100 protein-coding genes, 1 tRNA gene and 1 pseudogene (1 of these 102 cut by a window edge) are annotated in these 115,343 nt (G+C 70.3%); 42 read left to right on the top strand and 60 right to left on the bottom strand.

All coding sequences use genetic code 11. The features are described 5' to 3' along the window. A protein-coding gene (locus tag RBS60_RS14080; protein WP_307958196.1) for a DUF4389 domain-containing protein crosses the window boundary here: on the bottom strand, positions 1-649 show its beginning. 827 nt of this gene lie to the left of the window's left edge; 649 of the gene's 1,476 nt are visible here — the first part of the coding sequence; it begins with the start codon at positions 647-649; its stop codon lies off the left edge, out of view. Between the two features lie 181 nt (positions 650-830). Here RBS60_RS14080 and RBS60_RS14075 point away from each other — a divergent pair, with 181 nt between their 5' ends. Then, the gene (locus RBS60_RS14075; protein WP_307958195.1) at positions 831-1,931 is read left to right on the top strand and encodes a (p)ppGpp synthetase; all 1,101 of its coding nucleotides are present in this window, start codon (positions 831-833) and stop codon (positions 1,929-1,931) included. Between the two features lie 133 nt (positions 1,932-2,064). On the opposite strand, the gene RBS60_RS14070 is transcribed toward RBS60_RS14075, so the two are convergent. Then, positions 2,065-3,681, bottom strand: coding sequence for a S53 family peptidase (locus tag RBS60_RS14070; protein ID WP_307958194.1), 1,617 nt, complete (start codon positions 3,679-3,681; stop codon positions 2,065-2,067). A gap of 234 nt (positions 3,682-3,915) precedes the next feature. Here RBS60_RS14070 and RBS60_RS14065 point away from each other — a divergent pair, with 234 nt between their 5' ends. Further along, positions 3,916-4,923, top strand: coding sequence for a bile acid:sodium symporter family protein (locus tag RBS60_RS14065; protein ID WP_307958239.1), 1,008 nt, complete (start codon positions 3,916-3,918; stop codon positions 4,921-4,923). 99 nt (positions 4,924-5,022) lie between these two features. Here the strand turns inward: RBS60_RS14065 and RBS60_RS14060 are convergent, their stop codons facing one another. Beyond that, positions 5,023-5,928: a LysR family transcriptional regulator gene (locus RBS60_RS14060; RefSeq protein WP_307958193.1), complete on the bottom strand. Its 906-nt coding sequence runs from the start codon at positions 5,926-5,928 to the stop codon at positions 5,023-5,025. 166 nt (positions 5,929-6,094) lie between these two features. Here RBS60_RS14060 and RBS60_RS14055 point away from each other — a divergent pair, with 166 nt between their 5' ends. Continuing rightward, positions 6,095-9,721, top strand: a complete 3,627-nt coding sequence (locus tag RBS60_RS14055) for a bifunctional proline dehydrogenase/L-glutamate gamma-semialdehyde dehydrogenase (RefSeq protein WP_307958192.1) — start codon at positions 6,095-6,097, stop codon at positions 9,719-9,721. Here the strand turns inward: RBS60_RS14055 and RBS60_RS14050 are convergent. After that, positions 9,718-11,013, bottom strand: coding sequence for a hypothetical protein (locus RBS60_RS14050; protein ID WP_307958191.1), 1,296 nt, complete (start codon positions 11,011-11,013; stop codon positions 9,718-9,720). The genes RBS60_RS14055 and RBS60_RS14050 overlap by 4 nt on opposite strands. A gap of 292 nt (positions 11,014-11,305) precedes the next feature. On the opposite strand from RBS60_RS14050, the gene RBS60_RS14045 reads away from it, so the two are divergent. The 3 genes from RBS60_RS14045 to RBS60_RS14035 all read left to right on the top strand — a co-directional run bounded on the left by RBS60_RS14045 (position 11,306) and on the right by RBS60_RS14035 (position 16,378). After that, positions 11,306-11,767, top strand: coding sequence for an NUDIX domain-containing protein (locus RBS60_RS14045; RefSeq protein WP_307958190.1), 462 nt, complete (start codon positions 11,306-11,308; stop codon positions 11,765-11,767). Positions 11,768-11,911: 144 nt separating this feature from the next. Next, positions 11,912-14,665 (top strand): cation-transporting P-type ATPase, encoded by a 2,754-nt coding sequence (locus RBS60_RS14040; protein WP_307958189.1) that lies wholly within the window; start codon positions 11,912-11,914, stop codon positions 14,663-14,665. Between the two features lie 51 nt (positions 14,666-14,716). Further along, a complete protein-coding gene (locus RBS60_RS14035) occupies positions 14,717-16,378 on the top strand; it encodes an NERD domain-containing protein (protein WP_307958188.1) in 1,662 nt (553 codons plus the stop codon). Between the two features lie 48 nt (positions 16,379-16,426). Here the strand turns inward: RBS60_RS14035 and RBS60_RS14030 are convergent, their stop codons facing one another. Beyond that, on the bottom strand, positions 16,427-17,215 hold the full coding sequence (locus RBS60_RS14030; RefSeq protein ID WP_307958187.1) for an alpha/beta hydrolase: 789 nt from the start codon (positions 17,213-17,215) through the stop codon (positions 16,427-16,429). A 68-nt stretch (positions 17,216-17,283) separates the two neighbouring features. Further along, positions 17,284-18,051 carry a LysR substrate-binding domain-containing protein gene (locus RBS60_RS14025; protein ID WP_307958186.1) on the bottom strand — a complete coding sequence of 256 codons (768 nt, stop codon included), beginning with the start codon at positions 18,049-18,051 and terminating at the stop codon, positions 17,284-17,286. Between the two features lie 56 nt (positions 18,052-18,107). On the opposite strand from RBS60_RS14025, the gene RBS60_RS14020 reads away from it, so the two are divergent. Next, a complete protein-coding gene (locus tag RBS60_RS14020; RefSeq protein ID WP_307958238.1) occupies positions 18,108-18,527 on the top strand; it encodes a DUF5997 family protein in 420 nt (139 codons plus the stop codon). Between the two features lie 680 nt (positions 18,528-19,207). On the opposite strand, the gene RBS60_RS14015 is transcribed toward RBS60_RS14020, so the two are convergent. From RBS60_RS14015 to RBS60_RS13995, 5 genes are all read right to left on the bottom strand, one after another. After that, on the bottom strand, positions 19,208-20,269 hold the full coding sequence (locus RBS60_RS14015) for a 2,3-butanediol dehydrogenase (protein ID WP_307958185.1): 1,062 nt from the start codon (positions 20,267-20,269) through the stop codon (positions 19,208-19,210). A 144-nt stretch (positions 20,270-20,413) separates the two neighbouring features. Further along, entirely contained in the window at positions 20,414-20,788 is a 375-nt protein-coding gene (locus tag RBS60_RS14010; RefSeq protein WP_307958184.1) for a VOC family protein, read from the bottom strand. A gap of 140 nt (positions 20,789-20,928) precedes the next feature. Then, positions 20,929-21,447, bottom strand: a complete 519-nt coding sequence (locus tag RBS60_RS14005; RefSeq protein WP_307958183.1) for an MEDS domain-containing protein — start codon at positions 21,445-21,447, stop codon at positions 20,929-20,931. Between the two features lie 390 nt (positions 21,448-21,837). After that, positions 21,838-23,202, bottom strand: a complete 1,365-nt coding sequence (locus tag RBS60_RS14000; protein ID WP_307958182.1) for an MFS transporter — start codon at positions 23,200-23,202, stop codon at positions 21,838-21,840. A 178-nt stretch (positions 23,203-23,380) separates the two neighbouring features. After that, positions 23,381-24,325 carry a dihydrodipicolinate synthase family protein gene (locus tag RBS60_RS13995; RefSeq protein ID WP_307958181.1) on the bottom strand — a complete coding sequence of 315 codons (945 nt, stop codon included), beginning with the start codon at positions 24,323-24,325 and terminating at the stop codon, positions 23,381-23,383. 117 nt (positions 24,326-24,442) lie between these two features. Between RBS60_RS13995 and RBS60_RS13990 the strand changes: the two genes are divergently transcribed. Next, on the top strand, positions 24,443-25,510 hold the full coding sequence (locus RBS60_RS13990; protein WP_307958180.1) for a substrate-binding domain-containing protein: 1,068 nt from the start codon (positions 24,443-24,445) through the stop codon (positions 25,508-25,510). Positions 25,511-25,598: 88 nt separating this feature from the next. Here RBS60_RS13990 and RBS60_RS13985 read toward each other — a convergent pair whose 3' ends face one another. Beyond that, on the bottom strand, positions 25,599-26,939 hold the full coding sequence (locus RBS60_RS13985; protein ID WP_307958179.1) for an MFS transporter: 1,341 nt from the start codon (positions 26,937-26,939) through the stop codon (positions 25,599-25,601). A gap of 229 nt (positions 26,940-27,168) precedes the next feature. On the opposite strand from RBS60_RS13985, the gene RBS60_RS13980 reads away from it, so the two are divergent. The 4 genes from RBS60_RS13980 (at position 27,169) to RBS60_RS13965 (ending at position 32,124) form a co-directional block, all read left to right on the top strand. Further along, entirely contained in the window at positions 27,169-28,470 is a 1,302-nt protein-coding gene (locus RBS60_RS13980; RefSeq protein ID WP_307958178.1) for a serine hydrolase domain-containing protein, read from the top strand. Between the two features lie 49 nt (positions 28,471-28,519). Then, positions 28,520-30,295 (top strand): sensor histidine kinase, encoded by a 1,776-nt coding sequence (locus tag RBS60_RS13975; protein ID WP_307958177.1) that lies wholly within the window; start codon positions 28,520-28,522, stop codon positions 30,293-30,295. Continuing rightward, a complete protein-coding gene (locus RBS60_RS13970) occupies positions 30,286-30,936 on the top strand; it encodes a response regulator transcription factor (RefSeq protein ID WP_307958176.1) in 651 nt (216 codons plus the stop codon). The genes RBS60_RS13975 and RBS60_RS13970 overlap by 10 nt, the downstream gene beginning before the upstream one ends. A gap of 87 nt (positions 30,937-31,023) precedes the next feature. Further along, on the top strand, positions 31,024-32,124 hold the full coding sequence (locus RBS60_RS13965; RefSeq protein WP_307958175.1) for a D-TA family PLP-dependent enzyme: 1,101 nt from the start codon (positions 31,024-31,026) through the stop codon (positions 32,122-32,124). A gap of 46 nt (positions 32,125-32,170) precedes the next feature. Here the strand turns inward: RBS60_RS13965 and RBS60_RS13960 are convergent, their stop codons facing one another. Beyond that, entirely contained in the window at positions 32,171-33,052 is an 882-nt protein-coding gene (locus tag RBS60_RS13960) for a helix-turn-helix transcriptional regulator (RefSeq protein WP_307958174.1), read from the bottom strand. A 101-nt stretch (positions 33,053-33,153) separates the two neighbouring features. On the opposite strand from RBS60_RS13960, the gene RBS60_RS13955 reads away from it, so the two are divergent. Both RBS60_RS13955 and RBS60_RS13950 read left to right on the top strand, forming a co-directional pair. Then, the gene (locus RBS60_RS13955; protein ID WP_374049283.1) at positions 33,154-34,491 is read left to right on the top strand and encodes a multidrug effflux MFS transporter; all 1,338 of its coding nucleotides are present in this window, start codon (positions 33,154-33,156) and stop codon (positions 34,489-34,491) included. Then, positions 34,479-35,501, top strand: a complete 1,023-nt coding sequence (locus RBS60_RS13950) for a zinc-dependent alcohol dehydrogenase family protein (RefSeq protein WP_307958173.1) — start codon at positions 34,479-34,481, stop codon at positions 35,499-35,501. Before RBS60_RS13955 ends, RBS60_RS13950 begins: the two co-directional genes overlap by 13 nt. A 94-nt stretch (positions 35,502-35,595) precedes the next feature. Here the strand turns inward: RBS60_RS13950 and RBS60_RS13945 are convergent, their stop codons facing one another. The 3 genes from RBS60_RS13945 to RBS60_RS13935 all read right to left on the bottom strand — a co-directional run bounded on the left by RBS60_RS13945 (position 35,596) and on the right by RBS60_RS13935 (position 38,589). Continuing rightward, positions 35,596-36,615 (bottom strand): LacI family DNA-binding transcriptional regulator, encoded by a 1,020-nt coding sequence (locus tag RBS60_RS13945; RefSeq protein WP_307958172.1) that lies wholly within the window; start codon positions 36,613-36,615, stop codon positions 35,596-35,598. A 31-nt stretch (positions 36,616-36,646) separates the two neighbouring features. Then, entirely contained in the window at positions 36,647-37,495 is an 849-nt protein-coding gene (locus tag RBS60_RS13940) for a sugar phosphate isomerase/epimerase family protein (RefSeq protein ID WP_307958171.1), read from the bottom strand. Positions 37,496-37,581: 86 nt separating this feature from the next. Next, on the bottom strand, positions 37,582-38,589 hold the full coding sequence (locus tag RBS60_RS13935; protein ID WP_307958170.1) for a sugar phosphate isomerase/epimerase: 1,008 nt from the start codon (positions 38,587-38,589) through the stop codon (positions 37,582-37,584). 178 nt (positions 38,590-38,767) lie between these two features. Here RBS60_RS13935 and RBS60_RS13930 point away from each other — a divergent pair, with 178 nt between their 5' ends. Further along, the gene (locus RBS60_RS13930) at positions 38,768-39,961 is read left to right on the top strand and encodes a Gfo/Idh/MocA family oxidoreductase (protein WP_307958169.1); all 1,194 of its coding nucleotides are present in this window, start codon (positions 38,768-38,770) and stop codon (positions 39,959-39,961) included. A 101-nt stretch (positions 39,962-40,062) separates the two neighbouring features. Here the strand turns inward: RBS60_RS13930 and RBS60_RS13925 are convergent, their stop codons facing one another. From RBS60_RS13925 to RBS60_RS13890, 8 genes are all read right to left on the bottom strand, one after another. Beyond that, positions 40,063-41,259: an FAD/NAD(P)-binding oxidoreductase gene (locus RBS60_RS13925; RefSeq protein ID WP_307958168.1), complete on the bottom strand. Its 1,197-nt coding sequence runs from the start codon at positions 41,257-41,259 to the stop codon at positions 40,063-40,065. A gap of 237 nt (positions 41,260-41,496) precedes the next feature. Next, complete coding sequence (locus tag RBS60_RS13920) at positions 41,497-42,252, bottom strand: MerR family transcriptional regulator (protein WP_307958167.1); 756 nt, start codon at positions 42,250-42,252, stop codon at positions 41,497-41,499. A gap of 132 nt (positions 42,253-42,384) precedes the next feature. Further along, positions 42,385-43,371, bottom strand: a complete 987-nt coding sequence (locus tag RBS60_RS13915) for an aldo/keto reductase (RefSeq protein ID WP_307958166.1) — start codon at positions 43,369-43,371, stop codon at positions 42,385-42,387. Between the two features lie 63 nt (positions 43,372-43,434). Then, positions 43,435-44,454, bottom strand: a complete 1,020-nt coding sequence (gene mltG / locus RBS60_RS13910) for an endolytic transglycosylase MltG (protein WP_307958165.1) — start codon at positions 44,452-44,454, stop codon at positions 43,435-43,437. Positions 44,455-44,788: 334 nt separating this feature from the next. Further along, positions 44,789-45,655, bottom strand: coding sequence for a PaaX family transcriptional regulator C-terminal domain-containing protein (locus RBS60_RS13905; protein WP_307958164.1), 867 nt, complete (start codon positions 45,653-45,655; stop codon positions 44,789-44,791). Between the two features lie 65 nt (positions 45,656-45,720). Continuing rightward, positions 45,721-46,992 (bottom strand): aminotransferase class V-fold PLP-dependent enzyme, encoded by a 1,272-nt coding sequence (locus tag RBS60_RS13900; protein WP_307958163.1) that lies wholly within the window; start codon positions 46,990-46,992, stop codon positions 45,721-45,723. A 2-nt stretch (positions 46,993-46,994) separates the two neighbouring features. After that, positions 46,995-47,864 (bottom strand): tryptophan 2,3-dioxygenase, encoded by an 870-nt coding sequence (gene kynA, locus RBS60_RS13895; RefSeq protein ID WP_307958162.1) that lies wholly within the window; start codon positions 47,862-47,864, stop codon positions 46,995-46,997. Positions 47,865-47,940: 76 nt separating this feature from the next. Continuing rightward, positions 47,941-48,480, bottom strand: a complete 540-nt coding sequence (locus RBS60_RS13890; protein ID WP_307958161.1) for a TetR/AcrR family transcriptional regulator — start codon at positions 48,478-48,480, stop codon at positions 47,941-47,943. A gap of 77 nt (positions 48,481-48,557) precedes the next feature. On the opposite strand from RBS60_RS13890, the gene RBS60_RS13885 reads away from it, so the two are divergent. Then, positions 48,558-50,093, top strand: a complete 1,536-nt coding sequence (locus RBS60_RS13885; protein WP_307958160.1) for an MFS transporter — start codon at positions 48,558-48,560, stop codon at positions 50,091-50,093. A gap of 102 nt (positions 50,094-50,195) precedes the next feature. Continuing rightward, entirely contained in the window at positions 50,196-50,732 is a 537-nt protein-coding gene (locus RBS60_RS13880; protein WP_307958159.1) for a YbhB/YbcL family Raf kinase inhibitor-like protein, read from the top strand. 76 nt (positions 50,733-50,808) lie between these two features. Here the strand turns inward: RBS60_RS13880 and RBS60_RS13875 are convergent, their stop codons facing one another. Continuing rightward, entirely contained in the window at positions 50,809-51,189 is a 381-nt protein-coding gene (locus RBS60_RS13875; protein WP_307958158.1) for a CrcB family protein, read from the bottom strand. Then, the gene (locus RBS60_RS13870; RefSeq protein ID WP_307958157.1) at positions 51,186-51,878 is read right to left on the bottom strand and encodes a CrcB family protein; all 693 of its coding nucleotides are present in this window, start codon (positions 51,876-51,878) and stop codon (positions 51,186-51,188) included. Before RBS60_RS13870 ends, RBS60_RS13875 begins: the two co-directional genes overlap by 4 nt. Positions 51,879-51,944: 66 nt before the next feature. Here RBS60_RS13870 and RBS60_RS13865 point away from each other — a divergent pair, with 66 nt between their 5' ends. Both RBS60_RS13865 and RBS60_RS13860 read left to right on the top strand, forming a co-directional pair. Continuing rightward, a complete protein-coding gene (locus tag RBS60_RS13865; protein ID WP_307958236.1) occupies positions 51,945-53,447 on the top strand; it encodes a lipase maturation factor family protein in 1,503 nt (500 codons plus the stop codon). A gap of 258 nt (positions 53,448-53,705) precedes the next feature. Continuing rightward, on the top strand, positions 53,706-54,362 hold the full coding sequence (locus RBS60_RS13860) for a hypothetical protein (RefSeq protein ID WP_307958156.1): 657 nt from the start codon (positions 53,706-53,708) through the stop codon (positions 54,360-54,362). Between the two features lie 488 nt (positions 54,363-54,850). On the opposite strand, the gene RBS60_RS13855 is transcribed toward RBS60_RS13860, so the two are convergent. Continuing rightward, a tRNA-Leu gene (locus RBS60_RS13855) sits at positions 54,851-54,933 on the bottom strand. 343 nt (positions 54,934-55,276) lie between these two features. Here RBS60_RS13855 and RBS60_RS13850 point away from each other — a divergent pair. Genes RBS60_RS13850 through pknB form a run of 7 tightly spaced genes read left to right on the top strand, consistent with a single transcriptional unit; the run spans position 55,277 to position 64,878 of the window. After that, a complete protein-coding gene (locus RBS60_RS13850) occupies positions 55,277-55,999 on the top strand; it encodes a DUF3662 and FHA domain-containing protein (RefSeq protein ID WP_307958155.1) in 723 nt (240 codons plus the stop codon). Next, positions 55,996-56,469, top strand: coding sequence for an FHA domain-containing protein (locus RBS60_RS13845; RefSeq protein ID WP_307958154.1), 474 nt, complete (start codon positions 55,996-55,998; stop codon positions 56,467-56,469). The genes RBS60_RS13850 and RBS60_RS13845 overlap by 4 nt, the downstream gene beginning before the upstream one ends. Before the next feature lie 2 nt (positions 56,470-56,471). After that, complete coding sequence (locus RBS60_RS13840) at positions 56,472-58,280, top strand: protein phosphatase 2C domain-containing protein (protein WP_307958153.1); 1,809 nt, start codon at positions 56,472-56,474, stop codon at positions 58,278-58,280. Further along, positions 58,277-59,716 (top strand): FtsW/RodA/SpoVE family cell cycle protein, encoded by a 1,440-nt coding sequence (locus tag RBS60_RS13835; protein WP_307958152.1) that lies wholly within the window; start codon positions 58,277-58,279, stop codon positions 59,714-59,716. Before RBS60_RS13840 ends, RBS60_RS13835 begins: the two co-directional genes overlap by 4 nt. Beyond that, the gene (locus RBS60_RS13830) at positions 59,713-61,176 is read left to right on the top strand and encodes a penicillin-binding protein 2 (RefSeq protein WP_307958151.1); all 1,464 of its coding nucleotides are present in this window, start codon (positions 59,713-59,715) and stop codon (positions 61,174-61,176) included. Before RBS60_RS13835 ends, RBS60_RS13830 begins: the two co-directional genes overlap by 4 nt. Continuing rightward, positions 61,173-62,843, top strand: coding sequence for a serine/threonine-protein kinase (locus RBS60_RS13825; protein ID WP_307958150.1), 1,671 nt, complete (start codon positions 61,173-61,175; stop codon positions 62,841-62,843). The genes RBS60_RS13830 and RBS60_RS13825 overlap by 4 nt, the downstream gene beginning before the upstream one ends. A 46-nt stretch (positions 62,844-62,889) precedes the next feature. After that, a complete protein-coding gene (pknB, locus tag RBS60_RS13820) occupies positions 62,890-64,878 on the top strand; it encodes a Stk1 family PASTA domain-containing Ser/Thr kinase (protein WP_307958149.1) in 1,989 nt (662 codons plus the stop codon). A gap of 33 nt (positions 64,879-64,911) precedes the next feature. On the opposite strand, the gene RBS60_RS13815 is transcribed toward pknB, so the two are convergent. After that, entirely contained in the window at positions 64,912-65,553 is a 642-nt protein-coding gene (locus RBS60_RS13815) for an aminodeoxychorismate/anthranilate synthase component II (RefSeq protein ID WP_307958148.1), read from the bottom strand. A gap of 172 nt (positions 65,554-65,725) precedes the next feature. On the opposite strand from RBS60_RS13815, the gene RBS60_RS13810 reads away from it, so the two are divergent. Continuing rightward, positions 65,726-66,046, top strand: a complete 321-nt coding sequence (locus tag RBS60_RS13810) for a cell division protein CrgA (protein WP_307958147.1) — start codon at positions 65,726-65,728, stop codon at positions 66,044-66,046. A 466-nt stretch (positions 66,047-66,512) separates the two neighbouring features. Here RBS60_RS13810 and RBS60_RS13805 read toward each other — a convergent pair whose 3' ends face one another. The 3 genes from RBS60_RS13805 to RBS60_RS13795 are packed head-to-tail and all read right to left on the bottom strand — an operon-like array spanning position 66,513 to position 69,229. Then, complete coding sequence (locus tag RBS60_RS13805) at positions 66,513-67,757, bottom strand: glycosyltransferase (protein WP_307958146.1); 1,245 nt, start codon at positions 67,755-67,757, stop codon at positions 66,513-66,515. A gap of 25 nt (positions 67,758-67,782) precedes the next feature. Further along, complete coding sequence (locus RBS60_RS13800; protein ID WP_307958145.1) at positions 67,783-68,190, bottom strand: 6-carboxytetrahydropterin synthase; 408 nt, start codon at positions 68,188-68,190, stop codon at positions 67,783-67,785. A gap of 28 nt (positions 68,191-68,218) precedes the next feature. Beyond that, the gene (locus RBS60_RS13795) at positions 68,219-69,229 is read right to left on the bottom strand and encodes a dehydrogenase (RefSeq protein WP_307958144.1); all 1,011 of its coding nucleotides are present in this window, start codon (positions 69,227-69,229) and stop codon (positions 68,219-68,221) included. Positions 69,230-69,320: 91 nt separating this feature from the next. On the opposite strand from RBS60_RS13795, the gene RBS60_RS13790 reads away from it, so the two are divergent. Both RBS60_RS13790 and RBS60_RS13785 read left to right on the top strand, forming a co-directional pair. Then, entirely contained in the window at positions 69,321-70,037 is a 717-nt protein-coding gene (locus tag RBS60_RS13790; RefSeq protein WP_307958143.1) for a hypothetical protein, read from the top strand. Next, positions 70,037-70,666, top strand: a complete 630-nt coding sequence (locus RBS60_RS13785; protein ID WP_307958142.1) for a phosphoribosylanthranilate isomerase — start codon at positions 70,037-70,039, stop codon at positions 70,664-70,666. The genes RBS60_RS13790 and RBS60_RS13785 overlap by 1 nt, the downstream gene beginning before the upstream one ends. Before the next feature lie 489 nt (positions 70,667-71,155). On the opposite strand, the gene RBS60_RS13780 is transcribed toward RBS60_RS13785, so the two are convergent. From RBS60_RS13780 to RBS60_RS13760, 5 genes are all read right to left on the bottom strand, one after another. After that, complete coding sequence (locus RBS60_RS13780; protein WP_307958141.1) at positions 71,156-71,617, bottom strand: DUF4383 domain-containing protein; 462 nt, start codon at positions 71,615-71,617, stop codon at positions 71,156-71,158. A 106-nt stretch (positions 71,618-71,723) separates the two neighbouring features. Then, on the bottom strand, positions 71,724-72,587 hold the full coding sequence (locus RBS60_RS13775) for an anti-sigma factor (RefSeq protein WP_307958140.1): 864 nt from the start codon (positions 72,585-72,587) through the stop codon (positions 71,724-71,726). Next, positions 72,580-73,158 carry an ECF RNA polymerase sigma factor SigK gene (gene sigK / locus RBS60_RS13770; RefSeq protein ID WP_307958235.1) on the bottom strand — a complete coding sequence of 193 codons (579 nt, stop codon included), beginning with the start codon at positions 73,156-73,158 and terminating at the stop codon, positions 72,580-72,582. The genes RBS60_RS13775 and sigK overlap by 8 nt, the downstream gene beginning before the upstream one ends. Before the next feature lie 132 nt (positions 73,159-73,290). Then, positions 73,291-73,959 (bottom strand): fasciclin domain-containing protein, encoded by a 669-nt coding sequence (locus RBS60_RS13765; protein ID WP_307958139.1) that lies wholly within the window; start codon positions 73,957-73,959, stop codon positions 73,291-73,293. Positions 73,960-74,074: 115 nt separating this feature from the next. Then, the gene (locus RBS60_RS13760; RefSeq protein ID WP_307958138.1) at positions 74,075-74,800 is read right to left on the bottom strand and encodes a DUF72 domain-containing protein; all 726 of its coding nucleotides are present in this window, start codon (positions 74,798-74,800) and stop codon (positions 74,075-74,077) included. Positions 74,801-74,867: 67 nt separating this feature from the next. On the opposite strand from RBS60_RS13760, the pseudogene RBS60_RS13755 reads away from it, so the two are divergent. Then, positions 74,868-75,395, top strand: a pseudogene (locus RBS60_RS13755) (HAD family hydrolase). A 15-nt stretch (positions 75,396-75,410) separates the two neighbouring features. Here the strand turns inward: RBS60_RS13755 and RBS60_RS13750 are convergent. Together RBS60_RS13750 and RBS60_RS13745 are read right to left on the bottom strand one after the other, a co-directional pair. Further along, a complete protein-coding gene (locus RBS60_RS13750) occupies positions 75,411-76,430 on the bottom strand; it encodes a hypothetical protein (protein ID WP_307958137.1) in 1,020 nt (339 codons plus the stop codon). A 5-nt stretch (positions 76,431-76,435) separates the two neighbouring features. After that, positions 76,436-77,083, bottom strand: coding sequence for a hypothetical protein (locus RBS60_RS13745; RefSeq protein WP_307958136.1), 648 nt, complete (start codon positions 77,081-77,083; stop codon positions 76,436-76,438). Between the two features lie 244 nt (positions 77,084-77,327). Between RBS60_RS13745 and RBS60_RS13740 the strand changes: the two genes are divergently transcribed. The 3 genes from RBS60_RS13740 (at position 77,328) to RBS60_RS13730 (ending at position 81,037) form a co-directional block, all read left to right on the top strand. Further along, on the top strand, positions 77,328-79,262 hold the full coding sequence (locus RBS60_RS13740) for a cytochrome c biogenesis protein CcdA (RefSeq protein WP_307958135.1): 1,935 nt from the start codon (positions 77,328-77,330) through the stop codon (positions 79,260-79,262). Positions 79,263-79,336: 74 nt separating this feature from the next. Beyond that, a complete protein-coding gene (locus RBS60_RS13735) occupies positions 79,337-80,014 on the top strand; it encodes an HAD family hydrolase (RefSeq protein WP_307958134.1) in 678 nt (225 codons plus the stop codon). Between the two features lie 81 nt (positions 80,015-80,095). Further along, positions 80,096-81,037 carry a 5'-3' exonuclease gene (locus tag RBS60_RS13730; RefSeq protein WP_307958133.1) on the top strand — a complete coding sequence of 314 codons (942 nt, stop codon included), beginning with the start codon at positions 80,096-80,098 and terminating at the stop codon, positions 81,035-81,037. A gap of 55 nt (positions 81,038-81,092) precedes the next feature. Here RBS60_RS13730 and RBS60_RS13725 read toward each other — a convergent pair whose 3' ends face one another. From RBS60_RS13725 to RBS60_RS13675, 11 genes are all read right to left on the bottom strand, one after another. Continuing rightward, complete coding sequence (locus tag RBS60_RS13725) at positions 81,093-81,611, bottom strand: flavin reductase family protein (protein ID WP_307958132.1); 519 nt, start codon at positions 81,609-81,611, stop codon at positions 81,093-81,095. A 74-nt stretch (positions 81,612-81,685) separates the two neighbouring features. Then, the gene (gene soxR / locus RBS60_RS13720) at positions 81,686-82,132 is read right to left on the bottom strand and encodes a redox-sensitive transcriptional activator SoxR (protein ID WP_307958131.1); all 447 of its coding nucleotides are present in this window, start codon (positions 82,130-82,132) and stop codon (positions 81,686-81,688) included. 73 nt (positions 82,133-82,205) lie between these two features. Further along, complete coding sequence (locus RBS60_RS13715) at positions 82,206-83,096, bottom strand: ribonuclease Z (RefSeq protein ID WP_307958130.1); 891 nt, start codon at positions 83,094-83,096, stop codon at positions 82,206-82,208. A gap of 127 nt (positions 83,097-83,223) precedes the next feature. Further along, on the bottom strand, positions 83,224-83,829 hold the full coding sequence (locus RBS60_RS13710) for a MarR family transcriptional regulator (protein ID WP_307958129.1): 606 nt from the start codon (positions 83,827-83,829) through the stop codon (positions 83,224-83,226). A gap of 10 nt (positions 83,830-83,839) precedes the next feature. Next, positions 83,840-85,348, bottom strand: a complete 1,509-nt coding sequence (locus tag RBS60_RS13705; RefSeq protein ID WP_307958128.1) for a deoxyribodipyrimidine photo-lyase — start codon at positions 85,346-85,348, stop codon at positions 83,840-83,842. Then, the gene (locus RBS60_RS13700) at positions 85,345-86,259 is read right to left on the bottom strand and encodes a prenyltransferase (RefSeq protein WP_307958127.1); all 915 of its coding nucleotides are present in this window, start codon (positions 86,257-86,259) and stop codon (positions 85,345-85,347) included. The genes RBS60_RS13705 and RBS60_RS13700 overlap by 4 nt, the downstream gene beginning before the upstream one ends. Next, positions 86,256-86,753, bottom strand: coding sequence for a lycopene cyclase domain-containing protein (locus RBS60_RS13695; RefSeq protein ID WP_307958126.1), 498 nt, complete (start codon positions 86,751-86,753; stop codon positions 86,256-86,258). The genes RBS60_RS13700 and RBS60_RS13695 overlap by 4 nt, the downstream gene beginning before the upstream one ends. Continuing rightward, entirely contained in the window at positions 86,750-87,088 is a 339-nt protein-coding gene (locus RBS60_RS13690) for a lycopene cyclase domain-containing protein (RefSeq protein WP_307958125.1), read from the bottom strand. Before RBS60_RS13690 ends, RBS60_RS13695 begins: the two co-directional genes overlap by 4 nt. Continuing rightward, positions 87,076-88,788 carry a phytoene desaturase family protein gene (gene crtI / locus RBS60_RS13685; protein ID WP_307958234.1) on the bottom strand — a complete coding sequence of 571 codons (1,713 nt, stop codon included), beginning with the start codon at positions 88,786-88,788 and terminating at the stop codon, positions 87,076-87,078. Before crtI ends, RBS60_RS13690 begins: the two co-directional genes overlap by 13 nt. Positions 88,789-88,862: 74 nt before the next feature. Then, positions 88,863-89,813, bottom strand: coding sequence for a phytoene/squalene synthase family protein (locus tag RBS60_RS13680; RefSeq protein ID WP_307958124.1), 951 nt, complete (start codon positions 89,811-89,813; stop codon positions 88,863-88,865). Between the two features lies 1 nt (position 89,814). Beyond that, positions 89,815-90,963, bottom strand: a complete 1,149-nt coding sequence (locus tag RBS60_RS13675; protein ID WP_307958123.1) for a polyprenyl synthetase family protein — start codon at positions 90,961-90,963, stop codon at positions 89,815-89,817. Positions 90,964-91,088: 125 nt separating this feature from the next. On the opposite strand from RBS60_RS13675, the gene RBS60_RS13670 reads away from it, so the two are divergent. From RBS60_RS13670 to RBS60_RS13660, 3 genes are read left to right on the top strand one after another with little or no spacing between them, the layout of a single operon-like run. Further along, positions 91,089-91,967: a tryptophan-rich sensory protein gene (locus RBS60_RS13670; protein WP_307958122.1), complete on the top strand. Its 879-nt coding sequence runs from the start codon at positions 91,089-91,091 to the stop codon at positions 91,965-91,967. Beyond that, positions 91,964-93,469, top strand: a complete 1,506-nt coding sequence (locus RBS60_RS13665; protein ID WP_307958121.1) for an SDR family oxidoreductase — start codon at positions 91,964-91,966, stop codon at positions 93,467-93,469. The genes RBS60_RS13670 and RBS60_RS13665 overlap by 4 nt, the downstream gene beginning before the upstream one ends. Further along, positions 93,466-95,742 carry an MMPL family transporter gene (locus RBS60_RS13660; RefSeq protein ID WP_307958120.1) on the top strand — a complete coding sequence of 759 codons (2,277 nt, stop codon included), beginning with the start codon at positions 93,466-93,468 and terminating at the stop codon, positions 95,740-95,742. Before RBS60_RS13665 ends, RBS60_RS13660 begins: the two co-directional genes overlap by 4 nt. Before the next feature lie 36 nt (positions 95,743-95,778). Here RBS60_RS13660 and mgrA read toward each other — a convergent pair whose 3' ends face one another. The 4 genes from mgrA to RBS60_RS13640 form a co-directional block, all read right to left on the bottom strand. Next, the gene (gene mgrA, locus RBS60_RS13655; RefSeq protein ID WP_307958119.1) at positions 95,779-96,810 is read right to left on the bottom strand and encodes an L-glyceraldehyde 3-phosphate reductase; all 1,032 of its coding nucleotides are present in this window, start codon (positions 96,808-96,810) and stop codon (positions 95,779-95,781) included. A gap of 53 nt (positions 96,811-96,863) precedes the next feature. Beyond that, positions 96,864-97,601: an SDR family NAD(P)-dependent oxidoreductase gene (locus RBS60_RS13650; protein ID WP_307958118.1), complete on the bottom strand. Its 738-nt coding sequence runs from the start codon at positions 97,599-97,601 to the stop codon at positions 96,864-96,866. A 3-nt stretch (positions 97,602-97,604) separates the two neighbouring features. Then, positions 97,605-98,648 carry an NAD(P)-dependent alcohol dehydrogenase gene (locus RBS60_RS13645; RefSeq protein WP_307958117.1) on the bottom strand — a complete coding sequence of 348 codons (1,044 nt, stop codon included), beginning with the start codon at positions 98,646-98,648 and terminating at the stop codon, positions 97,605-97,607. A gap of 78 nt (positions 98,649-98,726) precedes the next feature. Further along, positions 98,727-100,490: a glycoside hydrolase family 15 protein gene (locus tag RBS60_RS13640; protein ID WP_307958116.1), complete on the bottom strand. Its 1,764-nt coding sequence runs from the start codon at positions 100,488-100,490 to the stop codon at positions 98,727-98,729. A 163-nt stretch (positions 100,491-100,653) separates the two neighbouring features. Here RBS60_RS13640 and RBS60_RS13635 point away from each other — a divergent pair, with 163 nt between their 5' ends. Together RBS60_RS13635 and RBS60_RS13630 are read left to right on the top strand one after the other, a co-directional pair. Next, positions 100,654-101,670 carry an SDR family oxidoreductase gene (locus tag RBS60_RS13635; protein WP_307958115.1) on the top strand — a complete coding sequence of 339 codons (1,017 nt, stop codon included), beginning with the start codon at positions 100,654-100,656 and terminating at the stop codon, positions 101,668-101,670. Next, positions 101,667-101,984: a hypothetical protein gene (locus RBS60_RS13630; RefSeq protein ID WP_307958114.1), complete on the top strand. Its 318-nt coding sequence runs from the start codon at positions 101,667-101,669 to the stop codon at positions 101,982-101,984. The genes RBS60_RS13635 and RBS60_RS13630 overlap by 4 nt, the downstream gene beginning before the upstream one ends. A gap of 31 nt (positions 101,985-102,015) precedes the next feature. Here RBS60_RS13630 and RBS60_RS13625 read toward each other — a convergent pair whose 3' ends face one another. Then, entirely contained in the window at positions 102,016-103,104 is a 1,089-nt protein-coding gene (locus RBS60_RS13625) for a LacI family DNA-binding transcriptional regulator (protein WP_307958113.1), read from the bottom strand. Between the two features lie 185 nt (positions 103,105-103,289). Between RBS60_RS13625 and RBS60_RS13620 the strand changes: the two genes are divergently transcribed. From RBS60_RS13620 to RBS60_RS13610, 3 genes are read left to right on the top strand one after another with little or no spacing between them, the layout of a single operon-like run. Further along, a complete protein-coding gene (locus RBS60_RS13620) occupies positions 103,290-104,426 on the top strand; it encodes a Gfo/Idh/MocA family oxidoreductase (protein WP_307958233.1) in 1,137 nt (378 codons plus the stop codon). A gap of 32 nt (positions 104,427-104,458) precedes the next feature. Continuing rightward, complete coding sequence (locus RBS60_RS13615) at positions 104,459-105,697, top strand: dihydrodipicolinate synthase family protein (RefSeq protein WP_307958232.1); 1,239 nt, start codon at positions 104,459-104,461, stop codon at positions 105,695-105,697. Then, positions 105,694-106,566, top strand: coding sequence for a sugar phosphate isomerase/epimerase family protein (locus tag RBS60_RS13610; protein WP_307958112.1), 873 nt, complete (start codon positions 105,694-105,696; stop codon positions 106,564-106,566). Before RBS60_RS13615 ends, RBS60_RS13610 begins: the two co-directional genes overlap by 4 nt. Here RBS60_RS13610 and RBS60_RS13605 read toward each other — a convergent pair whose 3' ends face one another. Further along, positions 106,567-107,466 carry a LysR family transcriptional regulator ArgP gene (locus RBS60_RS13605; RefSeq protein ID WP_307958111.1) on the bottom strand — a complete coding sequence of 300 codons (900 nt, stop codon included), beginning with the start codon at positions 107,464-107,466 and terminating at the stop codon, positions 106,567-106,569. Between the two features lie 69 nt (positions 107,467-107,535). Between RBS60_RS13605 and RBS60_RS13600 the strand changes: the two genes are divergently transcribed. Further along, a complete protein-coding gene (locus RBS60_RS13600) occupies positions 107,536-108,141 on the top strand; it encodes a LysE/ArgO family amino acid transporter (protein WP_307958110.1) in 606 nt (201 codons plus the stop codon). A 36-nt stretch (positions 108,142-108,177) separates the two neighbouring features. On the opposite strand, the gene pip is transcribed toward RBS60_RS13600, so the two are convergent. The 5 genes from pip to RBS60_RS13575 all read right to left on the bottom strand — a co-directional run bounded on the left by pip (position 108,178) and on the right by RBS60_RS13575 (position 115,240). Then, a complete protein-coding gene (gene pip, locus RBS60_RS13595; RefSeq protein ID WP_307958109.1) occupies positions 108,178-109,137 on the bottom strand; it encodes a prolyl aminopeptidase in 960 nt (319 codons plus the stop codon). A gap of 148 nt (positions 109,138-109,285) precedes the next feature. Beyond that, positions 109,286-110,719, bottom strand: coding sequence for a DUF4041 domain-containing protein (locus tag RBS60_RS13590; RefSeq protein ID WP_307958108.1), 1,434 nt, complete (start codon positions 110,717-110,719; stop codon positions 109,286-109,288). Beyond that, positions 110,716-111,915 carry a hypothetical protein gene (locus RBS60_RS13585; protein WP_307958107.1) on the bottom strand — a complete coding sequence of 400 codons (1,200 nt, stop codon included), beginning with the start codon at positions 111,913-111,915 and terminating at the stop codon, positions 110,716-110,718. Before RBS60_RS13585 ends, RBS60_RS13590 begins: the two co-directional genes overlap by 4 nt. Positions 111,916-113,882: 1,967 nt before the next feature. Further along, positions 113,883-114,887: a sugar phosphate isomerase/epimerase family protein gene (locus RBS60_RS13580; protein ID WP_307958106.1), complete on the bottom strand. Its 1,005-nt coding sequence runs from the start codon at positions 114,885-114,887 to the stop codon at positions 113,883-113,885. A 23-nt stretch (positions 114,888-114,910) separates the two neighbouring features. Next, positions 114,911-115,240 (bottom strand): antibiotic biosynthesis monooxygenase, encoded by a 330-nt coding sequence (locus RBS60_RS13575; protein WP_307958105.1) that lies wholly within the window; start codon positions 115,238-115,240, stop codon positions 114,911-114,913. Positions 115,241-115,343: the final 103 nt, after the last annotated feature.

Raw genomic sequence — 115,343 nt, 5'->3', positions numbered from 1 at the left:
AGAGGGGCCGGGTGGCGTCCACGTTCATGACCACGAGGGCCCAGTTGCCCTCCCGCAGGTCGAAGGTCAGCGCCTGGGTTCCCGGGCCCGAGGCTGATGCCACCCAGAAGTTCTGGTCCTTCGGCGCCCCTGGGGTTCTGTCGCCCGCGGATGCCGCCAGCTCGCCACGATCAGCCTGCCCTGAAGCGGCGGGCGGACGCACCCCGGCCGGCGACCACGCGACGTCGCCCAGCGAGGCAGACGGGACGCCGCGGAGGTAGTCAGCGACCGTGGAGGCGTCCGCAATACCGACGAACACCTGCTGGCCCGGCACGGCAGATGCCGCCGAGATCCGCACGCTGGCGAGGTCCCCGAGGCGCGGCATCCCGGGGGCGGCTTGGCTCGCGGCGCTCCCGAGATCGATGGCGACGGTGCGGGAGAGCATCGCGTAGCCCGTGGTCCGCAGACGCTCCCGCTGGGACTGCAGGTACTGCCCATCCCGCTGCGCGGCGTCACCGCTCAGCAGAACCGCGCCGCCGGCGACGAGCCCAACCCCGAGGGCCGCCAGCAGCACTCCGAGGACGAGTAGGACCCAATGACCCGGCTTCATGGCGCCGCCGCGCGCGGCGGAATCCGGGAAGGCATTGGTCGGAGATGGCTGGGCGCTCATGACTGATTCCCCCGTAGTGCATGTCCTGTGCCGCATCCACTCTGGCGCGCCCAGCCGCTGGCGGCTAGGGGCTAAAGGCCGGGGCACGACGGCGGGTGCGCACCCGCCGTCGTGCGCCCAGCGCATCACGCCACGTCATGCGGGCGGACTGGTATTGGTGACGGTTGCTACCGTGAGGCTCATGGTCTCCAACTACGACCGCCTCGACGCCGCGCAGCGCGCCATCGTGGACGCCTCCGTCGCGACGTACGAGCGCGTGCGGCCCGAGCTGAAGAACATCACGCAGGACGTGCTCCGCACGCTCATCGCGATGTTCAGGGACGCCGAGGTCGATCCTCTCTTCATCACGGGCCGCACCAAGACGGTCGAGTCGTTCCGCGAGAAGATCTCTCGGCTCGACCCCCCTGCGGTGCCCGGCGGCGAGCCGACCCTCAAGTTCCCCGACCCCTTCCGGACCCTCAACGACATGGTGGGCGTCCGGGTCATCACCAAGCTCCCCGCCGAGAACGCATCGGTGGCCAACCTCATCAAGCGGCAGCGGCAGATCTTCGACTGCCGCGGCGACCGGGAGAAGGCCATCGGCTCGATCGAGTCCGGGACGTACGGGTACTCGAGCCGGCACCTGATCCTGAGGACCCTCCAGAACGACGCCGTGCGCGCGTACCAGGCCGAGTTCAACCCTGAGCTCCCGGCCAACGGCTCGTACTTCTTCGAGTGCCAGATCCGCACGGTGTTCGCGCACGCGTGGAGCGAGATCGAGCACGACATCCGCTTCAAGGGCCAGGACCCGCGCGCCTGGAGCCCGCAGTTCGACCGCCAGTTCACGGCCACGGCGGCCATGCTCGAGGTTGTCGAGAAGGAGTTCGCCGAGCTGCACGACCGCTACGAGAAGGTGCGCGGCTTCTGGGACGAGGCGGGCGAGGGCGCTGGGCCCCTCACCCCCGATCGCATCCGCGATGTGTGGCTGACGCTCCTGCCGCACGTGGACCGCAAGATCGACGACGACTGGGCCTGGGCCGCGGAACTCGCCGCCGCCCACGGGCTGACCCAGACGCGCCAGCTCGTCGAGCTGCTCGACGCCGAGCGCATCACCGAGGTCCGCAAGGCGCTCGACCACCGCTACTCCCCCGGGCCTGACCGCCTGCTCGACGACCTGCTCCTGTGGCAGTACGGCCCCGAGCACATCGAGCTCACCGCCGAGCCGGCCGACGCGGGGTCCCACCCGCGGCGCGACTCCCTCCTGCGCAGGCTCAAGCAGATCGAGCGCTACCGGCTCGCCTGAACCCGAGCAGGGCGCCAGCGGAATGGCGAAGGGCGGCCGCCGAACGAGACGCCATGGTCGAGGCATTGTGCAGACACGAACGACGCCGGCGAGCCGCCCCGCGTGGGAGGCTCGCCGGCGTCGGTAGGTCAGCTCAGCCGCCCAGCGCGGTCAGGAGCGCCGCCCCGTTCGGGGAGCCGAGGCCCGTGCACGGATCCCAGCCGGGCCCGGCGTGGTAGGTGCCGTTGTTCCCGACAGTGATGTCATGGAAGCTGCCCGGCTGCGCGTAGAGCACCGGCTGGAAGAGGCCGAAGCGCTTCCCGGAGGCTTGGGCGAGCCGCGCGATGAGGGCCGCCCACAGGGGTGCGACCGCGCTCGTGCCGCCGATCACCATGTCCTGCCCGTCGACGCGCACGTTGTACCCGGTCTGCGGGTCGGCCACGCCGCTGACGTCGGGGACGCCCCGACCATGGGTGGTGGGGGTCGGCGTGGGCGTAGGCGTGGGCGGCTTGGGCTTTGGCTTGCGGTGCGCCGCGTTGGCAGCGTGGCCCGCGACGGAGTTCTGCCACGCCGGCGTCGGGAAGACGTCGCTGTACCCGCCGCCGGTCGCGGAGGTGGTAGGCGAGTCGTTCCAGACCGTCTCCGAGGAGATCGCGCCCGTGGCGGCGTCGGCGGAGAGCCGCGTCCCGCCGCACGCGAGGGCGTGGGGGCTCGAGGCGGGGAAGTCCGCGTGGTCGTGCCCATCAGTGACGCCATCGGTGCTGCCGCGGTCCCCGGCCGCGGCGGTGACGGTGACGCCGAGGGCGGTGGCGTCCGCGAGCGCCTGGTCGAACGCGTTGCGGGCCTGAGCCGTCCACGAGTCCTCGCTCTGGCCCCAGCTGATGCTGATCGCGCTCGGCGCGGGAGTCGCATGGGATGCGGTGGCGAGGGCGTCGAGGAACCCGGCGTCGGTGTTCGGCGCGAAGTACACGAGGATGGTCGCCTTCGGGGCGAGCGCGCCGATCACCTCGATGTCGAGCAGCACCTCGCCGTCCGCCCCCTGAGGGTCCTGCCCGGCCTGGTTCGTGGCGCCGTCGACGCCGACCGCCGTCACCGTGGGCGTGGGAGTGATGCCGAGGCCGCCGAAGTACGCATCGAGGTCGGCTTGCCCGAATCCGCCGCCGAGCTCGAGGATCGCAATGGTCTGGCCGGCCCCGTCAGTGTTGGGAGGGAAGCTGTAGATCCGCCCGAGGTCGTTCGGGTTGTAGCTCGTGCCCGCGGCCGCGAGGGGGAGCATCCTCAGCTGCGGGCGGGCTTGGGGCCGGTCGTCGAGGCCGAGCACCGCGGTGACGATGCCATCGAGCGCGGCGGGGACGCTCAGGCTGCCGGTGCGGTGGCGGTGCTCGACCGCCGCTCCGTGGGGCCCGGTGCTCGTAACCTTCTCGAGGGTCGTGCCGAAGATCGCGCTGAGCTGCGCGACGGTGCCGCCCAGCCGGATGCGGCGGGACGCCGCGTCTGCCTCGACGACCTCGGCACCGAGCCGCGTGAAGGTGTCCGTGGCGAGCTCGAGGTCCTCGCCGGCGGCGCCGTGGTGCTCGGCGAGCGCTTCACGACTGAGATGCCCGGTGGGGTGCTCAGGGAACGGTGCCTTCCGGCGAAGTACAACGGTGACCTCGATCCGCTGCGACGGATCCGCGGGTTCCCCGGAGACGATGCCGGGGGCGGCCTGCCTTTCGGAGCCCTCGAGGGTGACGCTGGGTTCAGGCGTGCTGCCCGGGTGGTTGGTGGTCATAGGATCCTCCGAACGTCGCTGCGAATGGGCTGGGCGCAAGTCACTCCTGACGATAGGACGGCGCCGGCCTGCACGCCACGGTCACGCGCATGACGCGCACAACGACTTTTGTGACTGGATATGATTGGCATCCCGCTCCAGGCCAACAGTCCGCATCGCGGACTGTTGATTCCACATTTCGAACAGCATTCGGAGCATTTAGGTGCCCTCTGCAACCATGGGGCGGTGAGCCCCATCGACACCCACCAGCCCAGCACAGCCCCGGCACGCTCCAAGGCCGACCGCGACGCGCGGCTCGCGGTCACCGTCTTTCCGATCCTCGTAGTCCTGGCGGGGCTCGCGGGCTTCCTCCTCCCGGGCCCGATCAAGGCCGGCGCGCCCGCGGTGCCGTACCTCCTTGGCGTCATCATGTTCTGCATGGGCCTCACCCTCACGCCCCCCGACTTCGCATCCGTCGCGAAGCGCCCGTGGGCCGTGGCGCTTGGTCTCGTGGCGCACTACGTGATCATGCCCGGCGCGGGCTGGGTCATCGCCACGGCTCTGGCGCTCCCGCCCGAGCTCGCCGTCGGCGTGATCCTCGTGGGCTGCGCGCCCTCAGGCACGGCGTCGAACGTCATGGCGTACCTGGCGAAGGGCGACGTCGCCCTGTCGGTTGCCGTCGCGACCGTCTCCACGCTCGTGGCACCGCTCGTGACGCCAGCCCTCACGCTCCTGCTCGCGGGCTCGTTCCTGCACGTCGACGCCGGCGGGATGCTGCTGGACATCGTGAAGACCGTGCTGCTGCCCGTGATCCTCGGGCTTGCGGTGCGCGTCTTCCTCAGGAAGGCTGTGGCGAAGCTCCTCCCGGCGCTGCCGTGGATCTCGGCCCTGGTCATCGCGGCGATCGTGGCGATCGTCGTTGCGGGGTCGGCGTCCAAGCTCGTGGCCGCAGGCGGAATCGTGCTGCTCGCCGTCGTGCTGCACAACGGATTCGGGCTGGGCCTCGGCTACCTCGCGGGCAAGATCGGCCGCCTCGACCACAAGGCGCGGCGCGCCCTCGCGTTCGAGGTGGGCATGCAGAATTCGGGTCTCGCCGCGACCCTCGCCGCGGCGCACTTCACTCCGCTCGCCGCACTGCCCTCCGCCGTGTTCTCGGTGTGGCACAACCTCTCCGGAGCGGTCGTGGCCGCGTGGCTCGCGCGCCGGCCGCTGCCGGAGGTCTCGCCCGCAGCTCCGGAGACAGCGGCGATCACAGCACAGTAGGCTCGCAGAGACGCGGCCACGACTAGGCCGACGGCTTGCGGTTGGGCCCCGGTTTCCGGGGCAGTCAAGACCCTTTGCCAGAGCGCTCGCGGCCCCCGCTCACCCCGCCGTGTGCGCGGCCTCCTCGAGGGCTTGCCGCACGGCGAGCATCACCGGGCTGCGGGCACCCGAGGCCCGCACGGACGTGAAGACCACGCGCTGCGGCGCGCCGTCGAGCGTCACGAGCCGGGCGGCGGGCAGGCGGCCTGCCCAGACGAGGTCCGGCAGCAGCGCCACGGCATTGCCCGACTCGACGAGACGCACGTGCGCCTGGAGGTCGGCGGTCTCGTAGCGCACGTCCGGCTCGAAGCCCGCGGCGCGGCACGCCTGTTCGGCCCAGTGCCGGGACGCCGCACCGTGCGGTTCCATGACCCACGGCAGGTGGGCTGCCTCGGAAAGCCTCCGCGCGGCGTCGAACGCGGGGCCCGCACCCGCTGGCGGGAGGGCGAGCCGGATCGCGTCCTCGGTGAGCCGCTCGCGGTCGAGGCCGGGATAGTGCGGCGCGGCGTGGTGCGGGTAGTGCTCGGCGACGACGACGTCGAAGCTCCGCGCCCACGTCTCGCGCAGCGCGGTCTCTGGCTCGTGCTGGACCATCTCCACGCGCAGGAGCGGATGCCGCTCGCGCAGGGTGCGCAGCGCAGTGGGCATGAGGGCGAGCACGGCCGTCTGGAAGACTGCCACGCGCACCGTGCCCTGGACCTCGCTCTCGCTCGCTGCGAGCTCGGCCTCCGTGCGCTCGAGCGCTGCGAGGAGCTCCTCCGTGCGGCCCACGAGCACCTCGGCGGCCGGGGTGAGCACGACACCGCGGCCCGACTTCCGCATCAGCTCGACGCCGGCCTCCTTCTCCAGCAGGGCGAGCTGCTGCGACACCGACGACGGGCTGTAGGCGAGGGCCTCGGCGACGCCGGCGAGCGTGCCCCGGATGCTCAGTTCGCGCAGGAGCCTCAGTCGGCGGATCTCAAGCATGGAACCCTCCTCGATAGATCGGATTTCCTCATGGATATTGATCGGAAATCATCGCTTCTCCTTTCGTATTGTCCATCACATACTGGCAGGAGACCGCATATGCGGGCGCCACGTCCCACCCGGCTGGCGCCAGAGACCCAGCCACCGATCGCCAAGGACCACCACGATGACGACGCCGCTCCACGCGCCGGACCACACGCCCGAGACGCAGACCAGCACCTCCGACGCAGGCCGCGTCAACCCTGTCCGCCCCCAGGACCTCGCCGACGAGGCCATCGCGCAGGTCCGCCGCTGGCTCGACGCCGCCGCCAAGCTCCCCGTTGACCCCGCCGCAGCTCAGCTCGCAGGCGTCCTCAAGGACCCGAACGGGCTCGCGTTCACGGTCGGATTCGTCGACGGCGTGGTCCGCCCCGAGGACCTCTCTGTCGCCGCCCGCAACCTCAAGGCGCTCGCGCCCAAGGTCCCGGCATTCCTGCCCTGGCCCATGCGCAAGGCTGTCGCACTGGGAGGCGCGCTCGCCCCAGCGATGCCCGGCGTCGTCGTGCCCATCGCGCGCCGCGTGCTCCGCGAGATGGTGGGCCACCTCATCGTGGACGCCTCCGACTCCAAGCTCGGTCCGGCCATCTCCAAGATCCGCACCCCCGGCATCCGCCTCAACGTGAACCTCCTCGGCGAGGCGATCCTCGGCCAGGGCGAGGCCGCGCGGCGCCTCGAGGGCACGCGCAGCCTGCTCGCGCGGGACGACGTCGACTACGTCTCCATCAAGGTCTCCTCGACCGTCGCCCCGCACAACCACTGGGCGTTCGAGGAGGCGGTCGAGCACATCATCGAGTCCCTCGCGCCGCTCTACCGTCTCGCCGCCTCAAGCGCCGCCCCCAAGTTCATCAACCTGGACATGGAGGAGTACAAGGACCTCGACCTCACGATCGCCGTCTTCACGCGCCTCCTCGACCGCGAGGAGTTCCGTGGGCTCGAGGCCGGGATCGTGCTGCAGGCCTACCTGCCGGACGCACTCGGCGCGATGATCCACCTGCAGGAGTGGGCCTCGCGGCGTGTGGCGGCCAGCGGCGCTCCCATCAAGGTCCGCGTGGTCAAGGGCGCCAACCTCCCCATGGAGCACGTTGACGCAGAGGTCCACGGCTGGCCCGCAGCCACGTGGGGCTCGAAGCAGGAATCGGACACCTCTTACAAGGCGGTGCTCGACTATGCCCTCACCCCGGAGCACCTCGCCAACGTGCGCGTTGGAGTCGCAGGGCACAACCTGTTCGACGTCGCGCTCGCGTGGCTGCTCGCGAAGGCACGCGGCGTGGACACGGGGGTCTCGGGCGGCAAGGGTGTCCTCGAGTTCGAGATGCTCCTCGGCATGGCCTCGGCCCAGGCGCAGGCCGTGCTCTCCGACGTCGGCCACCTCCTTCTTTACACGCCCGTGGTGCACCCGGGCGAGTTCGACGTGGCGATCGCCTACCTGATCCGGCGCCTCGAAGAGGGCGCGAGCCAGGACAACTTCATGTCCGCCGTGTTCGAGCTGGATTCCAGTGAGGTGCTCTTCGAGCGCGAGAAGAAGCGCTTCCTCGCCTCGCTCGCGGCCCTCGGGACCGCGCCGTTCGCGGACCCCGCGGGGCGCCGCACGGTCCCCGGGCCGAACCGCACGCAGGATCGGCGCACCACTGCGGGCTCCGCGCACGACGCCGGCACTCCCCGCTCGTCTGGGGGGTTCGAGAACACCCCGGACACCGATCCGGACCTTCCCGCGAACCGTCTCTGGGGCCGGGCGATCATCGCACGTGCGAAAGACAGCCGGATCGGCATCGACACGGCGGATGCGGCGACCCTGCCCACGGAGGGCGAGCTCAACGCCGTCGTGCGGGCCGCGGTGAGCGCCGGCGAGCGGTGGGGTGCCCTCAGCGGCGCCCAGCGCGCCGTCGTGCTCGATGCAGCGGGCCGGGCGCTCGAGCGCCGCCGCGGCGATCTGCTCGAGGTGATGGCCTCCGAGGCCGGCAAGACGATCGATCAGGGCGACCCTGAGGTCTCCGAGGCGATCGACTTCGCGCACTACTACGCGGAGCTCGCACGCGGCCTCGACACCGTGGACGGCGCTGTGTACTCCCCGAGCCGGCTCACGGTCGTGACCCCGCCGTGGAACTTCCCAGTGGCGATCCCCGCCGGGTCCACCCTCGCGGCGCTGGCCGCCGGCTCCGGCGTGGTGATCAAGCCGGCGAAGCAGGCGCGCCGCTCGGGATCCGTCATGGTCGAGGCTCTCTGGGAGGCGTTCGACGAGACGGCGGCGCAGACCGGCGTGGGCCGCGAAGTGCTCCAGCTCGTGCAGCTCCCGGAGGGGCAGCCAGGGAGGTCCCTCGGCCAGAAGCTCATCGCCCACCCGGACGTGGACCGAGTGATCCTCACCGGCGGGTACGAGACCGCGCAGCTCTTCCGCTCGTTCCGGCCCGACCTGCCGCTGCTCGCGGAGACCTCCGGGAAGAACGCGATCATCGTCACGCCCAGCGCCGACCTCGACCTCGCGGCGAAGGACGTCGCCTACTCGGCGTTCGGGCACGCTGGGCAGAAGTGCTCGGCGGCCTCGCTCGTGGTGCTCGTGGGCTCCGCCGCCAAGTCGAAGCGGTTCCGGAACCAGCTCGTCGACGCCGTGCAGTCGCTCCACGTGGGCTACCCGTGGGACGCGCGGACTCAGATGGGTCCGGTCATCGAGGCCCCGGGCGAGAAGCTGCTCCGCGGGCTGACCACGCTCGGCGAAGGCGAGAACTGGGTCCTCACCCCGCGCCAGCTCGATGACTCCGGGAAGCTGTGGAGCCCGGGCGTGCGCTCTGACGTGAAGCCCGGCTCGGAGTACCACCTCACCGAGTACTTCGGCCCGATCCTCGGCGTCATGACCGCCGAGACGCTCGAGGAGGCCGTGGCGCTCGTCAACCAGATCGACTACGGCCTCACCTCCGGCCTGCACTCCCTCGATCCCGCCGAGCTGGACTACTGGCTCGAGCACATCGAGGCCGGCAACCTCTACATCAACCGCGGGATCACGGGCGCGATCGTGCAGCGCCAGCCGTTCGGCGGCTGGAAGAAGTCCGCTGTGGGCGCCGGGACCAAGGCCGGCGGTCCGAACTACCTCGTGGGCCTGGGCTCATGGGCAGACGCACCGGCCACGTCGGTAGCGGCGATCCGCAACCAGGCGGTGAGCGGGCTCCTCGACGCAGCCTCTGCCGCACTCCCCGCGGACGACGCCGTGTGGCTGGCTGCAGCTCTCGGCTCCGACGCCGCCGCGTGGGCCTCGGAGTTCGGTGTCTCCGAGGACGTCTCGGGGCTCGCCTGCGAGCGCAATGTGTTCCGGTACCGGCCGCTGCCGGTGACCGTGCGGTACGAATCTGCGACCTCGGGGCACGGTATCGCGGAGCTCCTCCGCGTGGCGGCAGCGGGGATCCTGGCGGGCTCGCCCGTGACGGTGAGCAGCGCCGTCGGGCTTCCCGGCTCGACCGCGGACGTGCTGAACCAGCACGGGGTGTCCGTCACGGTTGAGGATTCTGCCGGGTGGCTTCGGCGGGCTGCGATGCTCGGCTCGGGCCGTGTGCGGCTCATTGCCGGTACGGGCGCCGCCGCGCGCGCGGCTGTGAGCAGCCTCGCGGACACCGTCGGCGGCACGCCGGATGTGGCCGCGTATGCCCACCCGGTCGTCTCGGCCGGACGCGTGGAGATCCTGCCGTTCGTGCACGAGCAAGCCGTGTCGGTCACCGCGCACCGCTTCGGGACCCCGAACCCGGTAGTACGAGCGCTCGTTCTCTAGGTGCCCCCTGCCGGCTGGCCTGCCTTGGCGAAGAGCTCGTTGATCACCGCCGCCATCTCGTCAGCACGCGGCTGCGGATCGGACCCGACCGGCCAGATCGTCGCCAGTTCAACGGACAGTGTGCCCTTTCTGGCCCCGACAAACAGGTGCCAGACGCCCGAGTCCGGATGCTCATGGGCGATCGCGTAGGTCGAGTCCGCGGCGACGTCCAAGCCCAGACGACGTATCGAGGTCCATTGGCTGGTGCTGCTGCTGGCCGTGTCGGAGAAGACCTGCTCCTGGATCACGGGACAGTCACGCAGGTCTGCGGCGCGCTTGTCGAAGGGGTACGGCTGGGCAGCCCCAGTGGGCATGCTCACCAAGTTGACGGTGAGGCCAGCGATGAACAAGGTACTTCCCATTGTTGTCATCGAGGCAGGGAACTCCCCGCCGACCCACGTGGATCCGCGCAGCGCAGAGTAGTAGGTCCCGTCGCTGTAGGTGCATTTTTCCATCGGGCCCACGGATGTGCCGTCCACAACGGTTCCCGCGGCGGTATCCACCTTCTTCCCGCCGGGGCCAGACACACTTTGGAGCAGGTCGGTCAGCTGCTGGGGGCTCATGGCGTTCGCAGGCGGCGGCGTGACGACCGGCGGATGCTTGAGCGACTGGTGGATAAGCTCCTTTGCAACGCCCGCCATCGCGTCCAGAGTGGGCTTGGCGTCGGCCTCGCTCTTCAGGGATGGCACCGCACGGAACATGCTGATCGAGATCGTCCCTGCGAGGACTCGAAGCCCCACTCCTGTGGCCCCACTCTGTGCGTCGGGCCGGCCCATCAGCGCGTAGGACCTGTCTCCTACCGAAGGAGGCGTGATCATCATCAGCGTCTGGGGGGCTGCGTCTGTCCCCACCTCGGTCGCCGTGAACTGGGCGCACCGGGAGAGGATCTCGTCTGTGTAGTCAAAGTCGGCCACTGCGAGCCTGCCGGCCTCGGCGCTGCGAATCGTGAACCGAATCTGGCTCGTCGGGTCAGTCTCGTCGAGGAGTGGCACGGCTCCCATCGCGAAGCCGACGCTCAGATCCTTGAGTGCCTCGTCCGAAGTGGGCAGATGGAATGCAGAGCATTCGGCCGGCTGCATCGTGTACTGAAGCGGGGAGATCGGGTGGGTATCGAACGAGGTGCGCGTGATCTGGCTGTCATCCACAAAGTTCGGGTTCAGGCCGCGCTCCCCGAGCATCGCGTATCCGACCGCCATCAGCTCCTGGTCAGTGAACACCTTCGAGGGGACGGTCGGCTCAGGCTCAGCGGCCACGCAGCCAGAAAGGACCATGATTCCAGCCAGTCCCATCGCGATCAGGGGTGCCGGCGCGCTCCACCGCCGGCTCCTTCTCCGGTGGACGTTGCGGTAAGCAGGCATCGCGGGGCATCCGTTCGATAGGCTCTCCGGCCCTGCGGGGGATTGCTGGGCTCCTGCCCCGAACGCTATGTTTCGGACCGACGGCGAACTAGGGGACTTGGGCCCATCGATGCGCGGGATGTGACCTCAGTGTGAGGATGTCTGGTGTGGGGCCGGGGCGCGCGTACGCTGGCCCCATGGAGCCGGCATGCCTGTGAAGAGCGCGGGGATCCTGCTGTACCGCCAAGCGGGCATGGACCTGGAGGTGTGGATCGCCCACATGGGCGGACCGTTCTGGGCGCGCAAGGACGATCGCGCGTGGTCGATTCCCAAGGGGGAGTACGGCGAGGGTGAGGACCCATTCGAGGCAGCACGGCGCGAGTTCGCGGAGGAGATGGGCTCGCCCGCGCCGGACGCCGAGTACGCGGCCCTCGGCGACTTCCGCCAGCCGTCGGGCAAGGTCATCACGGCGTTCGCTGGCGACGCGGAGTTCGCACCCGAGCGGATCGTCAGCAACACCTTCCCCCTCGAATGGCCGCGCGGCTCCGGCAAGATCCAGTCGTTCCCCGAGATCGACCGCGCGGAATGGGTCACCGAGACCGTGGCCAGGGCCAAGCTCGTCAAGGGCCAGCTCCCGATCCTCGACGCGTTGGTCCAGCGCCTCGCCTGAGGGCACCTCGACCGACCGTCCAGACGGACGGATAGACGGACGGACGGATGGACAGGGCGCGTGGGCAAGATCACCCACGAGAACGGCGTCCCTGCGACCTTCGGCCCTAACCCCACGTTCACCTGTCCGGCCCACAATGCCCTCATGAACCATCGCGCCACGACCGAGCCCGAGGCCGCGCAGCACGTTGATCCCCGGTCTTCGGTAGACAGACTCCTCCGCGACCTGCGATCGAGCCGCCGCGGCCTCACGGGACGCGAGTCCGCGAGGCGCCAGGTCGTCTACGGGCCGAACATGCTCACCCGCAAAGGCGGCCGGAGATGGCCCCGGCAGATTCTGGGCCAGCTCACGCAGCCGCTCGCCCTGCTGCTCTGGCTCGCAGCCGTCCTGAGCTTTATCACCGGGTCCGGGGCCCTGGCCGCCGCGATCGTGGCGGTCATCCTGATCAACGCGGCGTTCGCCTTCCTCCAGGAGCGCCACGCCGAGCACGCGGTCGAGGCGCTCGCGGCCTACCTGCCTCCCTCGGCCCGCGCCATCCGCGACGGGCAGGAGACCCTCGTGGACGCGCGGCTGCTGGTTCCCGGCGACGTGATCGTTGTCCGAGAGGGCGACCGGGTCTCAGCCGACGCGCGGCTCCTTGAGGGTTCCGTCGAGATGGACGTCTCGACGCTCACGGGCGAGTCCCTCCCCGTGCTGCGGACCGCCGAAGGCGACTCGTTCGCGGAGCGCCTGCTGGACGCCTCGGACATGGTCTTCAGCGGGACGAGCTGCACGGGCGGCGAGGCGACCGCCGTCGTGTTCGCGACCGGCATGCACACCGAGCTCGGCCGCATCGCGGCGCTGTCGGAACGCGTGGGCCACGAGAGCAGCCCGCTCGAGAGGCAGGTCACCCGCGTCGCGAGGGTCATCGCGATCGTGGCGATCGTGATGGGAGCGGCGTTCATCCCTGTCGGCACGCTCCTCACAGGCCTACCGCTCGGCGACACCCTGAACTTCGCGATCGGCCTTCTCGTGGCCAACGTCCCGGAGGGCCTGCTGCCCACGATCACGCTCGCGCTCGCCGTCGGCGTCCGCGTCCTGGCCCGCGAGGGCGCGCTCGTGAAGCGGATCTCCGCCGTCGAGACCCTCGGCTCGACGAGCGTGATCTGCACCGACAAGACCGGCACGCTCACCATGAACCAGATGCGCGCCGTCACGCTCTGGACTCCGGACGGGACGCTCGCGCTCGAAGGCGCTGTGCCGCCTGCCGCGCCCGGCTCGCCCGCCGCCCGGCTCGCGGCGGCCGGAGTCGCGTGCAACAACGCGCACATTGCCCCGGACGGGACCGAGACGGGCGACCCGACGGAGCTCGCTTTCCTCCACGCGGCCGCCACGCTCGGTCTGCCCAACAACCGTCTCGGCGTCGTGCGGCTCGCCCAGTTCCACTTCGACCCAGTACTGCGCCGTATGTCCACTGTCGACGCCGCGGCAGGAGAATCGGCGGTCCACTGCAAGGGCGCCCCGGAGGAGCTCCTGCCGCTGTGCGACTGGATCTCCGCGCCCGACGGCGGCCGCGAACCCCTCTCGGAGCGGGACCGCACGCACGTGGTGGAGACGGTCAACGACTGGGCTGAACAGGGGCTGCGCGTCCTCGCCGTCGCCGAGAAGGCCGTCCCCGGCGACGGCGCGGCGGGCCTCAGCAGGCACGACGCCGAGCGAGGGCTCACGCTGCTGGGAATCATCGCGCTCCTGGACCCCCCGCGCCCCGAGGTGGCGGACGCCGTCGCGCGCTGCCACGCAGCCGGGATCCGACTCATCATCGTCACGGGCGACCACGGCCTGACCGCCCGGGGCATCGCGGCCCGGGTAGGCATCGGCGACGGCGACATCCGGATCGTCAGCGGCACCGAGCTGGACCACATGCCGGAGGCCGAGCTCGACGCCCTCCTGGCCACGGACCGGGAGATCATCTTCGCGCGCAGCTCGCCCGAGGCGAAGCTGCGCATCGCGGACGCGCTGCGGGACCTCGGGCACGTCGTAGCGATGACGGGCGACGGCGTCAACGACGCCCCCGCTCTGCGGCGCGCCGACATCGGGGTCGCCATGGGTCGCTCTGGGACGGACGTGGCCCGGGAGGCCTCGGCGATGGTCCTCACCGATGACGATTTCGCGTCGATCGTGAGCGCCGTCCGCTCAGGCCGCCGGGTCTACGACAATGTCCGCAAGTTCATCGTGTACATCTTCGCCCACGCGACCCCCGAGGTCGTCCCCTTCCTCCTCTACGCGGTCGCGGGAGGAGGGATTCCGCTCCCCCTCACCGTGATGCAGATCCTCGCCGTGGACCTCGGCACCGAGACACTCCCGGCGCTCGCCCTCGGCCGGGAGCCCGAGGAGCCGGGTACCATGGACCGGCCGCCGCGCCAGCGGGGGCAGAACGTGATCGATGGACCGATGCTCGCCAGAGCGTGGGGGCTCCTCGGGGGGATTTCGGCCGTCCTCGTCACGGGCGGGTTCCTCGCGACGCTCATCGCCGGCGGGTGGCATTTCGGCGCCCCCACCGCATCGGGACCCCTCCACGGAGTGTGGGTCCAAGCCACAACGATGACCTTCCTCGGCATCGTGGCGTGCCAGATCGGGACGGCGTTCGCTGCACGGACCCAGACCGCCTCGCTCGCACAGATCGGGATCGGCACCAACAAGCTCCTGCTGTGGGGCATCGCGTTCGAGATCGCCTTCTCGGCGGCGATCGTGTATGTCCCGCCGCTCCAGCTCGTCTTCGGGACCGCAGCCCCGGAACCGTGGCAGCTGCTCATGCTCGTGCCGTTCCCCTTCATCGTCTGGGGCTCCGACGAAGCGGTCCGCTACATCCGGCGGCGCCGGGCCCGGACGGGCGTGGAGCTCAAGCCCGCCGCCGTGTGAGAAACTGCGCCTCGGGGCCAAAGCAGGCCGCCCGCGCGGCAAGGAGGGGACATGGCCACGAGCCTCCCGGAGCATCCTGACTTCGGCGCCAGCACGGCGGAGGAGCACGTCTGGAACAGGCTCATGGAGCAGCTTCCGGACAGCGCGGTGGTCTTCCATTCGCTCAAGCTCGCCCACCTCGGCGAGCGGGAAATCGACTTCCTCGTCCTATGGCCCGGGGTCGGGGCAGCCGTCCTCGAGGTCAAGGGCGGAGTGGTGCGACGCTCACGCGGCCGCTGGTACACGCGCAGCCGCGGCGGGCAGGACCACGCGATCGAGAATCCGGTGGACCAGGCCCGGGCCGCCAAGCACAAGCTGCGCGCATACCTCGACGGGACGGCAGCGCACGGCACCCGGTTCGCCGAGCTCGCGGTGTTCCCGTTCACGAAGGTCGGCCACGACTTCCACTCCCCCGGCACGCCCCTCTCGATCCTCGCCGGCCAGAACGACCTCGACCACCTCGCCGAGAAGATCAAAGCCGCAATCCACGCCGAAGGCACGGGCGTGCATCTCCGCCGGGGAGGCGAAAGCACGTTCGAAGCCCTGATCGAGGCGCTCCTCGCGAACACCGAGGACATCGGACCAGCGCGGGCCAGCGCCGTCGAACTCGAAGAGCACGCCGAGCACCTCACCGAGAACCAACGCGTGCTCCTCGATTTCCTCGCCGAGCAGCCACGCCTGCACATCCAGGGGACCGCAGGGAGCGGGAAGACCTACCTCGCCCTCGAGCAGGCTCGCCGGCTGGCCCAGGCAGGAGAGCGCGTGGCGGTCCTGTGCTTCAACCAGGGGCTGGCCGGCCACCTCAACGAGGTGGGCGCCCGGTGGAAGAGGCCCGCCGAGTACATCGGCACGTTCCACGAGCTCGCCGAGTACCTCGATGTGCGGCTCTCCCCGGACGACGGCGCCCTGCAGCACTTCTACGACGTCAGCCTTCCGCAGGCGCTCACCCGGGCGGCCCGTGCCCTGCCGGACTTCCGCCGGTTCGACTCGATCGTCGTGGACGAGGGGCAGGACTTCCGCCCGCTGTGGTGGGAGACCGTGCTCGTGAGCCTGCGCCATCGCGGGGGCAATGGCCTGTACGTGTTCAGCGACTCCAACCAGTCGGTGTACCACAGCCGTCCCGCCCGGCCGCTCGGCATGGTGCCGTTCTCACTGCGGGAGAACCTGCGCAACACGAAGCAGATCGCCAACCTCGCGGGAGCCTTCACGGGTCGGGAGCAGCGGGTCCGCGGCCTGGCCGGGGATCCCGTCGAGGTGATCGACGTCCCCGTGGACAGGGCCATCGCCGCGGCGGACGACGCCGTCGATCGCCTCATTGCAGAAGGCTGGGATCCGGGGCAGATCGCCCTCTTGACTACCAAGTACAGGCATCCCGAGCAGGAGAACCAGATCCGCATCCTCGGGAAGGCAGGCTACTGGGCCGGGTACTTCGGCGACCGGGACGTCTTCTACTCGAGCGTGCAGGGGTTCAAGGGGCTCGAGCGGTCCGCCGTCGTCCTGGCCGTCAACGGCTGGCATGCGGACCTCGGCCCGGAGCTGCTCTACACGGGAATCAGCCGGGCACGGAGCAGGCTCGTCGTCGTCGGCCCGCGTGCTGCCATCGAAGCGTGCGGCGGGACCGCCGTCGCGAAGAGGTTCGCGGAGGCGACGGTGACCCCGGCCGCGACAGGGTAGACACCTGAACCGTAGACCGGGAGAAGGCACCCACAACGCGCTGGCGTCTCAGGGGGCGTCAAGGAACCCGAGGACGTCCTGGGCGAAGCCGGGGGTGAGCTGGACGCCCACATGGCCGCGGCCGTAGTACATGATGAGCCGGCCGTTCGGGAGGCCGCGCGCCGTCTCACGGAACACCGCAGGCCCGTACGGAGTGTCCTCGTCCCCGCCGATCACGAGGGTCGGGACGCTGATCTCGGTGAGCCTGGCCGTGAGGTCGAAGGCGTCCTCGGCGCGCAGCACAACGGCGAGGTCGTCGGTCGAGCCGCGGTACACGAGTGGGCCCACAAGCCAGCCTGCCCAGCCCTCGAGGCTGCGCGCGGCGGGGCGGACCCCGATGAGCCGGACCATCTCGGAACCGGCGCCCCGGAGGTCCCCGGCCTCGAGCCGCGCGAGCAGGGCACGCTGGCCGACCTTGCCCGCAGGACCGAGCCTGCAGCCCGATGCAACGAGGACGAGCCGCCGCACGAGGTCCGGGCGATCGGCAGCGAGCTGGAGTGCCACGATGCCGCCGGTCGAGATACCCATGACATCCACGGGGGCGCCGAGCCTCGGAAGGCGGTCCGCGTAGTCCGCGGCGATATCTTCCATGGTTGCGTCGGGGCCCAGGCCCGCGCGCCGGTTGACCCACCAGACCTCGCGGCTCCGGGCGAGCGGCCCGAGCGTCCGGGACTCTGCGAGGAAGGCCGTGCCGCGCGGAACAACGTGCCGCGGCGTGAGTCCGGGCAGCACCACGAGCGGACGCCCGGTGCCCAGCCGGAACGAGGGCATTCCCTCGAACGGGTCTCCGCCGCTCACCACTCCCCCGCTGCCCTCCAGTCCCTATCCGAACTCGATCCGCTCCACGGTGCTCCGCGTCAACGAGCTCAACGCCCGCGCCGTTGCCCGGGCCTGCCCTTGCCCGATGCCGGACGTCCCTTGCCGCCGCCGGGCTTTCCGCCCCGGGTGCCGAACTTGCCGCCCCGGGCGGACTTCGCCGCGCGGCTCGCCTCATTGCGGGCCTTGGCCTCCTTGGACTGCGTGGCGGCCAGGTTCTCGCGGCGCTTCTGCGCGGCCTCCTGCTGGTCGCGCTGAACCGAGGCCTGCCGGGAGCTGTTCGCCCCGCGCCCGCGGACCACGCCGATGAACTCCTGGATCAGCTCCGACTCGTCCTCGCGCCGCCAGGCGATCCCGACCGCATAGGGTTCGACGCCGGTCACCGGCCGATAGCGGAGGTCCTTGCGGTTGAAGTGCCTCACCACGGACATCGGCATGATCGCGAGCCCCGCCCCGCCCTCGACGAGGTCCAAGCGCTCGGAGGGCCCGCCGTCGTACTCGAAGAGCTCGTCCTCGACCTCGCCGAGGGGAATCTCCTCGAACGCCTGGATCTCGTGGCCCTTGGGCGCCACGACCACGGGCAGCTCCTCGTACAGCGGGATGACGTGGAGGGCTTCCTTGTCCCTGTCCACGGGCAGCCGCACGAAGGCCACGTCCGCGGTGCCGTCGCGCAGGACGGCGAGCTGCTGGGCGTCGTCGACCATCTGGGAAGCGAGCGGCTGGTCGGGAAAGCGCTCCTCCCACCGGTGGAACCACTTGCCGGGTGCGACCCCCGCGACGAAGGCGACCTTCAGGGCATGGGCACTCTCAGGCTGCATGGGTCCACGGTAGCCTTGATCCCATGAGCTCGAACCCCAAGGCCGCGTCCCAGTCCATGAAGCCGGCCACCGCCGCGAAGAAGCTCGGCATCTTCCTCCCCGCCACGCCTGCGGAGTTCCAGGAAGGTGCGGTGACGCGCGAGGAGTTCGACGAACTGCGCGCCAACCCGCCGGCGTGGCTCACCGAGCTGCTCGAGAAGGGCCCGCACCCGCGGCCGGTCGTGGCGCAGAAGCTCAACGTCACCATCTCCGGCCTCGCCCGCGCTGGCATCACCGAGGCGCTCACGACGGCGGAGATCACGGCGCTGCTCGAGAACCGGCCGCAGTGGCTCCAGGAGGAGCGCGCCAACATGGCCTCGGTCCGCGAGGAGGCCCGGCGGGTCAAGGCAGAGGCCGAGCAGAAGGCCGCTAAGGTCGCCTCGGCCGCACACGGAGCAGCGGCGGAGAGGTCGCTGCGCGGCGGTCGCCACGGCTGACGGGCCGCCTCCCTGCGTTGCGGGGTCACCACCCAACGATGCGGAGTCACCTCCCAACGATGCGGAGTCACCACCCAACGATGCGGAGTCACCACCCAACGATGCGGAGTCACCACCCAACGATGCGGAGTCACCTCCCAACGATGCGGAGTCACCACAGGCCGAGCGTCTAGGCTTCCTCGGCGCTGTTCGCCTCGATAGCCGTGGTTACCGTCTGGGTTGGCGGGACATAGTGGATTCCGGAGACGATTCCCGCGGCGCTGGCCTCTTGGGCAGGGAGAGCTGCGAGTCCGAATAGCGCTACCCCCAATGCGCCCAAGATCGCAGCACCGATCCGGGCGCGACGCGATGCATAAGGCTGAGTTTCCGATGAATTCTCCATGGCACCAGAATCTCGTCCGGTGCTGTGCGGCTTATCTCGTGGACCTGTGCTGGGCCTAGGCGCTCACCGCACAGACGCGAAGATCACCCTCGACGATGGGAGGTGGACCCGCAACGGTGAAAGCTGACTTCGCAACGGTGAGAGATGACCCCCCAACGGTGAAAGGTGACCCCGCAACGCGTGCCTGCCCTTGGGAGGCTCCGGACGGCCCGGGGGCCCGTTGTGCACGGCTCAGCTCGGCGGAAACAGGTTTCTACCGCGCTCAGTCACAGTGCGCAGGGCCACCGCGGCGGCCGGATCAGGCGTTCGGATCGACCAGGATCTTCACGTGGTGCTCGTTGTTGTTGATGAGCTGGTCATAGCCCTCGGTGACGAGATCGTCCAAGGGGATCTTGGCGGTGATGAAGGGCGCCAGGTCGAGCTTGCCGGACTGCACGAGCGCGATGGTGCTGGGGTGGTCGTTCGCGTACCCGATGGTGCCGCGGAGGTCGATCTCCTTGAGCACGAGGGAGGGCATGTCGACCGGAGGCTTGTGCCCCCAGATGGACACGTTCACGATGACTCCGCCGGGCCGGACGGTGGCCATGAGCATGTCCAGCACGGCGGGGACGGAGCTGCATTCGAAGCCGACGTCTGCACCCTTGCCGCCGGTGCGCGCCCGCACCTGCTCGGCGACGTCGCCTTCGCGCGGGTCGAACACCTCGTCCGCCACCCCGGTGTCCCGCGCCATCTGCTTGCGGGCCTCGCTCAGCTCCGAGATGAACACCGTGAGGCCGGACGCCTTCAGCACGGCCGAGGTCAGCAGGCCAATCGGACCCGCGCCGCCCACGATGGCGACGTCGCCGGCCTTCGCGCCGCTGCGGACAAAGGCATGGTGCCCCACGGAGAGCGGCTCGATCAGTGCGGCCTGATCCAGGGGGATGTCCCCGATCGGGTGGACCCAGCGCCGCTGGACCACGATCTTCTGCGCGAGGCCCCCGCCCCGCCCACCCAGACCGATGAAGTTCATGTCCTTGGAGAGCTGGTAGGCCGCCCCAGGTCCGGTGTCGACATCGTCGTGGATGATGTAGGGCTCGACGACCACATTCTGGCCGACCTCGAGGTCGGTGACCCCATCGCCGAGCGCCGTGATCGTGCCGGAGAACTCATGGCCGATCGTCACCGGGGCCTCCTCGCCCGAGATCGGATGCGGCGACCCCTTCGGCGGTATGAAGATCGGGCCCTCGAGGTATTCGTGCAGGTCGGTGCCGCAGATCCCGCACCAGGCGACGTCGATCGCGACCGTCCCAGGCTTGAGCTCGGGCTCCGGAATGTCCTCGATGCGGATGTCTTTCCGGTCGTAGTACCGGGCAGCTTTCATGACGGACCCCTCCATCGTCGGTGGCTTCGGGAGCCAGCCTATCGGCCCTCCAGGCCGCACCGAAGGGGCCCAAGGGCTCAATCCTGATGGGACCGGTGGGTTGCCCGCACGTCCCGCACAAGGATGCCCGGGCGGAGACCCAAGTCAGTCCTGATGCAGGCGGATGAGGTTCCCGCAGGTGTCCTCGAAGTCGGCCATGACGCCCGAGGGGTCCTGGGTCGGCTCCCCGCGGAACACGACCCCGGCCGCGCTCAGACGCTCGTAGTCGGCCCGGACGTCCGGCGAGCCGAGCACGATAGCCGGCAGGCCGGCGTCGTACACGCCCGTGCGGTAGGCCTCCGCGACGGGGTTTCCGCTCGGTTCGAGCAGCAGTCCCACGCCACCGGAATCGGGCGAAGAGACGATGAACAGGTTCGCCTCGGGCATCGCAAGCAGGGTGTCGAAGCCGAGCGTCTCCGTGTAGAACACGTGCGCGGCGGCCGGGTCAATCACGTGGATGGAGCACATCTTAATCCTCATGGCCCTCAGCCTACGCACCGCCTCCGACAATCCCCACGACCGGACGAATCGTCCTCACAGGGTGACATGAGCCGAACGTAGGGTGCGGACACGGACCGTCAGCAGGTCGCCGAGGCCTGCTCGGACGCACGACGGCGGTCCTAGAAGCCAACGGCGACCGGGTGCATGCTCATCAGAGCCTTGATTGTCGCGGCATCACTCCTCGTGCGGTCGAAGGCACACAGCCCGGTGATGGGCTTAGCCTGCATCAGGAGCTCGGCCTCTTCCTCCCAGCGCATCCACGCCTCGAGCCGCTCGGGATCCAAGGTCAGGCTGGTGTTGTCCGCCGCAATCCGAAGTCCCGTGTAGCCGAGCTCGATGGCCTGTGCCAGGGAACTCTCGAAGGCTGCCCGTTGTGCAGCTGCATCGATGATCATCGCTTGGCCATACGCCTCGGCCGTGCTGAAGATCAGGAGGTCGCCCCGCTCCACGAGGCCCTTGGGCCAGAGTGCAGCCCTAGGGTCGTCGACGATGAAGACCTGGCGCTCGCCGCGGGCGTGTCCTTCGACCAGAAACGATGCGACGCGACCCTCGAATTCGGGTAAGCCCATGAAAGCCCATCCGAGATGGCCGACCGGCCACCGGTCCTCTCGCCGCGGCCGGTGGATGCGCTCGTTCACCGACCCCTCCTCTCAGGCGACTGCGGTAGCGCCACACAACCTCGCTCGACACCCGATGAATGGGCACCCTGCGCGCCATGTGGACTCAGATTTTACCCCTCGAATGCGTAGCACGGCATGGGTGCCGGTGACCGACAGGCTGGCGGCATCCCCCATGATGAACGCCCCCAGCATTCCATGCCGCCAGCCCGTCAGTAGGCCGATTCTTGACCCAAGGACCAAGCTAATCGGTGGTCTGGCCGTGCGTTCAGAGGCTTTCGTCCCACCCTGCACGAACGGTTCATCGCTTCGAGGACAAGATCACCGGAGCTCCTGAGCGCACGACGGCGGGTGGGAACCCGCCGTCGTCCGCTTCACCGCCGCTCCGGGAGCGTCAGCCGGAGATCGACCTCACGGGGACAACTCCTCGAGGACGCGGCCCTTCGTCTCGATCGCGAAGAAGATGGTGATGAGCCCGCCCAGTGCCGCGATCCCGGCGAACACGATGAACACCCACGAGATCCCGAAGCCGTCCATGATCCACGCGACCAGCAGCGGCCCGAGACTCGAGCCCGCACGGAGCCACGCGCTCCCGAAGCCCGTGCCGATGGCCCGCAGCCGTGTCGGGTACAGCTCGGCCGAGTAGAGGTACAGCGAGAAGGAGACCGTCTGCAGGATCGCGTAGGCGATACTCGCGAAGAGGACCACCTGGACCGCGGAGACCGCGCCCAGGGCCCCGAGCACCACTAGCGGGACGGTGGAGACGAGGAACGCCACCGAGTACCAGCGCTTGCGGCCCACGCGGTCGATCAGCAGCGCGCAGATCACGGACGCAACGACGCCAACGCTGGAAGTCACCCAGCCGTAGGCCAGACTCGTCTGGAGCGGCACATGGAAGACCTCCTTGTAGAGGGTGGGCAGCCAGGTGATGAGGCCGTTGTTGACCACGTACACGCTCACCCACAGGCCCCAGATCATGAGGGTGCGCTTGCGGTAGACGCCGCGGAACAGCTCACGCCAGTCGGAGCGGCCCTCGACAGGGGCGACCGGCCGGACCTCCGGCTCGGCGAGCGTGTGGCCGGCCTTGACGGCCTCCCGCTCGAGCATGGCCACGACGGCCTCGGCCTTCGCCGTGCGCCCCACGGCGGCGAGCCATCGAGGCGATTCGGGCATGAGCCAGCGCAGCGGGATGGTGAGGACGGCGGGGACGAGCCCCACGATGAACATGGCCTTCCAACCGAACACCGGCACGAGGAAGAAGCCCGCGATCCCGGCGAACATGAGGCCCACGGGGAAGATGACCTCGTAGAGGAGGAAGAAACGGCCGCGGCGCCGGGCGCCGACGAATTCGTTGATGTACGCACTCGCCACCGGCACCTCGCCGCCGGTGCCGATGCCCTGGAGGAACCGCATCACGATCATGGACCAGGCGCCCCACGCGAACAGGCAGGCGAGGTCCATGCTCACGAACAGCACGATGGTGATCGCCAGGGTGGGCATGCGCCCGATGCGCTCGGCGAGGCTGCCGAAGAACAGTGACCCGAAGAGCTGGCCGAGGTAGCCGGCGGAGAGGATCATACCGACCTCACCGGCGCTGAGGTGCCACTCGGTCACGAGCTGGGGCATCGCGAACGCGATCGCGAGGACCGTGTACGCGTCGAAGAAGGTGGCGGAGCCGATGACGACGCGGATCATCGTGAGGCGCCGGGTGATCGGCAGCCGCTCGAGTCTCGCGACGAGCTCGGTCTGTGTCGCGGAAGTCTGTCCGCTGGCCATAGCAGTCATTGTGGGGTGGTTCCTCCCCTCCGCGACCATCGCGGAGTTGTCGGGACATCGTTGTCGCCGAACCGCTCGCCCAGGGTGCGCGAACGGACGGGAAGGTGGCGTGTCACGCCGGGCTTGCGAAGTCGAGCGTACGACGGCGGGCAGGAACCCGCCGTCGTACGCTCACCCGTCACGCGTGGGCGGGCACGGAGGCCAGACCGAGGTTCGCCGAGGCGAGTGCAAGGGCGATCTCCTCGTGTGCGCCGGGGGCAAGCGAGAGCAGCGGGGGCCGCACCGTGGCGTGCTCGAGGATGCCTCGGACCACGAGGCCCTCCTTGAGCGCGACCGTGCCCTCCATGTGGGAGCCGCGGTGGTAGACGTTCTTGGTCACGGGCAGCAGGCGGTCGTGGATCTCGCGCGCCTTCGCGTAGTCCTTGGCCTTGCCCGCTGCGATGAGCTCGACGAGCGGCTCGGGCGCAAGACCGCCGTAGCCGACGAGGGCGCCGTCGACGTCGAACATCGTGTGCAGGAGGTACTCGTCATGGCACGTGAGGACCTGCAGCTCCGGGAACGCTGCCCGCAGCACGGGGATCTCGGTGTCCCAGCGGCGCATGTTGCGCACGCCGTTCTTGGTGGCGAACACGCCCTCCTGAGCGGCGATCTCGAGCTGGGTGTCGAGGTTGTAGGTGGCCTTGGTGGCGTCCGGGTACTGGAAGAGGATGAGCGGAAGGCCGCTCGTCTCGTAGATTTCGCGGTAGCGGGTCTGCGGCGCACCGTCCTGGTAGCCGAACCGCAGCCAGCCGTGCGAGGGGTAGACGAGGCCGGCGGAAGCACCGGCGTCGACAGCGCGCTGGGCCTCCTCGGCGGCAACCTTGTTCCCCTCTCCGGTGATGCCGGCGATGATCGGCAGCCGGCCGTCCACAGAGTCCCGGAACGCAGCGATGACCTGCGCCTGCTCCGCCTGGGTGAGGAACGTCCCCTCGCCGGCGTGGCCGAGGACCACGAGGCCCTTGACGCCTTCAACACTGCCGAGCCAGCTGCCGAGGCGCTGGATCGCGTCGACATCAACGTCGCCATCGCGGGTGAAGGGGGTGACGGGGGCCGGGACGAGGCCCCGGAGGTCGATGGTGCTCACTGATTGCTCCTCGTTGAAGGGAAAGGGAATCGATTCCGTTATCGATTGCACCAACGGTAAGCTGAGTCACAGGAGCCCGTCAAGGGGTCCGTTTCACGGGATTCGAGGAAGGGCAGCATGGACGGCAAGGGCGTCAGGACTGGATCGAGGCCCACGATCGCGGATGTCGCGGCAGCGGCAGGCGTTGCGCGCTCCACGGTGTCTCGCGCCATGAACCGCGACCACACGTTCTACCGCAGCGACTCCGCCGCCCGGATCCGCGCTGTCGCCGAGGGTCTGGGCTACGAGCCCAACCCCTCGGCCGCGAACCTGCGCCGCAGGCAGACGAACACCATCGGGGTCCTCGTCCCGCGGCTCACGGACACGGTCATGGCCACGCTGTACGAGGAGATCGCGACGGCGTGCGGGGCGCGCGGCTACCACGCCCTCGTCGCCACGACCTACGGCGATGCCCGACTCGAGCGGGAGAACGGCCTCGCGATGCTCGCCTCACGCGTGGACGGCCTCATCCTCACGACCGCCACGACTCGGGGAGGACTGTGCGCCGAACTGCTGGAGGGCGGCGTACCGCATGTGCTCGCGCTGCGCGCGTATGGGCCGAGCCCGAGCGTGACGGGCGACGACGCGCTGGGCGGCTATCTCGCGACCCGGCACCTCATCGATCTGGGCCACCGGCTGATCGGGATCGTCGCGGGGCCGGACGAGGCCCCGACCGCCCTGGCCCGCCGCGAGGGGTATCGGCGGGCGCTGGCAGAGGCGGGACTCGTCGCCGACCCCTCGTTCGAGTATGCCTCGACGTTCTCGATGGAAAGCGGCGAGGTCGCTGCCGCAGCGCTCCTGGCCGGCGAACGCCGCCCCACCGCCGTGTTCGCAGTCAACGACAACACGGCAATAGGGTTCACATCGGTGATCCAGCGGGCCGGGCTACAGATACCCGCGGACCTCTCAGTGGCGGGCTACAACGACATCCCCGTCGTCGGCCGCCTCGCCGTGCCGCTCACGAGCGTCCGCGTGCCCTTCCGAGAGATCGCTGTGGCCGCCGTGGACTCGCTGCTCGACCAGGTCGCCGGGCGGAGTGCCGCGGACCGGGCGGGGTCCTCGCGCATCCTCGCGCCCACGCTCATCCCCCGTGCGTCGACGGGCCGGCCTCCGGTTCAGGAGAGTGCGGGCGCCGCAGTCGCCTGACGACGGCGGGTGGGCACCCGCCGTCGTGCGCTCGCCGACCGCCAGCTGTGCACGCGGCGGGAAGCGCGAGCCTCTGACCAGGCGAGTCTCAATCGCCGTAGCCGGCCGCAGTCTCGGTGAGGCTCTTCCCCTTCGTCTCGGGGGCCAGCCACTGGGACAGCACTGCACCCAGCAGGGCGACCCCCGCAGCGATGAGCATCGTGCCACCAGTGCCCAGGCTCTTCATCGACATCGGCAGCAGGAACGTGCCGATGCCGGCGCCCACCCGGCTCACGGCCGCCGCGAAGCCCGTACCGATTCCCCGGATCTCAGTCGGGAAGACCTCGCCGGGGTAGACCCCGGTCAGCGTGTTGTACATCGCATTGAAGAACGAGAACACCAAGAACAGCGCGAGCACTGCGAACGGCGGCGCACCGGCCCAGAGCCCGATGACGGCGAGGATCACCGTGGCCAGCCACTGCGGCGGCACCGTGAGCACGCGCCGTCCGACCTTGTCGATCAGGAACACCGTGAGCACCACGCCAGAGAGGGCCACGGCGGAGAGCCCCACGCCGCCGGCGAGGCCCCCGCCGAGGCCGTAGCTCTCCAGGACGCTGTCGGCGAAGGTGGCGATCGCGAAATACGGCGAGACGGCGCAGAACCAGAACATCGAAACGAACAGGGTCGACCGCCAGTACTTCCGCGAGAACAGCATGCCGAAGGTGCCGGGGCGCACGTCCTCGTGCTCGACGTCGGCCATGTCGGCCTCGCTCTCCAGATACCGCCGCGCGACGAGGCGGGCCTCGTCCCTGCGGCCGACATTCCAGAGCCACCGCGGTGACTCGGGGAGGCCGAGCCGGCTGACGAACAGGACCCCTGCGATGACGGTGCTCGTGCCGAGGATGGTCCGCCACCCCAGATCGGTGTACTCGGTCAGGACATAGCCCAGCGCGAACGCGGCCATGAAGCCCGAGTACCACGCGATGAGCGTCAGCCCGAGGACCCGGCCCCTCAACCGGGCGGGCGCGAACTCCGACATGAGAGGCCAGCCGACCGAGTACTCGGCGCCGATCGCTATGCCCATCATGAAGCGCACCACGATCAGCCACTCTGCCGAGTCGACGACGAACTGAAGCGCCGAGGCGATGACGAACAGCCCCATGTCGAGCATGAACAGCGGCTTGCGGCCGAACTTGTCCGCCGCGTAGCCGCCGATGGGCGACCCTACGAGGATTCCGAGGAGCGCGGCCGCAGCGACGAGGCCCTCCTCAAGCGACGTTAGACGGAGATCGCCCATCATCGTGGCGGCCACCGGCCCGATGATCCCGAGGATGTACCCGTCCAGGAACATCCCGCCAACCATCACGGCGGCGAGCCTGATCAGAAAGCGTCGCTTCCCTGTCGCGGACAGCTCCCCCCGCGCCGTCCTCCTTTCGCTCACGGTCTTCATGTCTCCTCCTGGCCCATTCACCATTGTGATCCGTCAGGCCGACCCGGCCCCCCTTCCGATGAGGATTTCTGGGCCGGCGTCCGCGGACTTTCGGGCATCCGGCATCGCTACGTGCTCGAGGGCCATGTGGTCTATAGACCTAGGTCTATGGTGGCGTGCTCCCGTGTCCGAGAGGATGGGCCCATGGGGGCGTGCCGTCGGGCGGGCCCACGGAAGAGGGGACACTTTCGTGGATCGTGGATGGCTCTACGGCGCGGCGGCCGGGGCACTCGTGCTCGCACTCAGCGGCTGCGCAGCACCGCAGCAGGCGAGCACGAGCAACCCCAGCGCGAGCAGCGGGACCGCGCCGTCGTCCGCGAGCGCAGCAGCGGCATGCGTGGCAGACCCGCAGGCGGTCATCCGGCGCACGCTCCCTGCGGCGGCGTCGGGCCCGATGCCCGCGGCGACCGCGGCCGCCCTCGACAAAGCCGCGCAGGATGGCCTCGCGCAGGCCTCGACGGCGGGCGCGATCGTCGCCATCCGCAGCCCACAGGGGACATGGATCAAGGCGTTCGGCCTCGCGGACCAGACCACGAGGGCGCCCATGACGGTGGACATGTACCAGCGCATCGGCTCGGTCACCAAGACATTCACGGGAACGGTGGTCCTCAGGCTGGTCCAGGACGGCAGGGTCTCCCTCAACGACCCGATCAGCCGCTATGTCCCGGGCGTCCCCCGCGGCGACGAGGTGACCCTCCGCCTGCTGCTGAACATGACGAGCGGGGTCCCGAGCTACTCCCTCGACACGACGTTCCAGCACGACCTCTTCACCACCCCGAACAAGGTGTGGACGCCGGATCAGCTGATCGCGCTCGGCCTCGCGCTCCCCCGCCAGTTCGAGCCGGGCGCGAAGTTCGACTATTCGAACACGAACACGCTCCTGCTCGGCAAGGTCATGGAGAAGGTCACGGGAACGACCTACACGGACGCGCTCCAGAACTACGTCATCGCACCGCTCAAGCTCTCGGGGACTTCGATGCCGGGCGCCAGCGGCGCGCTCCCCTCCCCGCACGCGACCGGTCTCACCCTCCAGGGGCTCCCCGACGGGCAGACGACGCCGCAGGACGCGACCGCGTGGAACCCCACCTGGGCCTGGTCGGCGGGAGAGCTGACCTCGTCGGCCGCCGACCTCCTCGTGTACGGGCGGGCCATGGCGACGGGTCAGGGGCTCCTCGACGAGAAGACCCAAACCGAGCGGCTCGCGTCGATCCCCGGGCCGGCGGGCTACGGCCTCGCCGTGGGCTGCATCGACGGGTGGCTCGGGCACACGGGCGAGATCCCCGGGTTCAACACGAGCCTCTTCTACGACACGCGCTCCGACACGACCGTGACCGTTCTCGCCAACAGCGACATCCCCTCGGGCGGCTGCACGGAGTCAGCAACCCTGCCGGACACGCCGAAGCAGCTGTCGTGCATGGACCCCGCGAGCCGGATCTTCGTCTCTGTCTCCGCGGCCCTGGGCCACGAGTTCAAGCCTAACCCGAAGGCGTGAGCGCGTAACGGAAGCGGCAGCTGGACGGCCCCGAAATATGATCGCGTTCATGGCCCCCGCCCTCCGGCCGCCTTTGGCCCACTCGCTGGACGTCTCACTGCGCACCGTCCTCGGCCTGGGCCTCGTGCTCGCCGGAATCCTCGCCGCCCTCGTACCGTGGGAGGGGCCAGCGGGCTGGCTGCTGCTCCTCTTCCCGTGCATCTTCCTCGTCTACCTCGGAGCTGGCCTCCTTGCCTGGTACCGGCGGCCGAGCAACCGCATGGGGCCACTCATCCTCGTTGCGGGCATGGCGCTCTTCCTCGGAGGCGGCCTGTGGAACACGGAGGTGCCCGCGCTCGTCGCCGTCGGGGCGGTGTGCAGCACGCTCGTCCTCGCCTCGACGGTCCACCTCCTTCACGCCTTCCCCTCCGGCAGGCTCCGTGGGCGGGCGTCCAGAGCCACGGTCGTCGGCGCGTACGTGACGGCACTCCCGCTCCAGGCCCCGCACTACCTCTTCGACGCGCGAGGCCAGGTGCCGTGGCTGCTCGTTGCGGACAGCCCGGAGGCCCTGGCCCTCGGGGTCTCGGTCCAGCAGTTCGCCGGTGCCGCGGTCATGGTCGCGACAGCCGTCATCCTCACGCGCCGGTTGCTCCGCACCGAACGGCGGCACCGCTTCGTGCTCGTCCCCGTCTCCGCCTACGGGATCTTCGCCGTGATCTTCACCCCGTTCAGCTCGTCCGTGCTCGGCGGCCTCCTGCACCTTCCCGCGATGCTGCGAGGCGGCATCCAGCTTGCGGTCCTCGCCGGGATCCCGGTCGCCTTCGCACTCGGAGTCCTGCGGGGCGGATTCGCCAGGACGGGCCAGCTCGAGGAACTCGGGACCTGGCTCGGTGTGTCCGGACCCAAGCACGCCCTGTCCGTGGCGCTCTCGGGCACGCTCGGCGACCCCTCGCTCGAGCTCTCCTACTGGGTGCCCCAGCGGAAGTCGTTCGTCGACGAGCAGGGCGAGCCGGTCGCCGTCGTCCTCGGGACGGAACGCGATACCGGCGAGGGGCGCGGAACGGTCGAGGTCGAGGTGGACGGCCGCCGCGTGGGCGCCATCTCCTATGACGCGGCCCTCATCGCTGACCCCGAGCTCGTCCGGACGGCGGGGCGCGTCGTTGCCATCGCGGTGGACAGGGAACGGCTCACCGCCGAGCTGCGGTCCAACCGCGCAGCGCTGCAGAGGTCGAGGGAGCGGCTCGTCAACGCCGTGGACCGGGAGCGGCGCCGCATCGCCCAGGACCTCCACGACGGCCTGCAGATGCGGCTCGTCCTCCTGGCCCTCGACGCCCAGCGGCTCGGCAACGCGACCGGGACCACCGAAGAGATGTCCCACCGCGCGACCCAGCTGCGCCGTGAGATCGACGCCGCTGCGGCGGACCTGCGGCAGCTCGTGCACAACGTCATGCCTGCTGCGCTCATCGAACAGGGCCTTGCGGCCGCTGTCGAGGATCTCACCGACAGGATGCCCATCCCCACCTCGCTCGAGATGGGCCCCGAGATCACCCCGGGCACTCGCGCCTTCCCCCCGGCGGTCGAGAGCACCGCCTACTTCGTCATCGCGGAGGCCCTCGCGAACACCGTCAAGCACGCGGCGGCGGAATCGGCGGCGGTGCGGGTCGCCCTCGACGACGGGCAGCTACGGCTCGAGGTGCACGACGACGGCGTGGGCGGCGCACGGCAGAACGACGGGGCCGGGCTGCGCGGCCTGTCCGACCGGGTCGAGGTCCTCGCGGGGCGCCTCGATGTGACCAGCGAACCCGGCGAGGGCACTCATATCACCGTGGAGCTGCCATGCGCGTGATCATCGGGGAAGACGAGGCGCTCCTGAGGCGCGGGCTGCAGCTCCTCCTGGAGGACGGCGGTTTCGAGGTCGTCGCGGCCACGGCCGACGCGGAGGCCCTCGAGTCCGCCGTCGAAGAGCACCGTCCGGACCTCGTGGTCACCGACATCCGGATGCCGCCGACCCACACCGACGAGGGGCTCGTCGCGGCCCTCAGGATCCGCCGCCTGCACCCCCGGACCGCCGTCGTGGTCCTCTCCCAGCACGTCCAGCGGCGCTACGCCCGCGAGCTGCTCGCCTCGCCCGACGGTCGCGTGGGCTACCTCCTCAAGCAGCGCATCGCCGACGTCGATACCTTCCTCGGAGACCTCCGCAACGTCGCCAGCGGCGGGACCGCCCTCGATCCCGAGGTCGTGTCCGTCATGCTCGCCCGCGCCCGGCGCTCCGACGGCGCGGTCAGGGGCCTCACGACGCGCCAGCAGGAGGTGCTCGCGCTCATGGCGGAGGGGCGCAGCAACGCCCGGATCGCCGTGGAGCTCTTCCTGACCGAGAAGGCGGTGGTCCAGCACACGTCCAACATCTATGACGCGCTCCAGCTGCCCCGCGATGCCGATTCGCACCGGCGCGTGCTCGCCGTCATGCGCCACCTCAGCCGGGACTGACCGGGCGCACGACGGCGGGCGGGCACCCGCCGTCGTGCGCTCGCCTAAGCTTGGGATACCGCCAGCCGACAGCCTCAGGAGAACCCGTTGACCACAGTCCCGCATGAGATCGACACCCCGGAGATCATGGTCGATCGCGAGATCCTGGCCCGGAACATCGCCCGGATGGCCGAGGGGGTCGCTGCGAAGGGCCTCGCGCTGCGCCCGCATGCGAAGACGCACAAGATCCCCGAGATCGCCGAGCTGCAGCTCGCCGCCGGGGCGGTCGGGCTGACCGTCGCCACGATCGGCGAGGCCGAGCTGTTCGCCGATCGCGGCGTGACGGACCTGTTCGTCGCGTATCCGCTGTGGGTCGGGCCGCGGCAGGCAGAGCGGCTGCGGCGGCTCGCCGGGCGGGCCCGGATCGCGGTCGGGACCGACTCGGCCGAGGCCGCGCGGGCCATGGGAACCGCGCTCGGCGAGGCCGCGGGGACCATCGAGGTGCTCGTGGAGATCGACAGCGGGCACCACCGCAGCGGGGTCGCGCCCACCCAGGCAGTCGAGGTGGCCCGGGCCGCGGCCGATGCCGGGCTGCGGGTGGCCGGCGTCTTCACGTTCCCCGGCCACTCGTACGCGCCGGGGATGCCTACCGAGGCCGCCGCCCAGGAGCAGCGTGCCCTCGGTGAGGCCGCGAGGCTGCTCGCGGACGCGGGCCTTGAGATCACGCGCGTGAGCGGCGGCTCGACGCCGAGCGCCCTGCTCACGGAGGCGGGCACCACCACGGAGGTTCGGCCGGGCGTGTATGTGTTCGGCGATGCGCAGCAGCTCGAGCTCGGCCGGTGTGCGCTCGAGGACATCGCCCTCACCGTCGCGGCCACTGTGGTGAGCCGCCACGAGGGCGACTCGGTGGTTCCCCGGCGGATCGTGCTCGATGCGGGCAGCAAGGTCCTGGGCGGAGACCGGCCCGCGTGGGCCACGGGCTTCGGCCGGCTCATGGACTTCCCCGGTGCCCGGATCACGGGCCTGTCGGAGCATCACGCAACGGTGGTCTTCCCCGAGGATGCTCCCCTGCCGGCCCTCGGCGAGCGCGTGCGCGTGATCCCGAACCACGTGTGCGTGGCCGTGAACCTCGTCGACGAGGTCGCGGTGGTCAGCGGCGGGCGCGTCGTGGACCGGTGGCGCGTCGCCGCGAGGGGCATGAACAGGTAGCACGCCGCCGGCGCGGCCGGCTTCAGTGGGGGCCGCCCGCGGGAGTTCAGCGGGGGTCGGCCGACACGGGTGCCGGATGCTCGGCCGCCCAGGAGGCGAGGAGGCGCAGCCGCTCGGCCGAGGGCGAGCCCGGTTCCGCGGTGTAGATCAGCAGGACGTGACCGGGCTCCGCGGTGATGGCGAGCTCCTCGTACGCGAAGGTCACCTCGCCGACCACCGGGTGGACGAAGCGCTTGGTCCCGGCACCGTGGGTGCGCACATCATGCGCTCCCCAGAGCCGGCGGAACACATCGCTGCGCGTGGAGAGCTCGCCGACGACGTCCTGCAGGCCCCGGTCGTGCGGGTCGCGGCCGGCCTCGGCCCGCATGACCGCGACGCACATCTCGGCGAAGCGGTCCCAGTCCGGGTAGAAGTCGCGCGCGGCCGGGTCGAGGAACTGGAACCGGGCCAGATTGGGCACACGCCCGCCATCGCCGACCACCGGGGAGTAGAACGCCCGGCCGAGGGCATTGGTCGCGACAAGGTCCTGGTGCGCGTTGCGGACGAACGCGACGCCGTCGGTGATGGCCTCGAGAGCCCAGTGAAGGCTGGGCCGGGTGGCGGGATTCGCGTCGGAGCGACGGCGCGCCCGCCCCGACGTGGGGATCCCGTCGGCCGCTCGGGCCAGGTCGAACAAGTGGGCCCGTTCGGTGTCATCGAGCTGCAGTGCCGTGGCGATCGAGTCTAGGACGGAGGAGGAGGCCCCCGCGATGGTGCCGCGCTCGAGCTTGGCGTAGTACTCGACGCTGACGCCGGCCGCCATCGCGACCTCGGAGCGGCGCAGCCCGGCCACGCGCCGGTTGGGCCCCGCGGGGATCCCGGCGAGCTCGGGGGTGAGCTTGGCGCGCCGCGACATGAGGAACTCGCGGACCTCGGCTCGATTGTCCATGCCGTAGAGCGTACGTCCCTGAGGACCGGCGAGGGGTGCCCTCCCGGTACACCTTTCAGCAGGGACTCCCGCCGCCCGGCCGGACACGGTGTGCTGGTGGGGTGACAGCTTCCCTTTCCACCCGGGCATCGCTCGGTCGTGGCCCCCGCATCGGCCGCACTCTGGCGACCCTCCTGCTGGTCCTGACGGTCTTCGGGCCCATCTCCATGGACCTCTACCTGCCGGCACTGCCGGCGCTCACGTCCGAGCTCGGGGCGGCGACCTCGCTCGCGCAGCTGACCGTGACGGCGTGCCTGTTCGGACTTGCCGGCGGCCAGCTCATCGCGGGCCCGCTCTCCGACCGCCTCGGGCGGCGGGGGCCGCTCCTCGTCGGCGTCGCGGCCTACGTGGCGGTCTCGGCGCTGTGCGCCGCGAGCCCCACGGTTGAGGTCCTCATCGCGGCGCGGCTCGTGCAGGGCCTCGCGGGCGGCGTCGGGATCGTGATCGCGCAGGCATCCGGCCGTGACTTGTACAACGGCACGCGGCTGATCCGCTTCTACGGGCGCCTGACCGTAGTGGGCGGCTTCGCGGCCATCGTCGGACCGATGCTCGGCGGTGCGCTGACCGCGGTCATGGACTGGCGCGGGCTGTTCCTGGTCCTCGCGACCATCGGCGCCGCCATCCTCGCGAGCGTCGCCCTCGGGTTCCGCGAGACCCTCCCCCACGAGGCCCGGACCGCTGGCGGATTCGGTCGGGTGGGCCGGGACCTGCGCGTGCTGCTCTCCGACCGCGGCTTCGTCGGGGCGGTGCTCGTGCAGGGCTTCGTCAACTCCGCGATCTTCGCGTACCTGGCCGGCGCGACCTTCGTCCTCCAGGGGATCTACGGCCTTTCACCCCAGCAGTACGCGATGGCGTTCGGGCTGAACTCTGCGGGCTTCATGGTCTTCGGCTACCTGTCTGGCCGGTTCAGCGAACGGTGGCGCGCAGGCGGGATGCTGGCCATCGGCCTGGCGATGTGCGGCGCCGGTGCCACGGGGCTCCTGGTCGCAGGGCTCGCGCACGTGCCCCTCGCCGTCGTGATGGCGTCCCTGCTCCTCGTGGTCAGCGGCGCTGCGGTGACGAGCCCGCCGTCCACCGCGATCGCACTGGCCGACTACCCGCACATGGCGGGGACGGCATCATCGGTGCTGGGCGGGGCGCGGTTCGCGTTCGGCGGCGTGGCCGCGCCCTTGGTCGGCGTCGCCGGTGCCTTCAGCATCCTCCCGCTCGGCCTCGTCTCGGTCACGGTCATCATGCTCGCGGCCACGGCCGGCCTCGTCTTCCTCGCCCGCCCGACCCGCAGCACGGCCGGCACTCCCCACAGAGCCAGCCGGACCGCCGTCGTGCGCCCCACACCACCCGCCGCGCCCGAACTCGCAGCGGAACTCACACTGGAAGGAACACCCACATGCGTGGAGTAGTCATGTACGCACCCCGGGACGTCCGCGTCGAGGAGCGCGCCGACCCGGTCATCGAGCAGCCCACCGACGCCGTCATCCGCGTCGCCGCGGCCTGCATCTGTGGCTCGGACCTGTGGCCGTACCGCGGCGCGGACCCAGTGGAGCGGCCCACTCCGATGGGCCACGAGTACGTCGGCATTGTCGAGCAGGTCGGCGACGACGTGAAGAACGTCAAGGTGGGCGACTTCGTGGTCGGCTCGTTCTTCGCCTCGGACAACACGTGCGAGATCTGCCGCGCCGGCTACCAGTCGCACTGCGTCCACCGCGAGCCGATGGGTGCGCTCGGCACCCAGGCCGAGCTCCTGCGAATCCCGCTCGCCGACGGGACGCTCGTCGCGACGCCACGCCCGCCGCGGCCGGAGGAGATCCCGGGCCTGCTCGCCGCCTCGGACGTCCTGGGGACCGGCTGGTTCGCCGCGGTCGCCGCCGAGGCCGGGCCGGGCAAGACTGTCGCGGTGGTGGGCGACGGCGCCGTCGGGCTCCTCGGGGTGCTCGCCGCAAAGCAGCTGGGCGCCGAGCGGATCATCGCGATGAGCCGCCACGCCGACCGGCAGGAACTCGCCCGGCGCTTCGGCGCGACGGACATCGTCGAGGAGCGCGGCGACGAGGGCGTGGCGAAGATCAGGGAGCTTACGGACGGGCTCGGCGCCCACTCGACCATTGAGGCCGTCGGCACGCAGGAGTCGATGATGCAGGCCATCCGCGCAACCCGCGCGGGCGGGCACGTGGGCTATGTGGGCGTCTCGCACGACGTCGCCCTGCCGGGCCTCGAGCTGTTCTTCTCCGGCGTCCACCTCCACGGCGGCCCGGCCCCGGTCCGGCAATTCCTCCCCGAGCTGATCCGGCTCATCCTGGACGGCGAGATCGACCCGGGCGCGGTCTTCGACCTCACCCTCCCCCTCGAGAAGGCGGCCGAGGGCTACCGGGCGATGGACGAGCGGCTCGCCACCAAGGTGCTGCTCACCCTCTGACCGGCGCCGACCACGGCTGACGGCTGACCAGGAGCGCGGACGACGGCGGGTGCGCACCCGCCGTCGTGCGCCCACCCCGTGCCGGGAGACGCTCTCACCCCGCCGTCGAGCGGCGGACCACCAGCCTCGGCGGGATGAGCACCTCGGTGCCGGGGGCGGGGAGGGCTTCGTCGGAAGCGAGCCACGAGGCGGCAACCCGGCCGATCTCCTGCGCCTCGGTGTCCACCGACGTGAGGCCGACGGCCGCAATGCCGGCGAGGAACGTGTTGTCGTAGCCCGTGATCGCGACATCCTCGGGCACGCGCAGGCCGCGCTCCGCAGCCTCGCTCATCGCGCCGAGCGCAACGAGGTCGTTGACGCACACGAGCGCTGTGCTCCCGGGCCTCGCGCTCAGGACGCGCTCCGCGGCAGCCCGGCCGCTCGCCTCATCGAACTCCGCCGGCTCGACGTGCACGTGGTCCGCGAGTCCGTGCTCCGCCATCGCGCGCGCGTAGGCCTCCGCGCGCCGTCGGCTCGCGGGTCCGCCCTGACCGCCGAGGTGCACAATGCGCTGATGCCCGAGCGACACGAGGTGGTCGACGACCGCCCGCATGCCGATCTCGCTGTCGGAGCGCACCGACACGGCCCGGGGCAGTTCCTCGATGGACGCGGCGGCCACGACGATCGGGATGCCGGGCCGCAGCCGCTGGAGGTCAGCGAGGTCCGGCGTCACGCCCACGACGAGCAGGGCCGAGGCGTTGAGGTCCTCGAAGGCCTGCACGATCCGCCGGTCGGTCCGGTACGTGCCGTCCCGGTCCTGGATCACGGCGCTCGACATGAGCCCGTAGCGGCCCACGGCGTCCAGCTCGGTCCGGACGGTGTCGACGATCGTCGCGAACAGTGGGTTGTGGAGATTCGAGACGAGGATGCCGATGAAGCTCCCCCGGTAGGCGGACAGCGAGCTCGCGACCCAGTTGGGCCGGAAGCCGAGGCGCTCGGCGGCCGCGTGCACGCGGGCGCGGCGCTCGGGGCTGACCTTCTCGGGCTGGCGGTAGACGAGCGAGACGAGCGCCTTGGACACGCTGGCGGCCTCGGCGACGTCGGCCATGGTCGCCCGTTTCACTCCCTCATCCACAGCGACAAGCCTAGGTGAGCGCCCGAGCACCTCAGGCGAGGCGCTTCTTGGTCTCCTCGAGCATCCAGATGGAGTTCTCCACGGCCTTCTCCTCCTGCGAGAACACGGCCACGGTCGCGATGCCATCGAAGTCCACGCGCTTGAGCGCTGCGAAGAAGCCGTCGAGGTCCACCTCGCCCTGCCCGTACGGGAGGTGCTGGTGCACGGTCGCGTTCGTCTCCGCCGGGTTGAGCAGGTACCGGCGGCCGCCGGACGCGCGGTAGTCGAACGAGTCGGCGAGGTGCAGGTGCTTGAGGTCCGGCCCGGCGTACTCGACGATCGTGGCCGGCTCGTGGCCCTGGTAGAACGTGTGCGGCACGCAGTACAGGAACCCGATGTTGGGCGAGTTGAGGCCGCGGATCATCTGCACGGCCTCGATGCCGTCCTCGATGAAGTCGTCCGGGTGCGGCTCGATATTGAGCTTGATGCCCTCCTTCTCGAGGCGGGGCAGGATCACCTCCATCGAGCGCAGGAACTGGGCCTCGCTGCGCTCCTTCTGCTCGGGGCGGCCGGAGAACTCGGAGTTCATCTGGTCCACGCCCAGTTCAGCCGTGATGTCAATCGAACGCATCCAGGAGCGCACGGCAGCCTGGCGCTCGTCCTCGTCCGGGCTGGACCAACGAAGGATCGGCAGCACAGAGGCGATCTTCACCCCGGTCTCCTTCAGCGCGGCCTTGAGCTGCTGGACGAGGGCGTCGTTGGCGCGCGGGTAGAGGTAGAAGGGGAAGAAGTCGTCCCGCTGGGAGAACTCGATCCATTCGTACCCGAGGTCGGCAACGGTGCGGACCATCTCGGGGATGGGGAGGTGGCGGAAGGGCAGCGGGTCGAGGGTGATCTTCATGGTGTGCTCCTTGATGGGGGCGGCGAGGCGGCGGGTGGTGAGGCGGCGCACGACGGCGAGCGGTCGCCGTCGTGCGCCAGACGCGGTCAGGCGTGGGTGGGCTCGGCGATGCCGATGGCGGCGCGCAGCGTCCGCGCGGCGACGGGGATGGACTCCTCGCGGGGCAGGTCCCAGTCCTCGTTCTCGATGCAGACGGCGCCGTCGAAGCCCGCGCGGCGCACGGTGGCGAGGAAGTCGGTCCACCATGCGACGTCGTGCCCGCGTCCGGCTGCGACGAAATGCCACGGCCCGTCCGCCGGCGGCCGGGTGGTGAGGTAGCGGCCGCCTAGCGGCTGGGGCTTCTCCTCGGACGGGATGTACGCGTACCGGTCGTCGAGGAGGCCCCACTCGGCGATGTTCTCGGGCACGAGCACGGTGTCCTTCGCGGCAACGTGCCAGATCCGCCCGGTGAACCGTGCGGCCATGCGGTTCGGATCGATGCCCTGCCAGAACAGGTGGCTCGGATCGAGGTTCACACCCAGGTACTCCGACCCGACGGCGTCGAGGAACCGCTCGAGCGTGGCGGGGCTGTAGGTGAGCATGTGCGGGTGGATCTCCAGCGCGAGCCGGACGCCGTGGTCCTCGGCGAAGGCCGCGGTCTCCTTCCAGTACGGCAGCGCGACGGACCACTGGTAGTCGCGGACCTCGAGCAGGCCGCTCTCCCACGGCACGAGCGACCACGTGGGCAGCGTGGCGCCCGGTCCGGAGCCCACACTGCCGACCATGGCGTTGAGCCGGTCGAGGCCGAGCTGGGAGCTCAGCACGATCGCGTCCCGGAGGTCCTTCCGGTGCGGAACGCTGACCTCGGGGTCGGGGTGGAGGGGGTTGCTGTTCGCGTTGAGGATCGCGAGGTTGACCCCGGTCTCGGCGAACAGGCCGAGGAACTCGTCGCGCGCGGCGGCGCTGGCGACGAGCGCACCGGGGTTGCAGTGGCCGTAGGGGTTGAAACCGCCGGCCGGGACCTCGGCATCGGTGATGCCCCAGCCGTGCGCCATCGAGAGCGCGTCGCGGAGGGGGAGATCCATGAGCGCGGCGAGGTAGAGGCCGACTCTCATCGTGGGGCTTCCTGGTTCATCGAACGTCCTTGCTTCGGGCCGAGGGACCGGCTGATGTTGTTGAAAATGGACTTTAGACCGGTCTAAACATTCTCGTCAATATGGCCTATCCTGATTCCGCGCCGGTCTTTCCGGCGGCCGGACGTGCCGCTCACGCGGCGGAATAAGGAAATGCTCGATGACGATCAGTCCAACGACCCAGAACACGCGCAGGCTCCGCGTCGCCCTCATCGGCGCCGGGCTCATGGCGAAGTCCCACACCCTCGCGTACGGGGCCCTCCCCACGCTCTTCCCAGCGCTTCCCGCGGCGCCCGAGCTCAGCGTGCTCGCCGACGTGGACGACGCGCGTGCCGAGGCCGGCGCACGCCAGCTCGGGTTCTCCCGCTGGACGAGCGACTGGCACGCGGCGGTGCACGATCCCGAGGTCGACGTCGTGGACATCGTGACGCCGAACTGGCTCCACTACGAGGTGGCCATGGAGGCCATCGCCGCCGGCAAGCACGTCTACTGCGAGAAGCCGCTCGCGATCACGGCCAAGGAGGCCCGGGCGATGTGGGAGGCGGCACGTGACGCCGGTGTGACCACCCTCGTGGGCTTCTCGTACCTCGGCAACCCAGGCGTGCAGCTCATCAGGAGGCTCATCGACGACGGCACGCTCGGGGACGTGTGGAGCATCAAGGGGCACTTCGTGGTCGACGCGAACGCTGACCCGTCACTCCCCCGCACCTGGCACTACGAGCGCGGCAAGGCCGGCCTCGGGGCTCTCGGGGACATCGGATCGCACGTGATCTCGCTCGTGCAGGCGCTCGGCGGGCCCATCACGCGGGTCTTCGGCGACCTCGCGACCATGGTGCGGGAGCGGCCCGAGGCCTCGGGTGCGCTCTCGTACGGGTCTCAGGCCGCTGCAGACGCGCCGCTGCTTCCGGTGGAGAACGACGACGTCGCGACCGTGCTCGGCCGCCTCGTCTCCGGCGCGTCCGTGACCATCGAGTCAAGTCGGGTGGCCAACGGCCACCCGTTCGACCTCGGGGTCGAGGTGTTCGGATCGAAGGGCTCCGTGCGCTTCTCGCAGCAGGACTCCTACAAGGTCGAGCTGTTCCTGCGCGGCGGGGAGCCCACGGCATTCCCGGGCAGCACCACCGTGACGCTCGGTCCAGGGCACGGCGACTACGCCGCGTTCTGGCCATTCCCCGGCGTCACGATCGGGCTCCACGAGCTCAAGGCGGTTGAGATCCGCAACTTCTTCCAGGCGATCCTCGACGGCACCCAGGCGTACCCATCCTTCGAGGACGGCTGGCGGGTCGCCGAGGTCCTCGAGGCCGCGGAACGGTCTGATTCTGCCGGTGCATGGGAGGATGTGCGGCTTCTTTAGACCGGTCTAAATGAAAGGCGGACGGACGACGGCGGGTGCGCACCCGCCGTCGTCCGCCCGCCTTATTGTCGGCCTTCAGTCAATGCCACGCCGAGGCACCCTCAGGCACGCCCGGGAAGGATGAACCGCCAGTACATGAACGGCAGTCCATAGCGCTTGAGCAGCCACATGTCCCAGCGCTCGCGCGTCGTATCGATCAGCGGGATGCTCGGCGCGGGCTGCAGGCTGTAGTCGAACTCCGCGAGAAGCATCCTGTTGCGCGCGGTGGTGAGGGGGCAGGACCCGTAGCCGCTGTAGCTGGCTTCGGCGGGCTGGCCCTTCATCACAGAGAGCAGGTTCTGGACCAGCACGGGGGCCTGCTTGCGGATCGCGGCCCCGGTCTTGGAGTTCGGGGTCGAGCCGGCGTCGCCCAACGAAAAGACAGTGGGGTAGCGAGTGTGCTGGAGGGTGTGCTTGTCAACCTCGACGTACCCCGCGGAATTGTTCGGGTCGGCAAGGGCGGTCGCCTTCAGCCAGTCCGGCGCGGACTGCGGGGGAACGGTGTGCAGCATGTCGTAGTGGAGGGTCTCGCTGGCGCCGGTCGCGTGGTCGGTGATGACCATCTCCTGGGCGTGAGGATCCACGGAGGTCATCTCACTGCTCTTGCGGACCTCGATCCCATACTTGGCCACGACCCGCTCCAGCTCGTCGGCAAAGACCTTCACGCCGAACATCCCCGGGGTCGGAAGCACCATCACGACGCGGATGTTTCCCAGCACCCCCTGCTGGCGCCAGTAGTCCGCGGCGAGGTAGGCGATCTTCTGCGGGGCCCCGGCGCACTTGATCGGCCCGGCGGGCATGGTGAAGACCGCGGTGCCCGACCGCATCCCCCGGATCAGGTCCCAGGTCTTGGGGGCCAGGTCGTAGCGGAAGTTGCTGGACGCCGCGGGGGATTCGACGGCCGCGGCCATGCCTGGGATCCTGTCCCAGTCCAGCTGGATGCCCGGGGAGACAACGAGGTAGTCGTAGCCGATCTCCGCGCCGCCCACCGTGGTGACCATCTTGGCATCCGGGTCGATATCGACGGCCGCGTCACGGATCCACGCGACGCCCTTCGGCATGACCGCGGCCTGGTCCCGCACCGATTCCTTCTGCGGGGCCCGGCCTCCCCCGACCAGGGTCCACAGGGGCTGGTAGTAGTGCTTGTCGCTCGGCTCGAGCACGCCGATGTCGCTCTGGCCCGCACGGCGCAGCCGCGCCGCCACGCTCAATCCGGCGTTGCCGCCGCCGATGATCAGGATCTTGTGGTGGATGCCCATCGCGGTGATGCCTTTCCTCAGGTTTCGAGGGGCTGCGCTTGTCGAAGGACTCGCCGGCCATCAGTGACAGCCGGGGAAATCGGCAGTGTGACCCCAGTCACTCAAACATACCCCCAGGGGTATCGCCGATTCAATCCGCTTGGCGGCCGTCCGCAGACAGCGAACGACGGCGGGTGGGCACCCGCCGTCGTGCGCTCGCTTCTCAAGCAGTTCCGAGGATAGCCCCGAATCCTTCGCTCAGAGCTCCCGGGCCGCATACGCCGTCAAAGCGTCGCGGACGAAGGCTGCGCCCTCGGGGCCGCCATAGTTCTCGGCGAAGCGCTCGTCGGTCACATACATGTCGGCGAGGCCCAGCACGTAGGCCTTGGCGGGGCCGTCCGGGTAACCGGGCGTGCCGGGGATCCCGGCGAGCCACTGCACATGGCGGGAAGCCAGCGTCTCGGCGGCGGCGCCGTCGTGTGTCTCCCCGGCAGCGAAGGCGGCCTGCCAGTCTGCGTTGAGCTGCGCGACGCGGTTCTGCCACTCCTTCTGGCCGTCAGGGCCGAGGCCTCGCCACCACGCGTCGGAGTCCGCGTACGCCTTCTTGCCCCAGCGCTCCTCGACCTCGTCCTTGTACTGCGTGTGGTCGAACCCATCGAACATGTCCTGTGCCATGAGCTGGCCACCTCCTTCCATCTGCTGGATCGTCACCTCAACGGCCCTCGCCTGGCGCGCGAGCCGGCCCTGTTCCTGCCGCAGCCATTCCAGATGGGTGCGCAGCGCCTCCTTCTGGTCCTGCTGGCTGGCGAGGACCTCCGCGATTGCTTCGAGGCCGAGCCCGAGATCGCGGAGAAGGAGGATGCGCTGGAGCCGGACCAGCTCCTCCGGCCCGTAGTAGCGGTAGCCGTTGTGGCCCACGCGGCTGGGCTCGAGCAGGCCGATGCTCCCGTAGTGGCGCAGCGTCCGGCTCGTGGTCCCGGCCAGCCTGGCGACTTCCTGAATGCTCCAGTCCATGCGTTCCTCCTTGTGGTTACCACCGTAGGAGTTGACGCTGCGTCAAGGTCAAGGGGCGGGATCGTCACGGACCGACTGCCCTCCGCGAGGCCGCTCAACGCCTCTGGAGGGCCCGCCGTCGTGCGCCCGGGGCTACCAGCGCGGGTGGACCGCCTCGCGGAAGTACTTGTCGTAGACGCGACGCACACCGCCGTCGAGCTCCGGGCCCAGACGGCCGACGCCATCGGCAGCCGCGGCGTTCGCCTTCGCTTGGGCGGCGTTCCTCGCTCCCGGGATGGCGGTCGTCACCCCCGGTTGGGAGATGATCCAGGCCAAGGCGGCCTGGGCAGTGGTCAGGCCCTCCGGGACGAGCTCCTGAAACTCGGCCACCGCGTCGAGACCGCGCTCGAAGTCCACCCCCGAAAAGGTCTCCCCCACATCGAAGGCTGAGCCGTCCCGGTTATAGCTCCGATGATCGTGCTCGGCAAACTGGGTGCTGCGACTGTACTTCCCGCTCAGCAGGCCGGACGCCAAGGGCACGCGGACGATGATCCCCACGCCTGCCTTCTGTGCAGCCGGGAGGACTTCCTCCTGGGGCTTGAGTCGGAAGGGATTGAAGATGATCTGCACCGAAGCGACACCGGGCCGTGCGATCGCGGTCAACGCCTCTTCGGTCGTCTCCACGCTGACGCCGTAGTTCCGCATCACGCCCTCGTCGACAAGCTGGTCGAGGGCGTCAAAGACCCTGTCGTCAGAGTAGACTGGGGTGGGCGGGCAGTGCAGCTGGACCAGATCGAGAGTGTCCTGGCCGAGGTTGCGGCGGGAACGATCGAGCCACTCGCGGAAGTTGGCGAGCATGTAGTTCTCGGGGACTTGGGGCATGCGTCGGCCCATCTTCGTCCCCACCATGATCCCGGCGTCCGGGTGCGCCGCGAGCCACGCGCCGATGATCTGCTCGCTGCGCCCGTCACCGTAGACGTCGGCAGTGTCGAAGAACCTCACTCCGGACTCGGCCGCTGCGTCGAGGACCCGCGCGGCGTCTGCGCTGCCGACCTCGCCCCAGTCCGCTCCCAACTGCCACGTTCCGAGGCCAATCGGCGACACCGTCCGGCCGGTCCGACCCAGCACGCGTTCTTCCATGGTGTCCGACTATAGTGCGCCCGCTGGCGGCAGACCGGCTTCTTCAGGGGCGAGCCGCTGCGCTCAAGCGCATTTCCCGGCGTTAGCCGCGCACCACTGCTGGTACTGAGCCACGTTGGCCTGATGCTCCGCGTACGTCTTCGCGAACTTCGTCTCACCCGTGTCGAGGTTGACGGTCACCCAGAACAGGAAGTCATTGGCCGTCGGGTGCGCTGCCGCTGCGACGGCGTTCGATCCGGGCGAGCCGATGGGTCCGGGCGGAAGGCCGGGATGGACGTAGGTGTTGTAGGCGTTGTTGGTGTCTGCCTTCTGCGCGTCCGTGAGCTGGACCGTCTTGGTGCCGAGTCCATAAGTGACGGTCGCATCGGACTGGACGAGGCCATCGGTCTGATCGTTCGGCTTGAGCCGGTTGTAGATGGCCCCGGCCACGTTTCCGTAGTCGGCCCGGCCGCCCTCGGCCTGCACGATGCTCGCGACGGTGAGCACCTCGTGCTGCTTCGCGGGATCGGTGATCCCAGCCTTCTTGAGTTCTTCGACGGTGGCCGAGACGAGCGCGGCGAGAATGTCCTTCGCAGCCGTCCCCGTGGGGAAGCGGTACTCACCCGGGGCCAAGTAGCCCTCGAGGTTCGTGGCCTGAGAGGGGAGCCCGAACTGCGCGGGCTCGGCGTTGAGCTTGTCGAGGTCCTTGCGGTCGACGCTCGCGGACTTCGCGATTGTGTCGAGCGACTCGTTGAGGCGGAGCCCAGCGCTGAGCGCAAAGTAGATGACCTTCGAATTGTCGTCTGCGAGGAGCTGCGCCGCGTCGGAGGCCTTCATCTGCTTCTTGAAGGTGAAGCCGCCGGGGTGGAGCTTCCCCCCGACGTCGGCAAAGGCGCGGACGAAGGTATCGGTGTCCGCGACGACGCCCTCCTGCTTCAGCTCTTGCGCCACCGCGACGAGGCCGGTTCCCGGCTGGACGTTGACTTGGACCTGTCCGTCACCGGGACCCGCGTAATCCGAGACCTTGTCCATTCCGAGGGCTGAGCGCAGCACAAGCGCGCCCACCACCGAACCGGCAACCACGAGGGCCAAGGCAGCGCTCATGGCAATCGCCGCGTTCCGGAGCGGACGCCGCCCCTGGGCACTGCCCCCGGAAGGAGGCTCGCCCCCTGCAGGATCGACGGTCGACACCCCTGGCGCACTCTGATCGGGCGGCACGTCCAAGAGCTCGGAGACCGTTGTCGTGGGGGCGGCGGAAGGCTGGCTTTGATACTCGGGGGTGATCACAGTGTCCGTCCTCCTGCCTTGATCGCGTGTCCTGACCGCGTGGCGACGGGCCCCCCGAGGGGTTCCGGTCTCACGCAACGATCAGACAGTTACCCCTTTTCTCAGGCGGTCAAACGAACGGAAGTCAATACTCCGCGTTGGGCGCGGTTCCTCACGCAGCCAGAACCCGGCGCACGAACTCCCACGCCGGCCCCGCGTGCACCTCGCGGATGCGCCGGAACAGGGCGATGCACTCGGGCCCCGGCCAGTCCTGCGGCAGCAGCTCGGGCGGCAGGCCCGGATCGAGGTACGGAATGACGCGCCACGCGTCGATGCACTCCACGTACGCGGCGAAGCTCTCGGCCGGCCCCGCACTGCGTTCCGGCACGCGTGACTGCCCGTCGATGAACTCCCGGTGCAGCTCCGCAATCGCCTCAAGGTCCCACCAGTGCCCCACCTGCCCGGCCGCGACCGGTCCCGCGGGGAGGCCCCGGGCGGTGAACAGCACGACATGACCGCTCAGCCCCAGCCCCCCGATGACGTCCTCGACCTCCCCGCGCAGGAAGTCCGGGCAGATCCATACGCCCGACTCCACAGTCCCGCAGCCGATCCATTTGAGCTGCCTGCGCAGCTGGTGCCGCGCATCGCGCATCGCCTCCGGGATCGAGAACACGATGAGGCACCATTCGCCGTCGGCCGCCATGCTGCGCGGCTCGTGGATGCGGCGGTCGCCCCGGGCGAGCATCGCGACGGCCCCGGGCGCGAGCGCGAGGCCGGGGACGCCGTCCTGCGCCTCCGCCTCAAGGAGGCCGCGCTGCTTGACCCGGCTCAGCGCGGTGCGCGCCTGCGGCACAGGGACGCCCAGTGCCCCGAGCAGGGCGAGGAAGGCGTCTGTAGGCATCCACCCGCCAGCCTCGCGCAGGTACAAGCCCACAACGGTCCGCAGGAGGGAGACCGCGCTGCCGGGCCTCGACACCATGTCGTCCGTGACGCGGGGCAGGACATCGGTGAACCCCGTCGTGGCGTGGACAACATCCACTGCCCCAATGCTGAACGCAGAGGGTGATGGTGCGGAGCCGGCGCCCCCGCGCTGCTCGACGGCGCTCATGCGAGCTCAGTCAGGGCGTCCCGGATCGCCTCAATCCCCGCCTGAACCTCTGCGAACGAGGTGCTCAGTGGCGAGAGGCCCACGCGCAGCCCGCGAGGGGGGCGGAAGTCCGGGATGACCCCCCGCTCCCAGAGCATCGCGGTGACCTCACGGAAGCGCGGGTGGTTGAGGGTGACGTGCGAGCCCCGCTCGGCGGGGTCGCTGGGGCTCGCGAGCTCGACGCCGAGGGGTACCAGGAACCGCTCGCTCAGGGCCGCGGCGAACTCGGTGAGCTGCACGGACTTGGCCCGGATGGCATCCATGCCGGCCTCGGCAATGACCTCGACCATGGCAGAGAGTGGCTGCATCGCGAGGATCGGCGGGGTGCCGGTGATGAAACGGCGGATCCCGGCAGCGGGCGCGTACGAGTCGGTCATGCCGAATGGGTCGGCGGCTCCCATCCAGCCCCAGATCGGCTGGAGCAGCCGGTCCTGGAGGTCGCGGCGCACGTAGCCGAAGGCGGGCGAGCCGGGGCCTCCGTTGAGGTACTTGTAGGTGCAGCCGACGGCGAGGTCAGCGCCCCACGCATCGAGCTCGACCGGCACCGACCCGGCCGAGTGGCACAGGTCCCACGCCACGAGCCCTCCGGCGCGGTGCACGACGTCGGTGATTGCGGCGGCGTCGGCGATGAACCCCGAGCGGTACGCGACGTGGGACAGGAGCACGACGGCGGTGCGTGGGCCGAGCACGGACTCGACGTCCGCCGGCGTCACCCCGGTGTCAGGGTCGGGCTCGATCGAGCGGATCGTCGCCCCGCGCTCCGCGGCGATGCCCTCGACGATGAATCGGTCCGTCGGGAAGTTCTCGAGATCGACCACGATCTCGTCCCGACCCGTTGGGGCCTGCGCGTCGAAGGCGGCGCGCACTAGCTTGTAGATCATGACCGACGTCGAGTCCGCGACGATGGTCTGGCCTCGCGCGGCGCCGAGCACGACCTCGCCGAGACGATCGCCGAGGCGGACGGGCTCGTCCATCCACTGCTCGTCCCAGGCCCGGATGAGGCGCTGGCCCCACGGGCCGGCGGTGAACTCTGCGAGCCGCTCGGCGGTGTCTGCCAGCGGACGGCCGAGGGAGTTGCCGTCTAGGTAGGCGACGACCGGGCCACCGTTGGGACCGTCGCACCCGAGGAAACGGTTGCGGAAATGGGCGAGTGGGTCGGCGGCGTCGAGCGCTGCTGCGTCCAGCATGCCGTCGTGCGCGGCCTGGGTGGAGGTGCTGAGGTCTGTCATGTTCAGGCTCCGATCGCGGTGCGGACGGCGTACAGCTCGGGGAAGAAGGTCAGGTCCAGCGCGCGCTTGAGGAAATCGACGCCAGAGGAGCCGCCGGTACCGCGCTTGAAGCCGATGGTCCGCTGGACCGTGCGGAGGTGGCGGAAGCGCCAGGCCTGGAAGTTGTCCTCGAGGTCTACGAGGCTCTCGCACGCCTCGTAGAGGCCCCAGGGGGTCGAATCCTCCTCGTAGATCCGCTGGAAGACGGGCACGAGGTCCTCGCGCATAGTCCACGGTTCACGCACGTCACGGGTCAGGATGTCCTCGGGGACGTCGTAGCCACTGCGGGCCACGAGCCGCAGGAACGCATCGTAGACGGTGGGCTCCTCGAGGATCCGGGCGAGCAGCGCGTGCGCCTCGGGCTCGCTCGTGAACACCTCAAGCATCCGCGCGTGCTTGTTGCCGAGCACGAATTCGATGGCGCGGTACTGGTAGGACTGGAAGCCTGAGGAGTTGCCGAGCGAGCCACGGAACTGGGCGTACTCGCGGGGCGTCAGGGTGCCGAGGACGCTCCACTGTTCGGTCAGCGTGCGCTGGATGGCCTTGACGCGGGCGAGGCACTTGAGTGCCTTGCCGAGGTCGTCGGCATCCATGAGGCGACGCGCCTCGAGAAGCTCGTGCAGGACGAGCTTGAGCCACAGCTCGCTCGTCTGGTGCTGGACGATGAAGAGCAGCTCGTCGTGGTGCTCGGGCTGGCTCTGCGGGCGCTGGGCGTGCAGGAGCTCGTCGAGCGCGAGGTAGCGCCCGTAGGTCATGGCGCCGCGGAAGTCGGTTCGGACGGAGTCTTCGATCTTGCGGACGCCGGCAGACTCTTCAGGTGTGGTCTGGGACATACCACTCACTCTATCACTCGCATGACGACCGTCAAGATAGTGAAATGACTGCTGGGGATCCGCAAGATGCGTCCCCTCACGCCTCCCGCAGGCGGTCGACGACGCCGAGCAGGTCCTCGACCGTCGTCCCGAAGGCCTCCTCGGGCCATGTCCCCGCGAGGGTCGAGTAGTAGTAGAGCCCCTCGCCGATGAGCATGACCGCGGCAGACACGGCCGGGTCTGCGACCTCGTCGCGGATGATCCCGAGCCACGCCGCGTCGAGCTCCTCGAGCGCCCTCAGGGCACCCGCGTGCCCGGCCTGGGCGAGGCGCACGGCGGAGACGAACAGCCGATCGAGGTCTGAGCCCGTGCTCACCGACGTCCGGACGAAATATCGCGACGGGCCCTCCTCGGCGGCGGCCATCCGCTCGCGGTCCGCCGCGGCGGCCTCGCGCAGCCAGACGAGGAGACCCTCGGCGAGCGCGTCCTTGTTCTTGAAGTGGTAGAGGAGCCCGCCCTTCGAGACGCCCGCCGCTGCAGCGACGGCGTCCATCGTCGCGGCGCGCTCGCCGTCGGACACGAGGAGCTCTCGGTACGCCTCGAGGATCGCCGCTCGGGCCTTCGGGGGTCTGGGCATAGGCCCACTGTACGTGGAGTTGTAACTATACCGTCTAGTCGGTATAGTTATTCCATCAACGTTCAAGGGAGCCTCCGATGAACCAGACCACGCCTCAGGTCCAGGCATCAGCCACATCAACCAGCACACGCCGCTGGCTCGCGCTCGCGACGCTCATGATCCCCGTGCTGCTCATCTCGGTGGACAACACGGTGCTGGGCTTCGCCGTGCCCGCGATTTCCCTCGCCCTCAAGCCGACCTCAACCGAGATGCTGTGGATCGTGGACGTCTACGCGCTCGTGCTCGCCGGCCTCCTCGTGCCGATGGGCTCGATCGGCGACCGCATCGGCCGCCGCCGGATCCTCCTCATCGGCGCGACCGGCTTCGCAATCGTCTCCGTCGCGGCCGCGTTCGCCACCACTGCGGGCCAGCTCATCGCGGCGCGCGCGGCGATCGGCATCTTCGGCTCGATGCTCATGCCCGCCACTCTCTCGCTCATCCGCAACATCTTCGACAACGCCCGCGAACGCCGCCTCGCCGTGGCCATCTGGGCCTCGGTCTACTCCGGGGGTGCGGCCTTCGGGCCCCTGCTGGGCGGCGTGCTGCTCGAGCACTTCCCTTGGGGCTCCGTCTTCCTCATCGCCGTGCCGATGCTCGTCCCGGCGCTGCTCCTCACCCCTGTCCTCGTGCCCGAATCCCGCGACCCTGCGCCGTCGCCCGTCGATCCGGTGAGCATCGCACTCGTGGTGACCGCCGCCGTCGCCCTCGTATGGGGTATCAAGGAGATCGCGCACGACGGCGGCCCCGCGGCTGCCGCTGCCGTCCTCCTGGGCTTGGGGCTCGGGACAGCGTTCGTGCGCCGCCAGCTCACAAGGGAACGGCCCATGCTGGATGTGCGGCTGTTCGCGCGACCCATGTTCAGCGCGAGCATCGGCGCGAACCTCGTGAGCTTCTTCTCGCTCGTGGGCTTCATGTACTTCTTGTCGCAGCACCTGCAGCTCGTGGCGGGGGCCAGTCCGCTGGACGCGGGCCTCCTCATGCTTCCTGGCGCCGCCCTCTCGGTGGTTGCGGGCCTTGCGGCGGTGCGGCTGGCCTCGCGGTTCTCGGCGGCGTCCGTCATGGTCGCGGGCCTCGTGATGAACGCCGCGGGCTACGCCGTGGTCCTGGCCTTCGGGCGAGACGGGTCGATGCCTGCGCTCCTGACGGGCTTCGCGGTGGTGGGCGTCGGTGTGGGACTCGCGGAGACGCTCTCCAACGACCTCATCCTCGCCTCCGTGCCGCCCGCGAAGGCCGGCGCGGCGTCCGCCATCTCGGAGACCGCCTATGAGCTTGGCGCCGTTCTCGGTACGGCGATCCTCGGCAGTATCCTCGGCGCGGCGTACCGACTCGGAGTCCAGGTCCCGGCGGGGCTCCCGGCCGAGGCCGCAGCCCAGGCCCGCGAGACCCTCGGCGGAGCGGTCGACGCCGCGAGCCTCCTTCCCCCGGACGCCGCCGGAGCGCTCCTGGACTCCGCCCGCCGAGCGTTCGATTCCGGCGTGGCCTCCACGTCCGCTATCGCAGCCGTGCTCATGGCGGGGGCTGCCGTCGTCGTGCTCCGGGCGCTGCGGACACGCGACGCGTCCCGGTCAGCCTGACCGCTTCGACCGGCCCGCGGCTCGTCGGTACCCTCCGTAAGATCGGACGCGAAGGTGTCTGTCGCCTCGCACAGACGCCTCACACCGGAGAGAGGAGTCACGATGAGTGGCAACGATCCGTTTGACCGCATCCCGCCGACGGCGGCCTTCACCGTCACGAGCACCACGGCTGCGGACGGCGAGCCCTGGCCCGCGCCGCAGTACTCCGGGGCGTTCGACGTCCCCGGCGGTGAGGACATCTCGCCCCAGCTCTCGTGGTCGGGAGCCCCCGAGGGCACCAAGAGCTTCGCTGTCACCGTCTACGACCCCGACGCGCCCACCCAATCCGGCTTCTGGCACTGGGCGGTCGTGAACATCCCGGCGTCCGTGACCGAACTGCCCGAGGGCGCAGGGACCGCGTCCGGCGAACTCCTGCCGACTGGCGCGTTCCAGCTGAGGAACGACGCCGGCACCGCGCAGTTCGTCGGCGCCGCCCCTCCCTCCGGGCACGGGCCACACCGGTACTTCATCACCGTGCACGCCCTCGACGTCGAGGACCTCGGCGTCGGGGCAGACGCATCGCCGGCGTTCTTGGGCTTCAACATCTTCTTCCACACGCTCGCACGCGCCGTGATGGTCCCGACCGGCGAGATCGCCTAGTCGAGACGGCTTGCGTGGCCACTTCCGCGGGGCGTTGATCCCGCAGGAGTGGTCGCGCGCCGTCGTGCGCCCGGGCTCAGACCGTGAGCGCGCCGCCGAGCGCGAGTCCGCCGAGCGCGGCCGCGAGGCACAGCGCGAGCGTTCCGACCCCGTTCACGACGGCGGCCGCCCACCTCCCGCTGAGCGCGAGGCTCACGCTCTGGTAGCTCGCGGTCGAAAAGGTCGTGTACCCGCCGAGGAATCCCGTCCCGAGCACCGCCTGCAGCGCGGGATCGGCGCCAGCGAGCACGGCACCGGCTATGAGGCCCAGGAGCAGCGACCCACTCACGTTGATGGAGATCGTTGCGACGGGCAGCGGGGCCTTCACTCGGCGGCTCACCGCGGTGTCGAGCACATAGCGCGCGACGGCGCCGAGCCCGCCCGCAACTCCCAGCAGCAGCACCTCGGCCGGGTTCACCGGGAATCCTCCGAGATGCCGTCGGGGCCCGGCTGGCGCTCCGCGCTCCGTTTGAGGGTCATCTTCTGGGAGTCACTTGAGGTGACCTCCAGAACCTGACCTTCAGAAGTGGGGTGGGGGTGGCCGCCCCCGTGGGGGTGCGCCGCAACGTGGGCCTCGGCGGCCAGGCCGCGCCGGTCCTCGCGGTGCAGCCACGCTGCTCCAGCAACCCCGACGAGGGTCGCCGCAGCGCCCCCGAGCAGGCTCAGCGCGAGGTACCACACGCCGTCGGCCGCGCGGCCGGCGATGAGGAGGCGCGAGCCCTCGACGGCGAGCGTCGAGTAGGTGGTGAACGCGCCGAGGAACCCTGTCCCTGCGGTCAGGCGCACGAGGCGGCGGGGGCCCACGTCCGGCCCACGGCGGGCCAGGGACTCGAGCAGCCCACCGAGCGCGAGGGCCCCGGCCAGATTGATCAGCAGCGTGGCGAGGGGCCAGCCGTCCGGAGCCGGGATCACGGTGCCGAGCGCCCAGCGTGACAGCGCCCCGAGTATCCCGCCGGCGAACACGAGCGTCAGGACGCTTGGGGAGAACGGATGCGCGAAACGCGCGGGCGCAGGTAGACGCGACGGCGTGTGGTCAGCGGCGGGCGCGGCTCCGGCGTCGTGCGCGGTGCCGGGCACGGAAGGCGCGGGCTTGGGGTCACTGGTCACGGCGGATAGAGCCTACCGCCTCTCCCTGTGCGCGAGGCCCCGGCGTAGCGTGGAACCGTGGACGCAGTGTCCTGGTTCACGGATTGGTTCGCAGCCACCGACTCCGAGGTGGCCCGCTGGATGCTGCAGCGCGGCGTCGCGGCCCTCTTCTTCGTCGCGTTCCTCTCGAGCCTCAACCAGTTCCCCGCGCTCGTGGGCGAACACGGCCTCCTGCCCGCCCCCGAGTACCTCGCGGGATTCCATCGCCTGCGCCGCCCAAGCCTCTTCCGCTTCCGCTACTCTGACCGGCTGTTCCGCTGGGTGTGTGCCGTGGGGCTCGTGGTCGCGGGGCTGCTGGTCGTCGGCGTCCCACAGATGGGGCCTTGGTGGGTGCCCCTCGTGGCGTTCCTCGTGTTGTGGGCCCTGTACATGTCGATCGTGAACGTGGGCCAGACGTTCTACGGCTTCGGGTGGGAGATGCTCCTGCTCGAGGCGGGATTCACCGTCGCGTTCCTCGGCTCGGACCAGGTCCCGCCGCCGCGGCCCGTCCTCATCCTTCTCGTGTGGCTCGTGTTCCGGCTCGAGTTCGGCGCAGGGATGATCAAGATCCGCGGCGGGGCCGAGTGGCGCAATCTCACCGCGCTGTACTACCACCACGAGACCCAGCCCATGCCGGGCCCGCTGAGCCGGCAGTTCCACCTCCTGCCGAAATGGATGCACCGCTCAGAGGTCGTGGGGAACCACGTCGCACAGCTCGTTGTGCCGTTCTTCCTCTTCTTCCCGCAGCCCGTGGGATCTGTCGCGGCGGCGGTGGTCGTCGTGACGCAGCTGTGGCTCGTGCTCTCGGGGAACTTCGCGTGGCTCAACTGGTCAGCGATCATCCTCGCCTTCGCAGCCATGGGCGACTCCGCCGTGCACGCAGTGCTCCCCTTCGTGCCAGCGGACCTCTCGTCGGCGGCGTGGAACGCCGCCTCCTCGGAGAACACAGGGCGCACGACGGCGTGGCCCGCCTCGGGCGACTGGTCCGCCTGGGTGTGGGTCGCCGTCGTGCTTGCCGCGTCATTGCTCCTGCTTGTGCTGTCGTGGTGGCCCGCGAAGAACCTCGTCTCGAGGCAGCAGCTCATGAACGCCTCCTTCAACCGGTGGCAGCTCGTGAACACGTACGGGGCCTTCGGCTCGGTGACCAAGAACCGCGTGGAGATCGTCGTGGAGGGAACGCTCGATACGGTGCCCGCCGAGGACGCCGAGTGGCGCGAATACCGGTTCCGCGGCAAGCCCGGTGAGCCGGAGCGGATCCCGCGGCAGTGGGCGCCCTACCATCTGCGGCTCGACTGGCTCATGTGGTTCCTGCCGCTGCGCACCGTGCACGAGGAGTGGTTCTACACGTTCCTCATGAAGCTCCTGAACGCGGACCCCGCCATGCTCAGGCTCCTGCGCGAGGATCCGTTCGACGGCGAGCGGCCCCGCTGGATCCGCGCCCGGTCCGCCCTGTACGAGTTCTCGAGCCACGCGGAATTCCGCGAGACGCACCAGCGGTGGGTCGTCACACCGCTGCGGGTGCTCATCCGGCCGATCGGGCTCAAGGACTGATGACGGGTCTTCGACTTCGAGCGTGGTCCCCTCGGCACGCCCCAGCCCTCGCACTCCGTGGGTAGGTCCTGGATAAGGCAGGTGCCGCGTTTCGCGCACCCCCCCAGTCGGGTGAGGCCGGACCATTGCGCATTGCGCAGGGCGACACTATAAAGGCGTGTGGACACACTGTCTCGGGGCAGCGGCATCGGTGCGGGGAGGCGCCGGGCTGGAGGCGCCATCGGCATGCGATGGTGACGTGACTCAGAGAGGACAGACGTGACAGTCATCCAGCGATTCATTGGCGCCCACCGCGTGGCGATCGGTGCGGGGCTTGCGCTCCTCGTGACAGGCGCAGCGCTCGTCCCTGCGGCAGTGGCGGCGAGCGTCAACGCAGGGCAGACGTTCTATGCGTGCCTCACTCCGGGCCAGACCCTCAGCTCGGTCGGAACCACACAGCCCCAGTGCGCGACCCACGATCAGACGATCAGCTGGAACAGCATCGGCCCGCAGGGTCCGGCGGGGCCGGCCGGCCCGCAGGGGCCCAGCGGTCTTACGGGGGCCCAGGGTCCAGCGGGACCGGCCGGTGGGAGCGAGCGGTTCTGGTCATTCTCCGGCTCGACCACCTACTACGCCCTCGAGGCGACCATCACGGGGAGCGAGGTCCTTCCGGCGGGGACGGTCTTCGCGCTGGATCCGATCCTCAACACGATCTCGTCGTCGGACTGCCGTACTGCCGGGGGTGACTTCTTCTTCGATGTCAAGCTGAATGGGGTTCCGCTTTCGTCGCCGACGACGAACACCACTTCCATCAGACTCACCGCGGACACCAAACTGTCCGTGACCGCCAAGTGCTACGGGGTACAGGTGGGAACGCCGTTCCACGTCTCGGGCGGCATTGCCTTCAAGGCGTTCTCGCTGACGCCGTTCCAGTAGCCGGAGGATCTGCGGCTCCTCCACTCCTCAGCCCTGCACCACCACGCCGCGGGCGGTACCCCTGAGCATGTGATCACCGGTACCGGCGGAGGCGGGTCGCCGGGCCATGGACAGACCCTGCCGCACCTTGAGCAACACCTCCCCGGCGGACCGGGCCGCGCAGGGAGCTTCGGACATCTCGTTCAGACGATTTCTGAAGCCCGATCCACATCCCCGTCCGGTACGTCGGGCGACTGGGCCGCCTGAGTGCGGCGAGCGGCCCCGCTGGATCCGCGCAGGGTCCGCCCTGTACGAGTTCTCGAGCCACGCGGAATTCCGCGAGACGCACCAGCGGTGGGTCGTCACCCCGCTGCTGGTACTCACCCGGCCGATCGGGCTCAAGGACTGATGGCGCCCCCGGCGAGTGAAAATCTGGTCGAAGTGAATTCTGGGTGAAGGCCGGAGAACGCGGAGGGCCCCGGTCATCGACCGGGGCCCTCCGTCAGCGGTGCGCGAGGCGGGATTTGAACCCGCACGCCCTTTCGGACACTGGCACCTGAAGCCAGCGCGTCTGCCGTTCCGCCACTCGCGCGCAACACCTCCGCGGCAGGAAAACACCCCTGAACCCGCGAAAGCAGCGAGAACCAGCATAGCCGAGCCGATCGCGGATTGCGAAATCGCGGGATCGGGCACCGCTGTCAGCCGCGGTCAGAGGGTCCAGCGCGCGGCACCAGCGGGACGGGTACGGACTCCTCCGCCGTCAATCCATCGTTACGAGTCCGGAACGGTACCGTTCAGGCGGGACCCAGAGCCGCCCAGTAGTATCGGTTGAGGACTGCGCATCCTGCTCGAACGAGTGCGGACGCGGGAGAACTACGCCCAACGTCGCACAAATCAGCGCGACAGCACGCAAGTGAGTACGGAAGGGAGAGGGCATGGGATTGCTCGACAGGCTTGAACGCGGCATCGAGAAGGCCGTCCACGGTGTCTTCTCCACCGGCTCGAAGGGTCAGGTCCAGCCCGTCGAGATCGCGAGCCGGCTCCGCCGCGAAATGGACCGCCAGGCCTTCTCGATTGACCAGGGCCGTACGCTCGCTCCCAACGTGTTCGAGGCGCATCTCTCCGACCAGGACTTCGAGCGGGCCCGGACGTGGGGCCAGCCGCTCGCCGAAGAGCTCTGCGACGTCGCGGTCAAGCACGCCCGGTCACAGGACTACACGCTGCAGGGCCCGGTGCGCTTCTCGTTCCGCCACGATGCCGCGCTCAAGGCGGGGGAGTTCGAGGTCGTATCGCGCACCGAGAGGGGCCAGTCCCGCCCGAACGTCCCGGTAGCCCCCTCGAGGCCGCCGGTCGCGCTGTCCCCCGTGCTGGAGATCGATGGGCAGCGGTACTCGGTCAACGCTGACTCCGTTGTGCTGGGCCGATCGACTGAAGCCGACATCGTCGTCGACGACACGGGCGTCTCGCGCCGCCACCTCGAGATCCGCACGGACGGGGGCAGCACCTTCGCCGTGGACTTGGGCTCAACCAACGGCAGCTACATCAACGGCCACCGCCTCGTGGGCAGCGAGGAGCTCCACGACGGCACTGCCATCACGATGGGCCGCACCAAGATCATCTTCCGCATGCTTCCGGCATCCCGGGGAGGAAACGCGTGAACGAACTGACGCTCACCGCTCTGCGACTGGGCTTCCTGGCCCTGATGTGGGTTCTGGTCTTCAGCGTGGTGGGGGCCATGCGCCGTGACCTCGCGATCGGAAGCCGCAACAAGACCGGCGCACCGACCGCACGCCAGGTCCGGCGGAACCCGGAGCTCGCCGAGCCGCCCGCCCGCCAGCAGGCCCGACAGCTCGTCGTGGTAGAGGGCCCGCTGTCCGGAACGAGCATTCCGCTCGAAGGCGTCCCCGTGCTCCTCGGCCGCGCCCAAGAGGCCACGCTCGTTCTCGAGGACGACTACGCGTCCGGACGCCACGCCAGACTGTTCCCCCAGGGCAGCCGCTGGTTCATCGAAGACCTCGGCTCCACGAACGGCACGTACCTTGCCGACCAGCAGCTCACGCGCGCCCAGCCTGTCGAGCTGGGCGTGCCGATCCGCATCGGCAAGACCGTGATCGAGCTGAGGCCCTGACCTTGGCTGATGCCCCGCTGATCCTGCGCTACGCAGCCCGCTCCGACGTGGGCCGGCTGCGCGCAAAGAATGACGACTCCGCCTACGCGGGCCGTCACCTTGTCGTCGTCGCCGACGGCATGGGCGGGCACGCGGGCGGCGATGTGGCGAGCGCCTCGACTGTCCTGGACCTCATCCATCTGGACCACGGCCGCTACGCCGAAGGCGAGGCAACGACGCAGCTCGCAGACGAGATCCAGACCGCGAACTCCCTCCTCTCCGAGCTCGTGAGCTCCAATCCGCTCCTGGCCGGGATGGGCACCACGGTGACGGCACTGCTGCTGTCCGGCGGCAGCTTCGCGTTCGCACACATCGGCGACTCCCGGGCCTACCGGCTCCGCGGGAACGACCTCGAGCAGGTCTCCACGGACCACACGTTCGTCCAGCGCCTGATCAATGAGGGCCGTCTCCGTCCCGAGGAGGCCGAGACCCACCCGCACAAGAATGTGCTGATGCGGGTACTCGGCGATGTGGACGCGAGCCCCGAGCTGGACCTCGCGACCTTCCCCGCGGTCGAAGGCGAGCGGTGGCTCCTGTGCTCCGATGGGCTCAACTACGTTCCGCTGCCCCTCGTGACGCGAACCCTGCGCGAGATCGAGGACCGAGCCGAGTGCGCGGACCGCCTCGTCGAGCTCACGCTCGCCGCCGGCGCGCCGGACAATGTCACCGTGATCGTCGCCGACGTGGTCTCCGCGGAGGAGGACGACGACGAGGCCGCACCTCCCGCGCCGACCTCGGCTGCCGCGATCCTCACCGCGGCCGCGGCCGCGCGCACCCCCGTGACGTCCGCCGCCGCGGCACAGCCACCCCGCTCGGACACCGCCAAGGCCGCTCCCAGCCCTGCTCCCGCGGCCGCCGAACCGGCGGGTACCCCCCGTTCGGGCCCAGCAGCGCCTCCAGCTGCACCAGCAGCCCGTGCCGCCGCTTCCGGCGACGGCACACGTGCGGCTGAAACCGGCGGCCCCGCCGGAACCACGTCCGTAGATGCCGGCTCCGCAGAGGCCACCGCGTCCGACTCCGACGAGACTCCGATGCCGCCACGGCGCGAGGAGCCGCAGACAGACCCCAACCTCGGCGCCCACCTCTCCGCCGAGGTGCTGCGGCGGGAGCTCGACAGCCGCCCGCACGAGCTCGTGGGCGCCGCAGCCGCGGCTGCGGCGAGCGGATCCCTTCCCGCCGTGGCGAGCCGCACGGCAGCACGCCGTGCCGCAACAGTCCTCACGCACCGCAGCCCAGAACCCGTCGAGGACGTCGATGACCCCGTCTCGCCCAACCGCAGGCTCCTGCGCCGCTGGTTCCGGATCGGGCTCGGCGCGATAGCCGCGCTCATCCTCATCCTCGGTGTCTGGTTCGGCTACACCTGGACGCAGACCCGCTACTACGTCGGGGTGTACGACAACCGGGTGGCCATCTACAACGGCGTCTCACAGCAGCTCGGCCCGATCGCGCTCTCGCACGTTCACAGCGCCACGAACATCCCGATCGATTCCCTGAGCGGGTATACGCAGCAGCGGCTGCGCGCCGGCGTCCCGACAGACGGGCTCGAGGCAGCGGAGGACATCGTGCACTACATCCAGAGCGATCCCCGCGGCTGCCTTCCCGGCTCGGGCGCAACCGCGAGCCCGACAGCCTCGGGCGCCGCGAGCGGCGCCACTAGCGCCACCCCGAGCCCGTCGCCGTCGGGCTCCGCATCCGGCGGGCCAGCACCGACTGGCTCGGCCACCGCGAGCCCGACCACCACGCCCGACCCCTGTCTGGGAGGCACCCGATGAGCGGCGTCGAGACCACGGTGAAGCCGCGGCGCAACGTGGAGCTCGCGCTCCTGACCCTGGCGTTGGCCGTGGCGATCGGCGCGAACATGATGCAGGGCCTCCAGGACGGCACGGCGTTCGGCCGCGACTTCTGGCTCCAAGCCGCGCTCCTAGCCGTTCCATCCTTGGCCATTCATACAGTGCTCCGCTTCCGGGCGAAGTATGCCGATCCGATCATCCTTCCGATCGTCGTGACGCTGAACGGGATCGGCCTCGCGATGATCCACCGGCTGGACACTCCCGACACGGACTACGGCAACACCCAGGCCCGCTGGACCGTGGTGGGCATGGTCTTGGCCCTGGCCGTGATCTGGTTCCTCAAGGACCACCGGATCCTGCGCCGCTTCACCTACATCTCACTCATCCTGAGCGCCGTCCTCTTGCTCATGCCGCTCGTCCCGGGCATCACGGCCGGTGAGATCAACGGCGCCCAGGTGTGGATCCGCGTGGGCGGCTCCACCTTCCAGCCCGGCGAGGTCGCCAAGATCACCATCGCTTTCTTCTTCGCGGGCTACCTCTCGACGAACCGCGACCTCATCCTCCTCGCGGGCCGCCGAATCGGAAGGCTCCAGCTGCCGCGCTTCCGGGACCTGGGCCCCATGGTCGTGGCGTGGATTGCGGCGATCGGCATCCTGATCTTCCAGCACGATCTGGGCATGTCGATCCTGTTCTTCGGCATCTTCATCTCGACGATCTACATCGCCACGAGCCGCGCCAGCTGGGCGATCCTCGGCGTGATCCTCATGTTCACCGGCGCGATGGGCGCGAGCCTTGCGCTCCCGCACATCCGCTTGCGCATCGACGGCTGGCTCAATGCCTTCTCGCCGGACGTCTACGGGCGTGCGAACGGCGGCAGCTACCAGATCGTCCAAGGCCTCTTCGGCATGGCCAACGGCGGCCTGCTCGGCACGGGAATCGGCCAAGGCCGCCCCGACCTCGTCCCGTTCGCGCACTCGGACATGATCGTGGCCTCGCTCGGCGAGGAGCTCGGTCTCGTCGGGCTCTTCGCCATCGTCATGCTCTACGCGATCCTCGTCTCCCGCGGATTCCGCGCTGCGCTCGGCGCCCGGGACTCCTTCGGCAAGCTGCTCGCCTCGGGGCTCGCCTCGGCAGTCGGGCTCCAGGTCTTCGTGATCTTCGGCGGCGTCACCCGCCTCATCCCGCTCACGGGCCTCACGACGCCGTTCCTCGCCGCGGGCGGCTCATCCCTCCTCGCGAACTGGATCATCGTCGCGCTCCTGCTCGTCATCTCGAACGCCGCACGCAGACCGGTTAACACGGCACCGCTCGCGGACGACGGCGGGCCCGACGCGCCGTCGTCCGCCCGCACGAGGCGCAGCGGCGGCCGAAATCGGATCGGCGACACGAACACGACCCAGGCGGTGAGGACCCAGTGAACCAGGCCATACGCAACGCATGGGTGGCGCTCGCCGTCATGTTCGCCCTCCTGCTGGGCGCCATCAGCTATGTGCAGGTGATCGGCGCCGACGATCTCAACAAGAACCCCCAGAACAACCGCGCCATCCTGCAGACGTTCTGCCAGGAGCGCGGGCCGATCCTCGTCGCGGGCATGCCGATCGCGCAGTCGGTGTCGAGCGGCTCGGACACGTGCAAGTTCCAGAGGACCTACCCGGGCGAGGCGGCGCTCTACGCGGGCCTCTCGGGCTACTACTCGAACATCTACGGCTCCTCGGGCATCGAGAACTCGATGAACTCGACCCTGACGGGCAAGTCGGACGAGCTCCTCCTCGACCGGATCCGCCAGCTCTTCCTCGGCGAACAACCCCAGGGTGCCTCGGTCGAGCTCACAATCGACCCCGCGATCCAGAAGCTCGCCTACAGCCTCGTCCCGGACGGCCAGCGCGGCTCGATCGTGGTGACCAACCCGAAGACCGGCGCCATCATCGCGATGGTCTCGAAGCCCAGCTACGACCCGAACCTGGTCGCCACGCAGGATCAGGCGGCCGCGCAGGCCTCCATGAAGAAGATCCAGGCGCAGCCCGGCATCAACCTCAACCAGAGCGTGAGCGGGCCAACGGGCGCACTCCTGGCCCCCGGTTCGGTGTTCAAGCTCATCGACACGGCGGCGGCCCTTGCCTCGGGCAAGTACAACAAGGACTCGGTCCTGCCGAACCCAGCGCAGATGACCCTGCCCGGGACCTCCACGCAGCTGCCCAACTACGCGGGCGGCAACTGCTACACGCGGGACCAGGCCGACTTCGCGTTCGCGCTCGAGCAGTCCTGCAACACGCCCTTCGCCTCGATCGCCCTCGACCTCGGGCAGGACGCGATTGGCAAGCAGGCCGCGGCCTTCGGCTTCGGGCAGGACGCCGGAGACCAGCTCCACCTCGACTACTCCGCCGGCGTGTGGCCGCAGAATCTGAACCAGGCGCAGCTCGCGCAGTCCGCGATCGGCCAGTTCGACGTCAAGGCCTCGCCCCTGCAGATCGCGCTCATGACGAGCGCCATCGCCAACGGCGGAGTCCAGATGAAGCCCTCGCTTGTGAAGCAGATCACGGCCCCCGACCTGCACGTCGTCTCGGCGGCCAAGCCCGAGGTGCTCCGCACGTCCACGACCCCCGAGATTGCCCGGCAGATCACCCAGTGGATGACCATGGTCGTCTCCCAGGGCATCGCCGGCGGCGCCGCGGTGCCAGGCGTGCAGGTGGCGGGCAAGACCGGCACGGCGGAACTCGGCGCCTCGGGGCTCAACAACTCCTGGTTCACCGGGTTTGCCCCGGCGGACAACCCCCAGGTGGAGGTGACGGTCGTCATGGAAGGCGTCGACGTCCGTACCGGCGCCGCTCTGACCAGTCCCACAGCGAAGAAGATCTTTGAGGCGGTGTTGAAGAAGTGAGACCGACGTCTGGCATCACCTTGGGCAGCAGGTACCAGCTGCAGAGCCGGATCGCCATCGGCGGCATGGGTGAGGTGTGGCGCGCCCGGGACGAGGTCCTGGGGCGCATCGTCGCGATCAAGATCCTCAAGGAGGAGTACGCGGGCGATCCCAGCTTCCTCGAGCGGTTCCGCGCCGAGGCCAGGCACACGGCGCTGCTGAACCACAGCGGCATCGCGAACGTGTTCGACTACGGCGAGGCCGAGGGGTCGGCCTACCTCGTCATGGAGCTCGTCCCCGGCGAGCCGCTCTCCGCCATCCTCGAGCGCGAGCGCGTCCTCTCGCCGGACCGGACCCTGAACATCATTGCGCAGACGGCCCGCGCCCTCGCCGTTGCGCACGGGCAGGGCCTCGTGCACCGGGACGTCAAGCCGGGCAACCTGCTCATCACCCCGGACCACCGGGTCAAGGTCACAGACTTCGGCATTGCGCGTCTCGCCGACCAGGTGCCGCTGACGCAGACCGGCCAGGTCATGGGCACCGCGCAGTACCTCGCGCCGGAGCAGGCCACGGGCCAGCAGGCCACGGGCTCGAGCGACATCTACGCGCTCGGCGTGATCGGCTACGAGTGCCTGACGGGCCACCGCCCGTTCTCGGGCGAGAGCCAGATCGCCATCGCCCTCGCCCAGGTCAATGACGCCCCTCCGCCGCTGCCCGAGCACATCCCTGCCCCCGTCCGCGCCCTGCTCATGTCGATGCTCGCCAAGGACCCGCGCAGCCGCCCCGCCAACGCGATCAAGCTCGCCGAGGCAGCCGAGGCGCTCCGCCGCGGGGACATCAGGGCCGCGCAGGCTGCGGTCCCCGGCATGCTCCTCACGGGCGACGCGACCGAGGCCATGGGCGCAGTCCCGACGGGCCGCATGCATCAGCAGACCGCCCCGACCGCCGTCGTGGGCGGTGCCGGCCTGGCGGGCGCCGCCGCGGTGGCCGCCGCAGCCGGTGCGGCGGCAGCGCACGGCGCGCCCGCGACGTCGGCCCTGCCGATGGTCGAGACGGACGACGCCGGTGCCGCGGCATCCGAGGACCCGAACCATCCGCTCTACGCGCCGTTGGACGACGAGGAGACCGAAGCGCAAAGGCGGCAGAAGCCCCGCAAGCGCAGCCCACTCACGTGGCCACTGGTGGGACTCATCCTCCTGCTGCTGTTCGTGCTGATTGGCGTCTGGCTCTCCAACGCCGGGCTGTTCAGCCCGACGCCGCTGCCTTCCCCGAGCGCCTCGAAGTCGACCACCGCGTCGAGCGCTCCGCCCAGCACCACCTCGTCCGCGCCGCCGTCGAGCACGAGGGCCCAGACGACGGCCGCCACGGTCAACGTGGTCCCCGCCGCCTACCTCGGCAAGAACTACACTGACGTGCAGAACCAGCTGGAGGCGCTGGGACTGAGTGTCACGCTCGTCGCCGTCCAGTCGCAGACGGGGATCCAGGGGGCCGTCACGAGTGTCTCACCGGGAGGACAGGTGCCTGCAAACTCCAACATCACCGTCACGTACCTCTCGGTGCAGCCGCCGGTGACCCTGCCGCAGACGTCCGCCGCGCCGCCTACGTCCCCGACGTCCAACCGCTCGGGGGCCCCCACCCCGACGTCCGGCGCTCTGGCCTCCGTACTCCCCGGCGCACCTGGCAGCTGATTCCGTGACCCATTCCGCCCATCCGCCCCTACGAGAGGACGAGACGATGCCCGCTCCGATCGTCCTCTCGGGCCGATACGAGCTCGGCGGCCTCATCGGCCGGGGTGGCATGGCGGACGTGTACGAGGGCCTTGACCTGCGGCTCGCCCGCACGGTGGCCGTGAAGATGCTTCGCCCCGACATGGCTCGGGACGGGCAGTTCCGGACCCGGTTCGAGCGCGAGGCACGCGCCGTCGCCGGCCTGAACCACCCCTCGATCGTTGCCGTGTACGACACGGGCGAGCACAACGCAGAGCCACTGTCCCCGCACAGCGTCGCCGTGCCGTACATCGTCATGGAGTACGTGGACGGTCAGACGCTGCGCGACCTCGCACGGGAGCGGAAGCTCTCCGTCGACGAATGCGTGGACTACACGCTCAGCGTGCTCGCGGCCCTCGAGTACAGCCACCGCCAGGGGATCGTCCACCGGGACATCAAGCCCGCCAACGTCATGGTGTGCGACGGTCCGGGCGCGGTCAAGGTCATGGACTTCGGCATCGCCCGTGCCACCGCGGACACCTCCGCGACCATGACCCAGACCCAGGCCGTGGTGGGCACCGCCCAGTACCTCTCCCCCGAGCAGGCGCAGGGCGAGACCGTGGACGCGCGCAGTGACCTGTACTCCACGGGCTGCCTCCTCTACGAGCTGCTCACCGGCAGGCCCCCGTTCGTCGGCGAATCGGCGGTCTCCGTGGCCCTCCAGCATGTCCAGTCCGCGGCGGCTCCGGCGGCGGAGTTCAATCCAGACGTCACCCCGGCGCTCCAGAGCGTGCTGGACCGCGCGCTCGAGAAGGACCCCGAGAACCGGTTCGCGAGCGCCGCGGCGTTCCAGCGCGCCCTCCGGGCAGCGCGGGCCGGGGTGTCCGTTCCTGCGCGGGCCGCAGCCATGGGTGCTGCTGCCGCGGTGGCAGCAGCGGCAGCAGCAGCGGCGGTGGGCTCTGTCGAGGGCGCGGACGACGACGGGATCCCGACCGTCGCCGTCGGCCTCGTCGGAGCGGGGGCTGCGGGAGCTGCCGGTGAATCGGCGCACGGCACCGAGAGCGCAGCGGGCACGGAGAGCACCGAAGGCTCAGCCGGCGGCGTAGGTGACGGGCCGCCGTCGTCGTCCCATCTCGGTGACACCGGCGAGATCCCCGCGGTCCCACCCCCGGCCGCCGGACTCATCCAGTTCGACGACGCCCGCGACGAGGAGCGCGCCCGGCGCGGGCGCGGGCGCCGGAGGACCTGGATCGTCGCCCTGATCATCGCCGCCCTGCTGATCGCGGGCGGCGGCGGGATCGTGCTGTACAACTACATGAACCAGCCCTCCGCGGTGCAGATGATCACGGTGCCCTCCGTGACGAACATGTCCGAGACGGAGGCTGCGCTCAAGCTGCAGGGGCTCGGGCTCCAGCCGGACATCAAGCACCCCAAGGATCCCTCCGTCCCCAAGGGCAAGGCGATCCGGACCGTGCCCGACGCGGGTACCCAGCTCGCAAAGGGCGCCTCGATCACGCTGGACATCTCGGACGGACCCTCCAACGCGGTCATCCCGGACTCGATCATCGGGGCGACCGAGGCCGGAGCCAGATCGACCCTCCAGGGCCTCGGACTCACGGTCAAGCCGCGCGCGGTGCAGGCCAACGATCCGAAGGCGCCGATCGGGACCGTCATCTCGACGAACCCGGGCGTCGGCCAGACCGTGGGCATCGGCACCGAGGTGGAACTCACGATCTCGAGCGGCAAGGTCGACGTTCCCGACGTCCGCGGCGAATCCGTGGACGCGGCGCGGAAGGCGCTCTCCGACAAGGGGCTCAGCGCGACCGTCCAGGAGCAGGAGAACTCCGTCGTTGCGCCGGGGACGGTCACCGATCAGTCGCCGCTGGGCGGCACCATCGATCAGGGCGGAACCGTGACCCTCATCGTGGCCAAGGCGCCAGCCCCGGCGCCGAGTCCTACGCCGAGCGCCACGCCGTCGCCGACGTCTTCGGCGTCCAAGAAGGGCAACGGGCCCTGACCCAGCCGGGCATGGGGCCCGCTGGCCCTCGGGTCAGCCTGCGGTGATGAGCGGGCTCAGGGTCGAGGCCTTCTCGGCTGCGCCGTGGAGCCCCAGGGACTCGAGCCACGTGCCGAGCATCTGGTAGCCGCCTTCTGTGAGCACGCTCTCGGGGTGGAACTGGACTCCGCAGAGGGGTGCCGAGCGGTGCTGGAGCCCCATGATGACGCCGGAATGCGTGTGGGCCGTGACCTCGAGGACGTCGGGGATGGTCTCGGCGACGGCCGCGAGCGAGTGGTACCGGGTGGCCGTGAGGGGACTCGGCAGGCCCTCGAATACGCTCTTGCCCTCGTGCTCCACGAGAGAGGTCTTGCCGTGCATGAGTTCGGGGGCATGCGTCACGGTTCCGCCGTACGCCTCGGCGAGGGCCTGGAGGCCCAGGCACACGCCGAACATCGGCTTCGCCTGCTCGCCGCACCACTTGATGAGCTCGATGCACACGCCTGCCTCGGCGGGATTGCCTGGTCCGGGTGAGATGAGCACGCCGTCGCGTGCGGCGGCAAGCTCGATCGCTTCGGCGAGCGAGACGTCGTCGTTCCTCACCACGGTCGTCTCGGCACCCAGCTGCTGGAGGTAGCCGACGAGGGTGTAGACGAACGAGTCGTAGTTGTCGATGACGAGGATGCGCGTAGACATGGAGCGGGCCAATCGTGGAGTGGGCGGGCCAGCGCGCCGGGATACACTGGCGTGCAGACCAGTGACAGTCACTGCAGACGTTTCAGACAGCAGAACACCCCGGCACATCGGCGGTGTCTGCAGGATACCAAGCGGGCAGCGCCGTGATCGAGGCGGGCCCCGAGGAGGTTCAGTGCCGGAGTCGACGGGCAAGCCCCAGCAGAAGGCCGCCCAGCGGAAGTCAGCGCCCAAGGATGCCGCGCGGGAGGCCGCGCGCCGGGCCGCCAAGAAGGCCAAGCGCCAGCGCCGCGCAGCCCGTGCTCAGGGGCCCACGCCGGAGTGGTACAAGTACGTCATGTTCGGGCTCATGGTAGTGGGCCTGCTCTGGATCATCACGTTCTACGTGACCCAGGGACTGTTCCCCTTCCCGCAGCTGGGGAACTGGAACATCATGATCGGGTTCGCGATCGCGATCACCGGGTTCCTCATGACTCTGGGCTGGCGCGGCAAGTAGTCGCTCCGGGCCCATCCGCCGGGCCGACCGCTCCGAACTGCAGGTGTGGAGACAGTATCAGTCCTTGCACGGCGCAGGTCAGCGTTCGCTGCGGCCGTCGCGGGTCCGCTGGCGGTAGGCCTGGGGTTGGCCGCCCATCTCGTCTCGGGCGGCGCGAGTCCCCCAGCCGTGGTGGTCGTGGCCCTTGCGGCCTCGGTGAGCCTGCTAGCCGCTGCGGCGGCGCGGGTACCGCTCGCCCCTTGGGTCCTCGGCGTGTCCAGCGGGCTCGTCCAGCAGGCGCTCCATCTGGCGTTCACTGCCCTCGCGGGCGCGAACGCGCCGCTCTTCCACCCCTCGGGGCATGTTCACGGAGCGGCCGCGGGGCCTGAGGTGGGTTCCTCGGTGTCAGCGCCAGTCGACCTGCACCTGCTCGTGGTGGTGCACGTCGCCGCAGCCCTCGTCACGGCCGTCGCGACCTTGGCGGCTCTCAGGGCTGCAGGGCGCCCACGCCGAGCGCGCGGGCAACGCCCAGCGCCGTCGACTCCCAGCCCGGCAGGAGGGGCCTCGCCGCGCGGGCCGCGGCCCGCCATCTGGCACGCACGGTAGGATCCGCGAGCCATCGTCCGAGCTCGGCGGTGAGGGGATCGGTTCCGCGCCCGGGAGTCCCTACGACCGTTCCGGCCGGTCCGAGGCCCCCCGCGAGCGAGAGGCCGAGCGCCTCGGCCGCGCCCGTTCCTGCGCCCACCAGTGCCGGCACCCCGCGCGCGAGCGATTCCGCGACGGCGAGCCCGAACGTCTCCGAGACAGAAGCGAGCACCGTGAGGTCCGTCCGCGACCACTCGGTCTCGAGCGCGGGCCCGCGCAGCTCGCCCGGGATCAGGACGCGGTCCGCGATCCCGAGCCGTGCAGCCTCCACGGCGACGGCGTGCGCGTAGCCCGGGTCCGCGGCGTCGTGACCCGCGAGCGTCAACGTCCACGGCATCTCCCGCAGCTCGCCGAGCGCGCGCACCAACCGCAGCTGCCCCTTCCCGGGCAGGAGCGCCGCGAGGCACAGCAGGTGCGGCGCTCGGCCTTCGGCAAGGCTCCCCGGGGCGGCTGGCACCCGCACGACGCCGGGCCTCGCCACCCGCGCGGACGTGCCGTAACGCTCGGCGAGACGCCGTGCAGCGAAGTCGCTGGGGACCAGGACGGTGCGCGCCGCGGCGAGGGCTTCGCGCTCGAGGGCCGCCGACCGTGCGGCCTCCTCTGCGGACAGACCGGGCGCGTCGGCGAGGGACATGTGGACCAGGATCCCGAGGGCCGCCCCGCTACTCGCAGCAGCCTGGGCCGCCGCGTACACCTCGTCGGGGGCCCCGAGCGCGAGGAGCCCATCGACGAGCACGGCCCGCCGGGCCGCAGGCGGGGCCGCCCCGGATGCGGGGGCCATCGCGCTGTTGCGGGCAGTTGCGCCCCCGTGAGTGTGCAGGGCTGCGGCGGACGCCACGTCGAGCGCCGCGGCGTCCGCGACGTCGAGCACCGCCGCATCCGGTAGGTCGAGCGCGACGCGGAGCCGGCGGCGGTCGGCGTCGGTGCCGACGGGCCACGCCCCCGGGACGCCTACAACCTCGACCGTCACCCCGAGGCCGCGGAGCGCGTCCGCGACGTGCGTGTTGTAGACCGTGCCGCCCGACGTGTACCCGAGGCCCTCAGGGACCACGAGCCGGATCACGGGCCCTGGCGCAGGCTGGAGCACAGGTCTGGTCCCGGGGCCCGGCATGTCAGCCGCGACGTCCGTCCCCGGCCGGGCGCAGCTCGAGGGCGCAGGAGGCCCATGCGTCCGGGTTCTCGCGCAGGGTGGCCTCGACGGCGGTGAGGTGGTCGAAGCGCCCGAGGTGCTCTGCCGCCGAGACGGCGACGTGCTGGGCGAGCACCTCGGTGGTGGTGAGGCGCCCGGAGAAGTCCGGGTGCTCGTCGAGGTTCCTGTACCGGAGGCCGTCAAGGATCGCGGCGAGGACTTCTGTGGCCTCCCCAATGTCCATCACGGTCGAGTTGGCATCCAGGGCCTCCGCGCGCAGGGTCAGCTCGACGACGAAAGTGGCGCCGTGGAGCCCCTGAGCCGGGCCGAACGCAGGGCGCGGGAGGCTGTGGGCGATCATGACGTGGTCGCGGACGGTCAGGCTGAACATGCTCCTCCTTGTCTGGGGCGCGCCGCGGTCACGGTGCGCCCGGGTAGCGGATCACGTGGCACAGGCCCGCACTGCCGTGGCCGGGATCCAAGAGCCTGTCCATCGTCGCGGGCAGATCGGCGAAGTCGGTCTCCTCGCCGAGGAAGGCGTCGAAGGCCTCGTCGGTCAGGAGCTGAAGGGCGAGGGCAAGGCGCTCCTGGGTGGTGCGGCGGTGCCTCCGCGGGAGGGCGACGGCGCCGACCTGGCTCGCGCGGAGCGACAGGCGCCTCGCGTGGAAGTCGGCGCCGAGCGGCACCTCGACGCTGCCGTCGCCGTACCAGGACAGCTCGACCACGTCGCCGTCGTCTCCCACCATCTCGAGGGACCTGGCGAGGCCCGCGGCGTTCCCCGAGGCGTGCACCACGATGTCGCAGTCCTCGGACGCGTCCTCGGGAAGCGCGACGTCGATGCCGAGCGCAGCCACGAGGGCGGCCCTGCCGGGATCGCTGTCCACGGCCTCGAGCCGGCCCAGGGGAAAGCGGCGCAGGAGGGCGGCGACGGAGGCGCCGATGAGCCCGAGGCCCACCACCGCGATCCGGTCGCCGATGCGCGGGCCGGCCTCCCACAGCGCGTTGACCGCCGTTTCCACGGCACCGGCGAGGAGGGCCCGGCGGGGCGGGACGGCGTCGGGCACGAGAGCGACGTGCGCGGCCGGCACGACGTACAGGTCCTGGTGTGGATAGAGGCAGAAGACGGCGCGGCCCACAAGCTCGGCCGGTCCAGCCTCGACGGTCCCGACGGAGAGGTACCCGTACTTCACCGGGGCCGGGAAACGGCCCTCCTGATGGGGCGCCTGCATGATGTCCGCAACTCGCTCGGGGACCCGGCACGCGTGCACGAGGTTCTCGGTTCCAGTACTGAGGCACGAGTAGAGCGTGCGCACGAGAGCCTCGCCATCGCCCAGAGGCGGGAGCGACTCGCGGCGGAGTTCCCCGCGGCCCGGCCCGACGGTCCAGTATGACGTGGCGGTCAGATCCGCGGAGTCGCTCGGCTGCGCCATGGATTCGACAGTACCCGGACGCGGGGCGGGTGAACCAGACCCGCGGCCGCGAGCCGAGGGCGGCCCCCGGTCACCGTCCTAGACTTGATGGATGACCACGGCCACCGCGCAGCAGACCAACGCCTACTTCGACGACACGTACCTCACCGAGACCGAGGCGACCGTGATCGCCTCCGGCGCGGGCGAGGATGGCGCGTGGGCCGCGGTCTCGCCGAACATCTTCTACCCCAAGGGCGGTGGCCAGCCCTCGGACGAATGCACGCTCGACGGCACCCCGGTCACCCTTGGGCGCAACGAGGACGGCCTCGTGACGATCTCGGGGATGCCCTCCGCGCCCGAGGTGGGTGCCGCCGTCGTGTGCCGGATCGACGCTGAGCTGCGCCGTCGCCACGCCGCGCTGCACACGGCGGGGCACATCCTCGGCCATCTCGGCCAGGCACGCGGCTGGCAGGACTCGGGGCACTCTCACTTCCCCGGTCAGGCACGCCTCGACTTCGACCCCGCCGGCCACGAGGACGAGCTCGCGACGCCCGAGCTGCGCGACGCCGTGCGCGCCGAGTTCCAGACGCAGATGGACGCGGTGCTCGCGCGCGGCGGTGACGTCTCCGCCTCCGTGGACGCCGATGGCCACCGCACCGTGACGATCCAGGGCGTCAATGCGGAACCGTGCGGCGGAACTCACGTTCGCACGCTTGCGGACCTTGTTGGTGTGAAGATCCTCGAGGTCAAGGTCAAGCGCGGTGCCATCAAGGTGCGGTACGAGGCGGAACACGCCCTCGGCTCCCCGTCTGGGCAGGGCGCCGCCTGATGCTCTGGGTGAAGATCTGCGGGCTGTCCACCCCCGAGGCCGTTGAGACGGCCGTCGAGGCCGGAGCCGATGCGGTGGGATTCGTGCTGGCGCCGGGGAGCCCCCGGACGGTCGACGCCGCTCAGGCGGCTTCGCTGGTCCGGGCCGCCCGGGACGCGGCGCGCCGGGCGGAACGGTCCATTGAGACCGTTGCGGTGGTGCGGAACCAGACGCTCGACGACGTTGCGCGGCTCGCGCGCGAGGCCGGCGTCGACACGGTGCAGCTCCACGGCGACGAGCCCGATGCGGTGGCGGAGGCGCTCCGCGCGGCCGGGTTCCGCGTGATCAGGGCCCTCTCAGCGGGCGACTACACGCGTCGGACCGCCGAGGGATGGTCGTCACCGGACCGGCTCCTGATCGATGCCGCGGTGCCGGGGTCCGGTGCCCGTTTCTCCGACGACGAGCTTGGGACTGCGCCCGAGGGCTTCTGGGCCCTGGCCGGGGGCCTCTCGCCCGAGAATGTGGCCTCTGCGGTCCAGGCGCTGGAGCCCACGGGCGTGGATGTCTCGAGCGGCGTCGAGTCCTCGCGCGGCGTCAAGGATCTGGGGCTCATCAAGGCCTTCATCGCGGCGGCCCGAACCGTCCTCTAGGCTGGCACCGCTCTCCAGGCCGCCACCCCTCCTCCAGACGGGCACCGCCCTCCAGACCGGCACCGGCACCGCCCCCATGCCGGCACCTCTCTCGTGTGCCGCGCGGGGTCATGCCGTGGCCGCCGAGCTTGAGTCGTGTCCTGGGGTCGGTCCTTCCCTGCCGCATTTCGCCTCCCCAGGACTTGCGCTCTCCTCCCCAGCACTTGAGCGCTCCTCCCCTGGACTTGCGCGCTCCTCCCCAGCTTTCGAGTCCCGCCCGCCATCGGCGATCGTGGGAACTCCCGCAACCACGCGGCGTCGTACGCCCCGCGGCTGGAGGAAGGCGGGAAAGCTGGGGAGGAGTGCAGCAAATGATGGGGAGGAGTGCTCTGAACCGTCCTCTGGAGGCCATCTGGGGGCCGCCCTCACGAGATGGTCCTCGGAAGATGGCCCCCAGCTGCTGACCCTCGGTGGGGAGGAGCACTCCCCACCATTGGGCGGTGAGCCGCGTCAGTGGTGGGCCGGACGCGCGGCGCGGGAGGTCGCCGTCGTGCGCCCGAGGATGAGCCCAAGGCCCAGCATGCCGACGCCGAGGAGTACGTGGAGGACGTTGTCGGCGGCGTTGAGCGGGACGAAGTTGCCCGCGGAGGCACCACCGAACACGAGTCCGTAGACGAACAGGACCAGGTAGATCGCGCCGCCCCAGACGAGGAACTGCTTCGCCCCGCCGGCCGAGGCGCCGAGTGCGAGACCGGCGATGCCGAACAGCAAATGGACCACGTTGTGCAGCACTGAGACCTGGAAGAGACCCAGGAGGTACGCGTCCGAGGCATGCCCGGCGAATCCGATGCCGGAGCCCGTGGTGATCCCGGGGATGAATCCGAGGACGCCGACAAGCAGGAACACGACACCGACCGCGCTCGCGGCGAGCTGGACGGCGGTGCGGCGGTGCGAGAGGACTGAGGTGGACATAGCTTCTCCTAACGGTGATCCGGCGCCCTTCCGGGGAGCCGGTGCGGTATGCCCGCACCTACTCTTCGGAGCCGCCGAACAGGCGGATTGGGCCAGCCCGGATTCCTCAGGAGAACTGTTGGACGAGGATCGGCGTGGTAGTCGGCCGCGCCGATCCCCCCGCCGGCTCGACCGTCACGCCAAGGACCGTCGCGGAGCCGATCCCACCCGCAAGCTCGTTCCAGGTGGTGCCCTCGCCGGCCACGAGGCCCGCAGGCTTCATGGTCCCGGACGCGTCGCCGAGCCAGAGCTCGTAGACGTGACCAGCCGCCGGAACCGGCATGCCGATGGTCACGACCCCGGCCACCGATTCCCGGTGCGAATGCGCGATCACCACCGTTCCGCCTCCGGGAACGCTGGCCTCCTGGATCGTCGCATCGGGCGCGCTGAGGATCCGGTTCATGACGCTGCCTGGCGCATCTGCGGCGGCTGCGAGCTGCCGCACGGCGTCGTCGCGCTGCTGCTGGGCCCGGAAGCCCCACACGCCGGCCGCGCCCGCGGCAACCAGAAGCACCGCAGCGGCCGCCGCGAGCCACCTGGCGGGGGCCGTGAACACGGCACCGCCGCCTTGCGCACGACGGCGGCGCGCGCCGAGGTCTGCAACCGTCGCTTCGGGTTGGGGCTCGGTTTCCTTGAGAGGTGACCCCGCATCCCCGGGACGTGACCCCGCATCGCTCGGACGTGACCCCGCGTCGGCGATCTCGAGCTGAGGGGTCACGGCGATCTGGGCCATGAGCCGGGCCTTGAGGTCCGGAGGCGGGGCTACCGGAGACGCGTCAGCAGCGAGGAGCGCAGCCGTCTCCGCCAGCTCGCGGGCCTCCTCGGCAACGGGGTCGCCGAACGTGAGGGTGCGCTCGAAGCGGCGCCGCTCCTCGTCGTCGAGCGCGTTGAGGGCGTAGGCACCGGTCAGCAGGTGCAGCTGATCATCCATGGCTCACTCCCAACACGTCTCTGAGGCGGATCATCCCGTCGCGGATTCTGGTCTTCACGGTGCCCAGGGGAAGCCCCAGGGCGGTGGCGACTTCCCCGTAGGTGTAGCCGCCGTAGTAGGCAAGGCGGATGGCCTGCTTCTGAACCTCGGTGAGGGACTCGAGGGCCTTGTTGACCCGCTCGCTCTCGAGGGCAACCTCGACGCGGTGCTCAACGTCGTTGTAGCTCTCCTGGTAGTCCTTGATCCCCTCGCGGAGGTCGCGGTCCGTAGAGGCTTGGGCTGCGCGGACTCTGTCCACCGCCCGGCGGTGCGCCATGACGGTGATCCAGGCCCGTGCGCGGCCCCGGTCCGCGTCGAACCTCTTGGCCTGCTGCCACACCTCGAGGAACACCTCCTGGGTGACCTCCTCGGACTGGGCCGGATCCCGGAGCACCCGCAGGACGAGGCCATGAACCAGTGGCGCGAGCACGTCGTAGAGATGCCCGAACGCCTCCTGGTCACCGCTCGCAATGCGGTCCATGAGCTCGTCGAGGTCCGGGGCAGGGGTCGCCCCGCCGTCGTAGTCGGGCATGTAGACCACTGTCTCACGGCTGCTCACTGTCCTCCGCCACTGTGACCTGTTTGACCTGGGGGATACACGACGGCGGGCCGGGGCCCCAGCGCCCGGCCCGCCGTCGTGCGCTCTAGTGCGCTGCGCGCCCGCCTACTTGGCCGGGGGCATCAGCACCGTGTCCACGAGGTAGACGGTCGCGTTCGCCGTCTGGACACCGCCGCAGATCACGTTGGCGCCGTTGACCTTGAGGCTGTTGCCGGAGCCGGTGACGGTGACGTCCTGGCCCTCGACCGTCTTGTGCGTCCCGGCAATCGAGGCAGGCTCGATCTGGCCCGGAACCACGTGGTACGTGAGAATCGTGGACAGCGTCTTGTCATCGGTCTTGAGGGACTCGATGGTCGCCGGATCGATCTTCGCGAACGCGCTGTCCACCGGGGCAAACACCGTGAACTGGCTCGAGTTGAGCGTGTCCACGAGGTTGACCTTCGGGTTGAGCTTGCCGGAGACCGCCGAGACGAGCGTCTTGAGGAGCGGATTGTTGGACGCCGCGACCGCCACGGGATCCGTGCTCATCCCCTGAACCGAGCCGGGTCCGGTCGGGACGGCCTTGGCGTAGTCGGCGCAGCCGGCGCCGACGAGGTTCGCTGCCGGGTCCTTCGTGGACATCGCCGACGGGCTCGCGGCCTTCGCCGAGCTGCTGGAGGGCGCGGACGACGACGCGGGGCCGGCTGCCGACGTCGACCCGCCACACGCGGCGAGGCCGAGGGCGCTGAGGGCCGCGAGGCCCACGACGGCCGACGTGCGCTGGATGATCTTCATGGCTTCACTCCTTGTTTCACGGGTGGCTTGCACCGGTTCTTCGGAGCAGTCGCGGGGACGGATTGGATGGTTGTCGGGCGCAGTCCAAACCCGATGGTTGAGCGGAGTCGAAACCTCAGCCCAACATCCCACGCAGCGTGAGGGCGTTGCGCACGGCGTTGCCTTCGCCGTCATTGTTGAAGTAGACGTAGACCTCGTGGCCGGACCGATCCCATTCGCGGATGCGCTCGGCCCACCAGCCGAGGTCCGCGTCCGAGTAGGAGCCGCCGTACAGGTTGTCGTGGTCTGGCCCGTGCAGGCGGACGTAGACGGTCTGGGCGGTCGCCTCCAGGATGCACGGGAGGTTGGCGCCGCTCATGATGCAGTAGGCCGCGCCGTGGCGCCGGAGGATGTCGAAGACCGCCGCGTCGTGCCAGGTCGGGTGGCGGAGCTCGACGGCAACCTGGATCCATTGCGGCAGGGCGCCGAGGAACCAGTCGAGGCGGGCGTCGTCGCGGGCGTGGTTCGGCGAGAGCTGGACGAGGAGCACGCCGCGGCGCGGACCGAGCTCGTGCCACGACTCCGCAATGCGCTCCGACCAGGCCTCCGGGGCGTAGAGCCGCTTGGCGTGGGTGAGCCCGCGGGGGGCCTTGACCGACATGAGGAAGCCCTCGGGGAGCCGACGACGCCAGCTCGCGAACGCCGTCGTGCGCGGCCACCGGTAGAAGCTCGCGTTGAGCTCCACCGTGGAGAAGCGGCTCGTGTAGATCCCGAGGCGGTCCCCCGGACGCGTTCCCGGCGGGTACGGGGCATCCGCCCAGTGGTCGTAGCTCCAGCCCGACGTTCCAATGTGCCACCCCATCCCCTCAGGCTAGCCGGACCTGGGAGGCTGACTTAGGCTGGGCGCACCCGAGACCGGAAGGCAGCCCGTGTCACCATTGCGCGGAATCCTTTTCGACGTGGATGGGACGCTCGTCGACTCCACGTACTTCCATACCCTCGCGTGGTGGTACGCGTTCCGCCGCTTCGGACACGACGTGCGGATGAACGAGATCCGCCGGCGTGTCGGAATGGGTGGGCAGAAGATCGTCGAGCACCTGCTAGGTGCGGAGCGGGACACGGCCCAGGACAGCGAGATCCTCGACACCCACGCCGCGGTGTTCTAGACGTTCTGGCCGCACCTGCGGCCGTTCGACGGCGCGCGCGACCTTCTCGCGCGGTACGAGGACGCGGGCCTCAGCGTGGTCCTGGCCTCTTGGGCACGGGAACAGGACCTGAGCGCGCTGCGCTCGGTCATCGATGCCGACGCGTTCGTGGACACCGCCACGAGCTCCGCGGACGCGGAGGAGCCCAAGCCCGCACCGGACATCCTCGTGGTGGCGCTCAAGGCCACGGGCCTGGAAGCCTCGGAGGCCTTGTTCGTCGGCGACGCCGTGTGGGACGTGCCTCATCGGTAGGCAGCTCGGGACCGGCTAGGCCGCCCCACCCCGTGATCCGGCTCCGATCCGAAGCCCTGCCGCGCCGCCAAACCTGTGGCGGGCGCGTTGCACTTGCTGTCCCGCGCCATGCGGCCGCCGGACGGGACGGCTGATCAGCACGCCGGCCCATACTGCACCGGCTATCTCGGCCACCTTGGTCACGACTGCGCCTGTGTCGATCGGCTCTCCCGCTCCGATCGACCACCCAGCCGCGCCACCGTGGTCGTGGGCGTCTCCGAGCGGAAGCCCCACGAACACCGCATAGAGCCACACGCCGACGAGCGCGACGTTGAGCACCACGAGCGTGAGGTGCGCGGCATGGCCAGGGCGCTCCACGACCGAGATCGCGAGGGCGAGCTGCAGGATCGCTGCGCCGAGGAAGCCTGCGCCAAGCAGCGCAGACTCTCCCCAGTGCTCGGGCACGAGGAGCAGATGGATCCAGCCGGCCACGAAGGCCGTCGCCCCGAGTCCGAGCCTCGCGCCGAGGCCTGCTCTCCCTTTTCCGGCGAGTCCCGCGCCGTTGAGTCCCGCGCGGTCAAGTCCCGCGCCGCGGGAGTTCTGTGGAAGCGGCAGGAAGACTGCCACCACGACGAGGGCCGCGCCCGCCGCGAGCACCCAGGGGCCGGGCCCCGGGACGGGCGAGGCCAGCGCCGCCGCAGGGCCCGGATCCGAAGCGTAGTCAGCCACGGACCGCGCGATCCACAGAGAGCCTGCCACCGCGGCCGACGCAGCACCCAGTGCGATCCAGCGGCCCGGAGCCCACGCGTAGCGGTGGGCGGCAAGGAGCAGGAGGGCGGACGCCGTGGCCAGCCCGGCGTAGGTGCCACCACCGGCCGCGATGCCGTTCAAGGGCGCGAATCCGTGGAATACGGTCACCCAGGGCAGCAGCAGGCCCGCCACTGCCGCGACGAGTGCGGCGAGCGCCATCGTCGTCGGCAGCGGGCCGCCCGCCCGGAGGCCCGGGTGCGCCAGCCGGCGCACCCGGGCTACCGAGAGGAAGCTGTGGGAGGCCACCCTCCTCACTTCCCCACAACGTTGAAGAACAGGTACAGGTTGGTGGGCACTGGGCCAATCACGCCGCTGCCCGGAGTGGCGATCAATGCGTTCATCGTGGTCTCCGACTTGCCGGCCGCGAGCTGGGCCCAGGCCGCCTGGTTGGTCACCGCGACAACCTTGATCTGCCACCAGCCTCCGGCAGGGCCGTCAAGGATGTGGCTGTGCGCTGGAAGCGGCACCGAGGCCACGGCTCCCGGAGACGCGCCAAGGGCCCCGGCAATCCGGGACAGGTCGATGTCGAGCGGGTGGTTGGGGCAGCTCGCGACGGCGCACATCGCCGCCGGACTCGGGTTCGCGAAGAGCGGCACGAGCACGTACAGGACCGAGCGGTCCGCGTTGGCGACCGGTCCGGTGTTCGCGGCAGTGCCCACCTCACACCCGGACGGCGCGGAGGCGGGGACGCTCGTGTCGCAGAAGAAATTCTGGGCGTACTGGACCGTCACGGTCTGCCCGTTGGTCCAGGCCGGTGTCCTAGCGCTCGAGACCGGCAGGACGGTGGATCCGGAGGCGAAGGCCGCCGCCGCCACACCGCCGAAGGCGAGGGCGAGCCCCGCAAGCACAGCAGCCCAGACCCGAAGGGCCGGCCGTGCCATGCGAATGAGTGAACTCATGATGCACTTCCTTGAGATGAGCGGCCGCCGACCAGCCGTCCAGCCCTCTCGGCCGCTGCGGGGATTGGACGACTCCTGTTCGGAGCGGCACATGGGTGCGGATTGGGCTCTTCGGAGCAGGATGCTGGTGCGGATTGCCGTGGCTGTAGGCACGGCGGGGCGCGACTCCCTGCAGGTGCCTCGTTCCGGGCGTTGCCCTCTGGGCGCCCCAATCCGGGCTTCCCGCCGGCTGCGAACCTTCGGCATGGACGTCATACTCATCGGGCTGCTGGGCGGTCTCATCACGGGCATCTCGCCCTGCATCCTGCCGGTTCTACCGGTGATCTTCTTCTCGGGCGGGCTCGACAGCGCGCGCCGAGCGGCGCCGTCGTCCGCCCCGGTTTCGGTGGCCGCACGGGGTGACCTCGGTGCCACACGCGGTGACGTCGGCGCCACACAGGGTGACCTCGAGCGCACGCGGGGTGACCTCGGCGCCACACAGGGTGACCTCGAGCGCACGCGGGGTGACCTCGGCGCCACACGGGGTGACCTCGGCGTCCCACGGGGTGACCTCGGCGCACAGGCGGCACAGCCGGGGCGGGCGGCGTCGCGGTGGCGGCCCTATCAGGTGATCGCAGGGCTCGTGCTGAGCTTCAGCGCGGTCACACTCCTCGGCTCGCTGCTGCTCTCGACCCTCGGGCTCCCCCAGGACGTGCTGCGCTGGACAGGCATCGCGGTGCTCGCGGCGGTGGGGCTCGGGCTCATGGTGCCCCGCGTCGAAGAATGGCTCGAGAAGCCGTTCTCCTGGATTCCGCAGAAGCAGGTCGACGCGCGCCGCGGCGGCTTCGGCCTGGGCCTCGCCCTGGGTGCCGTGTTCGTGCCGTGCGCCGGGCCGGTCCTCGCGGCGATCACCGTCTCGGGCGCGACGGGTCGGATCGGGCCGGAGACGGTCGGGCTCACGCTCGCCTTCGCGATCGGCGTCTCGGTACCACTCCTCTTCTTCGCACTCGCCGGCCGCGGGCTTGCCGAGCGGCTCAAGTCGTTCCGGCGCCGCCAGCGGGGCATCCGCATCACGGCCGGCGCGCTCATGATCGCCCTCGCGGCGGGCCTCGCCCTCGACCTCCCCGCCGCCGTCCAGCGGCTCATCCCCGACTACACCGCGTCCTTCCAGGACCAGCTCCGTCCCGCACCAGGCACGCCCCTGGACCTCGGCGGGGCGCCCACCGATGAGAACCGCGGCCTCGCGAACTGCACCCAAGGCTCCGCCGAGCTGCAGGACTGCGGGCCAGCGCCCGCGATCCGCGGGGAGACGGCGTGGATCGGCTCCGATCCGCTAACCCTCGCCGGGCTGCACGGAAAGGTGGTGCTGATCGACTTCTGGGCCTATTCGTGCATCAACTGCCAGCGCTCGCTCCCCCACATCGTCCAGCTCAACGACGCCTACAAGGCGGCGGGGCTCGAGGTGATCGGCGTCCACACCCCGGAGTACGCGTTCGAGCGCGAGCAGCGCAACGTCGAGGCCGGCGTGAAGGAGCACGGCATCGACTACCCCGTGGCCATGGACAACGCGTACTCGACCTGGTCCGCCTACCGGAACCGTTTCTGGCCGGCCCAATACCTCATCGACTCCGACGGCAACGTCCGCCACATCCAGCAGGGCGAAGGCGGCTACCAGAACACCGAGAACCTCGTGCGGCAGTTGCTGTCCGCGGCGCATCCGGGCGTGGCCCTGCCTGCTCCGGTCGAGGGCAAGGACACCGCGCCGGCGGCCGGCAGCACCACCCCGGAGACGTTCCTGGGCATTGCGAAGCAGGTGAACTACGCGGGCACGGGGCAGTACCGCTCCGGGCCGGGCACGTTCTCCTTCCCTGCCAGCCAGCCCGCGGACTCGTTTGCCCTCTCCGGCGCGTGGACCCTCGACTCACAGAAGATCACCGCTGGTTCCGCGAACGACGGCGGCGCCTCTCCCGGCGCTGCGGCCTCGCCGGCCGTGCGGCTGAATTTCCATGCGCGGCAGGTCCAGGCGGTGGCCAGCGGGACGGGGACGCTCACGCTGAAGGGTCCGGACGGCGAACGGACCGTCGGGGTCGGCGGCACACCTCGCTCCTACGTCCTCTACGACAGCCAGGCCCAGCGCGAGGGGACCATCGAGGTCACGGCGAGTGCCGGCGTCGAGCTCTACTCCTTCACGTTCGGGTAAGCGCCGGGACTTGGATTGAGGCAGTGGTGTCCGGGGTAGCAGCGTTCCATGACCAGTGAACGGGTGCGGTGTAGATGACGCGGCTTCGGGGAGTCTTGTTCGACGTGGACGGCACGCTCGTCGACTCGACCTACTTCCACACGCTCGCGTGGTGGTATGGCTTCCGCCGCTTGGGGCACGACGTGCGGATGAACGAGATCCACAGGCTGGTCGGGATGGGCGGGCAGAAGATCGTCGAACGTCTCCTTGGCCCCGGCCGGGACTCGTCCCAGGACACCCAGATCCTGGACACGCACGGTGCAGTGTTCTCAACGTTCTGGCCGCATCTGCGCCCGTTCGACGGCGCGCGGGGACTCCTCGAGCGCTGCAAGGCACAGGAGCTCACGGTGGTGCTGGCGTCCTCGGCCCGGCAGCAGGACCTCGAGGTGCTGCGCTCGGTGATCGGCGCCGACGGTCTCATCGATGCTGCGACCAGCTCCGCGGACGCGGAGGAGTCCAAGCCGGCGCCCGACATCCTCATCGCGGCCCTCGAGGCCGGCGGACTCGAGGCGTCCGAGGTGCTGTTCGTGGGCGACGCGGTGTGGGACGTCCAGGCCGCTGCCGCCCTGGACATTCCGACTGTGGGGCTGGCGTCCGGCGGCTACAGTGAGGCGGAGCTCCGTGATGCCGGGGCCGTCGAGGTCTTTCCCGCGCCGCGAGAGCTCCTGGAGGGGTTCAAGGAGAGCGTGATCGGGCGGCGGCTCTCCGACTGATCGCTGCCTCCGAGGCAGTGCGGGACCCTGAGCTGATGCCGCGCTGGAGCCTGATGCGCGGCGGCCGTGTCAGGATGGACCATGCCGGACCGCCTCATGCTGCTGGACACCGCGTCAATGTACTTCCGTGCCTTCTACGGCGTCCCCGAATCCATCACCCGCGCGGACGGGACACCTGTCAACGCGGTGCGCGGGCTGTTGGACATGATCGCGCGGCTCACGGGGGAGTTCGGCCCCACCCATCTCGTGGCCTGCTGGGACGACGACTGGCGCCCGCACTGGCGTGTGGAGCTCATCCCGACCTACAAGGCGCACCGGGTGGAGCGCCACGTGGCGGGAGGGCCCGACGTCGAGACCGTCCCGCCGGGGCTCGTGGCGCAAGTGCCGCTCATCCGGCGTGTGCTCGGGCTCGCCGGGATCGCGATCGTCGGCGCTCGGGGTCACGAGGCCGACGACGTCATCGGGACGTACGCGAGCCACGCCGCGGCGCCCGTCGACATCGTGACCGGGGACCGAGATCTATTCCAGATGGTCAGCGATGCCCGGGATGTTCGGGTCATCTATACCGCTCGGGGCATGAAGAATCTGGAGATGGTGACGGACGCGGTGGTCGTGGGCAAGTACCGCGTGCTGCCCGAGCAGTACGCGGACTACGCGACGCTGCGCGGTGACGCGTCGGACGGGCTGCCCGGTGTGGCCGGCATCGGCGAGAAATCCGCCGCGACCCTGCTCGGGCGGTATGGGACTCTGGAGGGACTCCTCGAGGCGGCCGCAGATCCGGGCAGCGATGTTCCCGGACCCATGCGCGCCAAGCTCGCGACGGCGGCCGCATACCTGGAGGTTGCGCCCGCCGTCGTGAACGTGGTCCGCGACCTCGAGCTGCCGAGTCTCGCCGAGGCGGGTGCCAGACTCAGGGCGCCCGACGGCGATGCGCGCCGCGCGCTCGAACTCCTCGCCACCGACTGGAACCTGGGCGGCTCGGTCAAGCGGCTCCTCGGGGCGCTGGACGCGCCCGCAGGATAGCGGCAACGGGCGAGAAAGCCGCCACGGTCCTATCCAAGCAGGTCACATGGTCCGTCTACGGCAACAGCGAGTGGCCGCCGAGCGAGTGGAACGCACGGTCGTGATAGACGAGGGGCTCCCCAACGTCGTCGTGCATCCGGATGTCGAGCACGATCGCAGTGAGGAGCACCGAGCTGCCCACGGGTACACGGTGCTCAATGCGGCAGCGCAGCGCCCAGGGCGCCTGGCGCAGCCACGGCTCGCCGGTGGGAAGCGTCTCCCAGTCCATGTCCGCGGTGAACCGCGGCGTTCCGGGGGTCGCGAAGGTGCGGACCAGGTCGAGCCGGTCGGCGTCCATGAGGTGGACCACCACGGTCTCCGCCTCGACGAGCTGCGCGGCAGAGCGGCCGCCGGACACCGAGAACGCGAGCGCCGGGGGGTCGACCGAGACGGACGCGACGGAGGAGGCAGTGAGGCCGACGGGCCCCTCCGGGCCGGCTGCGGTCACGACCGCGACGCCCGCCGGGTGCGATCGGAAGGCCTCTCGGAACACGGCAGATTCAGAAGGAGTCAGGGAGAGCTTGGGAGAGGCCACACTCCGACGGTAGAACCTCAACAATGGTTGAGGTCAAGGGTAAGTGTCCATGATCACACCGTGGCTGGCGAGGCTCAGGGTTCTAGGGCCGGGGCGCCGACCGCCTCGGCTGCGAGCCGGTCCGCTGGGTTGACGAGGGCACAGCTCGAGAGTGACAGGCAGCCGCAGCCGATGCACCCGTCGAGACGGTCGCGAAGGTGCTCGAGCCGGGCGATCCGGTCCTCGATCTCCTCGCGCCAGGCGGTCGAAAGGCGGCCCCAATCCTCGAGGGTCGGCACGCCGTCGTGCGGCAGCGCCTCGAACGCCTGTGCCACCGTGGCCAGCGGGATCCCGGCCCGATGCGCGGCCTTGATGACGGCCACGCGCCGCAGCGCGGAGCGGGGATAGCGTCGCTGGTTGCCGGAGGTGCGCCGGCTGTGGATGAGCCCCTCGCGCTCGTAGAAGTGCAGCGCCGAGACGCTCAGCCCGCTGCGAGCGGCGAGCTGGCCTACGGTGAGCTCCGCGGTGTCGGCGAGTGTCATGGTTCTCCTGGGTCCGTTGTAAAAAGCCTCCGCGCCCTTCTGGCCTCGGTGCCGGAGCACCGGGACGCTCCGCTCAGCCATCGGGGCGCCGCCTCGGGAACCCGAACCGGTCCAGATCGTTGGCGGCACGCACGACGGCGGCCGCCGCCCGCCGTCGTGCCTCGTCTTCCAGCCCGCTCACCTCGGGGTAGCGCGAGGAGAAGTGGGTCAGCACGAGGTTCCGGACGCCCGCAGCCCCGGCGAGGGCGCCCGCCTGCCCGGCCGTGAGGTGGAGGTACTGCTCGGCGAGTGCGGCGTCGTCGTCCGCGAAGGTGCTCTCGGCGACGAGGAGGTCCGCACCGTCCGCGAGCTCCCCGGCGCCGTCGCACGGGGCCGTGTCCATGACGAAGGCGAAGCGCTGCCCGCGTCGCGGCCGGCTCACGTCTTCGAGCCGTACGCCGCCCAGACGGCCGTCGCGCTGGAGCCGACCGACGTCTGGACCTGCGATCCCCGCAGCAGCGAGCCGCTCGCGCACGAGCGTACGGCCGTCGGGCTCGGCGAGCCGGTAGCCGTACGTCTCGATGCGGTGCCGGAGCGGCCGGATCTCGAGCCCCGGGGCAATCGCGCCGGCAGACCCGTGCGGTACGAGCCGCAGGTCAACACCGCCGGAGGACACCGCGACAAGCGCCCGGACCACGGCCTCCCCCGACGCCGGGTAATGCAGGTGCACGGGGTGCTCGACTCCGTCGAGCACCATGCGGGAGAGCACGCCGGGCAGCCCGTAGCAGTGGTCGCCGTGGACGTGGGTGAGGCAGATGCGTGTCACCTGCGTCGCGGACACGCCTGCGTGGAGCATCTGCCGCTGCGTGCCCTCGCCCGGGTCGAAGAGGAGGCCCTCGCCATCCCAGAGGAGGAGGTACCCGTTGTGGTTCCGCGCGCGTGTCGGCACCTGGGACGCCGTGCCGAGAACCACGAGTTCGCGCATGCTGCCCAGTATCCACCGGGTCCTCGAGCTGTAGGGCGGGTCTGTGCGAGCACCGAGCCCCGATCTCGAGAATGTGGCCGGGGGTCCCTGAGACGGGACTCCCCGGGCGCGGGGAGGTTCCCTGCGACTAGAGACGCTGGAGCTCCTCGCGGGCCTCCGCGATCGCCTGCGTGAGCCGGTTCATCATGCCGGTCACGAGCGTGAGCTGCTCGGTGGTGTACTCGGCGACGACGGGCAGCATGTGCTTGACCATGGGGTCGAACATCTCCCGACCGGTCTCCCGGGCGCTCGGGGTCGTGCTCAGCTCGACCTGTCGTCGATCCTCGAGAGAGTGCCGCCGCTCGAGGTGCCCCGAGGCCTCGAGGCGGTCGATGACCGACGTCATGGCGGCCGAGCTGAGGACGAGCCTCTCGCGCAGGGCACCGGGCGTGGTGGTGGTGCCAGCGCGCTCCGCCTCGACCACAGCGTTGATCGCATGGATGTCGTTGCGGGCGAGACCGTGCTTGCGCCGCACCGTCTCGGCGTAGCGGTCTGCCTCGTTCGTGAACTTCTGCAGGAGGAACAGGAGCTCGAAGCCCGGGGTGGAACGCAGGCCCTCCCGCGGCTCGGCCAACGGCTCGTGGTCGATGCGGGCGTCCTTGGACCAGACGAAATCAGCAGCTCCCACAGGAGCTTCCGACTCGGCCTCCTGAGGCTGCGGGATCTCGGGAGGCCGGTCAGGCTCATGGTTCACGGGTGACATTCTAGGCTCGCCTCCTTCCATCGACCTGCGCGAGGGACTGGTAGGCCTCGAGGGCCGCGACCCTGGTCTCGGCGAGATCGACGCACTCCTGGGGGTACTCGTCGGTCCCGAGCTCGGGGATCCAGTCCCGGGCGTACGTGCCGTCGGGGTCGAAGTTCTTCGCCTGCGCACGCGGGTTGAAGATGCGGAAGAACGGCGCCGCGTCCGCGCCGGACCCGGCAACCCACTGCCAGTTGAACGGGTTGCTCGCGGCATCCGCGTCCACCAGTGTGTCCCAGAACCATCGCTCGCCGAGGCGCCAGTGGATGCCGAGGTTCTTCACGAGCAGGCTCGCCGAGACCATCCGGACCCTGTTGTGCATCCAGCCCGTGGCCCACAGCTCGCGCTGGCCGGCGTCGACGAGTGGGAACCCCGTGCGACCCCGCTGCCATGCCTCGAGCAGACGGCGCGCGTCGGCTTCCCCGCCCACGACGGCGGGTGTCCCCTCGGGCGCGCGGCCGTGCGCGGCGTCGTGCGGACCGTGCTGTGCTGCGCCATTCGATGCACGCGGAAGCCACCACGGGTAGGCATCGAACTGGCTGCGGAGGTTCACCGACGCGAGGTCAGCGTGGTGGAAGAGCGTGTGCCACGCGAACTCGCGCCAGCCGAGCTCGGAGGCGAACACGGCACTTCCCTCGGGGGCCGCACGCCGTCGATCCGCCACCGCGTGCCACACCTGGAACGGGCTCAGGTGGCCCCAGCGGAGGTAGGGCGAGAGACGGCTCGTCCCGGGCCGCGCCGGATGGTCGCGGGTCTCGGGGTACTCGGCCAGGGCTGTGTCGGCACGGTCCGGGCCAACGAACTCACCCAGCAGCGCGTGCCCCGGCTGCTCCCCCGGCGTCCATGCTTCCGCGAGCGGTCCTGACCAGTCGGGGTCCCGCGGGAGGAGCTCCCATTCCTCGAGGTCGTTGCTGATCGGGACGCGCTCGGGGAGGGTGCGCTGGCGCTCGGGCTCAGGCAGCGGGTGACGATGGTCCCGCCCCGAGACCTCCCGCCAGAAGGGCGTGAAGACCTTGTAGCTGCCGCCCTGCTGGGTCAGGACGTCCCAGGGCTCGTGCAGGAGAGAGGCTTGGAAGCTCTCCGCCTCCCTTCCCGAGCGGCGCACAAGCGACTTCACCGCGGTGTCCGCCCGCCGCTCGGGGCCGCCATAGCGGCGGTTCCACGCCACGTACCCAGCTCGGCACTGGGCAGCGACGTCGGGCACGATGGCGGCCGCCGTGCCACGCCGGAGCACGAGCGGGACACCGAGGTGCTCGAGCGAAACCGCGAGGTCCTTCAGCGCGTAGTGGAGCCACCATCGTGCGGCCCCGCCGAGCGGGCGGATGCCCGGGGACTCCTCGTCGAGGACGTAAACGGCCACGGTGGGCCCATGGGCGAGTGCGGCGCGCAGGGCCGGGTTGTCGCGGACCCGCAGGTCGTCACGGAACCAGACAACGGCGGCGGTGGCCGCGGTGCTTTCAACAGGAGTCATAGATGCATCCAGACGGAGATGAGCAGGAGGGTCACGAGGAAGCCCGTGAGGTAGTTGAGCCAGAGGAAGCGCCGCCAGCCCGCCCGGGTGCGCTCCGCGGTGCTGTCCGTGACGGACCAGAACACCCCCGCACTCGCAGCGTAGGGCAGCGCCAGAAGGCCAGCGAACCGCTCGGGGCCATGGGCACCGGGTACGAGCGCGAGCAGCAGGATTCCCGCGGCCAGGTATCCCACCACCGCGAGCCGGACCGTCGTGCGGGCACCCAGCATCGTCGCAACCGAACCGATCCCAGCCTCGCGGTCGGGGCCGATGTCCTGCACCGCCCCGAAGGCGTGGCTCGCCATCCCCCAGAGGAAGAAGGAGCAGAGGACGGCCGCGGCCGCGGGAGTCAGGCCACCTCCCGCGAGCGCGAGCCCGTACGCCGCGGGCGAGACGAAGTGGGTGCTGGACGTCATCGAATCGACGACGGGGCGCTCTTTGAAGCGCAGCACGGGGACGCTGTAGGCCGCAACGGCGAACAGGGACACAGCGAGGACGGCCCAGCTCGCGGGCGCCCCACCAGCCGTGAGCGCCACGACGAACGGGACGCACCCTCCCCATGCCCACCACAGGGCCGGCCGGTGCAGCGCGGGCGGCAGCACCGCACCCTCGACGCCGCCCTTGCGGGGGTTGAGGAGGTCGGAGGCGTAGTCGAAGACGTCATTGGTGCCGTACATCGCGAGGTTGTACGGCACGAGGAAGAACACGGTGCCGAGCGCGAGGCGCCAGTCGACTACCCCTCCGGCGAGGAGGTAAGCCGCAGCGAACGGGTAGGCCGTATTGACCCACGAGAGTGGTCGGGACGAGATCAGAAGGGCACGTGCAAGGCGCGGCCTGGGGGCGACGCCGATAGGGCGCGTCGACGCGGTCATCGGCTCTCCTTGGACTCTGTTGTCGTGGAGGGGAGCGCCGCGGAGCCTTGTGCAGTGGGCGCTGATGTCGAGGAGGCCGGCGTTGCAGGGGTCGACGCGCCGCGGTCGACGTTGTGCCCCGACGCTTCACGGGTGAGACGACGCCACAGCGCCGGCAGGAGCACGGCCGCGGCGAGCGGGTACGCGAAGTCCTCGACGGGGGCCAAGCCCACGGCCGGGCCCAGGAGCTTCTCGGGCGCGTATCCGAAGAGCCCCGCCGAGATCATGACGTTGTCGAAGACCGCCGTGAGCGCAACGAGCCCCGCGCCCGCGATGAGCGCGGGCACCCACCTGCCGGGCCGTCGTCGTGCGTCTGCTGGGCGCACGGCGGCGGTCGCGGGCGGGACTGCCTGGGTGCGGGAGCGGCGTCGTGCGCTGCCTGCGGAGCGTCCCAGCAGGGCCACGGCGACTCCTGCGACCACGAGGAAGCCGAGGTCGATGAAGGCGTAGGTCACCGGTTCCCCCCAGCATCCGTGCGGCGCGCCACTGCCGCGACGACCCGCCCGGCCGCGGCGTACAGCACCACTGCCGTGTAGGAGAAGAAGGCGAGGAACACCGGCTCCTCGAGGGGAAGCTCGGGGCCGAGCATGACACCGGTCATAAGCGGCGAGCTCCCGTGCCGGAAGACGCCCGCGGCGATGGCGGCGAGGTCCCACGCGAGGAAGAAGACTGTGCCTGCGGCAACCGTGACGGCCGCGGCGCGCGGATCACGCCAGAAGGCGAGGTGAAGGCGGGCGTCGAGCACCGCAGTGCCCGCGGCGGCCGCAATCAGGAGTGTCAGGTAGGCCATCGAGACCCCGCTCCCGCGCCCGCTCGGGCGGCGGCCGCCCGGGGAGGCGTGGCCCCGGAGACCGGCGCTTCGGAGGCCGCGGCGCCAGACTCACGCGACCCGTTCCGTTCCGGGGAGGTGCCCTCTCCCAAGAGCGCCTCACCGCGCAGCGGGACTACGGGCGGCCCCACCGGCCCGGGACCATGCACCCCGCGGATCCGCTTGAGCACGAGCTCAGCGCTGATGAGGCACATCGGAACCCCGATCCCCGGCCGCACCGAGGCCCCCGCGTAGAGGAGACCATCCACCGTGCGGCTCGCGTTGCCCGGGCGCAGGAACGCTGATTGGGCGAGGGTGTGCGCGAGCCCAAGCGCTCCCCCGCGCCACGCGTTCACGTCGTGGACGAAGTCTGCGGGTCCGAACGTGCGGCGGACCACGACGCGATCAGCGAGGTCCGGAATGCCAGCCCACGTCGCCATCTGGCGCACCGCGGCGTCGGCGACCGCCTCGACTTCGGGAGCACCGGCGCCGTCCACTCCACCCCGTCCCCACTCTGGGACGGCCGCGGAGGGAACGAGCACAAAGAGGCTCTCGTCGCCCGGCGGGGCGACTGCCTGATCGGTCGCGCTCGTCCGGGAGACATAGACCGACGTGGCCTCGGCCGGGGCAGTACCCCGCCGGATTCGGTCGAAGTTGTCGCGCCAGTCGCGGGTGAAGAACAGGCTGTGGTGAGCCAGCTGCGGGAGCCGCCCCCGCACGCCGAGGCACGCGAGCACCGCCCCCGGCCCCGGGTCGCGGCGGTTCCAGGCGGCCTCTGGGTGAGTCCTGAGCTCCTCGGGCAGGAGCTCGGTCTCGAGGTGGTGGAGATCGGCGGCGCCGACCACGACGGACGCGCCCGTGCGGTGCACTCGGCCTTGTGCGTCGGTCCACGCGACACCCTCGACCCGGGGACCTCCGGGCGCCAGGCCCGTGACGATCCCCGTGGCGCGGGCACCCGTGAGGATGTGGACGCCCGCCTCGCGAGCGAGCCGCTCCATGGCATCCACGAGCGCGGCGAACCCGCCCTGTGGATAGAGGACCCCTTGGGTAAGGTCCAGATGGCTCATGAGCTGGTACAGGGCGGGGGCGTGGAACGGGGTCGTGCCGAGGAACACAGCCGGGTAGCCGAGGATCTGCTGCTCACGCACATCCGAGAACCGGCGCGAGACGCGCCCGTGCAGCGACTGGGCTAGCATCGCGGCAAGCTGCGGCGCACGCCGGAGCACCTTCGGGTGAGCAAGGCCCCGCAGGGACGAGAAGTCGTCGTAGAGGAACCGTTCAAGAGCCACCCCGTAGGCATCCTCAGCCTCGTCAAGGTAGCGGGCAAGCGATTCGCCCGAACCCGGGCTGAGCGAGTCGAAGAGGCCGACGGCGCCGTCCCGCCCCGCGGGGACGTCCACCGGCTGCGCGGAGCCTTCGAAGAACACCCGGTAGCCGGGGTCGAGTCGCGTGAGCCGGAGCTCCGCGGCGGCGCTGGATCCCATGAGGCGGAACCAGTGGTCGATCACCTCTGGCATGAGGTACCACGACGGCCCGGTGTCGAACCGGAAGCCGCCGGCCTCCCACCGACCCGCCCTGCCGCCCAGCGTGTCATTCTGCTCAAGGAGCTGGACGGCGTGGCCCTCCCGGGCGAGCAGGCCGGCTGCAGCGAGCCCGGAGATGCCGCCACCGATCACCGTCACCGCCAAGGGTCGCCGGGGCCTGCCCGGGAGGGGCCGCGACGGTCCGGCCGCGCGGCCGGTGGCATAGCGCCGAGTCACGCGGCCCTCCCCTCGGCGCGCTGGGCCGACCCCGCGGGGTCGGGCTCGAAGGCCGGACCGATGCCGGCAAGGGCCGCGGCGGCCAGCCGCAGCTTGACGACCGTGGGTACTCGGACGCGGGTGCGCACGAGGACGTCCGCGGGGCACGCCTCGATGCGGTCTGCGAGCTCGGAGAACAGGCTGTGCGCGAGGGCCACGGCGCGGCGGGACGTCCCCGGAAGTCGCCGGAGGCCCGGGAGGGCCGCATCGAGGTCTGCGCGGAGGTCGGTGAGCAGTGCGTGCTTCTGCGCCTCAGTGAGACGCCGGGGGTCGACGCCGGGAAAGTACCTGCGCCCGAGCTCTTCGCCGTCCTGGCCGAGGTCCCGCAGGAAGTTGACTTTCTGGAATGCGGCCCCGAGGCTGCGGGCCGAGCGCTCGAAGCGCGCGAGCTCGGCGGGCAGCACGCTCAGCCCGGCGAGGAAGACGCGCAGGCACATGAGCCCGACCACCTCGGCTGAGCCGTAGATGTAGTCGCCGAGCGAGGCGTCGGAGTGGCCGTGCGGGTCGCAGTCGCGCCGCATGGATGCGAAGAACGGTGCGATGAGGTCCTCGCCGATTCCAGACCGGCGCGCCGTCCGCGCAAACGCGTGCACTACCGGATTCGTGCTGTATCCGAGCCCGAGGGCAATCCGCGTCTCGTCCTCGAGCCGGTCGAGCTGGCCGAGGACCGCATCGGTGGAGAGGCCTGCCTCCGCGGCAGCGCCGTCCACCGCCTCGTCCGCAATCCGCACGAGCGCGTAGACATTCTCGATGTCCTTCCGCACGGATGGCCCGAGGAGGCGGCAGGCGAGGCCGAACGAGGTCGAGTAGCGGCGGATCACCACGGCCGAGCCCGCCTCGGCGGTGTCCGAGTACCGCCTCAGCGGCGTCGCCCCGTCCGGCGCAGATGCGATGCGGTGCGGTGCCACGTCAGCGCTCCCGGTGGAGGACATGGTTGCAGATCCGGGTGAGCTCGGACCGCAGCGTGGGAGGGAGGTCGCAGCGCCGCGCCTCGTCAAGCGCCTCCGTGACCATCGAGTGCGCAAGGGTCAGCGCGTGGGTGTCCGCCCCCATCCCGTGGAGGATGTCGCGGACGTGCCCGACGCCGTCCTGGTCACCAGGGGCGTCGGGGTCCAGCACAGCGTTGGGGTCGACGGCGATCCCCGAGCTCGGGGCAAGGTGACGGGCCACCTCCGGATGGCTGCGCGCGTAAGCGGTCAGGACCGTGAGCTTGCCCTCGCGCAGGTCCGAGGTCACGGGCTTCCCGGTCTGGGCCTCGTCTCCGAACGTGCCCAGGACGTCGTCGATCACCTGGTAGGCCGCACCGACGAGCATGCCCACCCGGGCCACGTCCTCGGCGCTCGTCTCGGGGGCGCCTGCAAGGATCGCACCGAGCCGCATCGGTGCTGCGAACGAGTAGGCCGCCGTCTTGAGCTGCTCCATCTCGAGCACGTCGTCGAGGGTCTGCTCCGGATCGTGGGCCATGAGGACGTCGTCGAGCTCGCCAGCGGCGGCATCCGTGACGGCGGCGTGCATCACGTCGCTGAGCCGCACGCGAACCTTGGGGTCTGCGGAGGCGAGGTCGGCGAGGCGGAACGCCCCGGCGAGGAGGAGATCGCCCGCAATCACCGCCACGGACACGCCCAGGTGCCGGGCCTCCTCCTGCGAGAGCCCGCGGGCAAGCGCGTCATCGCGGTAGAGGCCTGCGATGTTGGGACGGCCGCGCCGCACGAAGTCCCTGTCGATGACGTCATCGTGGACAAGGAGGGCCGCGTGCAGCAGCTCGATCGCCGCCGCGAGGGTCGCACAGGCGTCCGCGTCCCGCCCGCCGAAGGCGGCGTACGCGTGGAAGGCGAGCTGGGGACGGAGGCGTTTCCCTCCCTCGATCCCGGCAGCGATGCGCTCCCACAGCAGGCCCAGACGCGGGGTCGCGGCGGTACAACGGGATTCCTCGAGCCAAGCGGTGAGGGCGCGCTCGGTGGCGGCGCCTACGTCCTCCCACCTCGGTCCGGGGCTGTCCAGCCCGGCTTCGACGTCACGGCCGAGGGTGGCTTGTCCGGTTCTCATCGCGGTGTGCATGATGGCCTCCTGCAGACATCTCGATTGCTTGATATCTCGTCAATCGAGAAATATGATCTTCGAGAATAGTCCGAAAGTAAAGGCCCACCAGAGTCGGTGCCGAGATTCAGCCACGGGAGTCAGCAATGGAACAGTCCGCGATCCAGCCCGGAGGATCCCCCCGATCGGCGCTCGCGCCAGCGGTACTCACGGCAGTCTCTGCAGTCGCGGCGCTTGCCTTCGCGGCTCTGGGCAGCGGTGCGTTCGGCGGCACCCCCGTGCAGGACGCCGCCGGCGGGTATCTCTCGAGCAGTGCGACGCCCGTTTCGCCCGCCACCCAGGCTTTCTCGATCTGGAGCGTGGTCTACGCCGGCCTTCTGGGCTACGCAGTCTGGCAGTTCCTCCCTGCGGGCCGCGCGAGCAGGCGTCAGCGCACGGTCCGGCCGTGGGCGGCGGCGTCCATGCTGCTCAACGCGGCGTGGCTGTGGGCTGCGCAGATCCCCTCCCCCGCCATCTCACTACCGGCCACGTTCGCCGTGATGCTCGTGCTGTTGGCGGTCCTGTGCCGCCTGTTCGCCCTGCACCTCGGCACGCCGGCGGGGTCACGCGCTGAGCAGTTCCTCTCAGACGGCACTTTCGGCCTCTACCTCGGCTGGATCTGCGTCGCGACCGTCGCGAACGCCGCGGCCCTGATTGGATTCGTCCTCGGGCTGCGGCCTGGGGACCCCGCCCCGGGGCTCCCGGCGGGTCTTCCGTCAGAGGCCGCCGGCATCATCGTGCTCGCCGTCGTCGCGGGCCTCGGAGTCGCCATCGCGCGCACACGGCGCTGGGCACCTCTGGCCGCCATCGCGTGGGGTCTCGTCTGGATCGCAGTCGCCCGCTGGGGCGGGCCCCTCGCGATGCCCACGGTGGGGACCGCCGCGGCCGTCGCCGCCGTCATTGTGCTTGGAGCGGGGGCGGCGTTCCGGTTCCGGCCGGGCCGGCGGGTCCCGGCTCGCAAGACCCCGAGGGAGGCACCCGCGTGAGCGGCCTCATCGCTGTCACGGGGGCCACGGGCTACATCGGCGGACGCCTCGTGCCCCGCCTCCTAGCCGCCGGGAACCGCGTACGGGTCCTGACTCGGGACTCCTCCAAGCTCCGGGACGTGCCGTGGGGGGAAGACGTCGAGGTTGTCACTGGCAGCCTCGACGACACTGCTGCCGCCGCCGCATTGTGCCAGGGCGCCGACGTCGTCTACTACCTTGTGCATTCGATGGGGGCGCACGCCGGGGAGGACTTCCCCGCCCGCGAGCGCGCGTGCGCCGAGACGCTTGGGCATGCGGCCCACGACGCCGGCGTGCGGCGCATCGTCTACCTCAGCGGGCTCAACCCGGGCAGCGGTCTCAGCCGCCACCTCGGCTCCCGCGCGGAGGTAGGGCGCATTCTCGGGCAGTCGGGGGTTCCGACGGCTATCCTCCAGGCAGGCCTCGTGATCGGCTCGGGGTCGGCAAGCTTCGAGATGGTCCGGCACCTGACCGATATCCTTCCCGTCATGCCGGCGCCACGCTGGGTGCTCAACCGGGTCCAGCCAATCGCTGTGCGCGATGCCCTGCACTACCTCGAGGCCGCCGCTGATCTCCCGCAGCATGTGAGCCGTGCGTTCGACATCGGTGGCCCGGACGTCCTCACCTATGCGGACATGATGCGCGGCTATGCACGGGCCGCGGGCCTGCGGGCGCCGCTCATCATCGCGCTCCCGGTGCTCACGCCGTGGCTCGCGGCCCAGTGGGTCAACCTCGTCACGCCGATCCCCCGCTCCCTGGCGGTGCCGCTCGTCGAGTCGCTGCAGAACGACTGCGTGGTGCGCGAGCACGATATCGACGAGCTCGTACCGCGACCCGCGGGCGGACTCACCGGCTACCGGCGAGCCGTCGAGCTCGCGCTCGGGAAGATTGCGCGCGGCGAGGTCGAGACGACGTGGGCCAGCTCGTCCCCACTCGACGCACCGAGCGATCCGTTGCCGAGTGACCCCGATTGGTCCGGCGGCACTGTCTTCACTGACCTGCGGACCGAGACGTCCACGGCCCGTCCCAGCCAGCTCTGGGACGTCGTCGAGGGGATCGGCGGCGAGAACGGCTGGTACTCGTTCCCACTCGCATGGGCCGTGCGCGGCTGGATTGACAAGCTCGCAGGCGGGGTCGGCCTGAGGCGAGGACGCCGCAATCCGCACCGCCTGCAGCTCGGTGAGGCCCTCGACTGGTGGCGCGTTGAGGCCCTCGAGCCGGGGCGGCTCCTCCGCCTGCGCGCCGAAATGCGTGTGCCCGGGCGGGCCTGGCTCGAGATGAGCGTCGAGCCGCGCCCTGAGGGAAGCGCCTATGCCCAGCGCGCGGTCTTCGTCCCGCACGGGCTCGCCGGGCGGCTCTACTGGCTCGCCGTGCTCCCGTTCCACGGCGTCATCTTCCGCGGCATGGCCTCGCGGATCACCGCCGCGGCGGAAACCGGGGCGCCGTACGCGCAGGCCGCCTACCTTCGAAAGGACCTCCCGTGACGGCTCTCCGCCGGAACCTCCGCTGGCTCTTCCCGATCGCGCTCGTGGCCGTGTGGTTCGTGCTCAGCGGCGTGGGCGGGCCCACCTTCGGCAGGCTCTCCTCCGTCTCGAGCAACGATCAGGCCACCTTCCTCCCCGCGAAGGCCGAGTCAACGGAGGTGAGGGCCTGGCAGGAGAAGTTCACGGCATCGAATGCGATCCCCGCGCTCGTCGTCGTCGAGAATGACGGCGCGCTCTCCCGGACCGACCTGGCTGCCCTTGCCCCCCTCGCAGCCAGCCTCGGTTCCGTGGAGGGCGTCGCCCCACCTGCGGCTGGCGCTGCGTCGGCCGTGATCGGGCCGATCCCGTCCCGGGACGGGCGCGCCGCCCAGTTCGTCGTGCCCATCGCGGACACCGAGCACGTGCGGACCGTGGTCGCGGGGCTGCGCGGTGCCACCCGCGACCTCCAGGCCGGTATGCGCGCGTGGGTCACCGGACCGGCCGCGCTCACGGCCGACCTCGTATCCGCGTTCGGAGGCATCGACGGGATCCTGCTCCTCGTGGCCGTCGGCGCCGTCTTCGTGATCCTCGCCCTCGTGTACCGATCGATCGTGCTGCCATTCCTCGTCCTCTTCTCCGCGGTCGCGGCCCTGTGCGGTGCGGTCCTCGCGATCTACTGGCTCGCGCGGGCCGGATGGATCACACTCAACGGCCAGAGCCAAGGCATCCTGTCGATCCTCGTGATCGGCGCCGCGACCGACTACGCGCTGCTGCTTGTGGCCCGCTATCGCGAGGCCCTACACGCCGTGGAGTCGCGGTGGGCGGCGATGCGCCGTGCGTGGCGGGCCGCGTTCGAGCCGATCCTCGCCTCGGGTGCGACCGTGATCCTGGCCCTGCTGTGCCTGCTGTTCTCCGACCTGAACTCGAACCGGAGCCTCGGGCCGATCGCCGCCATGGGCATTGCGTTCTCGCTCCTCTCGGCACTCACGTTCCTGCCGGCCCTGCTCGTGCTGTTCGGCCGGGCCGCATTCTGGCCGCTCCGGCCCGCGTTCGACGGCGGGGGCTCGCCAGCGAGGCATGCCAAGGCTCCGGCCGGGGTGCGGGGACTGGCTGGCGCTGGGGCCGGCTCCAGGTCCGGCACCCCGGCCGGTCTCGAGGGCGTACGCGGGCTGTGGCTCCGCGTCGGGTCCCTCGTAGCGCGGCGCCCGCGGGCCACGTGGGCCGCGGCGCTCATCCTTCTCGCACTCGGGGTGGCCGGGCTGCCGCAGCTCAAGGCCAACGGGGTCGAGCAGACGCAGCTCGTACTCACGGCGACGGACTCCACTGCCGGCCAAGAGGTGCTCGCTCGACACTTCGACGCCGGCTCGGGCAGCCCCGTGGTCGTCATCGCGCGTCAGGACCGCGCCGACGCCGTCCTGCAGATGGTCCGGAACACACCCGGCATCAGCTCCGCCGCGGTGTACACAGGGGCGCCGGCCCAACCCTCCACTGCGGGGAGCCCCGTCCCTGGCAGGTCGGCCGCCCAGGCTGGGAGCGCCGCCGTGCGCGACGGGATGGTGCTCATCAACGGCGTACTCGCTCACCAGCCTGACTCGGCCGAGGCGCAAGGCGTAGTCCGCACCCTCCGGACGACGCTCGACTCCGCGGATCCGGAGGCCCTTGTGGGCGGGGTCACCGCGATCGCGCTCGACACGAACGACACCGCTCAGGCCGACCTGCTCAGGATCATCCCGCTCGTGCTCGGAGTGATCCTCGTGGTCCTGCTCCTGCTCCTGCGCTCGATCGTCGCGCCATTGCTGCTCGTGGGCAGCGTCGTAGTGTCCTATGCCGCAGCGCTCGGGGTTTCGGCGTTCGTGTTCAACCATCTGTTCGGGTTCCCCGGCGCGGACGCGGCGGTGCCGCTGTTCGGGTTCGTGTTCCTGGTGGCCCTCGGGGTGGACTACAACATCTTCCTCATGACGCGTGTGCGGGAGGAGTCCCTCGCGCACGGGACCCGGCCGGGGATCCTGCGCGGGCTCGCCCTGACCGGCGGCGTCATCACGTCCGCTGGCGTGGTGCTCGCCGCGACGTTCGCAGCTCTCGGCGTCATCCCGATCCTGTTCCTCGCCCAGATCGCGTTCATCGTCGCGTTCGGTGTGCTGCTGGACACCGTGGTGGTGCGGTCCCTGCTTGTTCCGGCGCTCGCCTACGACGTCGCAGGAGCCCTCTGGTGGCCATCCCGCCTCGGGCGGCGCTCGGCCACGGAGGGCGGTTCGCGTGACCCGTCGCCCGCGCCGGCCGAGAGCGTCTCCTGAGCACGCACTGACGAGAAGGTCAGGCCAGCCGCCCTCCTACTCCTCCGTCTGCTTCGCCCAGAGGTTGACCCCCGCCTCGACGGCGTCGCGGTCGATGAGGTTGAGCTCCTCCGCGGTGAGAGGCGGGCCCGCGAGCGCGTCGAGGTTCGTGTCGAGCTGCTCGACCGAGGAGGCTCCGATGACCGCGGACGTGACGCGAGGATCGCGGAGCGCCCACTGGAGGGCGAGCTGGGCGAGCTTCTGCCCGCGCGCCTCAGCGATCTCGTTGAGCCGCCGAACGTGCGCGAGGGTGCGCTCGTCGAGGTGGTCGGACTTGATTGTGGATCCGGACCGCGCCGCCCGCGAGTCCTCCGGGATCCCGTTGAGGTAGCGGTCCGTCAGCACGCCCTGCGCGAGCGCCGTGAAGACGATGCACCCCATCCCCTGCGCATCGAGTTCGTCGAGCAGGTCTGCCTCGATCCACCGGTTGAGCATCGAGTAGGACGGCTGGTGGATGAGCAGCGGCGTCCCGAGGTCGCGGGCGATCTCGGCCGCCTCGCGCGTCTTCGCCGCGGAGTAGGACGAGATCCCCACGTACAGCGCACGCCCCGAGCGGACGGCCGTGTCGAGGGCCATCATCGTCTCCTCGACCGGAGTATCCGGATCGAAACGGTGGCTGTAGAAGATGTCCACGTAGTCGAGGCCGAGCCGCCTGAGCGACTGGTCGAGGCTCGCGAGCACATATTTCCGCGACCCGCCACCCTGGCCGTACGGACCGGGCCACATGTCCCAGCCGGCCTTGGTCGAGATGATGAGCTCGTCGCGGTACGCCGCGAAGTCCTCGCGCAGGTAGCGGCCCATGTTCTCCTCGGCCCGGCCATACGGGGGGCCGTAGTTGTTGGCGAGGTCGAAATGGGTCACGCCGCGGTCGAACGCCCGCTGCAGGATGGCGCGCTGGGTCACCTCTGACCGGTCGGTTCCGAAGTTCTGCCAGAGGCCCAAGGACAGCGCGGGGAGCTTGAGCCCGCTCCTGCCCGTGAAGCGGTACTCCATCCGGTCGTAACGGTCATCTGCGGCGGTGTAAGACATGGGAATCCCTTCGCTCGTAGTGCTCGGTCCAGCCTAGACGCGGAGTCTCCGTGTCATCCCGCATCGGCGAGCGCGATCCCCGTTTCCTCGGCCAAGGCCTGCAGCAGCTGCTCCTGGAAGGCCTCGTCGTGGACCGCGGGATGAGGATCGCGCCTGCTCTGGTGGTACCAGTACCCGCCGGTGGTCTGCGCTTCCGGGTCGTCGCTCGTCGCGAGCCACTCCTGGGTGCGGTGGCCGAGCTCCAGGTCGTCCGGGGCGTGGGGGCCGCCCATCTTCGTGGGCACCCACCCGGGGTCGACGGCGTTGCTCAGCACCGCCGGACGCAGGCGCGCCACCGCGGCCGCGAGCGCAGTCAGGAAGAGCTTGCTGTCCGAGTACGACCCAGCCCTCGTGCCGCGCCAGTCGACCCCAGCGAGCGAAGGGTGCCCGCCGAAATGCGAGCCGCTGCTGAGGTAGACGAGGCGACGCGGTGCCGGCAGCAGGGCCGTGAGCAGGTAGGGGGCGACGACGTTCACCGGCATCACGGCCCTCCCGCTCCACACCCCCGCGTTGTGGATCACCGCGTCGAGCGGGGCGCCCTCGGCCAGCTGGGCCGCCAGCCCCAGCACGTCGTCGCGCTCTCCGAGGTCCGCCACGACGACGTGCGCACCGCGATCGACGAGGAGCGCCAGGCTCGCCGCCCGCCCCGAGTTCCTCGCATGCAGCACGACGTCGTGTCCCGCAGAGAGCAGCGCCTCGCCGGCGGCCCGGCCCAGTCCGTCCGCAGAGCCGGTGATCAGGATCCGGCTCACGGCCTACGCGAACGTGGCCGCGTCGATGACGAACCGGTACCGCACGTCCGAGGAGAGGACCCGCTTCCACGCCTCGTTGATGTAGGAGGCATCGATGAGCTCGGTGTCGGGGCTGACCCCGTGCTCGGCGCAGAAGTCGAGCATCTCCTGAGTCTCGCGGATGCCGCCGATCCCCGAACCGGCGAACGAGCGCCGGTTGCTGAACAGCGTGAACACCCTGAGGGGCAAAGGCTCTGCCGGGGCGCCCACGTTCACCATCGTGCCGTTGCGGCGCAGGAGCCCCAGATGGGCGCCGAGGTCGATCGGGGCCGAGACGGTGTTGACGATCAGGTCGAAGCTGCTCTTGAGCTTCTCGAACGTCTCCGGGTCGCCGGTCGCGAAGTAGTGGTCCGCGCCGAGGCGCAGGGCGTCGTCCTTCTTCGACAGGCTCCGGGAGAGCGCGGTGACCTCCGCGCCCATCGCGTGGGCGAGCTTGACCGCCATGTGGCCCAGTCCGCCGACGCCGACCACGGCAACCTTCTTCCCGGGACCGGCCTCCCAGTGGCGCAGCGGCGAGTAGGTCGTGATCCCGGCGCACAGGAGCGGCGCCGCTGTTGCGAGGTCGAGAGCCTCGGGGATGTGGAGCACGAAGTCCTCGTCCACGACCACGTGCGTCGAGTAGCCGCCCTGGGTGATGGTGCCGTCCGCATCGACACTGCCGTAGGTCCCGGTGTTGCCGTTGAGGCAGTACTGCTCCTCGCCGGCGAGGCAGTTCTCGCACTCGCGGCAGGAGTTGACCATGCAGCCGACGCCGACCCGGTCGCCGACGGCGTGCCGGCTCACGTCCGCGCCGACCTCGGCGACGATCCCCGCGATCTCGTGCCCGACGACGAGCGGGTGCTTGATCGGGCCCCACTCCCCGCGGACGGTGTGGATGTCGGAATGGCAGATCCCGGAGTACTTGATCTCGATCAGCACGTCCTTCGGGCCCAGATCACGCCGGGTGATGGTCACCGGCTCCAGGGGAGCATCGGAGGACGAGGCTGCGTAGGCGTTGACAGTCAGCAAAAGGGTTTCTCCTTGGGTGGTGTGTCGTGCACTGCGTCGTCGAGCCTACGGCGGGCGCTCGGGCTCTGGGAGTCCCTGTCAGTACACCCCTCGGCCGGGCTCGCCGGCCAACCGGCGTGCGGTCTCGATCATCGCGGCGTGGACGAAGGCCTGCGGGAAGTTCCCGCGCAGCTGCCGCTGCTCGACGTCGTACTCCTCGGTGAACATCCCCGGACTCCCGCAGGCCGCGCGGTTGCGCTCGAACCAGCGGGCGGCCTCGACGGCGTCACCGCTCTCGTGGAGCGTCATGGCCAGATCGAACCCGCACAGGAGGAAAGCGCCCTCGGATCGGCCGAGGGGCCGCTCGTCCTGCCGGAAGCGGTAGAGATACCCGTCCCGTGCAAGGTCCCCGCGGATCGCGGCGAGCGTGGCCACTGAGCGGGGATCCTGCGGAGTGAGCGCGCCGCGCAGCACGGGCCGCAGGAGCGCCGCGTCGACCCTCTCGTCGTCCGGGGAGCGCTGCCATCGCCCGCTCGGGTGGAGGCAGTCCTTGGCCACGTCCGCGATGAGCTGATCGGCGCGTGAGGTCCAGGCGGCCCCTTGGTGGGCCGGAGCGTAGCGGCCGAGGGACCGCAGCCCGGCGGCGCAGATGAGCCGCGAGTGCGCCCAGTGCTCCGGCGGGAGTTCCCAGATGCCCGCGTCAGGCTCGCCGTGCCGCTCGGCAATGGCCTCGACCGCGATCTCCGCAGCCCTCCAGTGCTCGAGGTCGAGCCGGTCGTGCTCGGCCGCGGCGGCGAACAGCAGGAGGGCCTCGCCGAACGCGTCGAGCTGGAACTGCCCGTTGACCCAGTTGCCCGCGGTACCCGATCCTCCCGGATACCCCGGCAGGCCGACGTCGTGCTCGTCGGGGACCCGCCCGCCGTCGACCGTGTAGGCGGGACGCATCTTCGGCCCGTCGTCGAGGAGCCTCGCCGCGACGAAGCCGACCGCGTCGTCCAAGAGCGGGAACTCGCCGCATGAGGCCACGGCGAGGCCCGCGAAGCACTGGTCCCGTATCCACGCGTAGCGGTAGTCGTAGTTCCGGTTCTGCTCCGCCCGCTCCGGCAGGCCCATCGTCGCGGCGGCAACCATGGCACCCCCGGCACCGGTGAGCCCGCGGAGGACGGCGTAGGACTGCCGCGCGTCGTCGGGCGCGATCGTGTCCGCGAACCGCGGAACGTCGCGGTCCCAGGCATGCTCGGTCGCGAGCCAGGCCTCGTCAGGCTGGACGGGGTCGGGGAGCCCGATATCGGAGACTTCGAGGACAAGGTCGTGGTGGTGGCCCTCCGGAAGCCGGAGGTTGAACTCGAGCGCACCGCCTGCCGTCTCGGGGTCGCGTGCGCCGGTGAGCCTGATCCTCACGGGGCCGCTGCGCGCCGTCCAGCGCCCGCCGTCGTCCTCGTGGAGGCTCGTCATGCGGTGGCGTCCGAAGCCCGCCCGGACGTCGACGACGACACGCACCTCCGCCGGCCCGTCGACCGCCCTGACCCTTCGCAGGAGGACGGCCCGGTGCGGATCGCCGGGGTGGGCCAGCGCCTCCCGGCACTCGATGGTGCCGCTGCCCGTGATCCACCGGCTGACCCAGATGAGTGTTCCGTCCTCATACTGGCCGCCCCACACGAACCTGGGATCGGCGGGCGTCACGGCGAAACAGCCCGGTCCTCCCAGGAGGGACGAGAAGACCGCGTCGTCGTGCCATGCGGGCGCGCACATCCACACGATGTCCCCACGGGGTCCCAGAAGGGCCCCGCGCCGTCCATCGGCGAGCACGGCGTACTCGCGCAGGACGTACGGCGGGAAATCCTCTGCGTCGCGGGACATCATCCCTGCAGGCTAGGGCGGCCGTCCCGTCGGCGCAATGGATCGGCGATCGCATCGCCCAGTCCAATGCGCGGCCTGACGGCGGTGTTTCACGCGCGGCGTCGCGGGTACGAAACCCTTGCTGCCGAAAGCCATCAGTCCCTGCGAGAGCCAAGGAGCAGTCCACATGGGAACAGCACGTCGGGTCGTCGTCGTCACCGGGGCGAGCGGAGGAATCGGCCGAGCGTCGGCCATCGGCTTCGGGCGGGAGGGGGACGCCGTCGCCCTCCTCGCGCGGGGCGAGGATGGCCTCGCTGGGGCCGCCGCGGAGGTCGAGGCGGCAGGCGGACAGGCCCTCGCCGTCCCGGTCGACGTCGCGGACGCCGACGCCGTCGAGGCCGCGGCGGAGCGGGTGGAACGGGAGCTCGGCCCCATCGACGTCTGGGTCAATGTCGCCTTCACCTCGGTGTTCTCGCGCTTCGAGGACATCACCCCGGAGGAGTTCAAGCGCGTCACCGAGGTCAGCTACCTCGGGTTCGTCTATGGGACGATGTCCGCCCTCCGGCGCATGCGGTCCCGCAACCGGGGCACGATCGTGCAGGTCGGCTCTGCCCTCGCCTACCGTGGCATCCCGCTCCAGACGGCGTACTGCGGGGCCAAGCACGCGATCCAGGGCTTCAACGAGGCGCTCCGCACCGAGCTCCTGCATGAGAAGAGCGGCATCCGGACCACGATGGTCCAGATGCCCGCCGTGAACACCCCGCAGTTCTCGTGGGTTCTCTCGAGGCTGCCGCGTCAGGCCCAGCCCGTGCCGCCGATCTACCAGCCCGAGGTGGCGGCCCGCGCCGTCGTCCACGCGGCGGCGCACCCCGGGCGCCGGGAGTACTGGGTCGGCGGGAGCACGGCGGCGACGCTCATCGCGAACGCGGTCATGCCCGGTGTACTCGACCGCTATCTGGCCAAGACGGGCTTCTCGGCCCAGCAGACCCCGGACCCCCGCGATCCCGATCAGCCTGCCAACCTGTGGGAGCCCGCCGACCGCGCTCGGGACTTCGGAACCCGGGGAATCTTCGACGATAAGGCCTCCCCACGCAGCGCCCAGCTCTACGCCTCCCAGCACCACCGCGTGGTAGCCGGTGCGGGTGTGCTCCTCGCGGGGGCCGTGGTTGCGGCCACTGCCCTCGTCCGGAACGGCACGCGGTGAGCCCGCTCGAGCTCGTCCGTGCGGCCTACGGCGCCACCGAGCTCCTCGCGCCCGGGGCAGTCGAACGGCTGCTCCTCGGGAGCGTGCCCGATGCCCGGGCACGCACAGTGGTGAGGATCCTCGGCGCGCGGCATCTGACCCAGGCACTCGTGACCGCCCGGGCTGGCGCGGGGATGCACCGGCTCGGCGGTGCCGTCGACGCGGTCCACGCCCTCACCATGGCCGCGGTCGCGGCCCTCGACCCGAAGCGGCGACGCGCAGCCGCCGTCAATGCGGCGCTTGCGCTCGTGTTCGCGGCCGGCGAGTTCCGGTAGCCAGTTCGAATAAGGGACCCGACGCCCGCGCTCAGCGGGCTGTGCTCGCCCGCAGCACCACCCGTCCCTCGGCCGGCAGGAGGTCCGCGCCATCGGTTCCGGCGCCCAGTGCCGCCGACGCGGCGTCGTGCCCGATCTGTTCGAGGTCGAGGTGCACCGTGGTGAGCTCGGGAACGAAGTCTGCGAGCGTGTCGATGTCGTCGAAGCCCGCGATGCCGTAATCCGCGGGCACACCCAGTCCCCGTGCTCGCAGGCCCGCGACGGCACCCATGGCCATGCGGTCGTTGACGGCGAAGACGCATAGCGGATCGGCCTTCTGCCGGATGAGCGCCTCAAGCTCCTCCCCCGCCCCGAAGCCGCCGCCGCGGTTGAACGCCGCGCGCAGCACCGTGGCCTCCGCGACGCCCGCGTCACGCAGGCCGCGCTGGAATCCTTCGAGCCGGAGGTCCGAGGTCTGGAGGCCACCCGGGCCCGCCACCACGGCGAACCGCGACCAGCCGGCCCCGACCAGCGCACGGGCGAGGTCTGCGGCGAGCGGCCCGTTGGGGATCGCGAGCAGCATCGTCTCCGAGGCTCCCGCTGCGTCGGGCGAACCGGGCGCGGCGGGTGCGCCCTCGCCGTCGTGCGTCTGCGGAATCAGCGGCGAGCCGATCATGACGAGCGTGCCCCCGTTCCCCTCGTAGCGCGCGGCCGCGTGCGCGAGGGCGTCGTTGTCGTCGCCGTGCTCGGGATGGCAGGAGCGGGAGCCCGCGATGACGATCGCGTCGGCGCGCCGGGAGGCCAGGGCCTCGACGGCGACGCGCTCCTCCGCCGGGGTCTCGGTGCTGATGAGCAGGAGGGTCTTGCCCGCCTCGCGCGCCGCGGTCTGGACGCCGCGGGCGATCGAGGAGAAGTAGGGGTCGGCGATGTCATGGACCACGAGCCCTATCAGGCCCGAGCTCGAGCGGGCGAGCGACTGCGCCTGGGCGTTGGGGATGTAGCCGAGGGCGGCGGCAACCTCGCGCACCCGTTCGGCGATCTCCGCGGCGGGTGTGCGGGCGGAGCCGTTGAGCACGCGGGACGCCGTGGCCGGCGAGACTCCCGCCTGTCGTGCGACGTCGCTGAGCCTCACGGCGGCCATGGAACCTCCCAGTGGTGGACTACAGCCGATTATGGCATCCCAGCACGATGATTGGAATGCGCTTGCCAATCGGCGTGGCGCGCGCCATAGTGGATGTCGGAATGCGCTTTCCATCAACCTTTGAATGACCACCGAAGGAGGCGGCCTTGACCGCGAACCCCGAGCCGAAGACCCTGCGGATCGCCATGAACGGCATCACCGGCCGAATGGGCTACCGCCAGCACCTGCTGCGCTCCATCCTCCCGATCCGCGATGCCGGCGGCATCCTCCTCGCGGACGGCACCCGCATCCAGGTGGAGCCGATCCTCGTGGGCCGCAACGAGGCGAAGCTGCGCGAGATCGCCGAGGAGCACAAGGTCGCCGAATGGTCCACGGACCTCGACGCCCTCATCGACGACCCGAACGTGGACATCGTCTTCGACGCCTCCATGACGAGCCTGCGCGCCGAGACGCTGCGCAAGGCGATGCGCGCCGGCAAGCACGTCTTCACCGAGAAGCCCACCGCGGAGACGCTCGAGGAGGCCGTGGAGCTCGCGCGGATCGGCAGGGAGGCCGGGGTGACCGCGGGCGTGGTGCATGACAAGCTGTACCTCCCCGGCCTCGTGAAGCTGCGCCGCCTCGTCGACGAGGGCTTCTTCGGCCGCATCCTCTCGATCCGCGGCGAGTTCGGCTACTGGGTCTTCGAGGGGGACGTGCAGGCCGCGCAGCGCCCGTCGTGGAACTACCGCAAGCAGGACGGCGGCGGCATGACCACGGACATGTTCTGCCACTGGAACTACGTCCTCGAGGGGATCATCGGCAGGGTCAAGAGCGTCAACGCCCTCACCGCCACCCACATCCCGGCGCGCTGGGACGAACAGGGCCACGAGTACGAGGCCACCGCCGACGACGCCGCGTACGGCATCTTCGAGCTCGAGACCCCCGGCGGGGACCCGGTAGTGGGCCAGATCAACTCCTCGTGGGTCGTGCGCGTGTACCGCGACGAGCTCGTCGAGTTCCAGGTGGACGGCACGCACGGCTCCGCGGTCGCGGGCCTGCGCAAGTGCGTCGCCCAGCAGCGCGCCCACACCCCCAAGCCCGTGTGGAACCCGGACCTGCCCGTCACCGAGCCGTTCCGCGAGCAGTGGCTCGACGTCCCCGCGAACGGCGACCTCGACAACGGCTTCAGGCTGCAGTGGGAGGAGTTCCTGCGCGACGTCCTCGCCGGGCGCGAGCACCGCTACGGCCTGCTCTCCGCCGCGCGCGGTGTGCAGCTCGCCGAGCTCGGCCTGCGCTCCAACGACGAGCGCCGCACCGTGGACGTCCCGGAGATCGAGCTGTGAGCGCGCCCGCGCAGGCCGCGCGGCGCGCGCAGGTGACGGAGCCGCCGGGGCGTGCGCCCGCCGTCGTGCTTCCCACGCACGACGGCGGCACTCGCCTCCACGAGCTCGCCCCGGCTCGGGCGTGGGCCCGCCCCGAGGCGCCGTTTGCCGCACGGAAGGTGTACGCGGCGGCGCACGTGATCCCGGCGGCCACCGGGAACAACACTCCCGGGGCGCCGGCGGAGATCGACTGGGAGGCCACGCTCGCATTCCGGCACGAGCTGTGGTCCTACGGGCTCGGCGTCGCGGACGCCATGGACACCGCGCAGCGCGGGATGGGCCTGGACTGGGCCGCGACGCGGGAGCTCATCCGGCGTGTCGGGGCGGAGGCCGCGGCCGTTGCCGCGGCGGGCACCGTTCCGGCGGTGGCCGGGCTCTCGGTGCGCGACCTTGTGGCGTGCGGGGTCGGCACCGACCAGCTCGACGTCACGGAGGTTCCTGCCGGACCGGCCGGCGTCGAACGCGCCCTGGAGGCGTACCGGGAGCAGCTCGCCGTCGTCGAGGAGGCGGGGCCGAAGGTGATCCTCATGGCGTCACGGGCCCTCGCGAAGGCCGCTGCCGGGCCCTCGGACTACCTGCGCGTCTACCGCTCGCTGATCGAGGAGGCGCGCGAACCGGTGATCCTGCACTGGCTCGGCCCGATGTTCGATCCGGCCCTCGCCGGCTACTGGGGCTCGGACAGCGTTGCGGAGGCCACCGAGACGTTCCTCGAACTCGTGCGCGGGCTGGCCGCCAAGGTGGACGGGGTCAAGGTCTCGCTCTTGGACGCCGAGCACGAGAAGGCGCTGCGCGCGGCGCTGCCCGACGGCGTCCGGCTCTACACCGGCGACGACTTCAACTACCCCGAGCTCATCGACGGCGACGGCTCGCAGCACTCCGACGCGCTGCTGGGGATCTTCGCGGCGATCTACCCCGCGGCGTCCGCGGCCGTGCAGGCGTACGACTCCGGCGACCCCGCCGCCGCCAGGAACATCCTCGACTCGACCCGCGAGCTCGGGCTGCACATCTTCAGCGCGCCGACGTTCTACTACAAGACCGGGATCGCGTTCTTGGCCTGGCTCAACGGGCATCAGGCGGGGTTCCAGATGGTGGGCGGGCTGCAGTCCGGGCGCAGCGTGCCGCATCTGGTGAGGGTGTTCGAGCTTGCCGACGCTGCGGGGCTCCTGCTCGATCCCGACCTCGCCGCGCGGCGCATGACCGCCTTCCTCGACGCGAACGGAGTCCCCCAGTGACCAGGGGCGGCGTGGGCGGGGGCGGGGTAGCCCCCGGCGCCGAGCGGCTCTCGCTCAACACCGCCACCACCAAGAAGTGGACGCTGCGCGAGGCCGTGGACGGCTGCGTCCGGGCCGGCATCGGCGCGATCGGGCCGTGGCGGGACCGCGTCCACGAGGCAGGCGTCGCCGAGGCCGCCGCGATGATCCGGGCCGCCGGGCTCGAGGTCTCCTCGCTGTGCCGCGGCGGCTTCCTGACGGCGGCCGACGCCGAGGGGCAGGCCGCCGCCCTCGCCGACAACCGCGCCGCAGTACGCGAAGCGGCGGCGCTGGGCACGCGGGACCTCTACCTCGTGGTGGGTGGGCTCACGGGCGGGTCGAAGGACGTTGTTGCGGCGCGCCAGCGGATCGCGGACCGGCTCGCGGAGCTCGCGCCGTTCGCGCACGAGCACGGCGTCCGGCTCGTCCTCGAGCCGCTGCACCCCATGTATGCCGCGGACCGGGCGCTCGTCTCCACGCTCGGGCAGGCGCTGGACCTTGCGGAGCCGTTCGCGCCGTCCGACGTCGGCGTCGCCGTGGACACGTTCCACGTGTGGTGGGACCCGCAGCTGCGCGAGCAGATCGCGCGGGCCGGCCGTGTGGGGCGTCTGGCCTCCTACCAGGTGTGCGACTTCAACCTGCCGATCGCCGCGGATGCCCTGCTCTCCCGGGGCATGATGGGCGATGGCGTGATCGACTTCCCGACCATCACCACGTGGGTGCGGGAGGCCGGCTACACCGGGCTCATCGAAGTGGAGATCTTCAACCAGGAGATCTGGGACGGCCACAACGACGCGACGCTCGAGACCATGAAGGAGCGCTACGCCAAGCTCGTGCTGCCCTTCGCGTGACTACCTCAGCACCCGCGCCGCGCGCACGACGGCGGCACTCACCTCGTCGAGGCCCGGCGAGTCGAGCGTCCAGGACTGCCAGTAGAGCCCGAGGTCCTCGCTCCACGCCGGGTCCAGCTCGACCAGCAGCCCGTCCGGGTCCTGCTGGTCCGGCACCATGCCCCACCCGAGCCCGGCCTGCACGGCCTCGACGTACTGGACCGAGTCCGGGATGAAGTGCTGCGGTGGCGTCGCCTCGGGCGCCACCCGGGCGAGGAGCGCGAGCTGATGGGAGTCCTTGCGGTCGTACTGCATGACGGGCGCCATCGCGAGCGCCTCGGCGGTCGCCCCGCCGGGGAACCACCGCTGGACGAACGCCGCGGACGCCTTGGCGCGGTACACCATCGTTCCCAGCGGCCGCACGCTGCATCCCTGCACGGGCCGCGGGTCCGCGGTCACGGCCCCGACGGCGTCGCCGGAGCGGAGGAGGTCCGCGGTCGCGTGCTCGTCGTCGCGGAGGAGTTCGACGGCGATCCGCCCTCCCAGCGCGACCTCGCGGATCGCGGGCGGGAGCCACGTGGCGATCGAGTCGGCGTTGGCCACGATGGGGACGCGCAGCCGCTCGGCGAGGCCGCCCCCGGAACCCGGCCCGGCGGCGTCGTGCGCCTGGTCCGAGCGGAGGGCGAGGAGCGCCTCGTCGGCGAGCAGGAGCAGCTGGCGGGCGGAGCGCAGGAGCCGCTCCCCCGCCGGGGTCGGCACCACCGGCTTGAGGCGACGCACGAGCACGCTGCCCACCGAGCGCTCGAGTGCCTTGATCCGCTGGCTCACGGCGGACGGCGTGATGCGCAGGGCGTCGGCCGCCGCCTCGAACGTCTCCTGGTCCACGACGGCGGCCAGCGCCCGCAGCTGCTCCAAGTCCATGAAGATATGCTAATGTAGATTCAGAAATCGTGAGTTGATCTTCATATCCGAGGTCCGTACCGTCGAGGGATGATCCTCTCCTACCTCGCCGGCCTCGGCGCGAGCCTCGGCCTCATCATTGCGATCGGGGCCCAGAACGCCTATGTGCTCCGGCAGGGCATCAAGCGCGAGTGGATCCTGCCCGTGGTGCTCGTGTGCGCGGCCAGCGACGCGGTGCTCATCTTCTCGGGTGTCGCGGGGATCGGCGCGGCGGTGCAGAGCGCGCCCATGCTGCTTCAGGTGGTGCGGTGGGTCGGCGTGGCGTTCCTCGTGACCTACGGGTTCTTCGCGGCCAAGCGCGCCCTCCGGCCCGGCTCGCTGCGCGCGGCCGAGGGGCGCGGCAACGGGACGATGTGGGCCGCCGTCGCCACCGTCCTCGCGCTCACGTGGCTCAACCCGCACGTGTACCTCGACACGCTCGTGCTGCTCGGCTCGCTCGCGAATGCCCAGGGCGACGGGCGCTGGGCCTTCGGGTTCGGTGCCGTGACGGCGAGCGCGCTGTGGTTCCCGCTCCTCGGGTACGGCGCGCGGTCCCTGAGCGGGTTCTTCGCCCGGCCCGCCGCGTGGCGCTTCCTCGATGGGTTCGTCGCCGTGCTCATGGCGAGCCTCGCCGCGATGCTCGCCTTCGGGGGCTGACGCACGACGGCGGGTGGGCGGCTGGGGGGCTTGGGTTCAGGGGGTCGTTGCATTCGAGAGCGTGTCGAGCACCCTCACCAGACGCTCAAGCGTGTCGTCTCCCGCTCCGTGGGCATCGGCCTCGACGATCTCCAGCGTGGCCTGGGGCAGGTGTTGCGCGATCTCGTAGGCCGGCCGCAGGGGCGAGGCGATGTCGAGCCGCCCGCGCAGGAAGTACGCGGGGATGCCTCTGATGCGGTCGAGGTTTGCGGTGATGGCGTCGTCGGCCTGGAATGCGTGATGGCCGAAGTAGTGGGTCACAAGCCGAGCGAAGCCAAGGCGTGCGGAGGGCTCCTGCCATTGCTGGCTCGGAACGACCGGACCCGACAGGGTCGCGATGCGGTCCTCCCAGGCGCACCACGCCCGAGCGGCCCGATCGCGCACTCCTGCGTCAGGGGAGCGCAGCAGGACGCTCAGGGCCATCGGGATGTTGCCGCTGCGAGACTCAGGCGGGATCACGCTGAGGAGTTCGTCGAACTCCCTCGGGTAGATCTCGCCCATGACGTGGGTGAGCCAGTGGACCTCTCTGGCACGGGTCGTCACGAGCGCCCAGAGCACCAGCTCGGAGACGCGGTCGGGGTGCTGGACGGCGTAGCTGAGCCCGAGGGTGGATCCCCAGGAGGCGCCGAACAGGAGCCATCTGTCGATTCCGAAGAGGTCCCGCAGGGCCTCGATGTCCGCGATGAGATGCGCCGTCGTGTTGTTCTCGAGGGCCGCGAGGTCGTCGCGGGCATTGGGCGTGCTGCGGCCGCATCCCCGTTGGTCGAACATCACCACCCGGTAGCGGGAAGGGTCGAAGAACTGCCGCCACCACGGGCTGGCGCCCGAGCCCGGGCCGCCGTGGAGCACGAGCGCGGGTTTGCCGTCGGGGCTGCCGTAGGCCTCCCAGTAGACCCGGTGCCCGTCGCCTGTCGCCATCATCCCCGCGTCGTGCGGCTCGCCAATCGGGTAGCTCACGGTCAGCAGCCTACGTCGCGCTCTGGACCGTTCCCGGTTTGGCGGACACAGTCTGGGGAGTGGACGGGAGAGACGGCGAGCCGAACGCGAGGCGGGCTACGTCGCCTACTGCTGAGAGCACGGCACGGTGTGTCCGTGCGCGCGGGAACTAGTCGTGTGATCTTTCGAACGAGAGGCGGCCGTCATCGGTCTGTAGTGGCACGTCTAGGCCATGACGCTCGGTGGGCCACGAGCCAAGGGATTGAAAGTACTCGGTTGCCTCTGCCTCTTCGGTGAATTCGAGGAGATTGCCGACCTTGCTCGTCAGGACGTCACGTACCTCGGCGGGTGTGGCAAAGAAGAACTCCTTCCTGAGGTTGGCCTGGTTGAGTGCGCGGTCTGCGAAGTGGCGGTGGAGTTCGGCTTCGAGGGTGACGGCGTCTTCGGAGAAGTAGATGGTGTGGATGTCGAAGCGGAACGGGACGGAGGCTCCGCTGAGCTCACTGACGCGATCGGTGGGGTCAAGCCGGCGGGTCAGACCGATCTTCACCACTCCCATGCCGAAGGCCCCCCGGTTGGAGATCACGTAGACATAGCCCGCGCGGATGTTGGCCGCACGGTAGTCGTTATCGGCGATCGCCTTGTCGATGTCGGCGAGCCGCTGGATGAGATCTGGGTTGGTGGTCCCGGCGGCGTTGAGGGTCTCGAGGGTCTGCAGGAGCAGCGCGCGTTCCTTGTCGAGTCGGGCCCGTTCCTCGGCGAGCTCCCTCTCTACGCGTCTTTCCTCACGGAGCCGAGCTCGTTCTTCCCGCTCCCGCTCCTTCTCCTCCTGCTTCATCATCAGCCAGTCGGCCGTGAGCTCGATCTCCTCGATGCGGAGGGAGTGGTAGGCGTCGCTGATGCGCATCTGCATCATCGCTCCCAGGCGGGCGATCGCGGTGCGAGAGGCCTCGATCCTTCGCTTGGCAGTCAGGACGTTGCCGGCCTTCAATGTGCGGATGCTGTTGTCGGATTCGGCGTTGTAGGCACGGAGCATCAGCTTGGCCAGGTCGGCGGACATCTTCCGACCCTTGGCCAAGGAGTTGTCGAAGGTGAACATATTCGACGTCTCGATTGCGTGGCCGTCGCGGATCAGCGCTGCGGTGCGGGATTCGACGTCTTGGAGTCGTTGGAGGTACGCCGCGGCATTCTCGAGGGGGTGGTGATAGCGGTAGATGCCGACCTCTTGAAGCAACTTCTGGTCATCGAGCTGGAGGACCCCTCCAGCCCCCACCACAGCATCCTCGAGCAGCCGGCGGAGCCTGGCGTTCTCGACCTCGAGCGCTTCAAGTCTCGCCAGCGGCTGCCCGTCCTCAGGAGCGGTGGGCTTGGCAGCCTGTGGTGCTTCCAGAACGGGCTCAGGCCCGGGCTTCGGATCAGGCGTGGCAGAGGGAGCCTCGGCGGTTGCGCCCTCGGCGGCCTCTCCCTCTGGGACCCAGAGCTGCCAGCCCGGGGGCGGTGCTGGCCAGGAGCTGGGCGGCTTCCACCCCGCAGGGGGCGTCCAGCCCGCACGGGCGGGAGGCCACCCGGGAGCGGGGTTGAACCGCAGCCTGCCCGTACTCACGATCTGCGCACGCCGGCGGGATCCACCGCGACAAGCGTCGCGGGGCTCTTCGACACAGCCGCCCCGAGGTGCTGCAGCGTGGCGGAAGGGACCACGCCAGAGAGGTCGAATTCCAGAAACGTCTCCCGGGGCGAGGTCACGGCGACGAGCGGAATGAAGGTGCTGCGTCCTGTCGCGGGGTCCTTGGTCTGGGGGCCGACCTGCAGGGAGATCGCTTGGATGATCCCCTGACGGTCGGACTCGAAGATCTCGTGCAGGGACCTGATCGCGACCTGGTGCAGCGCGGAGGCGTACCGGTTTCCTGCTTCCGTCTTGGACAGCTGGGCCTCGGTGATCTCGTCGCTGGCCTTCACGTACCTGTAGGCCTTCACCGTCCGGACGCGGTTTGGTGCCGGCACGGCGACCGTGAGCATCAGCTCGGCCGTGGCGGGGTCGAACTGGGCCTCGTGCTGGACCGGGAAGTGGTCCGGGTAGAGCGAGTTCGCCAGGACGATGCCGACGTATTCCTCCACCGCGTCAGCTGCCCCGTAGCCGAGACCGGCCTCGAGATCGTCGATGGAGGCGTTGTGTTCGGCGACCTCGTTCTCACGTTCCCTGCAGTCCGCCTCATAGCGGGAGGTCTCAGCCTTGAGCTGCTTGAGCCTCTTCTGCTCGAAGGCGGCGTGTGTGGCCTTGAGCGCGGCTTCCTGTGCGGGGATCGAGTCACGGTACGCCATCCAGTCCTGCATGGCCTGCTGGTACTCGGCCTGAGCCTGCTGCTTGGCAGTCTCGAGCTTCTTCTTCCGCCCGAACAGCCCCGATGGAGGCTGGGGTTCACGCCGGATCGGTGCCGGAGGAACTTCGATGGGTCCAGGGGCAGGGTTCGGGCGTTCCAGCTCGGGGTGCGGGAACGGCGGGTGCTGCACCGACCTCTTGAGCGACTGCAGGTCAACCCAGTCGTCCGACTCCAGGGTGGCGGCCAGGATCCCGTCGATCTGCGCGTACTCGCCGGCCAGGCCCGCGTTGAGCCTCTCGACCTCAGCCTGCATGGCCTCGACGTGAGCCGCTAGGGCCTCCTTCGCGAGCCGCTTGCGCTCGGCCTCAGATGCACGCTCCGCAGCTGCAGCCGCCCGAGCAGCCGCAGCCCGCGCCCGCTCCACCCGGACCTGCGCGGCCGCTGCAGCACGCTGGGCCGCGCTCTCCCGCTGCTGGGCCAACCGCTGCTGATGCTGAATCTCTGCAAGGAACCCGCGACGCCGCGCCATTCCATCAACCCCCAAATACCGAACGGACCAAAGATCACTCTAGGACGTTGGGCTGCGGAACTGATGAAGCTGACGCGTTCCAAAGGTCGTTTCTCCACAGGGTGCAGCTCCGGGGCGCGCTGCCCGTCGCCTGCCCGCTCTGTGAGGGCCGAGAGCGGGAGGTCGAGGTCCTCGGCGGTCTTGACGTCGGCAAGGTGACCATCGGCGTTGGCCGTGCCACCCTCTTCAGTTGTCTCAAATAGAAGCCCGGCTGCGCCACGAACTCGCCGCCCCCGATCCATTTCCTCCGCATGTATGGCGCGGTGCAGCCCCCGGCGACAGCACCGGCGCTGTCAATCATCTCTGGGTTCATCCGGCCCGGCCTTTGCCAAAGCTCTCTGCTGGGAACGAGGCCGGTGGACCTCATCTGACTACGGACGGCACCTGGATCTGGCAGTGGACCTCCGGGGCAGGTCAAGCGCGCGGGCTGGCGCTGTGCGCGTGACCAGCACGGCTCCCGCGCCGGTGAACCGCCCCTCCTGGCCGTGCGGCACCTTCTTTCTTGAGTCGCTTGGGGAGGCAGATTCCGTCGAGGCACCTTTCTGAGACACCGGGGGTCCAGAGGCGGTCTGCCCCTGAGACAGGTCTGTGCGGGACCGCGCCAGCGTCTCAGAAAGCTGTAGCTTTGCAGAACAGTCGGCTGGCGCACCGCCATCGTTCATTTCATCGATCCGGGTGTACGCTCCGCCGCGATGCCTGGGACAACGGGACCGCGCCGCGCAGCGCCGAAGGTGCCATCACGGACCGGCTCACCGACAGCGTCGTGCGGTTGCGAACCAGAAGGCGAGTCTCCAAGCAATCTCTGAGGGGACTGCCTGCTGTCTGGCGACTAGGCTTCCCGCTGAACGCCGGTGGAGTTGCAGGTGAATCGAGGCTATAACATTCCGCTTTCCGCGGGACGGGCCGAACCGGTCGGCGCGATATGGGTTCGTCGTGGGTGCGGGTCATGGGATGAGCGCGATACGTGCTGAAGATCGACAGTCGTATCCGGGGTAACTGGGTACCGAGAGTGGGCGATGAGGCGACAGCGAAGCTGATAAGAGGCGTGCATGCCCCGGCTGGTCCAGTTAGCCTCGGCCGCCGTCACGGTCATCCTGTCGGTGGCGTCTATGGTCGACCCCTCGGGACTCGGTCCTGTCGGGGGCCCTCTTCGACTGTCCTTGGCCGTCCTGGCCGTCCTGGGTGTCCTGGGTGTCCTGGTGATCCTATTCGGAGTTGCGCTTCCGGGGCTGCGTGCCGTTCGTTGGAACAAGAGAGCCGCTATCGCCGCCCTTAATCATCTGCGGGCCACGGACCACCCAAACCTGTCGAGGCTCCCGTTCTCAGCGCTCAAGAGCCCCCAGGCGTTCGACTCCTATATGTCCACCGTTGCTGCTCCATAAGGGGCAGCCCCGGTGAGGCATCCCCAAACGGGCAGCCGGACCGCCACTTAGCGATCCCAGAACCACGCCATATAGCGCTGCGATCCACACCCTTGGAATCCGCATCGCCCCAAGAATCCCAGTTGTCTGTCTCAGGAACCATCGAATCCGGGACTGAACCTACCGGCGCCCATGAGTGATCTGCCGATGGGCACTCTGCCGATAGGCGGCTGGAAAGCCCCACATATGCGGGCGGTGAATCTGGTTGAGCTTCAAGAAAATGGGCGCCAGTCGGCCCAAGCCTCATAAGAGTCTCGCTTGTAGAAGACCCTGCGGATCCCTGTGAATGGCTGGACCCCCAGAACCGTTCCGGTCGCCGAGATCTCCCCAACGACGCCGCTGCAAATGGTCCTGCCATGCAGGCGCAACTCGATCGTTCGTCCGCATAGCTTGGACCAGTCATCCACACGCGTCAGCATCCTTCTCACCGCACCTTGTCTGAGTTGTCGCCCGAACGGGTCAGCCTTGGTTGCTGAAGGCGGCGTCGAAGGAGGCGGTGGCGGGGGCGAAGTCGAACTTCTTCAGGGCGGCGAGGGCCTCGGGGGCGCCGACGAGGCGGTCCATGCCGGCGTCCTCCCACTCGACGGAGATGGGCCCGTCGTAGCCGATCGCGGTCAGGGCGCGGAAGCAGTCCTCCCAGGGGACGTCGCCGCGCCCGGCGGAGACGAAGTCCCAGCCGCGGTGGGGGTCGCCCCAGGGCAGGTGGGAGGAGAGGATGCCGGCGCGGCCGTTGCCCATGCGCATGCGGGTGTCCTTGCAGTCCACGTGGTAGATGCGCTCGGCGAAGTCGGTGATGAACGCGACCGGATCGAGTCCCTGCCACATCATGTGGGAGGGGTCCCAGTTCAGGCCGAAGGCCTCGCGGTGGCCGATGGCCTCGAGCGCGCGCTGGGTGGACCAATAGTCGTAGGCGATCTCGGAGGGGTGGACCTCGTGGGCGAACCGGACCCCGCATTCGTCGAAGACGTCCAGGATGGGGTTCCAGCGGTCGGCGAAGTCCTGGTAGCCGGCGTCGATGACGGTGGCGGGGACGGGCGGGAACATGGCCACGTACTGCCAGATGCCCGACCCGGTGAACCCGACGACGGTCTTGACCCCGAGGGCCTTGGCCAGGCGTGCGGTGTCCTTGAGCTCCTCGGCGGCGCGGCGCCGCACGCCCTCGGGGTCGCCGTCGCCCCAGACGGCGGAGCCCACGATCGCCTGGTGGCGGAAGTCGATCGGGTCGTCGCAGACGGCCTGGCCCTTGAGGTGGTTCGAGATCGCGAACAGCGCCAGGCCGTGCCTGTCGAGGATGCCGAGGCGTTCGGCGATGTAGGCGGGCTCGTCCCAGCGGGCGGCATCGAGGTGCTCGCCGGAGACGGCGATCTCGAGGCCGTCGTAGCCCCAGCCGGCCGCGAGCTCGGCGACCTCCTCGAGCTTGAGGTCGGCCCACTGGCCGGTGAACAGGGTGAACGGACGGGGCATGTGATCTCTCCTAGGTCGGGGCTTCAGCCCACGCGGGTGATCGGTGTGACGGTGAACGGCTTGGCGAGCAGGCGTGCAGAAAGGGCAACGAATTCCTGGACGTGGGCCTGCTCGTTGTGGCGTTCGAGGTCGGTCTGGCTGTCCCAGCCCTCGATGAGGATGAACCGCCCATCGACGGCGTACACGCTGTACTCGATGGAGCCTTGGTCCTGGCGGCTCTCCTGCTGGAGCTCGCGGAGGGCGGCGCTGAGTTCCGCGGCACAGTCGGGTCTGGGCGTGAAGACGGGCAGGAGCCATACTTCACGGATCTGCTGTGCCTGCTGCTCTGCTGTAGGTGTGGAACCGGTGGTCATGTTCTCTCCTGAAGGGATGGGGCGGGGGGGGGGGGGGGGGGCCCCCCCCCCCCCCCCCCCCGGGGCCCCCGGCCCCCCCCCCCCCCCCACCGGCCGGCCGCCC

Source organism: Sinomonas sp. ASV486, assembly GCF_030908215.1.
Classification (GTDB): Bacteria; Actinomycetota; Actinomycetes; order Actinomycetales; family Micrococcaceae; genus Sinomonas; species Sinomonas puerhi.
The sequence above is the reverse complement of the archived record's forward strand: the minus strand, read 5'-3'. Positions and strand labels throughout refer to the sequence as shown.

Coding starts and splice junctions, on each gene's coding strand:
- RBS60_RS13990 (WP_307958180.1), top strand. CDS start 24,443: ATGGACGGCAAGGGCGTCAGGACTGGATCGAGGCCCACGATCGCGGAT.
- RBS60_RS13745 (WP_307958136.1), bottom strand. CDS start 77,083: ATGAGTTCACTCATTCGCATGGCACGGCCGGCCCTTCGGGTCTGGGCT.
- RBS60_RS13795 (WP_307958144.1), bottom strand. CDS start 69,229: ATGGCGCAGCCGAGCGACTCCGCGGATCTGACCGCCACGTCATACTGG.
- RBS60_RS13920 (WP_307958167.1), bottom strand. CDS start 42,252: ATGGACTGGAGCATTCAGGAAGTCGCCAGGCTGGCCGGGACCACGAGC.
- RBS60_RS13575 (WP_307958105.1), bottom strand. CDS start 115,240: ATGACCACCGGTTCCACACCTACAGCAGAGCAGCAGGCACAGCAGATC.
- RBS60_RS13985 (WP_307958179.1), bottom strand. CDS start 26,939: ATGAAGACCGTGAGCGAAAGGAGGACGGCGCGGGGGGAGCTGTCCGCG.
- RBS60_RS13930 (WP_307958169.1), top strand. CDS start 38,768: ATGACGATCAGTCCAACGACCCAGAACACGCGCAGGCTCCGCGTCGCC.
- RBS60_RS14075 (WP_307958195.1), top strand. CDS start 831: ATGGTCTCCAACTACGACCGCCTCGACGCCGCGCAGCGCGCCATCGTG.
- RBS60_RS13675 (WP_307958123.1), bottom strand. CDS start 90,963: ATGCACACCGCGATGAGAACCGGACAAGCCACCCTCGGCCGTGACGTC.
- RBS60_RS13975 (WP_307958177.1), top strand. CDS start 28,520: ATGGCCCCCGCCCTCCGGCCGCCTTTGGCCCACTCGCTGGACGTCTCA.
- RBS60_RS13635 (WP_307958115.1), top strand. CDS start 100,654: ATGGGAACAGCACGTCGGGTCGTCGTCGTCACCGGGGCGAGCGGAGGA.
- soxR (WP_307958131.1), bottom strand. CDS start 82,132: ATGACACTCGCCGACACCGCGGAGCTCACCGTAGGCCAGCTCGCCGCT.
- RBS60_RS13815 (WP_307958148.1), bottom strand. CDS start 65,553: ATGTCTACGCGCATCCTCGTCATCGACAACTACGACTCGTTCGTCTAC.
- RBS60_RS13935 (WP_307958170.1), bottom strand. CDS start 38,589: ATGAGAGTCGGCCTCTACCTCGCCGCGCTCATGGATCTCCCCCTCCGC.
- RBS60_RS13620 (WP_307958233.1), top strand. CDS start 103,290: ATGAACGGCATCACCGGCCGAATGGGCTACCGCCAGCACCTGCTGCGC.
- RBS60_RS14040 (WP_307958189.1), top strand. CDS start 11,912: ATGAACCATCGCGCCACGACCGAGCCCGAGGCCGCGCAGCACGTTGAT.
- RBS60_RS13780 (WP_307958141.1), bottom strand. CDS start 71,617: ATGTCCACCTCAGTCCTCTCGCACCGCCGCACCGCCGTCCAGCTCGCC.
- RBS60_RS13740 (WP_307958135.1), top strand. CDS start 77,328: ATGGACGTCATACTCATCGGGCTGCTGGGCGGTCTCATCACGGGCATC.
- RBS60_RS14060 (WP_307958193.1), bottom strand. CDS start 5,928: ATGCTTGAGATCCGCCGACTGAGGCTCCTGCGCGAACTGAGCATCCGG.
- RBS60_RS14035 (WP_307958188.1), top strand. CDS start 14,717: ATGGCCACGAGCCTCCCGGAGCATCCTGACTTCGGCGCCAGCACGGCG.
- RBS60_RS13940 (WP_307958171.1), bottom strand. CDS start 37,495: ATGAAGATCACCCTCGACCCGCTGCCCTTCCGCCACCTCCCCATCCCC.
- mltG (WP_307958165.1), bottom strand. CDS start 44,454: ATGAGCGCTGCCTTGGCCCTCGTGGTTGCCGGTTCGGTGGTGGGCGCG.
- RBS60_RS13785 (WP_307958142.1), top strand. CDS start 70,037: ATGCTCTGGGTGAAGATCTGCGGGCTGTCCACCCCCGAGGCCGTTGAG.
- RBS60_RS13690 (WP_307958125.1), bottom strand. CDS start 87,088: ATGGCCTACCTGACACTCCTGATTGCGGCCGCCGCGGGCACTGCGGTG.
- RBS60_RS13925 (WP_307958168.1), bottom strand. CDS start 41,259: ATGGGCATCCACCACAAGATCCTGATCATCGGCGGCGGCAACGCCGGA.
- RBS60_RS13890 (WP_307958161.1), bottom strand. CDS start 48,480: ATGCCCAGACCCCCGAAGGCCCGAGCGGCGATCCTCGAGGCGTACCGA.
- RBS60_RS13970 (WP_307958176.1), top strand. CDS start 30,286: ATGCGCGTGATCATCGGGGAAGACGAGGCGCTCCTGAGGCGCGGGCTG.
- RBS60_RS14025 (WP_307958186.1), bottom strand. CDS start 18,051: ATGCAGCCTGAGAGTGCCCATGCCCTGAAGGTCGCCTTCGTCGCGGGG.
- RBS60_RS13735 (WP_307958134.1), top strand. CDS start 79,337: ATGACGCGGCTTCGGGGAGTCTTGTTCGACGTGGACGGCACGCTCGTC.
- RBS60_RS13915 (WP_307958166.1), bottom strand. CDS start 43,371: ATGGAAGAACGCGTGCTGGGTCGGACCGGCCGGACGGTGTCGCCGATT.
- RBS60_RS13730 (WP_307958133.1), top strand. CDS start 80,096: ATGCCGGACCGCCTCATGCTGCTGGACACCGCGTCAATGTACTTCCGT.
- RBS60_RS13580 (WP_307958106.1), bottom strand. CDS start 114,887: ATGCCCCGTCCGTTCACCCTGTTCACCGGCCAGTGGGCCGACCTCAAG.
- RBS60_RS13640 (WP_307958116.1), bottom strand. CDS start 100,490: ATGATGTCCCGCGACGCAGAGGATTTCCCGCCGTACGTCCTGCGCGAG.
- RBS60_RS13880 (WP_307958159.1), top strand. CDS start 50,196: ATGAGTGGCAACGATCCGTTTGACCGCATCCCGCCGACGGCGGCCTTC.
- RBS60_RS13600 (WP_307958110.1), top strand. CDS start 107,536: ATGATCCTCTCCTACCTCGCCGGCCTCGGCGCGAGCCTCGGCCTCATC.
- RBS60_RS13760 (WP_307958138.1), bottom strand. CDS start 74,800: ATGGGGTGGCACATTGGAACGTCGGGCTGGAGCTACGACCACTGGGCG.
- RBS60_RS13885 (WP_307958160.1), top strand. CDS start 48,558: ATGAACCAGACCACGCCTCAGGTCCAGGCATCAGCCACATCAACCAGC.
- RBS60_RS14045 (WP_307958190.1), top strand. CDS start 11,306: ATGCCTGTGAAGAGCGCGGGGATCCTGCTGTACCGCCAAGCGGGCATG.
- RBS60_RS13790 (WP_307958143.1), top strand. CDS start 69,321: ATGACCACGGCCACCGCGCAGCAGACCAACGCCTACTTCGACGACACG.
- RBS60_RS13960 (WP_307958174.1), bottom strand. CDS start 33,052: ATGGACAATCGAGCCGAGGTCCGCGAGTTCCTCATGTCGCGGCGCGCC.
- RBS60_RS13800 (WP_307958145.1), bottom strand. CDS start 68,190: ATGTTCAGCCTGACCGTCCGCGACCACGTCATGATCGCCCACAGCCTC.
- RBS60_RS13950 (WP_307958173.1), top strand. CDS start 34,479: ATGCGTGGAGTAGTCATGTACGCACCCCGGGACGTCCGCGTCGAGGAG.
- RBS60_RS13775 (WP_307958140.1), bottom strand. CDS start 72,587: ATGGATGATCAGCTGCACCTGCTGACCGGTGCCTACGCCCTCAACGCG.
- RBS60_RS14020 (WP_307958238.1), top strand. CDS start 18,108: ATGAAGCCGGCCACCGCCGCGAAGAAGCTCGGCATCTTCCTCCCCGCC.
- RBS60_RS13835 (WP_307958152.1), top strand. CDS start 58,277: ATGAGCGGCGTCGAGACCACGGTGAAGCCGCGGCGCAACGTGGAGCTC.
- RBS60_RS13670 (WP_307958122.1), top strand. CDS start 91,089: ATGGAACAGTCCGCGATCCAGCCCGGAGGATCCCCCCGATCGGCGCTC.
- RBS60_RS14055 (WP_307958192.1), top strand. CDS start 6,095: ATGACGACGCCGCTCCACGCGCCGGACCACACGCCCGAGACGCAGACC.
- sigK (WP_307958235.1), bottom strand. CDS start 73,158: ATGCCCGACTACGACGGCGGGGCGACCCCTGCCCCGGACCTCGACGAG.
- mgrA (WP_307958119.1), bottom strand. CDS start 96,810: ATGTCTTACACCGCCGCAGATGACCGTTACGACCGGATGGAGTACCGC.
- RBS60_RS13705 (WP_307958128.1), bottom strand. CDS start 85,348: ATGACTCCTGTTGAAAGCACCGCGGCCACCGCCGCCGTTGTCTGGTTC.
- RBS60_RS13715 (WP_307958130.1), bottom strand. CDS start 83,096: ATGCGCGAACTCGTGGTTCTCGGCACGGCGTCCCAGGTGCCGACACGC.
- RBS60_RS13605 (WP_307958111.1), bottom strand. CDS start 107,466: ATGGACTTGGAGCAGCTGCGGGCGCTGGCCGCCGTCGTGGACCAGGAG.
- RBS60_RS13765 (WP_307958139.1), bottom strand. CDS start 73,959: ATGAAGATCATCCAGCGCACGTCGGCCGTCGTGGGCCTCGCGGCCCTC.
- pknB (WP_307958149.1), top strand. CDS start 62,890: ATGCCCGCTCCGATCGTCCTCTCGGGCCGATACGAGCTCGGCGGCCTC.
- RBS60_RS14000 (WP_307958182.1), bottom strand. CDS start 23,202: ATGGCCAGCGGACAGACTTCCGCGACACAGACCGAGCTCGTCGCGAGA.
- RBS60_RS13700 (WP_307958127.1), bottom strand. CDS start 86,259: ATGACCGCGTCGACGCGCCCTATCGGCGTCGCCCCCAGGCCGCGCCTT.
- kynA (WP_307958162.1), bottom strand. CDS start 47,864: ATGTCCCAGACCACACCTGAAGAGTCTGCCGGCGTCCGCAAGATCGAA.
- RBS60_RS14015 (WP_307958185.1), bottom strand. CDS start 20,269: ATGAAAGCTGCCCGGTACTACGACCGGAAAGACATCCGCATCGAGGAC.
- RBS60_RS14010 (WP_307958184.1), bottom strand. CDS start 20,788: ATGAGGATTAAGATGTGCTCCATCCACGTGATTGACCCGGCCGCCGCG.
- RBS60_RS13850 (WP_307958155.1), top strand. CDS start 55,277: ATGGGATTGCTCGACAGGCTTGAACGCGGCATCGAGAAGGCCGTCCAC.
- RBS60_RS13900 (WP_307958163.1), bottom strand. CDS start 46,992: ATGACAGACCTCAGCACCTCCACCCAGGCCGCGCACGACGGCATGCTG.
- RBS60_RS13625 (WP_307958113.1), bottom strand. CDS start 103,104: ATGGCCGCCGTGAGGCTCAGCGACGTCGCACGACAGGCGGGAGTCTCG.
- RBS60_RS14070 (WP_307958194.1), bottom strand. CDS start 3,681: ATGACCACCAACCACCCGGGCAGCACGCCTGAACCCAGCGTCACCCTC.